This window comes from Aquibacillus albus, assembly GCF_016908325.1.
Taxonomy (GTDB): Bacteria; Bacillota; Bacilli; order Bacillales; family Amphibacillaceae; genus Aquibacillus_A; species Aquibacillus_A albus.
Map to the genome: position 1 here is coordinate 1 of NZ_JAFBDR010000005.1, position 115,343 is coordinate 115,343.

A 115,343-nucleotide genomic window follows, 5' to 3' on the forward strand; every position below is an offset into this window, starting at 1 on the left:
ACTCATTTAAGTGTGAAGATTAATTGTATTTTGTGTGATACACATAAAATAAACCAATTGGTAATTCATTGGGAGCTTAGCTTGATGACATTGGGTCTGACCCCCTCTGTGGACATTTGTATGCGTAGGGAGGACACTTACTCTCATTATTCGCGCTCTACCCCCATGGTTGCTTCACAGCCTTTACTGTTTTTCCTGTGGTAATAGCTTCTTCCATCAGTAACCCTAGGTAATGATCTTGTGAAGCTTCTGCTAAACTATAAAAGCTGGGACCTCCTTGTATGTAATCTGCCATTTTCTGCAAGCAGTGGGCAATAGCAATTTCATCGTCATACAAACGCGCTGGGGCAAATGGATTTTTATACACCCAATTTTCGCCTGCAAGTATGCCTAATAAAAAATAGCCCTCTTGATTTTCTTTTTCCCCTTTATTGATTCGCTTCAAATCAATATGTAACGGTGTTTCGTAGTCAGCTAATAGATTTATACGATCATCAAAGATTTCCCCACGCTCCCCCCTGACTGACAAATGATTGGATCTAATCCAAGAACGATGTTGGTTTTGCGTAAAATCATAAATGCCAAGTTTTCCGCCAAAATCAACCCACGCTAAATCACGAGGAACCGTAACCAACTTTTCTTCCTTTGGATACCCTGCCCGACTTGGTCCGGCAACAACCGAAGTCATAAAACGCTTACCTTGGATTTCTGCTTCCTCAAATCCGACATTTAACAGTTTCCTCAAAAGACTTACACCATGATAAAAATGTGAAATGGAAACGGTTGTCTCTCTCACTTTCCCTAACCGACCTGCCTGAATCATCGACAGCCTCGCCTGTTGGATTGGATGAAGATGATATTGCTCAGCAACTTGTACCCATGCTCCCTTTGTCGTCAGCTCTTCATGCAACTTTAACAGTCCATCCAAATCAGGTGCTGGTGGGGTTTCTGCTAATACGGGTATGCCTAGCTCGGATAGTTGCAGCAAATAATCCGCGCAAGCTTCCCACTTAACGGAAACGACAACAAAATCCGGCTGCTCATTTTCCAATAGTGCTTCTACTGTCTGATAAACTGACGTATTCCACTGCTCCTCCATTAATCTCCCTTTTTCCTCATCACGCACAACAGCTCCACTAACATGAAACACTTCCGGGAGTGCTTGGGCAATTCGAAAATAATACTGTGCCCGAAAGCCTGCTCCCCCAATAATACTAAAGGTTGTTCTTTTTCCCATTCCTATCCCGCCTTTGTTTTTATTGAGTGCTTTTCGACTATATCCAAACTACAATCAAAGCTCAAAATTTATCCAGTTACAACTCATGTGCTGCAACAGCTAAGACTGGGTCGAAATATATCAACTGTTTGTCCGACAAACTCCACTCTAGGCCCATTATACTTCATTGTGACCAATATATTGATTGTTATTGATAAAGTCATACTTATCATTTAGTGACTTTTTGAACATCCTCTTATAAATGAATCACCACCATTCTAAAAAAATTATTCGTATATTCCTCCTTCAATCAGGCAAGTATATAAACAGCAAAAATATGGAAGGTGTTTATCATTTTTAAATATTACATTAAGCAATTTAGAAAAATAAATAAATTTATATATTGGGATTTTAGTGATAAAGCAAAATTTTTAGGTATTACAAATCTCATTATCCTGGCGTTTGCACAGCTGTTTCCTTCAAATACTTTATTAACAACCTTTTTCACATTCTTTTTCCTAACTACGTTGTCTTACATCACATATTCCGTTTTTAAGAGGATGCTTTCAAAAGCAGGTCATGCTTTTTCTAATTCTCTTAATCATCAAGAAGGAAACTTTGTTATCGATGAAGTTGATCAAATGAGTGAGAGTGAATTTAAGGAGTTGTTGTACCACCTGTTTAAGCAGCAAGGATACTTGGTGAATCTTCCACCCAAGTCTGATAATTTGGATGCAGATTTAGTTTTAAGAAAAGGAAAAGATGTTATCATTGTTCAAGCAAAGCGCAATACAGCAAATGTAGGTGTTTCGGCTATTAATGCTGTAGTTGGTGCAAATGGATATGATAATGCCACCAATAAGTGGGTCGTAACCAATCGTTATTATACAAAAGCTGCTATCAACCAGGCACATAAAAATAAAGTGAAGCTTTTCAATCGAGATGATTTTTTAATCATGCTAAAGGATTATAGAGCACCTAAGAGTAAGTGGAGAAAGGCAATAAAATCAACACAACATAAGCGAGACTAAAATAATCCCGTCAAAGATGGCGGGATTATTTTAAAAAATATAAGTGGAAAAAGTCCCGTACTTTAAGAACTCTCTCCCACTTCTTCCTATGTTATGCCACCCTCTTAATCTTTGATCCAATATTCAAAAACATCTTTTCATTTATCTATCGGTATACGTTGAAACGGACCCGTGGTAGAATCCCAAACATACATGTCCCGTTAAGGTGGAGTTTTAAATTATTGCCCTGGCAATAATTTAAAACTTTTTCCAACTCCTCATATTCTTTTATTTCTTTCCAATTTCAATCGTCAAAAATTACCACACCCATCATTGAATGATTACCTTTATAATGAATACATAACGATTTTGATAGAAAAGTCATTTTTTACTGTTCATTAATCTATTTCACTTTCTATTTTGTTTAAAATAATACTTTAACTCTTTCCATTAAGAGGATGAATGAAGGAAAATAATGTTAAACTAGAACTTTAACATGTAAGTTTTCTGCGAAGGAAGGGATAAAGATGAGGCATCTTTCGGTGATTGTTGCAGAAGATCATCCTTATTCATTAGAAATTATATCCGATTTCACGAAGCAATTTCCTGGAATAAAGGTCATAGAACATGCAAAGGACGGCGAAGAGTTAGTCTATAAAACAATTATTCACAAACCAGATATTGCAATTGTTGATATAAACATGCCCAAAAAAGATGGGTTAACAGCGATCAAAGAATGCTTACAACACTCCCCAAACCTAAAAGTTATTTTTGTAACCGCTTATAGTGAATATGCTACTGACGCCTTTGATATCAATGCGATTGATTACGTTGTGAAGCCTGTAACAATAGATAGATTATTTCGTGCTTTAGAAAATGCAAAAGTGTCGATTTATTCACAGCACTCATCACATTCTAAAAGACTATATGTTCGTCAAGGCGCAAATCATCACTATATACCAAAGGAAGAACTATTATTTTTGGAGAAAGTTCAACATAAGGTTTTAATTCATACTACGAATAAAACCTTTGAAACCCAAGAAACGCTAGAATCCTATATGGAAAAGCTAGATGCTGATTTTTACAGGTCTCACAGGTCCTATATCATTAACTTAAGCATGTTAAATTATATTGAACCTTCTGGTAACACTTATTTAGCCTATTTTGATAACTACGATAGTCATGCTTTTATTGCAAAAACTCAATTAAACAATATTAAACAACGTATGAACATATTTAAAAGTTACTAAAAATAATTGGCAGTCACTAGTGCTAATGAATCATTTACTACTTTTTTCTACTATGTAATTAGAAAAATTTTAACAAAAATTAAATGGTAAAATCCGATAACTATTTTGTATAAAATGTTAGCTGAAATGTAGTTTATTGCTCATGAACGAATTTTCATCGGAAGGAACATATGTTTATGCTAATTGTATTAAGGGCAAATAATCAACAAGAATAGATTTACTAGGAGGATGACTATGCATTCATTGTCGAATGAACTATTAGTCGAGGCATATAGAGAAGCAAAACAAAAGAAGATGGATGTTGATTTTATAAATCTACTAAAAAAAGAAATAGAACGTAGGGGAATTGATTTTGAAGTAGTGAATGGTGACGTGTGATTGATAAATAGGGGAAATGAACCAAATAGCCACGTATAAATTTGTTATAAATAATAATCGTTCCAAAGCAAGGGGTCAGACCCCTCAACATATGAAAGTTAAAGCCAAGAGAATATTCTCTTGGCTTTATTAACCTCCTTGTAATAGCTCTCTCGTCTTTTCGAGAATCTCTTCATCCTTTAAGCGGAACTTGAATTCCACTCTCCGTGAAGCTTCAGCACTATATTCACCATTTTCGTCGGTGCGAACGTCCGTAAAGGATTTTCCATTTACCGTTAACTTATCCTGCAAATGATCCTGGATATTGTTATAGGGAAATTGATCACCGAGAATATAAGCTGCTACACTGTAGGCCCTTTCCTGTGAAAGCTGTAGGTTGTACAAATACGTATCGGTTCGGTCCGCATGTCCTTCAATGATGATTTCAGATACATAGTCTTCATATCCACTTTCTAATAAGATATCCAAATATTTTGGTACAAACTCATCTAAAAACTGAAACGAATCTTCCTTTAATTGTGCATCATCATATTCGAATAAAATTTCTGTACTAAAAATTATCGCACCTGTTTTCTCGTCTACTTCAATACCTAAGTCAGAGCCGCTAAATTCCTCATTCAAATCGTTAACAAGCTTGGCTCGAACACCCATGATTTGATCAATTGTTCGCTTCATCTCTTCAATTTGAAGAGATTTAATCACCATCATACAAATAAAAATAAGTACAAAGCAGAGCAAAATGGTTGTTAACAAGTCAGTAAAAGATGGCCAAAAATGATTTTCTCCCTGTTCATTTTTAAAAAGCCTCTGGTATTTATTGATCATTCTGGGTCATCCCTACACGGTTATTTCGTTTGGCTGTTTCTCCACTAAACGAATGAAGTTGACGATTTAATTTTTGAATTTCTTGGCTGAGCTCATTAAATGTTTGCTGCGTATAGCGAGAACTGCTTTGTTGGATTTCTTCCGTAATGAGGCGTAATTCCTTAAATTCCTTCTTAATCCCGTCATTTGTAATTTCCACATAATCACCGATGTTTCGAACGACCTTATCGAGTTTATCTCCAAGCGTCCCTTCTAAGCTGTTGACATATTTAGAGAGCGTATCCTTTAACATTCCAACATTTGCTTCGAGCTGATTCTCCCGTTGGTTAAACACATTGTTCATCTGTGATATCGTTGTATTTATTTCATGAATTAGCTGATTATTTTTTATCCCCACTTGCTCATAGGTGTTCGTGGCATCAAGCAAATGTTTTTCAAATGCTACGGAATCTGCAGAATGAGCTTTTAAATGGTTATTAAAGTCTTTATTAAACTGCTTCAATTCTTCAAAGCGATCCGATAATAGATGCTTATATTCTACTTGCGTTTCATTAATAGTCTCTAGTGCATGTGGTAACTGAACAATTGAATCTCCTAACTGATCAAAGCCATTGGTGAGTTCACTTAAATGAGAGCTAATACTAGATAGCTTAGAGCTAAGGCTGTCTCCAAATATTCGTTTAAATTCCTTGTTATGTTCCTCCATTCGTTTTACCAAATCATTACTCTTTCGATTCATTTTCTCAAATGCATCTTTTGCTGCTTCCTGACCCTCAACGGTAGAAGAGGTAAATGTTTTCAGATCTTCAACTGAATCTTCGAATTGACGTAATGTATCGATTTGTGTTGTTGAAACTTCCTTTATTTTTTCATAGGTATCCTCGAATGTTTTGGTCAGTCGTTCATTCCTTCCATCCATTTTTTTGAAATAATCAAATAGTTGATCGAAGTTTTTATTAAGCTTCGTAGTAGCTTGATCAAATCCATCCGTAATCTCTTTCATACTAGAGAATAAAACATGAAATTCTTGTAAATTATTGGACAGCCCGTCATTAAACTTAGCCAAATCCTCTGCTGATTGCTGTAATCCTTCTGTATAATCTTTAAAACCATTAAACGAATTCTCTATTCCTTGTAATGATTTTTGATTGGTCTCCTGAAGCTTGAGAATCGACTTATTAATCGTTTCAGAGACGTCAATCAATTTACGAAAGCCATTTTGTTCATTTTCTTCTAAATTTGACTCCACTTTTAACATAATATCGGTAAGTAAATACTCTGTATTGAACACTTTATTGATCACTGTCATCATCAGTGAAAATCCCATTCCAGCAATACTTGTGTAGAATGCAACATCGATCCCTGCCAAAACACTAGCAACATCCTCCACTAATTGATCTCCACCTGCATCGATACTACCTAATGACATGGTCAATCCTATAAATGTCCCTAACACACCGATTAATATAAAAACAGATACCGTCATCTGAACCATTTTAATAAGACTGACAACTGGTACATTAAACAAGCGCCAACCGGAAAACTTCTCTTGCACAAAGGTTTCAACTTTCACCGGTTCCTCTTGTTGTTTTCGGTCAAACTGCTCCTTAAAGTCCCGCAATGGATCAATATCCATTCGGTTTGTTTCTTTTAAATAGTTACGAATATTTTTCAATTTATGATACAAGCAAATATGGACGAGAAAAGTAACAAAAAATGCGAGGAATAGAATCATGAAAATGAGTTCAATCATTGGATTTGATAAAATTGCTTCAGCTTTCTGCTCACTAGTGAAAATTTGCAGCACTGCTTTTAGCATATATTTTCCCCCCTATTGTAAAATTCAACAGATCACGAATAGACAAGTACCTCTTTCCTTATGGATATTCTTCACATTCGGAAATCATGTGTCTGTTTTTATGGGACGGAGGGACAGGTCCCGCGTCCCGACCATGAGAGTTTAGCGATAAACAGGAGAGAAAAAAAGGACAAGGGTTCTATATCCCCTTGTCCCTTTCATTATGAATTAAGCGGCTGTTCTTTTATATTGGTTGGTTTTGGTTTGAAATTTGTTCATTAGTCTGTCTAATAAGTAAAGGTGCAGGGCAATGAGGTGACCAATGGTTAGGGATATGATAATGGTTCCCCAGAAAAATGGTCCACCTAATAAGATTCCTAAAATAACTGCGGCTACTTCCATCATTGTACGAGACCAACCGATTTTTAAGCCTAGCTTTTCAAACATAACGAGCATTAGCCAATCACGCGGACCAGAACCTCGTTTTGTTCGAATATAGATTGCTGTTCCTAAAGCAAACAGTATCATCCCTAGCACAAAAAATAAGATGCTCTTAAAAATACCTTCCATTTCAGGAATGAAAAATGATACAAAGTCACTGTATAGGCCTACAAAGATCATATTTAAAATGGTACCAATCATTGGAAAGGTTCTTGTCCAAATACTAGAGATTAATACAAGCATCAAACCAGTTAATTGCATGGCAACCCCAAATGAAATTGGAATTTGCCTGGACACACCAACATGAAAGACATCCCAGGGAGAAGCTCCCAAATTAGCCCTAATCATCATAACGATACCTGTAGCCATGATTAAAATTCCGATATGAAAAAACAGCCAAGCTGACCAGTTAAAACGTTTATACATTGCTCTCGTCTTCTTTAAACAGCTTCGCTAAATTTTCCGTATATTCTGGAGTAACAACACCTTTTTCAGTAATTATTCCAGAGATTAAGTGGTTTGGTGTAATATCAAATCCTGGGTACAATGCTTCTGTTCCCTCTGGGGCTGTTTGGATACCACCAAAGGAAGTTACTTCATTAGAAGCACGCATCTCCACCTCAATATTCCCGCCTCTTTTAATGTCAAAGTCAATCGTATGACTAGATGTTGCAGTATAAAAAGGGATACCATTATCCTGTGCAGCAAGTGCATGAAGATACGTCCCTATTTTATTTGCAAGGTCACCATTCGCTGCCACACGATCAGAACCGACAACTACTTTGTTAATAAGACCTGCCGACATACAATAGCCAGACATATTATCGGTAATTAATCGAAAAGGTATATTTAATTGTTGTAGTTCCCAGGCAGTAATACGAGCACCTTGTAAGTAAGGACGTGTTTCATTAACAATAACTTCAATTTCTTTACCACTTTCATGTGCTGCTCGAATCACAGATAATGCACGACCACCGTAACCAGCACCAGCTACTGCACCAGAATGACAATGGGTCATGATTGTATCTCCGTCCTCAATTAATGCAGCACCATGGTTACCAAGCTGCATTTCAAAGGAAAGCTGGCGATCAACAATCTCTTCAGAAACAGCATGTGCAGATGCGAGAAAATCATCTGCTTTAAAGACTCTGGTTAGCATTTCATCAATCGTTTTCATCATATTTACAGCAGTTGGTCTCGTTGATTTTAAATAATTTGCAGCCTGTAGCAACGCTTTTTGATCACTTCCATGCTGCTTAACTGCCAAGAACATCCCGTAAGCACCAGCAAGCCCTAGTGCCCCTGATCCGCGTATAACCATATCTTTCACTGCTTTCCCAAGCATTTCAACGGTAGTCATTTCATATACAGGAGAAGAAAAAGGTAATTTCGTTTGGTCTATCAAAAAAACTTTTTCACCGTCTCTCCAAATAGGCAAGAGTAATTGTCGGCCATCTCTTTCTATCGTTTTTAACTTTTCTGTTAATGTCATTGCTTCTCCTCCCTAAATGATCATTGATTTTTTTGTACCTTCTACTAGCATTTTATCGGAATTATTATCGAGGTTAATAATAGGAACAACGGACGATTGATTTACTTCACCGCAATACTGTAAGTCAATATCCTTATCAATCTTCAACATATTTCTGGCACTTTCAGACGTTCGAAGTGCCGTATAACCATCTGGATAAATTTCAGTCAAATGCTTCGCCATCAGTGCTGTGTCGCGTACGATTAATTTATCATTTGCTAGGTTGATAGCTTCTTCTACCATGACACCAGCACAGTACATGTCATCCATTGCTGCTACGTTCGCACCTTCTCTACCAGCACAAACAATCACTATGTCTTTGTCCTTTTGTTCTGCTAATGAGACGGCTGCTCTCATTACTTCCTTTGCATTACGCAAGCAACCGATGAGCATATCATCGATGCCACCATCACGTAATGCTGCTGCGGTCTTCGTTCCATTAGAAGTGCATAGTGCTGTTTGTTTTCCATTTAAAAAGTCTTCTTCCATTTCAGTAGGTGATGGATTAAAATCTGCACTTGGAGCTGTATTACCTGACGCATCCTCTGCGCAAATCAATAAAGAAGGTTGAGCGGATTTGACCGCTTCAACCTCATTCAAGCTTCCTAATAGAAGAACACTTTGACACCCTTTTTCCATCATCGTAATAATCGATGTGCTAGCGCGTACCACATCGACAACGATACATACTGGCTTCTCGTCCATTCTTACAAGAGGTGCTAAGCTAGCAACTTCTATCGTAGGCATTAGTTAGCCACCCCAGCTTTTTTCAGCTTGTCTTCACGGGCTTTAATTGCACGCTCGTACGCTGCTTTACATCCACAAGTAGAATCCTCTGTAACATTGCTTATAGCATTTAAGATTAAATTAGCCATTTTATCTTTGTTTTCATTAATAACCTTTTTGTGCATTGCTAAATCTGGTGGTGTATCTGTAATTCCTGCAGCTATATCTGAAGCCATTGTTACTACGGAATAGCACAATCCTGCTTCACGAGCTAAAGCTGCTTCCGTTGCATTAGTCATTCCTACGACATGCATGCCCCACGATGCATATAATTTAATTTCAGCACTTGTTTCATAGCGCGGGCCATCTACACAGATATAAGTCGCATTATGATATAAATATATATTTAAGTTTTCTGCTGACTGGATAAAATCATTACGTAAGTCCGGGCAATATGGTGTGCTCATATCACAAGAGTATTTGCCAAACGTGTTGTCACGCTTTGTTGTCACATCAACAAATTGATTTAATAAAGCAAATCCACCAACTGGAATATCAAGTGTTAATGAACCTACTGCACACATACCCAATACTTTTTCTACCCCTAGTTTTGTCATTGCTGTAATGATTCCTTTGTAGTTTACTTGGTGAGCTAAAGAATCGTGGCTTGCACCGTGACGTGGGATAAAATAAACTTCCTTCCCAGCATGCTCTCCTTGATAAACTAGAATTTCTCCGTATTCTGTATCTACTGTCATTTCATTTACTTGATCTAATAAATTATAAAAACCTGTTCCTCCGATTACTCCAACCTTCATTATTCATTCCTCCTAAGATGTTTGTAATTGTTTATTTATATCTAGTTTTTTTACTCGCTTATATTCCTTAATCATTTCTTCCACAGTAAGTACATGATCGTTAACGCCAAATGAAGTTAACTGTTCCGCTAATGTCATTACTTGAGGTGGTTCCAGTGATGCTTCTTTTAACATTGCTTTATCCTTAAACACTTCTCGAGCAGCACCATCTGCTAGCTTTTTCCCATTTGAAATGACAACGACTCGACAATCTAGTTCACCTACTAGCTGCATGTCATGTGTTACTAGAATGACGATATGGCCCTGTTCTTTTAGCATGGTAATGACTTCCTTAATTCGTTCGCTTCCTGCATGGTCTTGACCTGTCGTTGGTTCATCAAGAACAATTACCTTTGGTTCAATTGCTAGAATAGAAGCCATCCCAACTTCTTTTCGTTGCGTAGAATTTAAATCAAATGGGTTAGTTTCCAAAATATCTTCAAGCTGAAATAGTTCTGTTACTCTTTCTACTCTCTCTTGAATTGTTTCTTCATCTAGTCCTATATTTTCACATCCATACCTTAACTCTTGCTCAACGGATGGTAAAAATGTTTGGTGGTTTGAGTTTTGAAATACGTAACCTACTTTAGCAGATAATTTAGCAACAGAATGTTTCTTTGCGTTCATATCTCCAATCCAAACATTACCTTTTGTCGGCTTTAATAACCCATTAAAATGTTTCACTAAAGTGGTTTTTCCAGAGCCGTTCCTACCTAAAACAGCAACGACTTCTCCTTCCCCAATTTCCAAGTTAATCGATTCTAATGCTTTTATTTTTCCCGGGTAAATGTGTGTTAAATTTTCAACACGGAGAAATGCACTCATCACCGCCACCTCCTTCTATGCTTTTAGCTCTTTCGAAAAAGATTGAACTGCTTCGTCTAAAACAACCGGAATTTGCTCTTTATCATTAAAAACCTCATAAGCAACTTCTGTTACTTGTGGCCCTCGCAATTTAAATTTCTTAAGCAGCATTAAGTCTGAAAAGATTTCCTTAGGGGTACCAAATAAAATCGATTCTCCTTCATGCAAAACGAGAATTTTATCACAATACATCGTTAGGCGTTCAATTTCATGCTCGATAATAACCCCGGTCATTCCTTTTTCCTTCAAACTCTTCAATACTTTAAACACTTCATTTTTACCAACTGGATCTAACATTGTTGTTGGTTCGTCCATCATCATAATCGATGGTTCCATTGCCATTACAGAAGCAATGGCTAATCGCTGCTGTTGACCTCCTGATAGAGCTAGCGGGCTTCTTTTTTCAAAACCTGCAAGTCCAACTGTCTGTAAAGCTTTTTCAATTCGCTTCACCATTTCGGCTCGCGGGACTCCAATATTACCAAGCCCAAAGGCCACTTCTTCTTCAACTGACATTTGACTTAATTGTCCTTCAGGGTCTTGAAAAACAAGACCACTATTTAAAACCTGCTCAGATATATCGTGTTTCAAAACATCTTTTCCATCTACTATAATCTTGCCTTGGATCTCTCCATCAACTGTGTGAGGAATTAATCCTTTTAAAGCCATCGCTAAAGTTGTTTTTCCTGCACCATTAGGACCAATTATCCCTAATACTTCTCCATAGTCTAATTCAAATGAGATGTTTTTTAGCGTATCACTTTCTGCGTCTGGATAACGAAAAGTTAAGTTTTCCACTTTAATTGCTTTGTTTTCCATTTATACGACCTTCTTTCTAACTGATTTCCATAAGAAATCAAAGAAGTAGATACTACATACAATCCAAATTCCTATCAAAGCAGACATAAGAACGAAATCCGTGATCGGTAAAAGGGTACCTCCAACAACAGCTCTTAATGTGATTGCAGCAAGAGCGAAAAGAGCAATGGCCGTCAAGAAAGCATAATCGCGAAAACCGATTGTCATCTCGCGAAGGCTCGTCTTCGGTCCTGTTGATGAAAAACCTCGGCACTCCAGAACTTGTGACATTTGATGCACCCGCATAAATGAGGTAATAAACAACGGTGCAAATAATGGAATTAAATGCTTTACCCGTTGAATCATATTTGCTTTCACATCCAAACATCTCGCTTGTTGTGCTTCCATAATCACCTTAGCCTCACGTCCAATAATCGGAATTAATTGAAACGTAGATAGAATCATAAATGCTACAGCATGTGGTACCTTCCATTTTACTAGCGCATTGGCTAGGTCTGATGGATGTGTACTCATCACAAAAAGTAATGTAGCTGTTCCAATTGAAAGAATTCGAAACGACATAACCGCTCCATAAATTAAAGCATCGTGTTTAAATGATAAATTTTCAGTTAATTGCCACGTTACTTTTGTGACGTCACCCATTGGGTTATATAGGCCATGTACAGTTATGATTAAAAAGACTAATAAAAACATAAACTTAACGGTTTTCAAGTAAGGCGTTGTAAGACCTGAAAGGAAAACAATTGGTAGTAGTGATACGGTAACGAGAAATTGAAACATTGGATCATAGAATAAAAAGACAAATAAAATGATCGAGAAAACAAATAATATTTTCGTTCTTGGATCCAATTGATGTAAAAAACTGTTTCCTTGAACATACATGGAATTCATCTTGTAATCCCCCCTAGATTAATAGTTAAAGAGGATGTTCAAAAAGGCGCCAAATGATAAACGGCGAATCTCATCGTTGGCTTGTTTTTCCGATCCTCATGTATTAAAAAGCCTACACTCCGGTTCTCAAAACTACACTGCCTCGACCTTCTTGTTTCTAATTCGTCGACTTTTTGAACATGCACTTAAAAGGAGATAAAGCGGCTTGTTTATGCCGCTTTATCATCTTTCTTTTTACCTTTGTTCATACCCAATCCTTCTTGAATCTTCTTTGCATTTGGAAGGAATCTAACAGGGAAGATTCTTAAGATAGAAAATACTACCCAAAAAGTTAAAATTTTATCTAAGAACGTACCAGGGAAGTTTGCAATCAAGTTAGATACCGCAATACTATTTCCCATTGCTACTAAACCTGCTGTTAAAATATCAACACCTGCTCCGGCAAAACCTCCAAAAACATAAACAGCTACTGCAGATCCTAATGCTGAAGCAATAACTCCTGTGATTGCTCCGGCAGCGATAACTTTTGGAATACTTTTGAAGAATCCTTTTTTAAAGAACCAATATCCTAGCAGTGCAACTACCGCACCTACTAATGCAAATGGAATAATTGTCCAGCGGGTCGTTAAACCTATTACTAAGTTCGTCAAAACTGCAGTTGCTACTCCCCACCAAGGACCAAGTACAATAGCATTTAATACATTTCCAATATTGTTCAAAAACAAAGGTAGCTTCAACATTTCAACAATTGAATTTGCAACCCAATTTAATGCGATCCCTGCTGGAATCATGGCAACAACTAATGTAGATAATTTGTTCTTCACTCTTCTTCCCCCTAAATAATTTTTTATGAACTAACTGTATAGTTATTAACGGGTGTTCCTGTGGAGCCCCTAATGACCATCGTAGGTTGATAGACTGTCTTTTCTTTATAAGCTTTCGGTTTTTCAATCGTTGAAACAACCATCTCAACAGCTCGTACACCTAATTGCTCTATTGGTGATGTGACAGTTGTTAATGCAGGCTCAACTGCCTGCGCTATTTCGATATCATCAAATCCTGTGATAGATAAATCATCCGGAATGGACAATCCTATTGATTTTGCAGCCTGATAACATCCAATTGCTAATAGATCAGTTGCTGCAATAATTGCAGTTGGTCTATTTTTACTTTTTAATAATTGAAGTGCGCTTTTTAAGCCATCTTGCATTTTAAAATCACCATAAAGAATGTTTTGTTTTACAAGTCTTAAGTTCGCTTCATTTATCGCAATATTAATCCCATCCAAACGATCTTTCGATGCCAAGCTATTCCGATGGCCTAACACCACTCCGAATGATTCATGGCCTAATTCAATTAAATGTTTCGTTAAATCATAAGCACCTTGACTATTTTCAACCAACACTTTATCAGTATTAACCCCTTCAACTTCACCACCCAGTTGAACAATCGGGAATTGCGGATTTTTATCACATAGTGCTTTAATATTTGGATCATCTTTCTTGGGTGATGCGAAAATTATTCCATCAATATTCTTTTGTAACAGAAATGAAACATATGATGCTTCCTTTTCCATATCATTATCTGTGTTACACAAGATCACATTAAAACCATGGCGGTTTCCTTCATCTTCTACTGCTCTAGTTAAATCTGCATAAAAATGGTTCGTTATATCCGGAATGATAAGACCGATCGTTTTGGTTTGCTTTTTCATTAATGCAACAGCTAACATGTTTTTCTCATAATTTAATTCCTCTACTACTCCCATTACACGCTTTCTCGTTTTCTCACTTACATACCCTGTATTATTTAGAACACGTGAGACAGTTGAGATTGCAACACCAGCTTTTTTAGCAACATCATAAATGGTTACACTCATCGTATATTTCTCCTCGTTATCAGGAAGCGCTTCCCGATTGCAAAAGTTGTACAACTCTTTATATTCTCCACCCTCCCTTAATTATCGTAATTCTCCTTATTCGCTAACCAGGAATTAATGTCATTTTATAGGTGATAATTAAGGTTGTCTCCTTTTGTGGAATGAAACCTCACAAAGTTTTTTGAATATTCAAACTAATATAGTTTTTACCATTCAACTAAAATCGAGAAGCGCTTCCCGATTTTTAACAAATAGAAAAGCCCAGATGGGTAGAATTCACTCAGTTCTTTCTAAAAGTGAAACCTACCCGCCTGGGCTTTTATCCCTTCGGTGTCATACCATTTTACTATGGTATGTAAATCGCTTGGACCAGACCCTTTCAATATTAATAGAAAAGCGGGATCCTAGATTTACTTCCACTCATAGTCCTGCAGATTTGCGGTGCAGGGTAGAAACATTCAGGCCATATCCCTGAAAATATATGAGTGATTATTTTTTTGTTTTTTATTATCTATTACAGATGTAAATATATCATCCTATTCGAGGTTCGTCAACACATAAAACGAATGTTTATTTAAAAACCATATGAATCGTTCGTTTATAGATAATGTATCCTCCACCATTTATAAACGGGAAGCGCTTCTTCAATTTAAAATATAAAAAGCCTAAGTTTGATAAATCCATCATTTGCTGAGCGAATTCTATCAAACTTAGGCTTTTTTAGTATAGCCTGAAAAATTAAATGGACGCGTCTAGGATTTTACTGTACTAACCCCAGTATATTAATTACAGCTATATTCTTGGTATAGAAGCTTAAAGTTAGATGTTTTCACTCATAGTCTTGCATTTACGGTGCAAGGTAGAAACTATTAGGCCATATCCCTAAAATTATATGAGTATTTTATTATTTTTTTATATCTTATATGAAATGACAAAATTCGTCAACGGACATTTAACGAATTTATTGCTGTTCCTGGATTCAATAGGCTCTTTTCGGTTTCTTTGGTGTTTTTACTACGCAGTTGACCTATAATGGGCAACAAAAGATGATTTGTCATTAATCTAATGAATAAAAAGAGTGCATAACCGATGCTGAGGAAAAACACTCGCTTTCCGTGGGCAACGCCTCAGCCTACTGATGAATTACACGAATATCAGCTTTTCGTTTAATTTCTGCTCATTTTCCTCGATGAATTACACGAATATTAGCTTTTCGTCTAGTTTCTGCTCATTTTCCTTGTTGAATTACACGAGTGTCAGCTTTTCGTTTAGTTTCTGCTCATTTTCCTTGATGAATTACACGAATGTCACTTTTCGTTTAACTTCTGCTCATTTTCCTTGTTGAATTACACGAATGTCAGCTTTTCGTTTAACTTCTGCTCATTTTCCTTGTTGAATTACACGAATATCAGCTTTTCGTTTAATTTCTGCTCATTTTAAAAAAAATTTGTATAATTTTCAATATCCATCTAAATAACGGTCCAATGCTTGTTGTAAGCTTCCAAGAGTTTGGGTTTCATTATTAAATCTAATGCCTAATTGAGTCATACTTCTAACAACATCTTTACTTAAGCCTGTAATGACTGTTTCACATCCCATCATGAATGTACCGTCAATAATTTTCATGAAATCACCAATTAAATCATCCTTTATATCAGCTATCCCTGATAAATCAATAATTAATGTTTGAATATGCAGCTTCCCAACCTCCGTTAAAACCTTTTCCTCAATAATGTTAATCCGCGATTTATCCAAAGATCCGATTAATGGTAAGATACAAATAGCAGGGTTTATTGGAATAATCGGAACCGATAAATTTTCAACCAACTCCTTCTGTTCCTTAATTAGAGCATCCTTATATGTAGAATAGCTAATAAAAAAAGCATTTAAAAAGTTATCCACTCGGTTGTTCATTTGTTTCTCAAGCCGAAAAAAATCCGATATCTCATTATTACGTGATAAGTGATAATAGTTTTGTATGAAATTCCACAAAGTCCTTCGAATGGCTTGAACCCATTCCAACTTAAATGATAGTGCGATGGAATGGGTTGCCCATGCTATCCCTTCTTTTTTTGCAAAACTTTTAAGTTTTTCATCTTGTCCGTCAATAATGTATACGATGAGTTTATGAGCATTGTTAACTAAATCAATATTTCCAATTCTGAGTATCTCATCGATTTTATCTTTGACATTGACTGCCTCTGTTAAAAGTGTAGTCTCAAATTTCTGACTATTTTCTTCAAAGAATTCCTTTAGACGGTATGAATGCTCAAAAGTAAAATTCATCAACTATTCCCCCTTGTTAATATACCTCAATAAACACATTCGAAATTTTATACCCTTTTTATATGGTCATTAAACTATCTATCACTAAAAAATGGAAAAATTGAAGTTTGCAAATGTAGTCTAATCAATAGGCATTGGGGAGTCAAACTGTTAGTCAGATTCTTTCACGTTAAGATAGTATTTCATAGTGGATCTTGCAATTACAAGTTAATTCCTAGCAAATTCACCATCTACCTCTACCGTCTCATAAATGTTAATAAATGCTTTTTCATCATGTTTGCGGACAATCTTCTTAATTCGCACCGTTTCGTATCGAGTGACAACCATCATTAATACTTGCTTCTTCTGTTCAGAATAACCGCCGTAACCTTCCATAACCGTCATACCACGATAAACGGTATCAAGTAACTCTTTTCGAATCTTATCTCCTTTGGATGTAACAATCTGCATCGTTAATTTAATATGATTGGTATGGATGGTATCAATCATTTTGCCAGTAATATAAATCGATAACAAAGTATATAAAGCAATCTCCCAATCAAATATTGCTCCAGAAATAAGTACAATAACTCCATTCATCCCTGTTAATAAAATTCCGACACTCATATTACTAATACGGGTAATAATTATTGCAATAATGTCCAAACCACCGGAGCTCCCGGAGTACTTTAAAATGAGACCAATTCCAGTTCCACCAATAATACCGCCAAATATGGTTGATAATAATATATTTTCAGTTACTGCAACAACTGGTAATGCATATAAAAAAACGGAAAGTGAAACGACACATGTGATTGTATTAATCGTAATTTCCTTACCTAATTTCAAGTAACCTAATATAAGTAAAGGCAAGTTAAGCACCAAATTAATGAGACCTATTTCAAATGGGGTAATTATACCGAGTAAAATAGCAATACCACTTACACCGCTACTTAAAATTCCATAAGGAACAAGAAAAAAATTAAAACCGAAAGCAATAATTAAAGAACCGATGATAATAATCACATTTTTCATCAAGATAAACCTCCTGCTGCCAGCACTAGAAGCAATTATAGCAAAACTCTGTGGTTCACTGCTTTGAAATTTTTTTAATCTGATTTTTCTATAAATGGTGTTTAAAAAGTCGGTAAATTAGAAACAAGTAGATCGAGGCGGCGAAGTTTTTGAGGACTATAGTGTAGGCTTTCCCTACATGAGGACCGGAAGAACGAACCATCGAATAGATGCACCGCTTATCATTTGGTAACTTTTTGAACATCCTTTATAGAAGGCAAGGTCACTTAAATGGAGAAAAGGTGCCTATCACTCATCGCTATACTTTTACCTATGCAGAGGTGGCACCAAATTTCACATTTATTTCAAGGCACAAATTCATCAACTAAGCTTTAGTAGCATACACTCGCAAGGACTGATGCGCACCGTTTCATGAAACATGCGGTAATCAAGCAGGTGTTGCCACTTTCCCTGTCGAATTGGAAGTGTAATCTCAACTTCTTCATGCAGGTTTCGATTCATCAGGTAGAGGAAATGTTCATTATTACTATTGTTACCAAACGCATCCCTCCCATTAGCATTCCACCTCTCAAATGCCAGCACATCGTTATGCAATACATGTGGTTTCCAGTGACCTGTTCTTAGTGCCGAATATTCTCGTCTCCAGCCTCCTATTGTTTGATACCAGGTTACTAACTCCTTTTCTTCCCTTCCCCATGGGTAAGGCTTCCGGTTATCTGGATCTTCTCCTCCGGTTAAACCTGCCTCGTCTCCATAATAAAGGGATGGTACACCTGGAAAAGTATAAATCCACAAGCTAAGTGCTTTTATTTGTTCCGTTATCCTTCTATTTTTTTCCTCTCTTGGCATCTTTTCTGACATGAAACCGTCTAACACTGTTTTGAGTCGCTCAACATCATGATTCGATAACATGTTCATCGTGGCATAAAAATATTGCTTCGGATAATGCTCATATAAAGTAAGTAGTTTCCTTTTTAGTGTATGTGCATTCCATTCGCCATTCATAAAACTTAGCAGAAATTGACGCAACGGATAATTCATGACAGAGTCTAATTCCCCACCAAGTAAGTATTCTCTTCGTTTGCCATAAGCTATTTTATTTGAAGCATCCTCCCATACTTCGCCTAATAAAACAGAGGAGGAATTTTCTTTTTTTAGCTGTTGATAGATTTGTTTAATAAGGTCGTCTGTTAGTTCATCTGCAACATCAAGACGCCAATTTTTCACGCCAGCTTTTTGCCATGCTTTGATGACACTGTCCTCATTATGGATGAGAAACTGTTGATAGCTCTCATTTTCTTTGTTTAATGTCGGTAACGTTTCAATCCCCCACCAAGCATCATAAAGATCCGGATGGTGTTGGAAGTTATACCAAGAATAATAGGGAGATTCAACGGATTGATAAGCACCGATAGATGGATATTCTCCTTTTTGATTGAAATAGAGACTATTGCTTCCTGTATGACTGAACACCCCATCTAGCATGATTTCGATGTTCCGCTTTCCAGCCTCGATAAGGAGCTTCTCCAAGTCCTCTTTCGTTCCTAACAAAGGGTCTACCTTATGATAATCTCCCGTGTCATATCGATGATTGCTCTCTGCTTGAAATATAGGGTTTAAATAGATAGCGGTGACCCCTAGTGATTGAATATAGTCTAATTTTGCGATTATTCCTTGGAGATTTCCTCCGAAAAAATCCCAACGTTTTATTTTTCCATCTTCATCCTTAATATAGATTGGATCATCATTCCAGTGGGTATGCATTAAACTCGTTTTTGGGGCCTTCTCAAGCTGGAGTTCTCCTGCCAAACAAAAGCGATCCGGAAAAATTTGATAAATAATTGCATGCTTCCACCATGTAGGACTCTCGTATTCTGGGTTGTAAACAGTGACCTGCCAAGATGGTGGAACATGATCAAAGACCATCCCTTCCCCACTTTCTTCGGCCTTTTCGCGACCATAAAAAACCCGGCCTTCCTCTGTTACTACCTCGAAATAATACCAAACAAGTTGAAGCTCCTCTGGTACAGTAATTGTCGTTTCGTATACCGAATAACTCTGGTATTGATTATGCACATCCATGACTTGTATGTTGTTGACATTAGACTTATCGTAAATGAAATGAAGCATTACTTTTACCGGATGATAATCATGATCAATATCAAGGCTTAATGAAAGGCTTGAGCCTCTCGGTACTGCTCCGAAAGGCTCTCTATACGCAAGGTCAAAACTATTATGATAAATACCCTGATGTATCACATTCCATTCTCCTCCCCTAAGCCGTTAACTGTATTATGGGAATTCAACCCCCAAATTTCAGCTGCATAGGATTTTATTGTTCGATCACTGGAGAACACTCCTGAGTGAGCAATGTTTACTAAGCATTTCCTATTCCAATTTCTTATATCTTGATAATCATAACTTATTTGTTGTTGTGTATTGACATAGCTATTAAAATCTCTTAACACAAAATACTCATCGTTGTTAAAAAGGAGTTCATCATAAATTTCTCGGAATTCTGTTCCACCTTTTGAAAATGGGCTATAATGAATCAATTGATCCAACGTGCGGCGAATACGTTCATCCTCTTCATATGTCTCTTTCGCAGAATAAATTCCTGTATCATAGTAGGCCTGAACCTCCTCAGCGCTTAGCCCAAAAGAATACATATGGTCATTTCCAATTACATCACATATCTCAACATTGGCACCATCCATCGTACCAAGTGTTAATGCACCATTCATCATCAATTTCATATTACCAGTACCAGAAGCTTCTTTACCAGCAGTGGATATTTGTTCACTGATATTAGCAGCTGGGATAATTCGTTCTGCTAAGGAAACAGAGTAATTTTCTAAAAAAACTACTTTTAGTTTATCCTTCACGTCCGCATCATTATTGACTATCTGTGCAATTGTATTAATTAATTTAATCACTTTTTTTGCAAAATGATAGCTAGATGCTGCCTTCGCACCGAATATAAAGGTTCGAGGCGTTAGGTTACTGGTAGGATTACACTTTATTTGATTATATAGATGGATAATATGAAGGGCATTCAATAATTGCCGTTTATATCCATGCAATCGTTTAATTTGCACATCAAAAATGGACGTAGGATCTAATTGGACTCCTGTCTTATCTTCAACCCAACTTGCAAAATTTTGTTTATTTTTTTGTTTGATTTCATTTAACGTATCTAAAAATGAAGCATCCTCGATTTGATATAACAAGTCCTGTAAGCGTTCTGGTTCTTTTTTCCACTGCTCACCAATCGCTTCATCTATTGCATTTGTTAATAATGGATTCACATACATTAACCAACGTCGATGGGAAATCCCATTTGTTTTATTATTAAAACGATCAGGGAATATGTCATAGAACAGCTTCATTTCACGTTTTTTTAGAATTTCCGTATGCATTTTGGCAACTCCATTTACACTGCTGCTCCCTACAATCGATAAATGTGCCATTTTTACTTGCCCATCTGCAATAATGGCAAGCTTAGCTATTCGATCAAAATTTCCAGGGGATGATTCCCAAAGCATCCTGCAAAATCGCTCATTAATTTCTTCGATAATCATATAAATTCTAGGTAATAATGAGCGAATCATTTCAACTGGCCATGTTTCCAATGCTTCACTTAAGGTCGTATGGTTCGTATAAGAGACCGATGCTTGTGTAATCTGCCATGCTTCTTCCCAGCCGAGTTTTTTTTCATCCATTAAAATTCGCATCAGTTCAGGGATAATAAGCGTAGGATGTGTATCATTAATATGAAGCTTTTTATAGTCTGGAAACAAGGACCATGATAAGTCTAATTTTTCAAATGATCGAATCACACATTGAACCCCAGATGAAACAAGGAAATATTCCTGTTTCAAACGCAATCTTTTCCCTTCTTCAGTGGAATCATCAGGATACAAAAATTCGGTGATTGATTCCAATGAACGCTGATGATCTAATAGATTTTGACACGAATGCTCCTTTTTTGCCTTGACCAGTATATCTTCTTCTGTTGGTTCTGCAGACCATAATCGCAACGTATTCACGGTATCATTGTGATAGCCAATCACCGGCACATCATAAGGAACTGCTCGCAGCTGTTCATAATCCACATGTTCAAAATGAAGTTTTCCTTCCTGTTCATGCGTTAAGATATGTCCACCAAATCGTACTTCAACCGCTTCTTCTTCACGTCTCACTTTCCATACATATTCCTGGGATAGCCACTGATCTGGAAGCTCTACCTGATTACCATCAATAAAACGCTGATCAAACATACCATATTTATATCTTAATCCATAACCATGTCCCGGTAAGTCTAAGGATGCTAAAGAGTCCAAAAAGCATGCAGCTAAACGCCCTAATCCGCCATTACCTAAACCAGCATCCTTTTCTTTTTCTTCTATGCTTGTAAAACGAAACCCTAATTCATTTAGCCCCGTCTTTACTAATGACAACATATCTAAATTAAGTAAATTATTTCCTAATAAACGCCCCAATAAAAATTCCATTGAGAAGAAGTAAACTTGTTTGTCTCGACTTTCCGTACCCTTTTGATTGTTTTGAAGCCATTTTTGGTTAATTCTTTCACTTATCAATGCTCCAAGAGCTAAATATGCATCCTGCTCCGAAGCTTGATCCTTTTTTTTCCCAATTTTTTCTTCTAACTTCCTGATAAAAGCTTCTTTAAATTCCTCTTTATTGATGAACACTCTTGTTTCCTCCATTTGTTCCTGCTACCTTCCATGGATTTATATTATACGAGGGGAATGTAGTCTGTTTCATTCCTAACCTTTGTTTGTACTTGGAAAAGTGTAGGACAATAGGAGAAAACAAAAATGTTCCTTATTGTACAACCCTTAGCTCTATGCATGAGTTAGGGAATGATGGGTGATATCCCCCTCTACTGTCTGTGTCACTTCTTTATATAAATCCATATATTGATTGGCAGAGTATTTCCATGACATTTGACTCTTCGCTATGTTCTTCATAAGTTTTCTCCACATTTGTTCATCATGATAGAAACTTATTGCACGACGAATAGAAAAAAGCATGTCATGAGCATTAAAATTAGCAAATGTAAATCCATTTCCCTCTTCTGTTTCTTCATTGAACGATGTAACCGTATCAACTAACCCTCCTGTTTCACGGACAATGGGTGCTGAAAGATAACGAAGCGCAATTAATTGACCAATACCACAAGGCTCAAAGCGTGAAGGCATTAAAAACATGTCACTCGCTGCGTATATTTGACGAGCTAGTGATTCTTGGAACGTTATGTTTATAGACATTTTTTCTGGGTGCCTATATTGACACCATTCCAGCATTTGTTCATATTGATAATCACCTGTTCCGAGTATGACAAATTGAACATCGTCTTGATACAGAAGCTCATCAATCACTCTTCCGACAAGATCTAACCCTTTTTGTTCAACTAGGCGCGATACAAGCCCAATCATTGGAACGTCTTTCCTAACGGGCAATCCAAGCTTTTCTTGAAGCCACATTTTATTTTGGGCTTTCTTTATGAGTGAGCTGCGATAAGGATAGGCTAGAGCCTCATCTGTTAGTGGATTAAATTCCTTATCATTTATTCCATTGATAATTCCGGTTAGTTTATCCGCGTGTTTCCGCAGTACTCCATCAAGATTTTCCCCATAATACGGGGTTTGAATCTCATCCGCATAAGTTTTACTGACTGTTGAAATATAGTCAGCAAAATTGAGTGCCCCCTTCATGAAATTAATGTTACCAAAAAATTCAAGCCCATCGTCTGTCATCAGTCGCTCGTCTAAGTCCATCAAATCATGTAAAACAGATTGAGGAAAAATTCCTTGATATTTAACATTATGAATGGTAAAAACTGTTTTTATACCTTGATATAATGAATCCTCCTTATAATGCGTGTGAAGGAAAAGAGGAATTAAGCCTGCTTGCCAATCGTGGCAATGCAAAACATCAGGAATCCATCCCAATTTTCGTACCATTTCCAAAACTGCTCGATTAAAAAAGACAAATCTTTCGGCTTCATCTCCATATCCATAAAGGTTAGAGCGCTTAAAATAGTATTCATTATCAATAAAGTAATAGGTTATGCCGTTATATTCCATATATTCAATACCAGCATATTGGTTCCGCCAACCCAGACTTACAGTTAGCTCATCCCAAAGCTTTAATTGTTCTTTCCACTCCTGATTCATTTCCTGATACTTTGGCAAAACGACACGTACATCTGTTCCTTGTTCTTTTAGAGCTTGCGGTAGTGACCCTAATACATCGGCCAATCCTCCTGTTTTAATAAATGGGGTACATTCTGATCCAACCATTAAGATGTTCATAGCTATTCCACTCCTTTTCATTTAATTGATCAATAATCGTTTTAAAACAATTAATTTATAAAATGAAACTCAATCATCAGGGTTTTACGGACGGTTACTCACCATGTTAAAACTAAGAAAAGGACTGTCCGTTTGACGCGTGTAGACAGCCCTTCTGAGATGTGTCTTTACATTATTTTTCTCTTTGCTACAACAAAAGGCTTTTCCTTTGCCCCAATTAACATGCGTCCAGAGTTAATTTTACAATCCTTATCGATAATGACATTCTCTAAAACTACCCCGCTGTCAATCTCACACCTTTGCATAATAATAGAGTTTCTTATCGTGCTACCTTTCCCCACTTTTACCCCGCGAAAAAGTATACTTCCCTCCACTTGTCCTTCGATAACACATCCATTCGCTACAATGGTATTTTTTACCTTAGAATTCGGTAAAAATTTTGTTGGAGCCTCATCTTTCACTTTTGTGTAAATAGGAGAATCCTCATTAAACAAGGCGTCATGTTCTATTTCATTTAACAATTTTGTACTATTACGATAATAGCTTTCTACAGAGTTAATCAATGAATGGACACCTTTATACTCATAGGCGTGAATATGAATATCCTCTACATTGGCCTTTATTGCGTCTGCAAACAGATTCGTATGCCCTCGTGCAATACATTCTTCAATCAGTGCATATAAATAACTTTTTTTAACTAAATACATATTCATATAGATGTCCTGACTCTTTGGATCATTATGAATAGCGGTCACTCTATTATTTTGCTTGTTAATCGTTAGTTTACTAGCTAAATGGTGCTCTGGATAAAGCTCGCACACCTTTTTATAAATTACTGTTACATCCGCTTTTGATGCCTTATGTTCTGCTAACACATCTTGAAAATTAATATTACAAATATTCTGGGCCCCAGTTACTAATATATAATCTGCTTGAACTCGATTGATATAGTCCATATTATTGTGAAAATGTTTTAAATCACCTCGTGAAATATCTGTCGGATCATTCCAATCTGGAGGTAAAATAAACAATCCTCCTCGTTGCCGATCCAAATCCCATGCCTTTCCCTGCTCTAAATGATCCAATAGAGAGCGATATTTTCGTCTAGTAAAAATAGCAATCGATTCGATGCTTGAATGAACCATATTTGAAATAGTAAAATCAATCATTCGATAGTGTCCTGCATACGGTACAGCAGCTCCACACCGAAAATAAGTCAACTCATCCAAAAAGTCCTGTTCTTGATCTAAATTAATAATGCCAGCAATTCGATTCATGAAATCTCTCCTACTTCATCATTGTCGTATAACGTGAAGACATCACATTTCCCTTGTCTTCATAGAGTGTAATTTCACTGTTAGAGGTCGGATCCCCTATAACAGCATTATCTTCAATGACACTACCCTCCATTATGATAGAACGGAATATTTTTACATTTTCTCCTATATGAACATTAGGCATAATCACAGATTCTCGAATGAGAGAACCTTTTTGTATATGTGAATTATAAAAAATTACAGAACGATCGACTGTCCCATAGATACGACACCCATCACTAACCAATGAACCCTGGACATCAGCACTAGAAGCAATATATTGGGGGGTGTGATTGGGATTGTTTGAATAGATTCGCCACATGTGATCATTTAATTCTAGCTCTGCATCTTCTTTTAATAGATCCATGTTCGCTTTCCATAGACTTTCAACGGTCCCGACATCCTTCCAATAACCATCAAACGTATAAGCCATTAAATGTTTTTCATCATGCAATATTTTGGGTATAATATCTTTTCCGAAATCATGAGAAGAATCTTTTTTAAGTGCATCCTCAATTAAATATTTTCTTAATACATCATATCGGAATATATAAACCCCCATAGATGCTAGATTGCTCTTTGGAAACTTAGGCTTCTCTTCAAAATCAATAATCTTTCCTAGCTTATTCGTAATCATAATTCCGAATCTACTTGCTTCATTCCACGGAACTTCAATGACCGAAATGGTGCAATCTGCTTCAGTAGACTTGTGATAATCCAGCATTCTAGCATAATCCATCTTATAAATATGATCACCAGACAAAATTAGTACATGCTCTGGATTATACTGATCTAAAAATTTTAAATTGCGGTAAATGGCATCGGCAGTTCCTTTGTACCAATCTCCGCCTTCAGATTGCATATATGGTGGCAGAAATGATACTCCCCCATATTTTCGATCAAGGTCCCAAGCTGATCCTATCCCGATGTAATCATTTAGAATATGTGGTTCATATTGCGTTAAAACACCGACCGTATTAATTCCCGAATTTGTACAATTACTTAATGGAAAATCAATAATACGGTACTTGCCTCCGAAAAAAACAGCCGGCTTTGCAACCTCTTTCGTTAAGGATTTAAGTCTTGTTCCCTGGCCACCTGCCAATAACATCGCTACATGTTCTTTATTTTTCATGTAATCTTTCCTCCTTTGGTAAAGAAGTCCTTTTTAAAACACTAATCGCTAATGGTGGTACAGTTATTTCTATATGTTGGTCCTGTGAATGCCAAGGGGTTGATATCGATTCTAATTGCATCCCATTCGTTTGCCCTGAGCCTCCAAAATGCTTCGCATCACTCGAAAATATTTCCTTATATGTCCCAGCCTTTGGAACTCCTACTTTATATTGGTGATACACTACTGGCGTAAAGTTGCAAACAATGACCAATTGATCAGTTGATGATCGGCTATTTCGAATAAAAGAGATAATGCTTTGTTCATAATTATTTGCATCAATCCACTCAAAACCATCCTGCTTATGGTCTAACTCCCATAATGCGGGACTATCTTTATAAAACTGATGTAATTGCTTTACATAATTTGAGGTTTGTACATGGGAGTCAAAATCGAACAGTTCCCAATCTAAATCCTCCAAATCCTTCCACTCATCAAACTGAGCAAATTCAGTACCCATAAATAATAATTTCTTTCCAGGATGGGTAAACATATAGCCTAAAAAAACTCGTAAATTAGCAAATTTCTGCCAGTAGTCACCTGGCATTTTATTTAATAGTGATTTTTTCCCATGTACAACTTCGTCATGAGAGATTGGTAAAACAAAATTTTCAGAAAAGGCGTAAAATAAAGAGAAGGTAATTAATTTATGGTGGTATTTCCGGTGAATGGGGTCCATTTCCATATACCGAAGCATGTCATTCATCCAACCCATGTTCCATTTATAGTTGAATCCAAGCCCTCCAATGTAGGTAGGAGCACTTACTAATGGCCAAGAGGTAGACTCTTCTGCCATCATAAGCACATCGGGAATTTCTTCAAAGATTGATTCATTCAATTTCTTAATAAAAGAAACTGCTTCCAAATTTTCTCTTCCTCCAAATTCATTAGGTTCCCATTCTCCAGACTCTTTGCAATAGTCCAAATAAAGCATACTAGCTACCGCATCAACACGCAGACCATCAAGATGATACTCCTTCAGCCAATAAATGGCGTTAGAGATGAGAAAGCTTTGTACTTCGTTTCTACTAAAATCAAAACTGAGTGTTCCCCACATCGATTTTTCTGCTTTACTAGGGTTCTCGTATTCGTATAATGCTTCACCATCAAACCTTCTCAACCCATGGGCATCCTTACAAAAGTGACCAGGTACCCAATCCAAAATAATTCCTATTCCATTTTGATGACATTGATCCACAAAATACCTAAAATCGTCAGGCGACCCATAACGAGAAGTAACAGAATAATACCCCGTCGCTTGATATCCCCACGACCGATCATAAGGGTGCTCAGTTAATGGTAAAAGCTCGATATGCGTATATCCTAATTCTTTGACATAAGGAATCACCATATCCGCATAGTCACGATATGTATAATACTCTTCCTCCCGAATATTCTTCCAAGAACCTAAATGAAGTTCATAAATAGAAATAGGAGATTCATAAAAATTCACTTTGCTCCGACGTTCCATCCATTCCTTGTCTTTCCAAGTATATTGATCCAATGGATAAACAACAGAAGCAGTATTGGGGCGAAGTTCACTAGAAAATGCATAGGGATCTGCCTTCAGAACTAAATGCCCATGTCTAGTTAAGATTTCATATTTATAGATGGTACCGCTTTCTAAATCAGGAATAAACACATACCACAAACCATTGTCATTGATTTTTTCCATTGGGTGCTTATTTCCATTCCAATCATTGAACATGCCTACGACACTCACTTGTACCGCATTTGGCGCCCATAAAACAAATCGCACCCCATTCTTCCCATCTTGCTTATCAACATGGGCTCCTAAAAGCTGATAGCTATGTCGGAGATTCCCTTGATGGAATAGATACATGTCATACTCCAATACTTGTTGCTCAACTAGCACACCCTCACCTCATTTCAAAATATTGTCAGCTTATAATACTTGTTTAAAAAGTTATTAAATGAGAAACTCTACAATACTATCACACGCATCATAAACAACTATTTGATGCTTCTCTTATAATTATAAATTCATAGAGTAGTGATAACAATTTAAACTCTACACGAAATTTCGAGGAAGTTTATCGATTTTTGTCTTTTGATGGAATTTTATCTGAACGACGAATAAAAAGGTGATTAGAACGCAATTCCACTGCACTTCTTCATGTAATTTATTGTCGACAAAAACATTGAACATTGAGAGAAAATATGTAAACAAAATACGAATAAGCCTAATTTCTCAAATTTTCAAGTAGGAAATTAGGCTTTTATTCTTTCTGTCAATGGTCTTAGGGTCCGAAATCCCCAGTTTTTCCTTTTTCGAATGTTACACCGGAATAAATTTCTCCCATTTTACACTTCAATAATAATGGGAAGAATCATTGGTTTTTTCTTCGTTTCTTTAAAAATAAATTGACCTACAGATTTTTTAATGCTTTTCTTAATATCGTTCCACTGACTTTTATTCGCTTTTTGTAAGTCTTTCACTGTTTTGGTGATTAAACGATTAATATCATCTAAGAGTTCCTCGGATTCTCTCATATACACAAACCCTCGTGAAATCGTGTCAGGATTTGATGCAAGCTTTTTGTCTGTTTTATTCATCGTTAACACAATGACGAGCATTCCATCTTCGGAAAGCTGTTTACGATCACGTAAGACAATGTCACCAACATCTCCATCTCCTATTCCATCGACATAGGTATTGCCTGCTGGTACTTTTCGAGTCTGACGTGCGTCGCTATTTTCTATATCCACGACATCTCCATTATTTAAAATAAAGGTATTTTCATGTTCAACTCCTACAGATTCAGCTAACAAACGATGCTGATAGAGCATTCGCAATTCACCATGAATCGGTATAAAATATTTGGGTTGCATTAATGTCAACATTAGCTTTAAGTCTTCCTGGTAACCATGCCCAGAAACATGCATACCTGATGCACTGCCTGATCCATAAATTACATTTGCTCCCAAAGAAAACAAGTTATCAACAATCTTAGAAACATTCTTTTCATTACCTGGAATAGGACCGGCCGCTAAAATTACTGTATCCCCAGCCAAAACCTCTGCACCACGAAAGTTTCCTGTGGACAAACGTGACAGTGCAGCAAGCGGTTCTCCTTGGCTTCCGGTACAAAGAATAGCAACATTCTCCGGTGCAAAGTCATTGATTTGATCCTTATCAATTAACATATCATCAGGTATATCTATATATCCACGTTTCATGGCAACGTCTACTACATTGACCATACTTCTTCCTAGTAATGCAAGCTTTCGATCCGTTTTTATCGAAGCATTAACCACCTGCTGAATACGATTTATATTGGACGCAAAGGTGGATACAAACACCTTACGACTGGCCTTTAAAAATGCTTCTTCTACGTGTTCCTCTACAATTTGTTCAGATGGCGTTAACCCTGGTCGTTCCGCATTGGTACTTTCCGATAAAAGAAGTAAGACACCTTCTTTGCCTATTTCGGCCATTTTGTGAATTTCAGAATGTTCATTATTGGCCGGTGTTAAATCAAACTTGAAATCACCTGTATGAACAATGTTCCCCTGTGGTGTACGGAACACAAGTCCTAAACAATCAGGAATACTATGATTTACTTTAAAAAAGTTAACCTTGATATCATTAAAATTTAAGTTTGTATCTGAATTAATTTCATGTATTTCTGTTTCCCTCAAGATTTTATGCTCTTTTAATTTTAATTCAATTAAACCGAGCGTAAACCGAGTCGCATAAACAGGTACATTTATTTTTTTCAGGAAGAAAGGAATGCCACCAATATGGTCCTCATGTCCATGAGTAATAATTAAAGCCCTAATTTTATCTTTATTTTCCTCTAAATATGTAACGTCAGGAATAATCAAATCGATGCCTAACAAGCTCTCATCCGGAAATTTATTCCCACAATCGATAATAAATATATCATGATCGTATTCAATGGCATACATGTTTTTCCCAATCTCATGCAAACCGCCTAATGCGAAAACTGATATTGTGCTCACAATTATGCCCTCCCAGTTAAAAATAGTATTTCTAGTATGCCCGATTGATAAGAGAGCATTCCATGGTGGTATATTTCATCACTAAAAATATCCACGTAACGCTTTGAGAGAACTAATAAAAAAAGATCTGGACAATTATCCAGATCTTTTTCTCATCTTCCAATTTATACCTCATATAAACCTTCGTAAGCCGTGTTCTGTTCATCTCGTGCTACTGACGGACAATTGTCCTTGCACATAGATGGAGAATCATCTATCTCACCACTTAAGTGATGGCGTCTTTTTGGTTCTGCTTTCCGCAAGACGCTTCCCCTACCTAATTTGGGTTGCTCGCTCGTGGGGTTTACCTCGTTCCACCTTCAATGTTTCCATTGAAGCTCCGTCACTGTGGCACTTTCAAGGTATTCATACCATATCCTTAGGACGTAGGTATTTTCCCTGCCGTCAACAAAGCATTGATGCCTCATTGCCCTGACTATTTATTTCGTCAGGCACGAACACTACAGGCATCACAGCCTGTGCGAGCACGGACTTTCCTCACAGATTTTGCATCTGCGCGATTCTCTCCAGCTTATATGATTTTTTATTTGCTAAAAGCTCTACGGGAAAATCCCGCTAGGCTCCACCAAAAACAATGTAAAGCATTGGCGCACACCTTTTCTCGAGAAATGTTTCATCATCGTTTCCATCTAGTTAGCTCAATCTAGACAACCCTACAACACATGAAAGATCTTGTTTACTGCTGCTTCCTTCCAGACCTGACAGGATTCGCAAGTTTCCATTGTGTAGGATCCAAACCTCATCACCACTTTTATGGGCACGTATGATAATTCCTTTCCCTCAAAAAGGAATTCAGTCTCACTAGAGCGGATTGTGAGTTCAGGGCACCGCTAGCTCCCCACTTAGTACGACAATGCGTTATCAACTTGTTTTGTTGATATTGTTATTATATATCATATTTTCGCAGAAGTCAACCTATAAGTTGAAAAATATTCATATTCTATGATTAATTTGAGCTAGATGAACACAGAACTTCTTTTATGTCGGTTCTCCCTGAACACAAAATATATAATGAACAAAAAATTATTCATTAAAACTGGAAAACAGTTTCAGTATATTAATTAGTGAGTTTATAAAAACTATCCTTGTTTCTAAAATTAATTTTTAGAAGCTCATTTATACAACAAAAATTAAAAGGATGATGTTTAGTATGAATAACCGTCGAGGAATAATGACTACACTTTTAACTGCGGGTGCCGCAAGTGCTGCTATTTATGGTATTACACGAGGTGTTCAAAACGGAACTTTTCAGCGATTGCCACAAACAATCAATAATGCATTAAACAATCCGCAGGTACAACAAGTTACTCAACCATTGCAAAATATGGCAAATAATCAAAACGTCCAGCAAGTAGCGGACACTTTGGAAGAAGGCGCAGATAGCATCGAACAAGGTATCGAAAATTTCAACCAAAATTATTAATTTGTGGACTTGGGTGATTACGTAATTTTCATGGTCACTAAATGAATGGCGGATATTCCAAATACAATTCGTCTTTTGAAATCGTCTATACAATCACATCAAGTAGCCGGAGTACTCAATAGTATCTCCGGCTACTTTGCTTTTTGTTAAAAGGTGGATTTATGTTTAAAGTGTAATGGGTACGCATAAATAGTGGGGCGGTTACTAAGAATAAAAACAACAAAGATCATATAAAAAAGAGAATATATTCACAAAAGGAAGGTATAACTAATGGAAAAAGATGAACATTTAAAAAATCAGGTCATCTATATTACCAATTCAGAATACGATGAGCTTCACGCCTCGTCTGAGGTATTTAATAAGGAAGAGAAGATTAACACTTATCACCAATCACTGAATGAGGAAGAAACGAAAAATAAATATTAGTAACAACCATTATTTGTTCAATTACTAAAAGAGTTGTCCAAGACAACTCTTTTAGTTGATTAATTTATTATATTCTTCTTTAATTTCCTTTGCAGTTTTGTCGAACTCTTCTCCCCAATGGTCATTAGTAGTATTAAACACTACATTTCCTTCTGTATCTAACATCCCATACCCTCTAAAGAAACCAACGTCTTCATTTTTTACATCAAATAACTCTGCTATTTGAAGCTCTGGGTCAGAAATAAACGGTAAACTTTCACCAAATTCTTCTTCCAATGCTTGATATAGTGCCAATTGTTCTTCAGGTGTATCATTGCTGATGATAAACATTTGAACATCAAGTTCATCCAATTCGTCTAAATTTTGGTGCAGCTGAACCAGCTGCTGTTGGCAAAGACTTCATGTATAAGTTGTGATAAAAAAGAATAGTATTGGTTTCTCTTGAGGAAATGTTACTTCTTCTTCGTTTTGATTTAATAAAGTTAAGGACTCTTCTAGTTTGCTTTGTCCACATGCAGTCAGCAACAAAGCAACTGTTACGAGTAACCATATTATTTTTTTCTTCATTATTCAAACCATACTTTCTGTTTAAATTTTGTGTTCCAAAAAGTCGACAAATTAGAAGCAAGCAGGTCGTGGCGACTAAGCTTCTTAGGGACTTTTGAAAACATCCTCTTAAAAAAATATTATTAAGAACATAAACATCATATCTAATACAGATTCATTTTTCCACTAATATGTTTTACCTAATCATGAAATTAACCAATCTATAATTTCCATTAATTTTCCTTAGCTAATGAAAAAGAGGCTGCCCCAAAAGAAAAGGGTCAGCCTCTTTAAAAAACTTCGACACTCTTTAAATCAGAAATAAATCAAGTTTTCTAATCATCATACATTATTTTACTACAGCACTTCGATGTTCTATTGGTACCATATCTAAATTCGCTGCACCAGCATTCATTTCTACCTGTTCAGGACTCTTACATCCAGGGATCACACATGTTACTGCTGGATGTTGTAGACACCATGCGAGTGCCCATTGGGCCATATCGACTCCTTCAGGTAATTCTGTTTGCTTAATTTGTTCTACCAACTTTAATTGTTCATCAACTTCTGCCTGTTCCCTACGTTGACGAACTTTATCTTCGAATTGCACACCAGGTTTATATTTACCACTTAAAAATCCACTAGCAAGCGGAACTCTCGCCAAGACGCCTAAATCCTGTTCGATACAAGAAGGAAATACTTCCTCTTCTGGCGCTTTATCCAAGCGGTTATATACAACCTGAATGGCTTTTGCATTTCGTTCTGTTGCTTGCGCTGTTTGATGGATATTTTTGTTGCTTCCAATAGAGATTCCTAGATTACGAATTTTACCTGCTTGTACTTGTTTATCAAGCATTGTCCACAGGTCATCATTATCAAAATCTTCGTCCGAGCCTGAGTGGAATTGATAAAGATCAATATAGTCTGTCTGAAGTGCTTTTAAAGATTCGTCTAATTGCTGACGGACCTCATCTACGCTCCATGCATGCCCCCATTTTTCTTTCCATGAATGACCGAATTTGGAAGCAATCACCCAATCTTCACGCTTATCACGAGATATAAAATCTCCAATAAAGCTTTCAGATAGATGGTGCGGGCCATAGCATTCCGCAGTATCAATTAAATTAATCCCTAAGTCTTTTGCATGTGACAAAATCGCATCGACTTCTACTTGTTTAAAGTCTTTTCCCCAGTCCCCACCAAATTGCCATGTTCCAACACCAACAACAGAAACCTCTAAATCTGTCTTCCCTAAGCGTCTATACTTCATAGCAAAAACTCATCCTTTCTTTTATTTAGAATCTATTTTCTTAATATCTTCACGTTCATGGGACAAGGAACCTGTCCCCGTGTCCCACTTTAGCAGTTCATGTGTGGTGAAGTTGGAACCAGTTGCATAAATTCGATTCGATTTCCATCTGGGTCTTTTGCCCAGCATTGAAAATTATCATCTTTTCCTTGTTGTGGTTCTATGTCTAGCGTGACACCATTGGATTTTAAATGATTGGCAATTTCATTAATATCCTCAACTTCAAGACAAAGATGATCTACACCAATGGCATCACCGACCGCTTCTGGCTTGTTCTTCCCTCCATAAAACAATTCGATAAATTGTCCAGGAGCAATTTTTATATACTCAATCCATGGATTATTGTCATCATCTCGAATTTCAAAAGCCCGTTTAAAGCCAAGAACATCACAATAGAAATGAAGTGATTTTTCCATATCCTCTACCTTTAATGCTACATGTCCAATTCCTTTAATCAACAAAATCCCCCCTTAAGCTAAAATCGATTCAATTTTTTCTTGTACTTCATCGGACAGTTCTAAGTCAACCGCTTTTACGTTTTCTTCCACTTGGCTTGGACGGCTCGCTCCAATTAAGGCACTTGATACATTAGGTTGTCTTAAAATCCATGCTAATGCCAATGTTGGTAACGAAATATCCAATTCCTTCGCCACACCTTTTAGTTGCTCAACTTTATTTAAAACATCCTCTTTCAAAAATCCTTGGATAAAACGATTGATCGAGTCATTGGCTGCACGGCTATCGTCAGGAATTTGATTCGGTTTATACTTTCCAGACAACACTCCTTGTGCTAACGGTGAAAAGACAACTTGTCCAACACCATATTTCTCACTAACTGGAATAACCTCTGATTCTATGTAACGATGAAACATATTGTATTGTGGCTGATTGACGACAATTCGATCTAATAGATATTGATCCGCAACACGTACTGCTTCTTCAATTTGCGCTGCACTCCATTCACTGACACCTGCATATAAAATCTTTCCCTGACGGATGAGATCATCAATTACTCGTAATGTTTCATCTACTGGAGTTTCTGGATCATAGCGATGGCAATAAAAAACATCGACATAATCTAAATTCATTCGTTTTAAACTGGCATGCAATTGTTCTGTTACATGCTTCCGTGATAGACCACGATCATTCGGGCCATCACCCATTGGCCAAAATGCCTTCGTTGTAATCACATAGGACTCACGGGGATACTCTTTCAATGCAGTTGAAAGGACACGTTCACCTTCCCCACGTTCATACACATTAGCTGAATCAAAAAAATTAATACCTAATTCATATGCTTTATGTATTGTTTTTTCAGCGGTGTTATCCTCTACAGTTTTCCCGTACGTTAACCAGCTGCCTAAACTAATTTCACTTACCTTTAACCCTGACCTTCCTAACCTTCTATACTTCACAGCTTTTCCTCCCTCTTTCGCATTTAATGATAACGCTATCTTTATTGTATAAAAACTACTATCATAATAGAAGTAGTGAATTTATTTTAATATAGTTACATAAAGTATATTTACTATATTTTTTATAGTATAATAGATTTATCCAGTTCCTTACAAACTAGTATGAAAATGGGTGGTGTAATAGATGGGTGAACAATCAATAGAAAACCAAGATTCAGAGCTTGTCGTGGAATGTTCGATTGAAAAAGTTTTAGATGTAATTGGTTCTAAATGGTCATTTCTTATCCTTAGAGAGCTATTTTGTGGAGTAAAGCGATTTAGTGAACTGCAGCGTGCAATCCAAGGTGTTAGTCCAAAAGCATTAACGGATGCACTCCGCCATCTGGAGAAACATGATATTGTTATCCGAACTGTTTATCCAACGGTTCCTGTAAAAGTAGAATATTCATTAACTGAAAAAGGACAAGACCTCCATACGATTATTAAAGAGATGAAGTATTGGGGAGCAAAATGGGGATAAGTAATTGTGCCAGTAAAAAGCGGCAAATCAAAATTACCGCTTTTTACTGTTACTTAGGCTCCCTTACGTGGGAAACATTCACCCTCACCCCTCTTTAAGAATAGGATAACGTACTAACCGTTAAAGGATGTTCAAGTCCACTATTAGGGAGGCTACTGTATGATTCATACTGTAAAAGCTGGTGAAACCTTATCATCGATTTCAGAGGATTACCGAACACCTCTCCAAACAATCATTCAAGCGAATCCACAAATTATTAATCCTGATATCATTCATGTAAGTCAGCAAATTGTGATTCCAGGATTCCCGCCAATAGAAGATATTCCCTACTCTATAGTTGTGAATTTATCAGAAAGAACTCTAACCTTACTCGTGAATGGCCTCATTCAAAAAGTGTATCCTGTTGGAGTAGGAAGAGTACTTCACGAAACACCTACCGGAAATTTTATCATTATCAATAAAGCACCAAACCCTGGAGGTCCCTATGGAACGATGTGGATGAGTTTGTCTAAAAAACATTATGGAATTCACGGAACAAACGAGCCTTCATCAATTGGTCAGTATGTGTCTAGAGGTTGTATTCGTATGCATAATTATGACGTAGAAGAACTCGCTTCCATAATTCCGATTGGAACGCCTGTTTTGATAAGAAGTTAATTTCATTCATTTTCCATTCCATCTTCATTAAACAGTAACGAATATAACCTGGTTGAATATCATGTTTTTGAAAGGAGATGGAGGATAATGAATGTAGAAAATCAAGACTATCACAACAACGAGCTCCAACTAAGACATATGCATGATCAATGTCATCATTACATGCATCACCATGTCCTTTTAACAGGGACAGACGGAAGCTCATTTGATGGGATTATTGTTAATGTAGATGCTAATCATGTGACGATTTTAGTTGGTGAGGATATTATGATGCGAGAGGATCAAGAAGAGCTAGTCAATCGCCAATATTATGATGATGATGGATATGATGGGTATGGCCGCCCTCCGAGAAGAAGGTATAGACGGTATCGACCGAGAACATTTCCTATCGGCAGCCTAGCAGCATTAGCTCTATTACCGTACTTTTTTCCTGGATATGGTCCATACTATCCACCGTATCCCCCATACCCATATCCATACTACTAACAAATAGTTTTAATAATTACGAATAATAGAGTCATCGTGTATGATGGCTCTATTATTCGTAGAGAAATGGACACCTATTATACAAATCGATGTTACTGAAGGTATATAGAAACGGAAAAGTTATTTTCCGTTTCTAATCACATGGATTATTATTTTTTCCCACCACTGCCAAGGAAGCAATTGTTTAGTTAAAAACATCCCTCTTACTCCTCTTCCAATTGGATACCGCAGCTTATTAACCTTTTTCATCCTAGCAATGTTACAAATCAATCTAGCCACGATTTGAGGGTCCCCATATTTTTTCTTCCCAGCTTCTACTCTCGATAGCAGCTTTTGCTTATAATGATGATAGGGAGAAGCCCCTCTTCCTTTAACAAATTCCATCCCGCTTGTCCAAATATTTGTTTGAAAAGACCCAGGTTCAACTAAGGCGACTTGAACATCATATGGCTTCATTTCTAATCGAAGACTCTCACTATAACCTTCTAATGCATGTTTAGAAGCTACATATGGAGATAACCCTGGAAATCCTATTCTCCCACTTATGCTACTTACATGAATGATAGTACCTTTTCTTTGTGCACGCATCCTAGGAAGCACAACTTGAGTTACTGCTATTGCACCAAAGACATTCGTTTCAAACTGTCTCTGATAATCACTAGTAGATAGTTCTTCAGCAAAACCACCAATCGCAATTCCTGCATTATTAACAAGTACATCGACCCTCTCAAGCGTTTGAAATTTGGTATTAAATTTATCGATGGATTCAGAGTCTGTCACATCCAAATACCAGGTATTTATCCGGTTTAAGATTGTCTGATCAGTTGTTACTGATTGAAACATTTTTTGTTTCTCTATATTGCGCATTGTTGCAATTACGGTAAAACCATGTTTTGCTAATTCAATCGTCGTCCATAGCCCAAATCCACTAGAAGCTCCTGTCACAATTGCTACATGGTTCAAAGGAGATCCCTCCTCTTATTAAATATCTCAAACAAATGATAAAGGGCAAGGAGCTATCACACAAGTTTAAGGACTTGAATTGCCCATGTCGTGCAAAAACCACTACTTCACTAATCCAACTGCTCACTTTGAATTTCATCTACGAGCCATTGATCATTCTTAAAAACAAATGAATTTTCCCCATTTTAAAATGTAATAATTTTCTAGTTCTTTTCAAACCAAATATTGGTATACTGTGGTAAAATAGTACTATTGCAAAATGCTGTCTACTTAAAGTAGGTGATTAATCTGTATAATACAAAATTAATAAGTATATATACGATATTAACTTTTATCTTGTCTATAATATCAAATATATTGTTTCCATTTTTATCTCTATGGGTATTATTCATATTACCTGGGTTAGGCTTGATGACATTACTTCCAAACCCTTTCATCGCTACTCTTTATATGACTGGGATCGGCGTGATTCGGTATTTCTCCCAATACCAAGCAGTTTCAGGACAGGTTTCAATTGATTTTGTTATTCGATTAATTACTTCTTGTTTCGTAGGGTTGATTATTCTATTCGTTGTTGCTTATTTTGTGAAAAAAACAACAAGTTTAATCAAAGATTTGGAACATTTATCCTTAACCGATAATCTAACAGCTGTCTATAATCGCAGGTATTTTGAACTGTATGCAGATAACTACCTAGTTGACTCTTCTCTTTCCAACAAGCCGTTGTGCTTGCTAGTCTTTGATATTGATCATTTCAAAGCAATTAACGATACTTTTGGTCACAATGCTGGTGATTTGATATTACAGAAGCTTACTCAGGCGGTTCAAATGACAATAAGGAAAACGGACATGTTTATCCGGATGGGTGGAGAGGAATTTGCATTATTAATGCCTAATACTACCTTAAAGGATGGGATCAAGCTTGCTGAAAAAATCAGAATAAAAATTGCACATTCAACTTTTCATTATAAAGATAGGTTAATTCCTGTCACGATAAGTACAGGAGTTACTCAATTTACGGATGAATCATTAGACGAACTGATGTATAAAGCAGACATTGCTTTATATGAAGCCAAAAAGTCTGGGAGAAATCGAGTTTCAACCTTTCAATACAATCCACATGATTTTTAGTTTTATACACGCAAAAATCAGCCCTAACCGTTAGTGCTTTCTCAGGGCTGCTTTTTAATAATGGCGATGTTAAAGTTCGGTGTTGATTTTTGACTCATCGTGCAAAATCAACCTTGGCATACGAACCAAAAATACTGATAAATACTTACACAGTAGCTCTAATCAATCAAACTTTGCTTCCGTTCGTTTCAATCGGGATCTATTCCATTTATCTATACAAATAAGAATGACACCTAAAATAAGGAACATAATCATAGTTGCGTACCAGGGCAACTCTCTAATCGCTTCCCCAAACGCGGTGAATAATATTGCTGGCATAATTAAGCCTAAAACAGAATAATACATATATTCTTTAAAGGATTTTGTCATTTCCATAAGAAAAAAAGATAGTAAATGAAAATGGATAAATGGCATAATCCGTAAAATCATCACCTGGCCAACAGAGATTGTTCGTTCATTGTGAATAAACTTTCCCTTTAAACGCGAAATTCCACGACGGAACCATGGAATTTTTTTAATTAGTGGATAAGTAATAAGGCTCATCAAAGAAAGGCCGATAAAAGACAAAATTGCCCCTTCAACAAATCCAAATAGAACTCCACCAGTAATACAAACGACGATCACTGGTAGAAAGAAAAATGGTCGAAATACATGCAAAAGGATAAAGAGAATGGGTGCTAGCCACCCAGCTCCTTCCATTAGTACTTCAAGGGATTGATCGAATTGATCCACAAAATCCCTCCTCTTATGATTCGGAAAAAATACTGTTAACTCTGAAGGATAAACGAAATCACAAAGAATAGCAATAGATCACTGTCCCGATTTCTTTCTATTTTCTATTCTATCCACATCACTTCTGTAGTAATTCAGTAAAATGAGAAATAATTTTTGCAGTAAGTCCCCAAATTACCTTTTCACCATAAATGAAAAAGTATTCATCCATTTTCAATGACCGCCATTGATAGTTATGACCACCTACTATAAGATCAAACGGAAAGCTTTCGTCTGGTTGTACATTTAAATGAACTTGATGAATTTGTGGTTTTGTTTCAAGAAAAAAAGTTAGTGGTACCATAAATACCTCTCCAACTTCTGGAGGATTGGGCTCAATTCTTTCGGGGTGACTTATAAAGCCTACATGCGGATAAACAATCATTTCAAATGGTGACACTAAATAATCAATTGGATAGACGTCCATAATATCCTGTTTTCTTATTCCTAATTCTTCTGTCGTTTCTCGAATTGCTGCAGATTGTGGATTATTATCTTGTTTATCAATTTTCCCTCCCGGAAAACAGATTTCTCCTGGCTGCCTTCGTAACTTTTCCGAACGAACTTCAAATAGAACGTATATGTGGTCTTCTTTTTTCACAAGTGGAATAAGTACCGCAAATGTGGCGAAGTTCTGCCCTCCTAGAATTGTAGGTCTATGATTTTCAAGTTTATGAAGGATTGTTTTTGGATCCATAGATTCACCTCTGAAAAAGTAGTGGACAACGTCTTGAAGTTAGTCTATTATTATTTCTTTGCAATTATGAGATAAAAGATTGAAAGATGATAGAAAAGCCTTACATAGAAAAGAATAAGGCTTTTTGGATTATTATAATTGTCAGAAAATCTTGATTTAACACTAGTTAACGTAATACAAAACTATTATTGAAGCACTAGCGTTCAAATTTAGCTAATAATTCATCATTGCTCAAGATGATTAACAATTTCAACTAAGCTTTGTAATAGCGAATAAAAGGAGTCGAGATCATTTCTAGGATCACGGTACTTTCTGTTTATTTCAATTTGTACCGCTTGAGTCTGTAACTCATTAAAGCTATAATTCGTAATTGTTCCTGAAGTAGAAGCAGCGAATACACCATTTTCCAACACATTTGCAATTCCCTTTTCGAAAAAAACGGATTTGATTTGCGATACCGTTTGTGAATCTAGAGATTTTCCATGAACCGTACCTAAATCGATATCAAAAGGTCTCGATTTAGCCGCCCCGTGTATATCTATCACATATTGAATATTGTTTTCTTCCACAACTTTTGTCAATTCTTCTTTATATTTTCCATTTTGTATGTAGTTAGCATCATCCGAAAGCCCTGTCGTGTACAACAAATGTGTACCAGTAAGTTCACTAAGGAATAAAGCGATGGAGCCAGTATATATATCTGCATCTTTAATTTTACCTTCCCGAATGTGTTTTGTTGTATGAGGGGCTGAAATTAAAATTGGGATTTCACCATTTTGATAGGTGAATGGCTGCTCGGCGTCTACTTTTCCATTGTAAGAATTATTAGCAAAAGTATCTTCATAGGAAAGGATTTTTTCCCGAAATGCCTTCTTATCCATAAATAACGCCTCTAATGTCTCCATATCATCACGTTTATTCAACATTTCATTTTCTGTCTCGCTTTCTGTTGGTAGTATTTTCTTAAGGTGCATACTGCTTTCAATCGTTTCTGAATATTGGTAGATTTCTGGTTTGTCACTCACAAAAGTGGTTTCATCGAAAAAAAAGGAGCTCCATGCTAGTAATATCATTGGTAGTATGAACAAATAATTCCCCTCCTGCTTAATATTGGAAATAAATAAACTTAATACCAATTATAGCATCAGAAAGGATAGTAGGATAAGTATGTATGTTGGTGTAATTTATTCCTTAGTTACCTTATATTACCAAAATAAAATAGCATAAAAAAAAAGAACTCTTAAGAATTCTTTTCTTTAGTCAATTTTCCTGCTACTCCATCCGCCCTCACGTCGAGAATCAGAGCCACCAGTTATTGTTTTTGAATCATAATCAATCATCAAAGTTTGAACAGATCCAAAGTAAGACGCATATTTAGAATAATCAATGACATACCCCAATTGATGAAAGGATTGTTCCATTGCATTCGATACACTTGATTCTAAAGAAAGGGTTTCTGTATTATATTCGACGAAAAATCGCTGTTTATTCACTGCATCCTCTAACGTTTCATCAAAATAAATAATTCTCGTGATGACGTCTAGTAATGTCGTTGTAATTCTCCGCCCACCCGCACTACCAATTCCAATAACTGGTTCACCTTCTTTAGCAAAAATGGATGGGGAAATATAACTATAGGGACGTTTCCCAGGTTCATATGCGTTTGGCGAATGTTGCGAATTACTGAAATTGTCCAATTGATTGTTAAGAAAAACGCCGTTCACATACTCTCCAGATCCAAAGAAATTACTTAATGAATTAGTAGCTGAGACCATCATGCCATCTCCATCAACTACTACAAAATGAGTCGTATTACCTTCATCATTCTCATCAGCCTTTGAATCTAATGGCGAAAGAAAGGATTGATTTTGCTTATCCATTCGAATTTCCTGTGCCATTTCCTTCGTATAAGAAGAATCAATGATTTTCTCAACAGGGACTTGAACAAAAGCAGGATCGCCGACATGCTCTAACCGATCTTGATAACTTCTTCGAGATATTTCTCCGATAAGATGTATATATTCGGCCGATTCCACATCTATATTTTTCACTCCTAATGCCTCTGCCATTTGTAGGGTTTGGATAAGCATAATCCCACCTGTAGGGGGTTGGGGAGCAAAAACATTATATCCAGAAAAACTTCCTTTCAATGGGGCTTCTACTTTAACCTTGTAGCTTTTTAGATCTTCTACATTCATCCCTGCTGTTGCTGCCATATTTTCTGCCAACTTGCCTTCATAAAAAGCAGATTTCCCATTTTGTTGAATTAAACGTAGCGTATTAGCCAGTTCACTTTGGACTAATTTATTCCCAGAACGAATCGCTGTTCCTCCTGGGTAAAAATCATCCAATTCATCAACTGGCATTCGATACGCTGCACCATTCAAACGGTTTTCGAGCGTTTTAGAAACGATAATTCCTTCCTCAGCCAAATAAGCCGATGGTTCAATCAATGCTTCCATCGATATACTGCCAAAATCAGAATGAACCTGTTCCATTCCCTTTACAAAGCCAGGCACACCAATACCACCGTTTGGAATTCGTCCTGAACTTGGTGACGTTTCCCGATAATTATAAACAACAGGCTCATCAACATGAGGTGGATGGATTAACATAACTCCCCCACCTCCTAGTCCAGAAGAATAAGGCTTTAGTACACTTAAGGCATAGGAGACAGCAATCCCAGCATCAACTGCATTTCCACCATTTTCTAATATCTTCATCCCAATTTCAGTAGCAATCGGATGATCGGAAGTGACGGCATAATTTACTAATGACTGCTGTTTATTTTCTTGATTTGTTCGATGCTCTGACATTTCCGTTTCTACATGTCGGATGAGTCGATTTTCATTATTGAAGTAATTGATACCGAATAAAGCTAATAAAGTAACAGCGATAATGAATATATACCATGTTCGCTTCTTCAATTGCCTCACCCTTTACCTGTTTTACCTACATAGCTTAGAAAGCTCAACATTATGATTAGCGCAGAATTTATTCTTATACTTTCAACCGACTCAACTTATAAATTGAAAGTGTACATAGAATTTACTTAAAGTGCGTTTTCAAAAAGTCGGTAAATGAACATCCTCTTAAACGACTAACAGAACAAATAAGAGTACTGTCGTAATTAACACACCAATTGTCGCATGTTGAGTTACACTCTTTTTTTGTCGCTTGACTTCTTTTATTAGTTTTTGTTGAAAAGTTAAATCATCTTTTTTTGTTACGTGTCTATTCAAAAATACATGTTTGAACGTTAATCTTGCTTTCGTCAAGACGGTATTCATTAGTTAGCCTCCCAATTAAATAAATGTTGATACATAAAATAACGAATAAGTTGAAACACTTAATAAAAGTGTACTTGCAACAGTAGGTAAAACACCTTGTCTTTGAATTGTATTTGCAATTAGACCAGGTACAATGATGCCTATTTCATACAAAGTTGAGTTTGCTACTGTTTCCATTGGTACAACTAGATCAAATAATAATTTCAAACCGATACCGGTAATTAACATGACTGCAAATTTACGTCTACCGTAAATAATAGTAAATTTTGCGATGATTTTTGTTACTACAAGAAATGTGATGAAACTTACGAGAAAAATAGATACAACATAAGCTGGATTATTCATCGTTAGAGCCAAATAGCCAGGTACAACAAGTCCAGCAGGAACAATACCTGTTTTTTCTGCAAATAATAAACTAAGAACAACGCCAATAATAAGAGCCATCGTAATATTCATTTCTATCATCGACTATTCCGCCTTTCTAAATTCTATTGATTCTACTTTGTAGCCTTCCAATTGCTCGATAACAGGCTCTGCAGCACCATGTATATTTCCAATGCCATAAATAGTGCGGTTCCCTAGTACGTAAGGCTTCAGTGCAGCCATAATTTCTTCCGTAGATTTATATTCTAAATTCAATATTTTGTCTGCATTAATCGTACCGTTGTTATAACTCTCAACGATAGGTGATGTCGTTTCTCCTGTAACAACGAGCGTATCGCAGTCAATATAAGGAAGGACATCTTTCGCAAATTGCTTCGTTCGATCAACTCGATCAGCTCTACAGTTCATAATGATAACGGGTTTTTCTGTAGGATAACCTAGTGTTTTCACTCGCTTCCAAATATTAATCGTTGATGCCGCATCATTCGCTGCGAAACCATTGACAAGATAACTTGGCTTCGTTGCATTCCCTATTGGTAAAATGCTCATTGCTCCTGGATCTGGCCAAGCTTTTAGCATTCCTCTCATTGCTGTTTCCTCATCAATTCCAAGGGCATCGGCAACTGCAAGTGCGAGTGCAGCATTTTCTGGGAATACCATATATTCGAATTGAAGTAAAAATTCCTCAGGTATTCTAGAGGTATCACATACAATCAATTTTGTATTTCTTTCCTCTGCCTTCTGTTTGAAAAATGGAACATAAGGACTTTCATTGACAATTAGATGCCCGTTATAAGGGATCGTTGCTAGAAATGAATCTGCAACTTCATCAAGTGTGGGACCAAGCACATCCATGTGATCCTCCAATACATTAACAATCACACCAATATTCGCCTTTAACATCTCCTCTTGGAAAGTGATTTGATAATCTGGGTTTACAGCCATACATTCACTAACAAGTGCATCAGCATTTATCTTTGCAGCCTTTTCCACAACAACCTTTTGTTCACGAATGTTTGGACCTTCTGGACGTCGCTTAATCGGGTCTTCTTTCTTATCAAACCAATAAAGCATACGTGCCTGTGTTCCTGTCGTCTTACCTACAGTTTTATACCCTGCTTCTGAAATTACTCCTGTAATTAAGCGGGTTACCGTAGACTTACCACGAACACCATTTATATTTATTCTAATAGGAATAGAATCTATATTTTTTTGATGCTTTCTTTTATCCACAATACCTAGAGTCGCCAAAAGTACAATTAACAAAGTGATAATAACGTACATTCAGTCATACTCCTTTCTATTTTTCACCATAATTGGTTTTTATAGGTAAAATTACCTAGTTATTTCCCATAAAACAAGCCAATTTCACAACTTTGAAAAATGGCTTCATCTATCACAACAACTGTTCATTCACCTTTTAACAACTATGTAATAGTACGACAGAACTTAAGAAATGTAAACATGCTATGATATGGTAATATTGTCCTGTTAAGGAGCCTATATACAGTGTTGGAGAAAGATTGAGTTAGTGGTTGAATTATCAATAGTTAGTGGAAAATTTTTTGAATATTAGGTGAAAGGAGCACATTCTCTTTTTAACACAAAAAAAACAACTACTCTACTATATAGAGCAGCTGTTGCTGTCAATAATTATCTTCTTTCTAATCGTGCAATTCTTTCATCTAAGTCTGGGTGAGAGGAGAAAAGGCGCGCCATTCCACCTTTACCGTTAATCTTCATTGTCTGAATCGCTGAATCATCGGTACGGTCATTAATGTTAGCACGGTCTACGTACATTTTAAGCGACCGTAGCGCATGCGCCATTTTATCACGACCAGCCAAATCCGCGCCTCCACGGTCTGCGTGAAATTCACGGTATCGCGAATAGGCACTCACGACAATACTTCCGAGAATCGAGAACAATATTTGGAAAAGAATAATTGCCACAAAGCGAACAATCATTTGCAATTCAGAGCGGACAAAGCGCGATACGATTATTGCCGCAATCCTTGAGAAAAATACAACAAACGTGTTAACAATACCTTGTAGCAGTGTCATTGTAACCATATCTCCATTGGCTACGTGTGCAACCTCATGGGCAATAACACCCTCCACCGCATCTTCATCCATCGTATTTAATAGCCCTGAAGAAACAGCAACGAGTGAACGTTTTTTAGAAGGGCCTGTTGCAAATGCATTTACCTCAGCAGACTGATAGATTCCAACCTCTGGCATATGCATTAATCCAGCTGCACGAGAAAAGCGATGAACTTTTTCCACCACGGCACGCTCCTGTGATGTTAATGGACCGTCTGGATCCAATACTTTTACCTTCATCATTTTCTTTGCAATCCAACGTGACATGGCTAATGAGATGAATGAACCTGCGAAACCTACAATTAAACTAAAGACCATTAATGATCCATAATTAATCCCTAGACCCGGACCTCCATTCTCAAACGAGCCACTGATACCTGTATAAGTAGCAATTAGCGACCATACGATCACAATCGTCGTCATAACTAAAATATTTGTTAATATGAAAAGCAAAAACCGTTTACCCATACTATCCCTCGCCTCCATCATCAAGTTGTACAACAACTATTTTAACACGAATTTACCAAGATGGTAGAAAAAAGATTTTCGATGAGGGGTCTGACCCCTTTTATGGACATTTGTCCGCGTTATGAGGACACTATCGAAAGCAGGGCAACATAATGGGGATTAGCGTCTCCTTTAAAAAGAAGGTTGTCCATCATGATGAACCCTTCTTTTAACCAATGTTTACACTTTGAAGTCATTCTCCTGATCTGTTTCATCTTTATATGCAAGCAAGATCACTCCAAGCTCCTCCTCTAGCTGAGCGATCTTTTGCAGTTCCTCTTCTGTCAAATTTGCAAAATGTTCCATCTTATCATCCTTTCACTTTATCGTTAGGTTAATGTACAGTTAGCCCCTGTTTCAGCACCAAAATCAAAATGTTTTCTCATATGTTTGTAAATATGCTTATCCGTACTCCATTTTGGTCGTATCATCCAAAGCTGGTGACAATTCCATACATCCTAACTCCTTTTTTATGGTAGTGTGTGCATCATTCGGATGATCTGTCATAGAAAATGATGGTAATTTCATACAAAATTGACATGTAGTAACATTAGGCATTTGCCTAACATATAGTGGGTATGGAAAATATAAGAAAGGAGTTAAGCTCATGTACCACTATCCTGTCATTTATTACAATCCCCCTGTTTCTGAAGTAACTAGTATCAGTTATCCAACGATTAGTTCAAAAGCTGTTATTGGAACAGATTCTATGATCATTGGAAATATAACAGTTGCAGATGATGTATTTATAGGGTTTAAAAATCTCCTACGTGCTGATTCTGGTTATCCATACTATGTCGGACCCTATACGAACATACAAGATAATGTATTAATGCACGTTCACCCAGGAAGAGAACACGTGAACGTAAAAGGAAATAAATGGGGGGTCTATTTAGAAGGTGAGATTAGTGTTCTCCATCATGCCTGTGTTCATGGACCTTTATTTATTGGTCGTAATACTTTTGTTGGTCAGCATGCTAACATTTACGACGCTATTATAGGTAGAAACTGTGTTATTATGCATGGAGCAACAATAACAAACGGCGTTAAGATTGATGATAATCGTTTTGTCGCCCCAGGTCAGTCTGTATGGAAACAAGAAGATGCGGATAACCTTCCAAAAGTACCAAAAAAACATCTACATTTAAATCAGGAAATTGTTGATCATTATTACCGCCTAGGTAAATCATATTTATACAACACTCCTTTCGCGTGTACCTACACTTAAGATATGTTTTTTTAGAACCATTGCTTTTTTGATTGTTTCCTCTGCACCCAATATCAATGAAATCAGGTACCTTGATGGAATCATGCTCGTCCATCAAAGGTACCTGATTTTCATGTTTTAAAGGTGTTCTTAAGGACCAAAATGGGAATAAAACTTTCTTCCAAGAGAGGTGTTTTATGCTTCCCAATTTACAAATTCGATTCTTAGGAATAATTGGGTGGATCGGGAGCGTAATATTTGTTTTGTTTTCACTCCTCCATCCACCTACATTTAATCCATGGGATATAGCTGATACATTTGAAAAAGTATCTCACCATGGCTTTTGGGTTATTGACCATATTTTTATTACTATTGGTATTACCTGCTGGTTGCTAGCGATGGCTGCAGGACAAGGATTATTCCGCCATCACGGAATCATAAAGAAAATCGGATCATGGTTGTTTATTTTATCGTTGGCTACTTGGGTGATTATATTAGCATTTGAAATTGGTGTTATTCCTTTTCTAGTTGATGCAATTGGGCACCACCAAAATGAAACATTTATGATGATTTGGTTCATTGTCTTTGGTTTTGGTTTATTTGCAGGATATATAGCATTCATTTTTACTTGGCTTGGTGTAGCGGCGTATAGTTTCGCCATGAGTCGTGATCAATTCCCGAACTGGTTTCGATTAAGTGGTATTTGGAGTGGATTCGTTGGAGTGATAGGTATTACTTTAGGATTAACATGGATTGAATTTGTCGTTCCTATCCTTGCGCTGACATCTGGTCCACCTTTTATTTGGACAATCGTTTTTCTATCGTTTATGGTTAAAAAACAAAAGAAATATAAGAAAGAAGTGTGAACATTGCAGCAGCTTCAATTTGAATCGTCGTGGAAAAAAACTATATCTCCAAAAGATCAACAACACATTGAACAAGTGTTTTTAGAAACAAAACAAACGGAAGAAAACCGCATCAATTTCACAGCCTTGTGGGAAGCAAAAAATCATAAAGGAGACCTATTAGTAACCGTTCTTATCCATAATCCAACAGAGGATGCCGCCATCTTCCTAAGCAAAAGACTTCAATATGTAAAGGATGATGAAGTAATTGCAACACACACATTTACCCTTCCTTCCTTAGTGGTGGAACAACATACGAGTATGCCATGGACTTTTATATTTCCAAATGAAAGTTTAAATCATGATGCTACATGGAAAAAAGGAAAATTAAAGTGCATCAAGAACAAAAGCGCAAGCGCCCTGGTAGCGACGTATGGACTGGGACTGCGGTTACTCGTCCCACCGAAAACATTTGGACTGAACCGCAGGAGATAAAGGAAACATGCCCCTTCATAGGGGTATGCCGACGTTGGGCTCAGGAGCCCGGTTTTAGTCGGCCTTCCTTAAGTTGGAACCGATGTTGACTTATCGTACGGAGGTGAGGGAAGTCTCACTAGTCGCTGGGCGCTGGAGCTGGACGTCGCTAACCTAGACCATTTATCACAAGCCAGCCATTTTATAATTTCCTGGCTATAAAACGAAAAAGGTTGATGCCTTCAATTTAGAAGGCATCAACCTTTTTCTTTACTACTGATATGGAATTTCTAACAACTCCGGAACGGTCACAAATTCCATCCACTGTTCTTTAAAGTAAGGATGATTTGATGCAGGGATTTAACTGTTTTTGAGGGAATTTCCAGGAATTTTTCCTTCGTACAGCCGAATACGATGGCACGAAGCGTGACAAAGATCATCGATTAATCACTTATCTTTATATAATAGGATGCGCTGATATAAACCATCATGTATGTGAAGAGGAAAACGGCTGTCTATACCGTTAGCCATTCGTTTTGGAATGCCTTTAACACCGCATTCGTGCGATCATTCACCTTTAATTTTTGTAAAATATTACTTACATGGTTATTTACAGTTTTATTTGAGATGAATAGACTTTTCCCTATTTCTTCATTTTTCATTCCTTTAGAAAGACATTCTAGCACTTCCCATTCACGTTTTGACAAAATACCGGCTGGCCTCTTTGTCTCTTTTTTAGATGTTACTTTTATGTAATCGGAAAGAAGAACTTTTGCAAGCTTTGAATGCATATACGTACCTCCGTTAATAACGGTCGATATAGCAGTAATTAATTCGTCTTTATACATATCATTAAAAAAATAACCATCTAAATCTAATTTGAATAAATCGAGCAAACGTTCATTCATTAAAGATGATGTCCAAATAATTACTTTCTTATTTTTTTCCTTATAAAAATGAATCAAACGAAATAAATCGATGTCTAAATCAATATCTACAATAACAATGTCTGACATCAGTTGTTCAAAAAGTAGTTCGTTATAATTAGACGAGTTATATGTATGAAATGAGTGATTCAAAGAACTGCCTTTCAATATATTAAGCATCCCTTCTCGTAACAAGCCTGACTCCTTAACAATAGAAATTTTCACTATTTTTCACACCCTCCTACCTGTTAAATATTAACTATAGAAACACTTTTATTATACTAAAAAGTAAACATGAAATTCCAATTATATAGGTAAAACATACTACTTAATAACGTTAAAAATTAATTATATTCACTATATTTACTTTAAATTTTTCATAAAAAAAGTACGGTTCTTATTCAACAAACTTGGAATTGATCCAACTATTACTCAAGAGAAAGATAACCAATTATATTCGTTATGTCCGATTGATTTAAATCTCCCCATAGATAGAAACCCTTTTCAAGCAAAAGGAGATTGATTATTTACAAATCAATCTCCCTTTTGTTTTTCTCGATATACCATTATTAATCAATCTCTTCAATAGACTGTAACAGTGCTTCATAAACCTTTACCCTATTTTCTATTTCTTGCATAGCTTCTTCTCGATTCATGATAAGCGTATTCGCACCAACTTCTTCCATATCCTTCAAAAAATCTTCATCCTGAAAAAGCTTAAGGAAAGCATCTTCCAGCTTAGCAATGACTTCTTCCGGTGTTCCTTCCTTTGCTGCAATTCCACGGTCCGTACTCATGATTACATCAGGATAACCCAATTCACCTAATGTAGGAACATCTGGAGCAAATGAATGACGCTCTTCGGTAGCAATTGCTAACGGTCTAACATCTTCACCCAATCGTGTAATGCCTGAAAGGTTACCAGCTACTGCATCAATATGATCACCCAATAAAGATGCATTGGCTTCCGTTGAACCATCAAAAGCTACATCCTTCAAATCAATGTCTGCAGCATTCTCCAATTGCAATATTCCTAAATGCTGACCAACATACTTTCCAGAGTGTCCAACAGTTAAACGTCCAGGTGCTTGCTTCGCTTTTGTAATTAAATCTTCTAAGCTTTTTATTTCACTATCATTTTTTACAGCAAATACGGTTGGATCCGCTCCCCAGTTAACAATTGGTTCAAAAGTATCGGTACTAAACGTTGTAGTTCCAACAAGTGGTTGCGTAATGATGTGTGGTAAGTTATAAGCCGCTAGCGTATAGCCATCTGGTTGTACGTCGGTAAATTGATTCCAACCGACTCGCCCACCACCTCCTGGTTTGTTAATAATCACAAGTTCTTGATCTAGGTACTTATTGGCATACTTCGCAATAATTCTCGCTTGATTATCTGTCCCGCCTCCTGGTGAAAATACGACAAATAATTGAATGCTTTTATTAGGGAAATTATTCGATTCTGACGCTGCTGAACACCCAATAAACAGAAAGCTAAACAACAACAGAACAAACCAATAGACTTTTCTTTTGATGAATACCCCTTCTTTCCATTTGTACATTAAAATAATTTTATGCAAATAGCCTAATTTTGAATGTTGTCCGATTGAAAAAAAGGATGATCAAGCAATAAAAAAAGATGATTCCTGACCAATTAGGAATCATCTTTTTTTATTGTATATATTTTAAAACTACTGTTTTCAGAAAATTTTCATTCTTCATGGAGAAATTCTATTCCTAACATATTCTGAACCTTCTCCGGATAATCGGTAATAATCCCATCTATATCATATTTCAATACCTCTTTCATATTTCTTTCCAGATTTACCGTCCAAACCCAAACTTCCCGGTTTTGCTTCCGAGCGTTTTTAATAAATCTTTCTGTTAACATACTTTTACGAATCGTATAAAAATCTACATCCAATGTTGAAAGATTCCCAGCAGCTAAGTATAATATTTGACCAATCTTAATCGAATTATTGTCATTTCGAATCTCTTGGAGTAAATAGCTATCAAAGGATTGCACGTAGGTAAGGTCCTCCATTTCATGCTTCTCGATTAGTTGAACTACTTTCTCAGCAAGATCACTTCGTTCGTCTAAATCTAATGGCTTAATATCGATGATAATTGTAACCCCCGCATGTTGAACCACTTCAAGTACCTGATCTAGTGTCGGAATTTTTTCCTCACGAAACGCTTCTCCATACAAACGTCCAATGTTTAATTCTGTCAATTCCTCATAGGTTAAATCTTTGACTCTAGCAGAATTATCCGCCACTCGTTTCAGGTCGTTATCATGATTTAACACGATTACACCATCTTTTGTCATCTGAACGTCTACCTCTACAGCGTCGATCCCTTTATTAATCGCTGATTGAATACTACTCATTGAATTTTCCGGTGCATCCTGCCAATCTCCTCGATGAGCTGCAACAGCAACATCCCATTTAAGATAAACAAGGTTATCATTTACTGTATAACTAATGAAAAATATCACCGTTAAAAGAACAATCACTACAGCCGTTAATGTTTTCTTTTTATTTGTAAATACTCGAGTAAGCTGCTCTTCCCATGTGCATAATTTCGTATTCTTCTGTATCGATAAGTAATCCTTGATAACATCTCCTTTATTTTTCTTAAATCGATAAAATAATCTTGTAATCACGATAATGTTTATTGGTATTAGGACTAAAGAAGAAACCATAGTCAAATAGCTTGAAAAAGTAGTTAAATAGTTTCCAATCAAATCGCCAACTACTTTCGTATCAAATAGATGGGTTAGATACGAAATAAAGGTCATTGCTAACAAGCCTATCACAAAAATAGTAATATTTAACAAGCATAGGTTTAATAGGACAGTCAGTTTATTTTGTTTGTGTTTAGTAAGCCTCCAACTATCATTCATTGCCCCCAAAATCGACTTTTCATCAATAAAAATAAAGTGGAGGGTAAAAATCAACCTAGTAAAAAGATAAACAATGAATAGAATAATCGCTAGATAAGTAATTAATACCACATATGATTCATGAAATTTTGTTGCTAGGAAAATCGGTACGTTAAAGTCCAATAAAGCAGGTATAACCGGTAAATCAACAAATGGTATAATAAGAAATAATAATAAACTAAACTGAATCATGCCAACTCCAAGTAATTTAGGGAGCTTTTGGTATGTTGAGAGTAAGGCTTCTGATACAAAAACATATCGATTGAAGTATCTTTTTTGAGCAATAATAATCAGTGCCCCAAATTCCATAAGCAAAACAATAACAACAAGAAAACTGATTAAAAGCATACCAATAATACCCGAGGAGCTTAAACCAAATTTGTATACGTCAGCATTCAGTAAGGAACCAGTCCCCATAACCTTTAACATCCAGTTAAATAGTAAAGAAATGAATGGAACAAAAAGAAAGCTTGTTAGCAGCATATAAATAAATTCAACAGTAAGGCATTGTTTATAGGATTTTTTAAAGTCTTTAAAACTAGCATATAAAATAGTAAACATATGATCACCTGATTAAATAATTTACCTTCAACATTTCCCCTCTTTACTAGACTAAAACATAGATACCAGAAAGAGTGCGCTCGATATAAAGTGCCATGCAAAGTATATTAAATTTCTTTTTACTAGGCTCTGTTAAAGAATAGTGTTGATATTTAGTATATTTTTGACTCTTGATTCCAAATGGAAAGGAACATTTTGAGAAAACAAGTTTTCTCCTATGTTCCTTTCCATTTGGAATCCTTTCAGCTATGCTGAAAGTCGTGTGAAATCTTGATTTCACACGATGAGTCAAAAATAAACACCGAACTTTAACACAGCCTTTGACTAAAACAATCATAGACATCGTACGATTTCTATAATTACACGTATAAAAAACAATTTTTCATTATTTAGAAGAATTAATACTATATCTTCTGCATAGAAACAAGATTTTTTCAATATTCTATGTAAAAAAGTGATTAAAAATTAAGTTTCACTTTAGACACAGTTTTGCGGACTATCATTGAAATTTGTACTCAATTTGACACGGCATACGCTTATCATTAGACATGCTTAATCATAATCACAATATTATGGTAGAATAGGAATCAATTTCCTGTTATCATTTATATTACAACAACTAGGAGCAATCGTTTACATAACCGTAATCATTTATGAAAGGAATGATTTTATGGCTAGATCAAACATGCATGTGATTTTACGCTTGGAAATGGATAAAAAACAAATCACATTTGGCGAAATTGCTACTTCCATTAATAACTCAGGTGGAGACGTGGTAGCCATTGACGTTATTAAAGAAGGACCCGTTATGACTATTCGAGATATAACCATTAAAGTCGCGAATGAAAAAGAACAACAACGAATCGTCAATGAAGTCAATGGTTTAGCTGGTGTAAGTGTGAGGCACGTATCCGATCGAACATTCCTCGTTCACTTAGGGGGGAAAATTGAGGTAAAATCAAAGCTGGATATAAATAACCGGGAACAACTTTCTCAGGTCTATACACCAGAGGTAGCAAGAGTAAGCCAAGCGATTGATACAAACCCTTTACTTGCCTATAACCTAACGATTAAAAACAATGCGGTCGCGGTAATATCAGATGGTACAGCAGTACTTGGTCTAGGAAAAATCAAACCTGAAGCTGCCATGCCTGTTATGGAAGGAAAAGCTATGCTTTTCAAGCGCTTTGCCAATATTAACGCCTATCCTCTCTGTCTTAACACAACGGATACAGAAGAAATTATTCAAGTAATTAAAGCACTCAGCCCATCTTTTGGTGGCATAAATTTAGAGGACATCGCATCTCCACAATGCTTTGAAATAGAAGAACGATTGAAAAAAGAAATGGATATTCCTGTTTTTCACGATGACCAACACGGAACTGCAATCGTTGTTCTAGCAGGTATCTTTAACGCATTAAAATTAACGAAGAAAAATATAGAGGATTGTAAAATTGTTGTTTGCGGAATTGGAGCCGCAGGGACTGCAATTACGAAGATGCTCTTAAATGCAGGAGCCGGCAACGTCGTTGGTGTGGATCGTGAAGGTGCCATCCATAAAGGCAACAATTACGATAATGCCACGTGGTCTTGGTATGCCAAACACACAAATCCGAATAACGAACAAGGACCTCTTTCAACTGTTATTAAAGATGCTGATATTTTTATTGGCGTTTCAGCTGGTGGCATTTTAAAAGTTGATGATGTTAAAAAAATGGCCAAAAATCCGGTTGTTTTTGCTCTAGCCAATCCGAATCCGGAAATCCTACCGGAAGATGCAGATCCTTATGTAAGAGTGATGGCGACAGGAAGGTCTGACTACCCTAACCAAGTTAACAATGTATTGTGTTTCCCCGGGATTTTTAGGGGAGTCTTGGATTGTAGAGCATCAGCTATCAATGAAGAAATGAAATTAGCTGCAGCGAAAGCCATTGCATCAACGATTAGTGAAGATGAACTAAACGAGGAATATATCATCCCTGGTGTGTTTAATACACAAGTAGTTCAAAACATAAGTGAAGCTGTTATCCAAGCTGCCCACGATACAGGAGTAGCAAGAAAAGTATAGACGAAGGTGAAACAATCCTATCCCAAACTTTTTCTCTCGCACCTCCATCGATATGAAAAAACCTTGACCAGTGCGGGATCAAGGTTTTTTCATGCGCGAAATACAGGCTAAAGGGTGAATTAACCTTGGCTGTAATCGCCTTTCAGCTCCAACCAAGACAATATTATTATCATTCGATCTCTTCTTCATCTAATTTTAATACATTACTATGAATCTCCTCAAAAATACCATCAACTACCGAAAAATCAGTTGCCTCTATATAAATTTTTTCCAGTTGATCGTGAAGAGCTTTCGCTTCTTGTAGGTACGTAATGCCCTCTTTCATTCGTTGCTTGTAGCGTTTAGTAAAATCAGCAATTTCCTCCTCATACTTTTCATCCGTACCAGGATTTACCGCCTTCTCATATAAATCGACAATCTCATCCCCATGTCGTTCCGGAAAATATTCATGTGGATCTGTGCTATCAAATACACAAACTCCTAATTCACGGACAACGACCATATCCATACTATCGGGGTCAAACCCACAGTGATACATTTCTACATCAAAGCCTCTATCTTCGGCTGCCCTAGCTATTTTTTTCAGCAAAGTCGATTTTCCTGTACCTGCACGACCTTTAATAAAATAACGCTTTGTTAGATCTTCCGTAATATTTGGTATGAAATCAACGACACCTTCTGGGGTAGATGCACCAAAGAACCGGTGACGAGTGACTCCTGTCGTTCCGTTCGTTTCTATACCCAGAAAGATCTTATCCAATAAATCGTTGGTTACTTGATTCGCTTTCGCAAAATCCATTTCCTTAATATAAATTTCTTCTAATTTATCATGAATTCTTAGTCCCTCTTGAAAAAGATCATATGCGGTATCAAAAGCGCCACTCATTTGTTTTTGAATCGCTACTATGTCACTTTTATGCTCTTTTAACAGCGCTGTATCCCATGCAACACCTAAATTAACATATTGCTCAATAGCGCCTGGGGCATGTGGCTCTATTACATGTGGTGCCGTTCCGTCAAAGATACCAAATTTCAATACGGGAATAATCAATCCGTCTACAGAATCATTGTCTGCAGAGCAATGTATTAGCTCAATATCATACCCTTTATCTAACCACTCATTCGCGAGCTTTTTAATCAAACTAGATTTCCCTGTACCTGGACCACCTTTTAATATATAAACACTTTCCAAGCCTTGCACATTCGAATCAAACAGATCATAAAAACCTTTTGCCGTATTTCCTCCAGCGAAGTAGTTCGTTACTTTCCCTACCATACGACACTCTCCTTTGTGAGATTATCTGTCATATAATATGCAACCTATGTAATATGGGTGAATGTCCCAACATTTATTTTTCACAAGTTCCTTGAAGTGATTTATAGTTACAGAAGTAAACTAAATTCATATCTGGGAACTACACTATTATTTAACCAAGAAATTAAAATTTTTAAAAAGGTTGATGAATTATTTTTTATAGGTTAGAGACGATATAGATGTAACAATAAACTTTTTAGGAGGATTTTTTAATGCCACAAAATCAACAACCACAAGTACAACAAGCTCAACAAGCTATTCAACAAGCGGAGCAAGCAGTTCAACAAGCGACACAGCAAGCAAATCCGCAAGCATTACAACAAGCACAGCAGCAACTGCAACAAGCTGAACAACAGCTACAACAAGCCCAAGGTACTGCTCAACAAGGACAACAGCAGCAGTTCCAGCAAGTGCAACAGCAGCTGCAACAAGCTAACCAACAGTTGCAACAGGCTCAACAACAACAAAATCAACAACAATAAGGACAAATATCAAAGCACCTTGAATGCCCCTTTCCACTATCTAGGAAAAGGGCACCAAGGTGCTTTTTCAATTTCTAAAGCTTATTCTTTTTTAGATTCCTAATCCTCTTATTAACGTGGGCGAGATTTCTATTTCTGGTACGTTAACAGCTCTTCTCTTATTTCTCTTGCTGCTTCTACCATCGTTTTTAATGCTTCTATGGTTTCTTCCTCTTTTCTTGTTTTCAAACCACAATCAGGATTTATCCAAAATTGCTTTGAAGATATAGTCTTTAAGGCACGATTAATATTTTGCTTAATTTCTTCCTTGCTTGGAATTCGTGGACTATGAATATCATACACACCAAGACCAATTTCCTTGTTATACGTATTCTCTTCAAAAGTAGAAATCAATTCGCCATGACTTCTTGATGTTTCAATAGAAATAACATCAGCATCAAGTGCATCAATCGTATCAAAAATATCTTGAAAATCAGAATAACACATATGTGTATGAATCTGCGTATCGTCTTTTACAGATGCTGTTGCTAATTTAAATGCATATACAGCATCCTCCAAGTAGTCTTGCCATTTGTTACGATCTAATGGAAGTCCCTCTCGCAATGCTGGCTCATCTACTTGAATGATTTTGATCCAATTTTCCTCAAGCGCTTCTATTTCTTTTCTTAATGCTAAACCAATTTGATTTAACACTGTCTTACGTGGAACATCATTATGAACAAACGACCAATTGTAGATTGTTGTTGGTCCTGTAAGCATTCCTTTTACAGGTTTATCTGTCAACGACTGTGCATAGACAGCTTCTTTGACCGTCATTGGTTGGTCAAAATAAACATCACCTACGATTAATGGCGGCTTCACACATCGAGACCCGTAGGACTGCACCCAACCATACTTTGTCACGGTAAAACCATTTAGTTTCTCACCAAAATACTCAACCATGTCAGCTCTTTCCGGCTCCCCGTGAACCAGCACATCTAGGCCTAGCTCTTCTTGGATTCCAATCCATTTTTTAATGTAATCTCGAACAAACTGTTCGTATTCATTTGTCGTGATTTGTTTTTTACGCCAAGCCGTCCTTGTCTTCTTTACTTCGGTCGTCTGAGGCAAACTACCGATCGTTGTAGTTGGAAGGAGTGGCAGATGAAAGTGCTCCTGTTGTTTTTTAATGCGCTGGTTAAATGGCACCGATCTCTTAATATCATCCTCATTTAAATTTTCAATATTTGCTTTAACTTCCTTATTCGTGCGTAATGTTGAATTTCTTAATCGTTCCAGTTCCTGTTTACTTTTTTGGAGCTCTTCATTGACACTTTGCTTGCCATTTTTTAACCCTTCTGTGAGAGTTACGACCTCGACTAATTTTTCATCTGCAAAAGATAATCCACCCTTTATCGTTACATCCAAATCCTCTTCCTGCTCTTTTGTAACAGGCACATGAAGAAGTGAAGAAGACGGCTGTACAATTAAACGATCACTTTCTACAGTTTGCTTAATATCCGCTAACAGTTGAAGGTTGTTTTCTAAGTCAGCACGCCAAACATTTCGACCATTTATAACACCAGCAGCAAGCACTTTATCCTTTGGGAAACCATATTCTTGAATCAATGAAAGCGATTCTCCATGAACAAAGTCAAGCCCTATCCCCTTAACAGGTAAATCTACTACTTCTTTATATTGAACAACACTTTCAAAATAGGTCTGGATAATTATATTTAAATTAGGGACTTCATCTTGTATTGCCTCATATGCTTGTCGAGTATTTGCAAGAATTTCTTCAGATAGATTTGTACCAAAAATTGGTTCATCAAGCTGGACCCATGTCACTCCTGCTTCTTCAAGCTCTTTAAATACTTGAATATATAAAGGCAGAAATGCATGTAAAAGGTGACCAAAGTCTTTTTCCTCGTAACCCTTTGACAGTTTCAGGTATGTAATTGGGCCTAAAATTACAGGCTTTCCATCAATACCTAGTTCCTGTTTTGCCTCCTTGTAATAAGTAAGAGGAAGGTTTTCAGTTACAGTTGGTTTAATAGATTCTAACTCTGGAACAATATAATGATAGTTGGTATTAAACCATTTCGTCATTTCTGAAGCAACTGCATGCTTTACTCCTCGCGCCATTGCAAAATACGTATCCAAGCTCACTTTTCCCCCATGATAATCAAAACGATTTGGTATTACCCCAAACATTACGGATGTGTCTAAAACATGGTCATACAATGAAAAATCTCCAACCGGAATAAGGTCAATGCCTAGGTCTTGTTGCTTTTTAAGATTCTCAAGGCGTAATTTTTTCGTTTTATCTAATAGCTCCTTTTCTGAAATAGAGTGATCCCAATACTGCTCAAGCGCCTGCTTCCATTCTCTTTTTTCCCCGATTCTTGGATAACCAAGATTTGAACTAATAATTTTTGTCATTACAAATTCCTCCATTTTTTTATATTTTTTACATCTAATAAATACAAAAGTTCATTATACAAACACTTATTTGAACGTCACCCCATTTCGTGTAAATGCATTTGTTTTTTTCTTTATATAAATGGATAATTCAACAGTTAAGTCATAACGCATAAATGGTGTAACTAAATATATTCCTTTAAAATGCTCTAATGCCGTATCGATTAGTTCTTTTGCAATCGTGAGCCCTTCCTTTTCTGAGCGTTCACGATTATCGCCTGTAGAAGCCATTCGAGAACGGACTTCATCTGTTAACTTTATGCCGGGTACTTCATGGTGAAGAAATTCTGCGTTTCTTGAGGATGTTAGAGGCATGATGCCGACAAAAATCGGTGCATCAATATGTTGTGTTGCTTCCTTCAATTTAATGATTTGTTCTGAACTGTATAGTGGTTGAGTTAGAAAATAATCTGCACCATACGCAATTTTTTTCTCCATCCTCCTAACCGCCTTGTCAAGGTGAGCGACGTTTGGATTAAAAGCCGCAGCAATTCGAAACGTCGTTTTTTCTTTAAGTGATTTTCCTGAAAAAGATATGCCTTCATTGCATTGCTTGATTAATTGAATCAACTCAAAGGAAGTAACATCAAAAACAGACGATGCTCCAGGAAAGTCCCCTATTTTTGTTGGATCACCTGTAATAGCCAAAATTTCATGTATGCCTAAAGCATGTAATCCCATTAGATGTGACTGTAATCCAATTAAATTACGATCTCGGCATGTAAGATGAATGAGTGGTGTCATCCCTATTTCGGGTTTTTTCATCAGAGTTGCTATGGCGGCATTACTAATTCTTGGTGTAGCTAGCGAATTGTCAGCTAGAGTAATCGCGTCTACTCCTACATTTTTCAGTGATTGAACACCCTCAAAATATTCTTTTGTTTGCAAATGCCTCGGTGGATCTAATTCAACAATAATGGAATGTCTGTCTTTGACAATTTCAATAAGGGATGACTGCCTTTGCACTGGCTTTTCCTTCACTTCTATTGTTGATTGTTTTTTCACTACACTCTTTTCTTTTAACGGTTTTAATCCTTCAATCCCAGAGGCAAGTGCCCGAATATGTTCTGGTGTTGTGCCACAGCATCCCCCAATCAACCGCACTCCTTGATTTCGGAATTCTTGCGCACAGCTTTTAAAATAATCCGGTTGGCTGTTATAAATTAATTTTCCATCCTGGTAGGCTGGTAAACTAGCATTAGGATAAGCAGCTAGATACGCGTTTTCTGGTAGTGAGACAGACTTTAAGGATTCCACCATATAATGTGGTCCAAGCCTACAATTAATACCTACAATGTCAGCTCCTGTTTGATCTAGCTCATGTAATGCATGCTCTAGCGAAACACCGCCTTCTAGGACGCCAGGCTCATGCATGGAAACATTGGCTATAATCGGGAGGTCAGTCTCTTCTCTTGCAATAGCTAAAACAGTTTTCAACTCTTCAACACTGTAGTACGTTTCTAATATCAGACCATCTACCCCTTCAAGTAAGAGGCAGTACAATTGTTCTCGGAAGCTCCGTTTGATTTCGTCAATCGTTCCTAGTATTTTTTGGGTCCCTCGTATTCCACCTATACTTCCAAAAATAAATGTTTCTTCATTTGCCGCTTGCTTAGCAATTTTCACCGCCGCTTTATTAATTTTTTTAACTTTATCCTCTAATCCGTACCTTGCCAATTTAATATAATTCGCGCTATAGGTATTTGTTTGAATAACATTAGCACCAGACTGGATATATGCTTGATGCGTATAGAAAATTTGATCAGGGTGTGTTAAGTTTAACTCTTCAAAGCACCGATCTACTCCATTAGAGTAAAGAAGGGTTCCCATTGCTCCATCACCGATTAAGATACGGTCTTTCAAAGCAGTTAACAGATCCAAATACATCCGCTCCTTTCTTTTCACATATAGAGATGTTCACTTTTTTCTAGTCCATTAATCATTCTTTGAACATAAAAAACCCCCTCTCCAATAAGAAGAGGGGGTAGTCATTTATTATCTACTAACCGCACTCTTCTTATCTTTCAACCTAATGGTTGGCGGAATTGGCACGGTGCTTTTACGAATGAAAAGCCCGTTGCCGAGGTATCAAAGGGCCGTTCCCTCCACCTCTCTGGATAAGAAGATATCTTGTATAATATTGTAAACTCATTATAGCTGCACAACCATTTATTGTCAACCGTTACTTTATATGGTTGTTTGTTTTATGTGGAAATTGGGCAGAAACCCGTACTGGCTAATACTCGAAATTTAAACCAAACTTATTTTTTCGGATAAATCATGACCATCCTAACCAAGATGATATAAAAAAAACCGAAAAGAAACAACTGTATCAGCCAGTATTCCCACCCCAGAAGAGATAGGATAGTATTTAACATTAGTGGGATTGTTAAAGCGAATAGGCTCATTTTCCAAATATGCTGATAAGCAAGGTTTCTTTTGCAAATTTTCGCAAAAATAAATCCTCCAACTGCCAACAGCGAGCTCCCTATTAACCCGGAGAAGATTACATACATCGGATAAAAAGTAATGACTAACAATACATAAACACTATGTTGGGAATCTCCTATCATTTGACCGTTAGAAAGCCAATCAATTCCATCTGGTAAAAGTAAAATAAAAAGTAAAACAAACAGGTAGGTTAACGCATCCCTCATGGTAACTCTATTTAATCCGAAAACTACTTTTTTATTGGGCAAATGAATACTTTGTTTAAAAAGTTGTACAAGTGTTTTGATCGGTTTCAACCCCCTCCATGCATCTTCTTCACATTTTACCTTAAGGAATCTATGAATCCAATCTAATTTTCTCATTTGTATCCTTTCGCCCTATCATGACAATAACATTGCACATATTAATATAGTAAGGACATGTGTAGAGAACTCGACATTCATTCCTTCTTATAACGAGTGTCGACGTTCCTTACCTTTTCAACCGACTCCATTTATAGATTAAAAAGAAGAAGGTGATGGTCATGAATAGATGGAGAAGAAGGCAAATAAGGAGACGGCCAGGTCTTTGTTTACCCGGTTATCGTTGGTGTGGACCAGGATGCAGTGGGCCAGGTGAACCTGTCAACGAAGTCGACAATTGCTGTAAAGATCATGATGACTGCTATCGAAAATATGGTTCCTCTAGAAAATGTGACGAACTATTACTAGATTGTCTTCAAAACAAACTAGATAATCGTAGCCCTAGTGGAAGAGATGCTAGACTCATTTATAATTTTATCAAATTCCGCAATCTATTTCGGTTTTAGAGGATGTTTAACACATAACTAACATACAAAACGCTTGGATGAACCAAGCGTTCTACATATTCTATCCGCTACTTTTTCATTTGATCCATTAAGTTATTTAAAACTGTTGCAAGTACCCCAAATTTAACAACCTCTTCCGGATCATGTGTCTTTTTAATAATTCCACGTTCTTTTAGCTTTTCGATTTGCGGAATGGTCCAATGCTCAAGTGGTTCTGTCATTTTCATTTCGTATATCATACGCTTTATTTTATACCCATACATAATATCGACAGCCCATTTTCCAGTTAAGTCTTCAACAAAAGGCGCCCACCCTAACAAATGGTTTGGAAGTCCCCGGGGGTCAACTTTTTTATCATTTAAATTTGGGTTATATTCGGCATACAGTCGTAAGTGTCTGCCTTGTGCCATAATTCCTTCTAGAGGGGTATTAAAACTCAAACCAGGATTATCGGGTCCTGTAGCGCCTAAGCCAGCAAAATTATTTTGCTTTTCAGAAACTACTCCCCCAAACTTCCATGCATTTGTTTCTAGGATGCTTTGGGCAAAAGCAACATCTGCTCTAACGCCTTCTTTTTCCTCCATTTGAAAATAGAGGTCAACATAGTCCGGAGCATCAGGATTTCGTTTCTTTAAATACGCTCTCATCTGTTCAGCAGAAATTTCAGATTTTCCTTTAATATGCGTTTTATTCTGCTGCATCGATGCTAATTTTGCAGCAACATCCCTTTTAAAATCCTGCCATACAGCTAAAAGATTTCTTGGGCAGTTTTTACCATACCAATCTTTATGAGGAATTAAATCGTTGATAGACAGCTTATGCTTATGGAGCAAGTATGCCGCAAGCCAAACTGCGTTGTCATATCGAGCTACTGGATCAGCATCACGATTTTCACAAATCTCAATGCCGAGTGATGTTTTATTACCTTCATCAGTTCCTGCATGCCAAGCTACTTCTTCATCAGGAACTACTTGAATGGCAATCTTGTCATCAACGACCCAGTGATAAGATACACTATTGGTTGTGTTCTGGGCATAGTCCCGATGCATTTGAGCACCAGCACCTTCATTTGGGTTTGCTGTTTCATGAATGGTAATTGTTTTAAGTTCCAATTTATCACCAGGACGGTTGTTACCAGTAATCAAATCACGCTTTAAATACATAGATTTTCACCTCCATATTCCATTGATATGCATTTTCCTTTAATCGGACAAGGCGTTAATAACACATTCTTAAAAAAGGCTTTTAAATGAAGTATTTTGTCTGTCTGTTTCTTACCTAAAATGAACGATATAAGCATTAGAAGAAACCATTTTTCCTATCACAAAAAAACAGGTGAATTCTATTATGAATTCACCTGTGAAAATATCTGTGTTTATACTTAAGAGTACCTATGAAAGGAAGATGTTATTCCACCAAAGGAAACATTAATTATTGTTTAAAGGTAACCACGATAAAACATCTTGTATCGTTTTATCCCAATACCCCCACTCATGTTCACCTGGACTAAAATCTGTGGTCAAATCGTAATTGGATTTTTCACAAAATTCTTTGAACCGAATATTATCGTCGTATAAAAAATCCTCTGTGCCGCAGCACTGATAAAGCACTGGCTTTTGTTCATTTTTATCTGTTTTTTCTATAAGCGAAAATAAGTCATGCTCTGTCCCAGCTACATCTTCATCACCATAGACTAAACGAAAAGTTTCTTCTCTCTCTGGCTTGTTTATGCGACTTACTATATCTACTGCCCCAGACAAACTAGCGGCAGCGCTAAATTGTTCTGGTCGGTTTAGAGCCCATTTAAAGGCTCCATATCCCCCCATAGAAAGTCCTGCAACAAAATTATCCTCTCTTGCATCCGACAATGGAAAAAATGATCTGGCAAGCAACGGTAATTCTTCTGTCAAAAATGTCCAATATTTGTTCCCATATTTCATATCTGCATAAAAACTTCGATCAACTTGTGGCATAACAACAGCTAATCCAAGAGGTGCGGCATATCTTTCAATTGATGTTCTTCTCGTCCATATTGAATCATCATCACTCAATCCATGAAGTAGATATAATGTCTGGTGTTTATCATTAGTTGCTTTATTTTGCATTCCTATTTGTGTTTTCGTTTGTTGAGGTAAAATGACAGTCATTGAGGTGCTTAACTCTAACACTTCTGAAAAAAATTCACATTTGATTAAAGCCATACTAAATCCTCTCTTCTTCATTAAAATTTATTATTTTTATAGTGAACGTCGAAACGCCTTTACGATTACCCCATCATCTGCAGGTTCAAAATCGTGTTTGGGTAATCGTTCAAAACCAACTCGCTCATATAGCTTAATGGCTTCTTTCATAAAGCTTCCGGTGTGTAAACCAATAGAATCATAACCCTTTTCCTTCGTTCTGCGTATACACTCATCTATCAGCGCAGAAGCTACACCTTTTCCTCGTGCTTCTGGAGCAACAGCTAATACACGAATTTCTGGATAATCGAGTTCATCGACATATCCTTCATAAGCATCCGTATTCGCGGGGAATAAAGCTACACTTCCTACAATTTCCCCATCTATTTCAGCAACAATTAACTCTACCCCTGGTCCGGTATCAGCATCTGATGAAATTGCCTGTTTTAATGCCTGCCAATGCTCCTCATTAACTGCTTTTGCATGTTCACGGTAAGCTTCCACTCGCTGTTTTCGTATCAGTGATAATTCTTCTTTTTTTGCATCACGTATAATCATGATTTACCTACTCCTACCTTTTCAAAAATTTCTCTTGTTTATTGCTCAAGCTTTGACGGTTATGAGCAGTATTCCAAATTGATACGTCAGGACCTTTAGGTAGAATTTTTACCTCTTCCTTATCTGGATTAATTGTTATCGACTGGTGATAATGTTGTTTAATCGCAACAAAGTCAGTCGTATCTCCAAATCCAGGTGTTTGATAAAGGTCACGTGCATAGCCCCATAAATTCGGGAATTCACGTATCAAGTTCCGATTCGTATTAAAGGCAGTAAAATAGGCAGCATCGAACCGAACCAATGTTGTATAAAAACGGACATCTGCATCTGTTATGTAATCTCCTACTAGAAAACGTTGCTTAGACAAGCGATTCTCTAACTCATCTAACCTAGCAAATAACGTTTCATAGGCTGCCTCATAAGCTTCTTGTGAATGGGCAAATCCACATTTATATACGCCATTATTTACTTCATGAAAAATAACATCACTTAACGTATCGATTTCTTCACGAAGTTCTTCCGGATATAAATCAGGTGCTTTCTTTTTATGGAAAGGTGCCCACACGGTTTCAAAGTAATTAGTTAGATTGAAATAATCATTATTGACAGCCTCTTGCTTTTGTACATCTACCATTACTGGCACAGTAGGACGCCCAGCATATTCCGGATCTGTTTTCAAATAAATCTCGCTTACATATTGCACGCCTAAAACTGGATCAATGTTATTCTCATCTAAAGAAAACTCCCAGTCAACACGACCAACTCTAGGACGAAATGGACTGACGGTTCCTAAGCTAATGGCTTCTTCAAGTCCAAGTACTTTTCGAACAATCACCGAGCGATGCGCCCATGGGCAAGCTGGACACCAAATTAGTCGATATCGCCCTGCCTCTACAGGAAGTTCTCCTGGTTGATTCCCAAACGGAGTTGTAAATCGATTCGTTTGACGCTTAAACGAGCCATCCGTACTGATTTCATCCGGTTTCTTCATTGAATCATTTGATGACTTTTGATCAAATTTGACTTCACAACTTGCTTGCTGATCATTTTGTGTCATGAGATACATCCTTTCCTAGAACTTCATAAGTATCTTTTTTAAAATTATATCTATTTTATCATTTGATTAACATTTTTGTGCTTCATATGTACTAGTTAGCTAAACCAAGACAAACATGATTCCATCGAAGCATGTCTTATTTGCGGGTTCCTTTACTCTTGTACATTAATCGGATAATCAGCAACGACCTTTCCATTTTGATCGACAACAAAAATTGTTACTTTGCCAGCTTCTTTAAATGTATAAGCCGAGGCTTGAAATAGTTGTTCAATATCATGCTTTTCTTTCAGTGCTTCAATGGAAGCACCCTCCATAATCGATAAGCTTGGATTCCAATTCTCTTTTACACCAGAAGGATAATCAACAATTAGCTTCGTTCGAAAGGGAGTAAGATTTTCCCAAGATACGAAATACAATTCGATTTCTTCACCTTTCTTCGGTAAACGATCAGCAAAATAACCGAACTCTCCAATGTCACCAAATATTGTATAATCCTTCCCTTCAACTTGTATGTCAAGAAAAGATGGTTGATACGTAAGGTAATGGTAAATCCCGTAGCTAAAAGAAGCTATCGATATAACCGAAAGGCCAATGATTAAGTTACGAAAACTACCCTTGTTAAAACTGCTCATCAATGCGGAATATGGAGCAAATTTAGCTGCAAACAATAGCACGATAATTAAAAGCATGAATCCAAAGCCTATCCATATATACAAGTGTATCCACCTTCCTTTTCATTTACTTTTAAACCTTGAAATTTTACTAATTCAAAAACACACCCAAACAGTTTCGTTGATAAATTCTAGATAACGTTTACAATACGTATATACGATAAAAGCATTCAAAAAGTTTCAGTAATAATATTAGAAAGAGAGAGTGTAAGCTTTGAAAATTACTGCTAGAGCAAATTATTACATATTAATGATCGTTGTATTTGGCGGATTCTTAATGTTTGGTATTTCAGAAAATATTAAAGGCCCTGCCCTTCCAGCTATTCAAGCAGACTTTCAAGTTAGTGAAGCCAAGCTTGGTATTCTACTAGCATTAAATGCATTAGGCTTTCTAATTGCCTGCTCCTTTACATCAACATTAATTAACAAAATTGGACTGAAGCTAACGAGCGTTATCATGTTCGGATCAATGGCTATCTCAGGATTATTTATCTACTTATCTAGTAATTACGTTATTCTATCAGCTTCTTATTTCTTTCTAAATATCGGGAATGGAATGCTGGAAATTAGTTTAGCCATTATTGCGGCTCGAATATTTACAAAAAACACTGGAACAATGCTCAATCTATCCCACTTTTTTTATGGATTGGGCTCTACGGTCGCACCTATTTTTGCTGCGTCAATGATGGGTTGGTACGTTATGAACGCGGAGCTTGGTTGGCGTGGAATGTACTTAGTGATGCTGTCTTTTTCCCTTATACCAATCATTCCGGTTTTAATTAGTAGATTGCCGAATGAAACGGCTGAAAAGGAAGACCGAATTTCACTAAAAGGTCTATACCGAGATCCAATCGCATGGTTAATTGTTGTGGCATTAACCTTTGGAATCATAGCAGAGCTTGGAATGGCTAGCTGGCTCGTTAACTATTTAGTGAAGGTGTACGGCTGGACATTGGATGATGGTTCTGAACTGCTATCACTATTTTTCCTATTGTTTATGTTTGCAAGATTACTGCTCGGACCAATTACAGATAAATTTGGATACACGAAATCAATTATTATTTTTTCTGCTTTTTCAGGAATGTGCGGTCTAGCAGGAATTCTTATCGGAGAAAAAGCTGCTATTCTATTCGCAATTGCAGGGATTGGTATCGCACCTGTGTATCCAACGATGATGGCCTTACTAGCCAAACGTTATCCAAAAGGAACAGACACGGCAATCACTTTTACAGTAACCCTGATTGGTATTGGTAGTGTAATTGGAAACCTTTTAATTGGGTTTATTATTGATATCGTAAGTTTATTATCTAATAATAACATTCTTGGATTACACGCCGGCTATGGGTTTATTTCTATTTCTGCCCTCGCCTGTTCGGCTAGTTGTGTAGTTATTTATGTGGTATTGCGAAAAAATAATCAGGTGATATGACGCATGAATAGATTACTAAGAAAAGCGCTAGTTGGAGTTAAAATGAAAACAAGGCTCCAACTAGTCAAATTGATTCATGTATCACTTTTTTAATTAGAATCACCTCTTAGCCCATCTCTTATAAAAATCACCCCTACAACAAACAAACTTATACTAATGAACAATGGAATAACTCCACTAGTCTTTTGTACATAGTGCCAGTATTGATTGAATGTAGACTCCCAAGGGGTGGTTCCATAAAATAATATGGACACAGATAGATGATAAAATCCATAGACAATAGCCGATGCGATAATTCCAGAAACTCCAATTATAATTTTTTTCATCCTCATACCTCCCAATACAATTTTTTATATATGAATGGCAACTCTACAAACGTATCAGCAAAATCCTTTTTAAGTTCTACTTTTCTTCCATCCTAGATAAATCAAATGAGATCCAAAATATAAGACGACAATAAAACCGATAATATGTAGTAGAGATGAAATATAAGGTGTAAAACCTTCAAATATTTGCTGCCGTAAAGGTAAAACCATAAAAACAAGACCCACGATGAAAGCAAAAAACTGACTAATCATTCGTTCCATTATCAACACCCCTCTCTTCTTTTCCATTATATAAGACGTTGTCAGCAACACTTAAGTTTCAATGTTACCAATGATTAAAGTACGTGCTCAAAAACTCAGCAAATTAGAAGCAAGCAAGTCGATATGGTTAAGCTTCTGAGGACCGGAATTGCACATGATGTGCTTACTTCTACGATGTGCACAGGACGTGCACGTTCTTAGCAGAAGTTCCCCTGGTGCTTTTTACTACATGAGTACCGGAAGAACGAGCCAACGAAGAGATGGGACGCTTATCTTTGGTGTTTTTTTAAACATCCTCTTAAAAGGAGTTTGTGATCCTAAATTATTGTTAATGCTTATCATAAAGTTTCAGAATTGGAGGCAAACGGTATGGAATCAAAATATGTATATGAATCTAGAGTTGTGAGAACGAGCAGGATTTTTCCAAACGATGTTAATAACCACAATACATTGTTCGGTGGTAAATTAATGAGTGATGTGGATATGATTGCATCGATTTCAGCTGCTAAACATTCAAGAAAAGATTGTGTAACAGCATCAACTGACTCCGTTGATTTTCTAAATCCTATCACACCAGATGACTCTGTTTACTTTGAATCTTTTGTTACGTGGACAGGAACTTCCTCGATGGAAGTGTTTGTTAAAATAATTGCAGAGAATTTAAGAACTGGGGATAGAAAAATAGCTGCTACATCTTTCATAACATTTGTTGCGCTAGATGATGACGGTAAAACATCCAACGTTCCAGCAGTAATTCCCCAGACCGAGGAAGAAATAAAATTACATGAATCAGGAAAGGAAAGAGCTGAATTACGTAAGGCACATAGAAAGGCCAGTAAAGAATTAGCTGGTTTCTTTACGACCAAAAAAGCGTGGGAATAGAATGTATGATCAGAGAGCGTATTTCAAACCTAATAATCGGCAAGAGGGAGTTGTTACTCATGCATTAGCAATTCCCTCTTTTTTATTTGTACTGGATTCTCTTCTGATATAATTTCACAATATTAAATTTGTCGCTAAATCTTAGTAAATCCCTTTTGCATTAACAGGTAACTTTCTAATATGTTCAAGGTATTCCGTCATGTTTTTATCATCAGCAGCTGGATATGAAAAATTTAATAATTCAGCTACCTCATTTGCTAACAGCCGAAATAGTTCAGAAGCTGTAAATACTGCTTCCCACACGTTATCATAACCGCTGTCAGCATACGTCTTTTCATATAACTCCCAATACGACAATGGAAGATATTTCTTAAAATACTTTCCCATCTTTCCTGTTGAAACGCTAAAGTCATGTCGGGTACCAACCCACCAGGAAACCATTTCATTAAGCCTTGGTCTGATCACCTGTTCAAACATTTGCTTTGCATATGGCAATTCATCACGCCAAATTCCTTTCGCAACGTTTTGCATGCACCACCAAAAATCATTGCAGCAACTATAAAACATAGCTTCTGTCGGCTTTTTAACATGATAGTCAATGTCAGTGGGAGCAGAAATGGGTGGGAGAATGTTGTCCTTATCTAGTAACGGAACAGTAAGCTTGTCACTAAGAAATCCTTCAGTCATAGCTTCTTGTGTTTCAATATGAAGATCGATCCGATTTCCATCTGTAAAAAGCATTAAGTATCCGTAAGATTTATCAAAATTGACATCCTTACCAACAAGATAATCCAGTTTATCTGGTTCTTGAATCATCAACAAATCACCAAAAACATGGATCCATTGCTCATCTTTTATAAAAGAGGTGGTTTCTGTTACTACGTAAACAATATCATAATCTTGGAATATATCTTTTGGAACGTTGGGATTTGTTCTAGAACCATTCATATAGACTGCTCGAATTCGTTCATCTTTTTCAGCTACTCCTAAAATCAAATCAAACATTTCTTTTTCGCTTCTCAATACCATTCACCCCAAATGTCTAAATATTCCCACTACTGTTATTAGCATTTTGTTCAGTATAGTCAAGTTGATGATTTAAGGGACCAGTAAATTTCAAAATTATTTCTTCTACTTAACCAGTAACCCACTAAAAAGATAGAGAAGTAAATAGGAAAGGAGTAAAAACTATTCCAATTTATTTCTTTATATAGCCCTATATATTCAAAAAATGGCTCACCAATAAATGCAGTAAAACCTGCAAAAACCCCACCTTTCAGAAAAGGAGATATGGAAGGCTTATATTCGATCAGCACCAATATAGCAACAGGCACAAGCGTCCCGTTCCAAGGTTCATATGCTGGTATCCATGGTATCAACTCATAATAGTAAACCCATAAACCTAATTGCACACCTAAAAAATCAAAAAAAGATGATATTATCGTGATACCAAAGCCAGCAAACAGCATTCTATTCCTGCTTTTTTTATTATGGAAAAATGCCCAAACCACCCAAGGAACGATACTTAAAACAATTCCTAGCCACCAGAGGGGGGTGAAAACAACATCTTTCATCCATAGTTCAATCATTTCGGACTGTGTTTGGTCAACTGATCTATATAGTTCATTGGTTTTCTCTATATATGTTTGATTCATAATTTGGTAGTATCCTTTATGTTTTAGTTATATTTTCCAGTTTAACTCCATTATGTTTCATATATACTTCCCCATTTCCATTAAAAAGGAAGGAATTGTCCTAAAAATAGTGACAATCCCTTCTTTTTCAATCAAACGTATAAAAGTTTTTTATTATTTGTGCAAACTGTCTTGCAAAAGCATAGATATTTCAAGCACCTGAAGCTTTTTTAATTGCTCACCACGTGAACTATCTTCTTCCCCATTAGCTGTAACATCCGCTACTTCGTCAATAAAACGATTGGGATCCCATTGCTTCCACTCTTTTAATGAAGGATAAATATTACAACCTTCCTCATACAACTTTTCAAACAAAGGATATTGGCCTACCATTCGAAACCAATGTTTAGCATTACTAAAATCGCCTTCACGTCTGTGCATGATTCCATGCCAATAGCTTCCTATAGCTTCCGGTATTTGTTGTGAAATAGAATGAGAAGCATAGAGATCATCATTCCATAGAAGCAAACCAGAACGTGTTGCCTGAGCTGCAAGTGGTGATGGGTCTCCCTTTCCCGTTAACTCTTGATCTGATAGCTCTTCAATTGCTTTTGACAATTCAGGCTTCCATATTTCTTTTGGACAAAGTGGCGGCAGTGGACTTCTTTCCTCAAACCTTTGAATAAGTGACGCGGTTTCATTCATAACAATTCCCACCTTTATTATGTATGATTTATCTGAATTATATCAATTTTATAAAAATACTCCAATCGATAACGCTTACAACTAAATAATATTGCTTGTGATCAGCCCTAACATTCACGAATTATAATTGAAATTGATTGCTAATCATTTGTGCTACTTCCTTAGCACTCAAATTTGTATTATTTATTCTTAAATAATTTTCTAGTTTAATTTCACCTTCTTCTGAATTCAATCTAAGACTATCTATCGTGCTTAATAAGTTCTGCTCAGATTGTTCAATATTTCTTTTTGTCGGCTTTTGTTCAAGTCTATTTGGTGATTTATTCCGTTTAAGCCTTTCATCTACATCAGCTTCCAACTCTACGAAATATATTTCAGCTCCTTGAGAATTAAACGTTTCACATATTTTATCAACAAAATCCCAATCTTCTTCTTGATTAAATGCCCACACAAAAGTAAAAATCATTCCATACTCATCACTTTGTGAAAAAGACTTAAATATCTCCTCTCGAAATAAGGTAGATAACCTCCACATTTCAGCACTGAATCCGAAAAATGGTTCTAACAAATCAATTGTCATGTGATTATGAAATAGTTTTAACTTAGTAATCTTTGATAACTCTTGACCCACTGTCATTTTACCTACTGCTTGAGGTCCAAATACTAAAACAAACTTCATTAGTTTCCCCCATCCCTATTTGACGTTTTATAAAATCGTTTCATAAGCCATGATTTTATGCTATCATCCTTAAACGAAATAGACCTACCTTTTTTCTGCATCAATAACTCGTTTCATCATTGTTTTTCATTAATTAGTCTATAGATACTTACACAAAAAAATGTAAGTCCTACCAAAAACATAATTCCACCTAACGTGATGTTCGATAAAATAAACCCCTCTGTAATAGTTCGGAAATCATCTGCATCCATACTGCCCCCCATTGATGTACGCAGATACTCATTTGCCAAATCTGTACCACGATCAACACTATTTTTTAGTTTAGAAAATCCAGTCAAGGTTAGCACTATTGTAAAAATAATAAAACCGTACCAAATGATATTCTTCATAGTTATCCTCTTCTTTCTCAAAAAATTGTTATTTTTAAAATATATCTTTGTTATATCAAAGATCACAAAATCCCCAACCCTAGATAAATACTTTAACCTCTATAGATATAGACGATTCACACTTCAAAACAGTTCCGTTTTTTTCAAAATAATTTAGTTTCAGAAAATATAGTATTTTCATCCTACCTGCATTACAATGAAAACATCGTCTAATTATAAGGAATGATTCCATTCTTGGCGAATCTATCAAAAGAACAAGTTAAAAATAAAAAGGATGACTAGATACATATGGGGATACTCTTACTTTTACTTAGTACTTTAATGTGGAGCTTTGTCAGTATATTAGTGAAGGCGGCTTCTTTCACGGTAGACAGTTATACAATTACGTTTTTGCGATTTTTTCTAGGTGTTATTTTCTTGTTTTTATTTATTTGGATGAGTAAAAGAAAAGTCAAAATCACTTGGAAATCAAAGTGGATTTGGTACGGAGCACTTGGGAAAGTAATGAACTACCTTTTTGAAAACTTTGGCGTTTCTATTGGATATGCGTATGAACAAATTTTAATAACGCCATTTTTGACCATTTTCATGCTGCTATTTTCTATTTTTTATTTTAAAGAAAAAGCGACGTTCCTCTCATTGGTATCTGCGGCGCTTTGTATTTCTGGTGTTTTTCTTATTAGTTGGAATGGACTGCCAATGCATGAACTATTGGAATTTGACCTCTTTTTGACGTTGATATTTGCTTTATCTGCCTTTGGAGCCAGTTTCCATTTCGTTAGCCAAAAGGTGTTGATTCAAAAAATGGATGCGGTTGACATGAATTTGTCAATCTTTCTATGGTGCAGCTTAATAACAACACTCCCGCTGCCGGCTCAGTTTGAGTGGTCGGGTGATTTTAATGGAATCTCTATTTTTGCTTTGGTTGCTTTAGGCTTTATCACAGGGACCAGTTTTATCATTTATTCAAAAGCATTGAAACAAGTATCTTTTTTAGTTGCTGCTATACTTGTTAATTCCAGTGTATTATTCACATTATTTTGGTCATGGCTGTTTTACAATGAGCCGATCACCATCTATGTGATTGTGGGATCACTACTATTCTTAATAGGTATGATTTTATTAAGTTTACCAGCAGCAAAGATTTCGAAACAAAAAAAAGTGGTGAAGGAACCTGGCAACTAATCACTGACCATGATTTCCTCCAATGAATTTTTGATAACGTGTAAAAAAAGTAAAAAACAGCTTTTACTTAATTGGGGCAACAACACAATTCTCTCCATTCTAACATATAGTACATTAGAAAAATGCGTAATTTCCTGTAACGGGAGGTTGCCGAACGAAAAAACATAAGCATGTAGGGGAGAGAGAAAGATGATAATCCATGTCGTTCGTAGCGGTGAAACACTTTGGCAAATAGCTAATCGCTACAATGTAAAAATGAACGCAGTTGTAGTGGCAAACGAATTACCTAACCCGAATCAACTAGTGGTTGGGCAATCCCTAGTTATTCCTACACCTGGAACATCACACATTGTCAAATACGGAGAAACATTATGGTCGATTGCCCAGCAGTATGGAGTGCCGATTGCATCTATTGTTCAAGCAAACCAGTTAACAGACCCTAACGTACTCTATCCCGGAATAAATTTAATCATTCCACCGATCACTCACCAGGTTCAGCCAGGAGAAGCATTATGGCAAATTGCCAATCAATACGGAACAACGGTCCAGTCGATTATAAATGAAAATCAGATTGAAAATCCTAATCTGATTTATCCTGGAACTTTGTTAATCATTCCTAGACCAAAACCAACAATTGATGTTAATGCATATACCTATCAGTCACCAAACGAAGCAGTAGAGTCTATTAACGAGGTAGGAGATTTACTGACTTACCTAAGCCCATTTGCATACTTGATAACAGAGGATGGAACACTTTCGCCTATGAGGGATGAGGCTATGATTCCTGCAGCTTTAGAAAAAAATGTTGTTCCAATGATGTCGATCACAAATTTCACTACAACATCCGCTGGTTCAAACTTAGCTCACGTTGTTTTAGAAACACCTGAATACCGGCAAAATCTAATTACTGATATCATTCGAATTATGGATAAAAAAGGATACCAAGGGGTAAATGTAGATTTTGAAAATGTCCTTCCAGAAGACCGAGAACTATATAATAACTTTTTACAAGAGGCGGTCGACCGTTTACATCCATTAGGGTATTTCGTCTCAACCGCAGTTGCACCGAAAGTAAGTGGTGAACAGCCTGGTTTACTTTATGAAGCACATGACTATGAAGCACACGGAAGAATTGTCGATTTTGTTGTACTGATGACCTATGAATGGGGATACCGTTTTGGTCCACCACAAGCCATATCACCAATCAATCAAATGCGACGTGTTGTTGACTATGCATTGACAGTGATGCCACCAGAAAAAATATTTTTAGGGTTCCAAATTTATGCACGGGATTGGCTCCTTCCACACGTTCAAGGACAGGAAGCAGAAACCTTTAGTCCGCAAGAAGCCGTAAGACGTGCAGTTCAATATGGAGCAAGGATTCAATATGATACAGCAGCAGCGTCACCATTTTTCCGTTATGTTGATGAACAAGGGCGTAATCATGAGGTTTGGTTTGAAGATGCCCGCAGTGCGCAAGCGAAATTTGATATGGTTAAGGAATATAATTTAGCTGGAATTAGCTACTGGGCATTAGGGTATCCTTATCCGCAAAACTGGGAGCTCCTTGAAGATAATTTTAATATAAGAAAATTAATGTAAAAAAAACTAGCTCGGTGATAAACCGAGCTAGCTTTTTTAAGCATAATGTAGTCGAAGGGGTCTGACCCCCTCAGAGATCAACTTATTTTATAAAGTGAGATAATACAAAAACGGCTGGTGAATTCCAATAAATCGTAATCTCATTTGTTGCATAACTGTCAATATGGTCAATGAAACACGCTGGTGGAGAGTTACCCCTTAATGTTTGTTTAGAAATATCATCCTGCAAATTTTTATTTGGTCCTCCGGATACAAAACCAGGCACTGGTTCCATAACATCATCACCTACAGACGGGCGATGATGAATATGCTTCACTGGTTTATCACCAAAACCAGTTACATAACTAATATCAAGAATGTTGCGACCTACCAAATAGTGAACATGATCTAAAGCACTTGTTTCAAATTCCTTCATTCCTTCAAAATAAAAAGCAAATAATAACACCATTGCATGATTTAACAGCAGCATATTACTTCCCCATATGTAATCATTTTCGGACAAGGAAACAAAGTATCCATCATCCTTACTTCTTTCAATTAATCGATTAGCTTCCTGTTTCCAACCTTGTTTCAAATGATCATATAATTTAGGTTCGGCATTCTCCCTTCCATTCAATAGATAAGCAAGTGTACCATAGCCACCATCATCCGCCCAGCCTAATTCGTACTTTGGAAACGTAGCATTTGCCAATTCCTTAAATGCATGATGATATACCCTCTCACCAGTTGTGCGAAATAGCTCCGCTGCAGCCCAATAACGCTCATCCAAATCCGATTGATCACCGTATTCCCCTGTACTAATTTCAGGTGGATTTTTAAAGCTCGGATATTCTGGATTATTCTCTAACCATTTCCATGCAAGTTTTGCAGCTTCTAAACAACGAATAGAAAATTCTTGATTATACTCTCTATACACACGTGAAGACATGGCCATAACAGCAGCATAAGTTGCTGTTGCAGTAGCAGATATTGGTGAAAAATATAAATCACCATTATCCTGTTCAGGCATCACATCTAAACCAGGAAAGGTTAAAGTTGTTAATTTATGAAAAACACCGCCAGTTTCAGCGTCCTGCATTTTAAATAACCAGTCCAGTTCATACTTACACTCATGAAGTACATCAGGTGTTCTACCATCAGATTCTGGAATTGGAAGAGTCTTTTCAAACGCAGTTGGATATATCTCAAATGCTAACAGCAAATCAGCTATTGCCTTTGCTCCTGCGACCGTGTACTTACCGTAATCTCCCGCATCATGCCAGCCACCAGAACTATCTAATCGATGCTTTGTATCTCCATAGACGATTCCTTCCTTTAAATGGCATGCTTTATGCTTCCACGGACCTGCAAATTCTTCTTCCAAGTCCATGCCACACCGCAAATAATAAAATGCTTTCAATAATCCCTGCTGGAGTTTCTCATATGGATTACTGTCAATCATAAATGATGCTGATTTCGAATTCCCAACCATCACATAATAAGTACCAGTTGTTTGCAAAGATGAGAAATCTCCATGGAAAACTTTCGAATTACTCACTTTGTCAAAAACAGGCCCAGTTAGCGCTCCTTGGTACACCGTTTCATTTGTTCTTTCATTCATCACCTGAAATACTCCACTATCATTATTAGTTATGATCGCGATTTTCTTTTCGTGTAAAGGATAACCGATTTGATTCACAGTAATCGATCGAGCGGCTTTTTCTTTCATCTGATCTCCTCCTTAATAAACCCTTTTGTTATATTTGTTTTCAAAAAACTAACAATTTTGTTTATCATTTACAGTTTATACTATTTGTTAATTTTTTCCTAGTAATAAAAAGTAGAATTAAAATAATTCAGATAATACACCAATGTCATGCGTATAGAAATTTGGGATTGATCGATCAGAATAGCTAGTTATCTATTAATTAACCTAAGGTTAACTTGTCGTTCTTACCTTTCATTGATTTAATTTTGTGTTTGGATATCAAATATTTCGCTTAACCATTTTGAATCAAACATGTTATGATAAGATTGTCCTCAATATTGACATAATGAATGATGCTCGCAAAGGGATGTGATGGAATGGACATAAAAAAAGCCTATGAAATTCTTGGCGTTTCCGAAAAAGTAACGATGGAAGAATTAGAAGACCGCTTCATGATTTTAGTTAAACGACATAAAAATGCTAGTCAACTATCCAATGAGGAAGAAACATCAGAACTTGATCAAATAAATGAAGCATACTATATTATACGGGCACATTTACTTGGACAAGATGAAAGCGCTGCAAATGAAACATTTAAGGAAAAACTTGGACATTTTATCTATTATTATAAGTTCCATGTGGTTGGTGGAATCATTGGTTTGATATTAATTATATCTTTTATTTCGTCCATCGTAGAGGGACAAAATAATAAAATAGACCTCCCTCCTGCTGACTTAACAATTGTTATGTTAGGAGAATATCAGATTGACGATACTTTACCGATTCAAGAGAAGCTAAATCCACTTTTCCCGCAATGGGAAACGCTTCATATTGAATTGTTTTATCAGCCTAGTGAAATGAATTCAGAACACGATATGGGGATTATTGTTAAAAACCAAGCAGAATTATCTCAATTAGATTTAGACCTATTAATCTTAGATGAACATCAATACTCTGTTTTTGTTGAGCGCAATTCCTTCGTATCATTGGATCATCTATCTGATGGATTAATAGAATCCGTTGGTCAAGATAAGTTATACTACGACCAGGCAGAAGAGGATACACAAGAACACCTATATGGGATTGATCTTGCTGATAGTACCATTTTTGATAATGTAGATGATAGGGAAAATAAAATTGCCGTCATCCCTAAAGGACAAGAGAGTATAGAAAAAGCAGAAACATTTATTACAACTGTTTTAGAAAGTACAATAGAAGAATAGATGTTTTTTTGGATATCAAAACGACCAGTCGAGGGAGAAGCGCCTGATCATAAATGTTTAAAAAAGGGAGGGAGCAATCGCTCCCTCCCTTTTTCTCAATCCTATTACCCTATCGGACTTTCACTTCTATATGGGCTTAATTGATTCATAAATTCATTAAATTCAGGAATATTCATTTGTTGAGCTGAATCAGATAGTGCAACAGCTGGATCAGGGTGTACCTCTGCCATAATCGCATCTGCACCAATTGCTAGTGCGGCTTTTGCTGCTGGAAGAAGTAAATCTTTTCTTCCTGTAGAGTGGGTAACATCAACTACTACCGGTAAATGAGTTTCTTTCTTCAAGATTGGAACTGCTGAAATGTCTAACGTGTTTCTTGTTGCTTTTTCATAAGTACGAATACCGCGCTCACAAAGAATGATTTGATCGTTTCCTTCTGAAATAATATACTCTGCTGCATTTATAAATTCTTCAATCGTTGCAGAAAGTCCACGTTTTAGTAGAACCGGCTTCTGTACTTTTCCTACCGTTTTAAGCAATTCAAAATTTTGCATATTACGTGCGCCAACTTGTATAACATCAACATAATCTAATGCTTTTTCAACATCGTGTGGTGTAAGAATCTCACTGATGACAGACATTCCTGTTTCATTTGCAACATCTCTTAAGATTTTTAGTCCTTCTTCTCCTAATCCTTGAAAGTCATATGGAGAAGTACGTGGTTTATACGCTCCTCCACGCATCATGGTCAAGCCTTGGTCTTTCATTGCTAAAGCAACAGCCTTCACCTGTTCATAACTTTCAACTGCGCAAGGCCCCATAATAAATCGTTGATTGCCATCTCCAATCTTCTCGCCATTTATATCAACAATTGTATTATCAGACTTTGCTTTTCGTGAGACTAATAGCGCTTTTCGATGATCATCTTCTTGAAGCTCTAAGCTTGCTTTAAATATTTCTTTAAAGATATGTTGAATCGTTGATGCTTCAAAAGGACCGGCATGGTGTTCCATGATTAAATCAAGAGATTGACGTTCACGAATTGGATCATAACGATTTACACCGCTTTTCTTTTTCTGTTTTCCTATCTCTTGTGCAATTTCAGCTCGCTCATTTAACAAGGAAAGAATCTCCAAGTTAATGTCATCAATTTTGTTACGTAATTCTAGCAATTCATTTTGACTCATCATATTTTCCTCCTATTTTTCACTTATTTATTAATTCCTTCAAACTAATTAACTCCTATTAAGAGTTCTAACATAAAACTAAAAAATCGTCCCTGTCGATTTAACGACAGGGACGATTTGAATCGCGGTACCACCCTAATTGTGAACACAAGTTCACCTCTCCATATTGTTAACGATCAATGACCGTCTTTCCCTTCATAAAGATTTCTCTTTACTACGAAAAAGATGCTCCAGGACTGTAATTCATGCTTATCTTTGACTGATTCACACCACCCATCAGCTCTCTTAACACAGGGAGATAAGACACTATTTTGTTCCTTTCCTTGCTTATACGCTATTCAGTTATTGTTTTAAAGAATTAAAAAATCCCTACTGATAACTTAACCAGTAGGGACGAATATATCGCGGTACCACCCTAGTTGTGAATAACATACTTCACCACTTAGACTTTGTTAACGATCAAATGACCGTCTTTCCCTTCACAAAGATTTCTCTTTGCTACGAAAAAGAAGCTCCAGGACTGTAATTCACACCTTATCTATGACTGATTCACACCACCATCAGTTCTCTAAAACAGGGAGATAAGATACTAATCGGTTCCTTTCCTTGCTACACTATAATTAAAAAAACTTTGTATGAATTATTGTCTTATTATATGTTTATTTTCACTAATTTGTCAATACTCTTTACAATATAAATTTAACATTTTCATTAACTCAACTCAACATTGTGATAAACTTGTTGCACATCTTCTAAATCCTCTATTGCGTCAACTAATTTTTCAAATTGTTCCTGCACGTCCTCAGAAAGTGCTAATTCGTTTTGCGCAAGCATTGTAAGCTCAGCCACAGTAAAATCAGTGATACCTGCATTTTTAATTGTTTCCTGTACTGCATGGAATTGATCCGGTTCTGCATAAACGATAACTGTTCCTTCTTCTTCTAAAATATCGCGAACATCGATATCCGCCTCCATCAGAATTTCAAGTACTTCTTCTTCAGACTTGCCCTCAAAACCAATCACAGCCGTTTGATCAAACATGTATGCCACTGAACCACTAACTCCCATGTTTCCTCCATTTTTATTAAAAGCAGCACGCACTTCGGATGCTGTGCGGTTCACATTGTTCGTTAAAGCGTCTACGATAATCATGGATCCATTTGGTCCGAATCCTTCATAACGAAGCTCATCATAATTTTCCTCGCCGCCACCCTTGGCTTTTTCAATCGCACGCTCAACAATATTTTTTGGAACGTTATATGTTTTCGCTCGCTCTAACACAAATTTCAGGTTTTGATTTAGTTCTGGATCTGGTTCCCCTTGCTTTGCCGCAACATAAATTTCCCGGCCAAACTTTGCATAAATACGACTAGTATTCTTATCCTTTGATGCTTTTTTTTCCTTAATATTGTTCCATTTACGTCCCATATTTGTCCACTCTCTTTCAGTCTTTATCCTAATTTCAGAGTACATATGTACCTTTTTCAGTTAATCTCCTCACTATTATACCTTACTTTATAGTTGTTTTGACTCTTTTTTATAGTAAAGATAGATAAAGCACCATCGATTTGGTAAGAAACGATGGTGCTTTTGATTAAATCTGATTAAATATTTTCAAAAAATAATCGTAACACATCTGCTCCACCGATTAATGTTCCTAAGGAGCTTCCGATGTTTGCTAGTACAACGATTAATAAGATTCTAGTTACTTTGTTGTTCCAAAAGCCTTTCACACTATATACGTCTTCTGCTAACGATTCAAAATCCCCTACACTTGGCCGTCGCACAAAGGCTTGGACTAGTCCAGCAAACCAACCAGCTGCTAGTAGTGGATTTAAGGAAGTGATTGGAGCAGCTAAAAAGGCAGTAATAATTGCGTATGGATGCCCTAATGCCACTGCTGTTCCTATTGCAGAAAATGAACCATTCCAAAGAATCCAGCTAATCGTTTGTTGAATACCTGCAGTTGGATTGGCATAAAAGGTATATGCAATCACGGATAGAATAAACAGCGGGATGGCCCAACCGATGATTTTTGGAGCCTTCGATTTAGGTGGTCGCTTCGTCAAAGATTTTAAATCGTTCTCTTTATAAATTTCTTCTTTAATACCCGGAACATGTGCAGCACCTAAAACAGCAACTACCTTTTGTCCAGGAGCATTTTTTATCTTTTGTGCTAAATATTGATCTCGTTCATCAATTAATGGCTTCTTTAATCTTGGAAATGACTGGGTTAGTTCATTTAACATAGATGATAGCATATCTTGAGATTTCATTTTTTCCAAGTCTTCCTCAGAAATCGTATCTTTACTGAAAATACTTAAGAAGACATCCATCATCAATCTTACTTTACCCCAAAGACCAATACCATGCCAAATTCTCGCAAAGGTAATTTGGATATTTCTATCGGCAAGTACTAGTTCTGCACCGATTTCCTCTGCAGACTCTATGCCTTGAATCATTTCTTGTCCTGGTTTAACACCTAATTGCTTTGCCATCCGTTTTTGGAATGAAGAAATCACAAGATTCATTAAAAGCAAGGTAGCTTTCTTTTCTTTGATTACTTTAAATATATCCATATCCTTCCAACGATTTCCATCTACAATCGATTGATACCTCTGTTGATCTAACTCTACACAAACAGAGTCAGGTTGCTCAGCCTCAATAACTTCCTTCACTTGTTCAGCACTTTGTTTGGATATGTGAGCAGTCCCGATAAGAATAAGCTCCTTACCGTCCAAATCAATTCTTGTTATATTTTGTTCTGACATATACTACCTTCCTTTAGATTGCTACATTTTATGACTCATAAAAACATTATACAATATCAAACCAAAACAAAAAGACCATTTTCATGATCTTTTGTAAATAAGTCATTTTCATAATTACAATATCAAGCCGTATATCAACAACATATAGTAGAAAAAATATAAAACATACTATATGTTGTATCTTGTGGTGGTAATAAGGATTATGAAATGAATTAAAATAAAATATATTTTTAAACGTGTGAGCGTTTTACAACTAATCTTTTTTAAAGTTTTCTCTTCTTTGTTTCATCTGATTTTCTTCCTCATTTAAAAATTGAATAAAGTTATTCATCGCAAGGATAGGCTGCTCTTTTATTAATTTCACATATTCCTCTTTGAGGTATTCAGAAACAAATGGACTTTTTTTCACTCTTTCAATCATGTAGTCACTGGACATTTGTTTGATTTGTTCTGTTTTATGCTTGCCTTCCTTGTATAAAGCCAAACCGATCGCAGCAAAAAAACCGTAAACCATTAACATCATTGTTGTATCCTGATTAATCGTTGTTAAAAATAAGAGGGTAAAAAAATTAATGAAGGAAATGGCAATGATAGGAATGGAAAATAACAAGTATCGCGAGCGAATTTTCATCACAGGTTGAATAATTTCATTGATTTTTTCCATTTCCGCTTGAATATTCTCAGGTACCTTGTTTACCATAAAATGAAAATTATTCATCAGTTACACCCTTCCTTCCATCTTTTCTTCCCCAATATCATTTTAGAAAACTTGACATTCCAACGATTATTCACCGTGATAAAGTACTGCGCCGAGTACAAAAAAGGCCTACACCAATAACGGGTAAGCCTTCAAATTAAATACACGAAGACCTACCAGTTTACTAGGCAAGGTCTTACTAACAACACTACAGATCTGTATAACGTAAACCACAAGTCTGTAAAGGATTGCTATTAGTTCCCATATTTTTTATTACTCTAACTATATTCGTACCTGATGTCAAATATTCTTCTGGTATGTTTTTTAGAAAAACTCGACATTCGTCTCGTCCTATAACGAGTGTCGAAGTTTTTCTTATACTTTATTCATAAAAAATTTTACGACGCCGAATTACATCTCCGCTAAGAATTTTATACTCCCTCTTACCGTGCAAAAAAAGAGCAACTCAAAAAGAGCTGCTCTATCCCCTTATGGCAACTTATTTCCTGCCGCTAGGTAAATTTCATACCATTCTTTTCTTGTTAATTCAATATCTGATGCCTTTGAAATGTCTGATAAGCGTTGCGGATTCATCGTCCCAACAACAGGCTGCATATTAGCAGGGTGTCGTAAAATCCAAGCAATTGCAATTGCGGATTTTGTTACATTGTACTTTTCAGCAAGCTCTTTCAGTTTTTCATTTAGTTCCGGGAATTTTTCATTATCGACAAACACACCCTCGAAAAATCCATGCTGGAATGGAGACCATGGTTGAATCGTCATGTCATTTAAACGACTATAATCGAGGACACTTCCATCCCGATTAATTGCCGGATCATGTTGCATGTTCACATTTAAACCAGCATCAATCATTGGAGTAAACATTACACTTAGTTGCAGTTGATTAGCGATTAAGTCCTGCTCCACATACTTTTTTAATAATTCAATTTGCATTGGATTATGATTGCTGACACCAAAGTGACGTACTTTACCACTTTCTTTTAATTTTGTGAATGCTTCCGCTACCTCTTCCGGTTCAACCAAAGTATCCGGCCGATGAAGCAAAAGTACATCTATGTAATCCGTCTTTAGACGGTTTAAACTTCCATCAACAGATGCCAGGATATGTTCTTTTGAAAAATCAAATGAACCATTGCGAATTCCACATTTTGTTTGAATAAACATCTTTTCTCTTACTTGCGGATTCATATCAATGGCATCCGCAAAGATTTCTTCAGACTTCCCGCCACCATAGATATCAGCATGATCGAAAAAATCCACACCAGCATCTAAAGCGTTTTCAATAACTTCAGCAGCATCCTTTTTAGATAACTGATCCATTCGCATACAACCTAGTGAAATCTCGCTAACCTCTAGATTACTAGTTCCTAGTTTAATTTTTTTCAAGATGAACACCTCTATTTCTAAATGATAGTTTCATTATAACATCCTTATTAATAAAATTCCTTTATAAAGGACTAGCCTCACGCGAAGCTTTAAACATAAAAACGTGCCACACAGCTTCATTCTGTGCGACACGCAAAAATACCATTATTTCATTACTTTACACATATCATTCGTAAACTCTACTGGATCCTGGATTGGCAGTCCTTCAATCAATAACGCCTGATTATATAATAGTTTAGTATAAAGCTCCAACTTTTCATTATCCTTGCCAAATGAATCCTTCAAGGATTGGAAAACATCATGATTCGGATTGATTTCTAAGATTTTGTCTGCTTTAATGTTTTGATTGTCAGGCATGGAGTTAATGATTTTTTCCATTTCGATCGACACTTCTCCCTCTGTAGATATACATACAGGGTGTGACTTCAGTCGCTTCGATACACGAACGTCCTTCACTTTATCTCCAAGTACTTTCTTCATTTCTTCAAAAAGGTCTTTATTTTCTTCTTGTACCTCTTTCTTTTCTTCTTCTTCCTCAATGCCTAAATCACCACTTGATACGGACTTGAACTCTTTATCTTTATATTTCACCAGCATTTTAATCGCAAATTCATCGACTTCTTCGGTGAAATATAATATCTCGTAACCTTTTTCTGCCACTACCTCTGTTTGTGGAAGTTTTTCAATTCGATCATAGCTTTCACCGGTAGCATAATAAATATATTTTTGGTCTTCCGGCATTCTTTTCACATATTCATCCAACGTCACGAGCTTTTTCTCCTTGGATGAGTAGAACATTAATAGGTCCTGCAAGTCTTCTTTATTAGCACCAAAGTCACTATATACTCCATACTTCAATTGTCTACCAAACGATTGATAAAATTTTTCATAGCTGTCTTGATCATCTTTTAATAGACTAAGTAGCTGTCCCTTAATTTTCTTTTTAATATTTTTCGCGATTAGCTTCAACTGACGGTCATGCTGAAGAATTTCTCTTGAAATATTAAGAGAAAGGTCCTCTGAATCTACCATCCCTTTTACAAAACTGAAATAATCAGGCAATAGATCAGCACACTTTTCCATAATTAACACACCGTTAGAATACAGCTCTAATCCTTTTTCAAACTCCTTGGAATAGTAATCATATGGGATTTGTTCTGGAATAAATAAAATAGACTGATATCGAACGGCACCATCAACACTAATGTGAATATGCTTTAACGGTTTATCAAATCCATAGCGTTTTTCCGAATAGAAATTTTCGTAATCTTCATCGGTTAATTCATTTTTATTTTTACGCCAAATTGGAACCATGCTGTTAATCGTTTGCTCTTCGATGATATCTTCATACTCGTCTTCTGACCCTTCTTTTAGCTTGCTTTCGATAACATCCATTTTAATAGGATAACGGATAAAGTCAGAATATTTTTTCACAATAGTTTTTAAGCGATATTCCTCCAAAAATTCATCATAGGAATCATCTTCTGTGTTTTCTTTTAATTTCAAAATAATATCTGTACCGACAGTCTCTTTTTCACCGACTTCAATCGTATAACCATCTGTACCTTGTGACTCCCACTTGTACGCCTTGTCACTGCCTAACGCTTTTGTTACCACAGTCACAACATCAGCTACCATAAATGCCGAATAAAAACCAACACCAAATTGACCGATGATATCTTGACCATCCTTTATCTCATTTTCATTTTTAAAAGCAAGTGAACCACTTTTTGCAATAATTCCAAGATTGTCCTCCAACTCTTCCTCAGTCATACCAATTCCAGTATCAGAGATTGTCAGTGTTAGATTATCCTTATCTGGAGTGATTTTTATGTAGTAATCCTCTTGATTAAAAGTCAAACGATCATCTGTTAATGCTTTGTAGTAGATTTTATCAATTGCATCACTGGCATTGGATATTAACTCTCTTAAAAAAATTTCTTTTTGAGAATAAATCGAGTTAACCATCATTTCTAGTAGTCGTTTAGACTCTGCTTGAAACTGCTTCTTTGTCATTTCAGCCATATAATTGCTCCCCTTTCTATTATTATAAAAATTGTAACATCATTTTACTTTTTTAGCACTCTACGACAATGAGTGCTAACCCATTTTTTATTTATCATATATAGAGAAATATGTCAAGTGACTCAACAAGTAACTTTTTCTGGATAAAATATTAATTCCTGTAAAAAATGCTATTATGTTGAACGAAGAATAATTTGTTACTAACTTCACACCTAGTAATGTATAAATGTTACTTTTGATACAAAACCTAACAAAAAATTAAATTAGAGGGAATTCATATGCCTTTTCTTTTCTTTAAAAAAGGAAATAACTATAAAAAAAAGCAACTGGACAATATTTTAAACAACGATACGTCTGCCAAGATTGATAGTAGCCTGAATAAAAATATATCGAAAATAAAAGAAGATAATGGAAATAGTTCGGATTTAGTCATTCGTCAGTTTGTTATAGGGGATAAACAAGGAACAAAAGCTGCGCTTGTCTACATTGATGGTTTAGTTAAAGAACAAAGAATCGAAGACTACATCATGGAAAATCTTATTTTTGATATAAGGCAAAAAGAGACAGATAATAGCAATCAAAACTTATTTAATTCAATCAAGTCGGTTTTAACAATCGGACACACTACCGATTGTTCTGATTTCACACAAGTGTATCATTCCATCTTTGCTGGAGGAACGGCTTTATTTATTGATGGATTTAATAAATCTATAGCGGCTGGTACATATGGTGGGGAAAAAAGAGCTGTTGAGGAACCTTCTTCGGAAACCGTTATACGAGGACCAAGGGATGGATTTACTGAATCCATCACAACCAATACATCATTAATAAGGCGACGCATTAAGAGTAAAAGACTACGAGTCGAACAGAAGCAAATAGGTAAGGTTACCAATACGAAAGTGGCCGTCTTATATATAGACGGCTTAGCGAAACAAAAAGTCGTTGATGAGGTTTATCAGCGTCTCGACCGTATTGATATTGATGCGATTCTTGAAAGTGGATACATCGAAGAACTTATTCAAGATGACCCTTACACACCGTTCCCTACTATTTATTATTCGGAAAGACCAGATAGTATAGCAGCTGGTTTATTGGAGGGGCGGATTGCAATCATCGTTGACGGCACTCCGTTTGTCTTACTTGTGCCTGCAATTTTAACCCAGTTTATGCAATCTGCAGAGGACTATTACCAACGCTCAGATATCGGAACAATGATTCGAATATTACGATATACTTCGTTCATGATTGCGTTACTAGCTCCGTCCTTTTATATAGCTATTACAACGTTTCACCAAGAGATTTTACCAACTACACTGATTATTAGCTTAGCGGCACAACGGGAAGGAACTCCGTTTCCGGCGATTGTGGAGGCCTTTATTATGGAGGTAACATTTGAAATTTTAAGAGAGGCCGGTGTTCGAATGCCGCGAGCTGTTGGTAATGCCATTTCAATCGTGGGAGCACTCGTACTAGGGGAAGCTGCTGTTCAAGCTGGAATCGTTTCTCCAACAATGGTAATTATCGTATCCATTACCGCCATTACCAATTTCGTTATTCCACACTTTAATTTGGCCATTGCGATTCGCATGCTGCGATTTGGCTTCATGTTTTTAGCTGGAGCATTTGGATTATACGGCATTCTCATCGGAATTATTGCCATGATTCTGCATTTATGTAGTTTAAGATCCTTTGGCGTCCCTTATTTAACACCATTTGCTCCACTTCAGGCGACTGGTCAAGAAGATTCAATTTTACGTGCACCAGTCTGGAAACAACGAACACGACCACAGCTAATTAACAATCCGGAAACAAGACAGAGATCGGATAAACCTGCGGATCTAAAACCGACAAAACCGACCAGAAAGTAAGGTGTTTCTCCGTGATAAAAAAGTTCCTATTTATTCACTTATTCGTATTATTGCTTTTCACGTTAAGTGGTTGTTGGGATAGCAGGGAATTAAATGAAATAGCATTAGCATCTGCTTTGGCCTTTGATAAAGAGGATGATACCATCATCGTTACTGCACAAGTGTTGAATCCTGGTGAACTTGCTAGTGGACAAAGTGGAGCTTCCGGGAGAGTTCCGGTTTCTTCCTACCAGTCATCAGGAAAAACTGTTTTTGAAGCGATTAGAAAAATGACGACAGAACTGCCAAGAAAATTATACCTTTCTCATATACAATACATTGTTTTCGGTGAGGAATTAGCTAAGGAAGGAATTGGTGACGCAATTGATTTCCTTTCACGGGATCATGAAATGCGTAGTGATTTTTTTGTTTCAGTCAGTAGAGAAGTAGAAGCTGGAGAAATTTTAAACATTCTTTCCACCCTTGAAAAAAACCCTGCTAACAAGCTTTATTTGTCCAACCAATCCTCTGCACGAAATTGGGGAGAAACAACACAGACAACGATTGATGAGCTATTAATCAATTTAATGACACACCAAACGCAGACAGTCTTATCAGTCATCATTGTATCTGGTGATCCAAATGATGGAAATGACTTATCCAATGTAGAAAAAGTACAGTCCGATGCGAAGGCTTTATATAGTGGTATGGCGGTTTTTAAGGAGGATCGTTTAATTGACTGGCTCGATGTTTACGAGAGCAGAGGTGTGAATTTGGCAAGGGGCGAAATTCAATCTTCTATTATTACTATTCCTTGTGAGGAAGAGGGAGAGTTGGCAATTGAGATTATAAAAGGGGCTGCCAAAACTTTGGTTAACAAAAAAAGGGAAGAATTAGAAGGGACGAATGAAGTCAATCTTCAAGGGAGAATTGGCGATGTCCAATGTAAGACACAGCTTGATACAAATAAGGATATTAAAAAAATAGAAGAAGATACATCCAAAGTACTTAAAGAAGAAATTAATCGTTCGATTGAAAAATTGCAGTCATTGGAATCTGATGTGATCGGATTTGGTCAATCTTACGCACAAAAGTACCCGCAAGAATGGGAGAAAATAAAAGCAACATGGGGCACGACTTTTGCTGATATGCCTATTAAAATTAACGTTAAAGTAAAAATTTCAAATACTGGCACCACTACGAATCCACTTCACAATGAGTTGGAGGAATAACAATGTGGAAGATTGGTTTGATTTGGTCTGTCATCGTTCTTCTGGTGATTTTTCAATGGAAAATGGATAAAAGTAAACAAAAGCTGAAGGGACTTGTAGTTAATAGTACACTATTTCTGATTGGGGGAGCACTTGCTACAATTATGGCGCTTGATGTTGAAGTGACCCGGCCAATCGTTTGGATCACCAATCTATTTCTCCCTGTCTATAAAGGAATATTTTAGGGTAACGGAGGGAGTCTGATTCAATTGAATCAAACAATCATTAGTCAGAAACAATTCTTTATCTTTACCTTCATGTATACGGTTGGAAGTGCGATTATTTTAGCTCCTCACATTCTTGCTAAAGTAACAGAACAGGATGCATGGCTTTCAGTGATAATAGGAGGATTAATTGGATTACTGCCTGCTCTTTTGTTTCACTGGATAGGTCAACAGTTGAAAGAAGAAGACTTTTTTGGAATGATTCAAACCGTATTCGGACGTGTGGTAGGGAAAATGGTTATATTCCTTTATGTATCCTTCTTTATATTTTTATCAGCACTGCTTCTACGAGAAATAGGCGATTTTATTTCAGCAATAATTTTAGTTAGCACACCACGTTACGTGACCAATCTTCTCATGTTTTTAATCATTTGTATGGGAGTGTTTTACGGAATTGAAGTAGTTGCCAGAGCTGCGGAGGTATTATTTCCTTGGATTATTATTCTATTCCTACCAATGTTTATTTTTTTGATACCAGAGTTTCAATGGGATTATTTACTACCAGTACTTAAAAACGGATTTTCTCCTGTATTCGAAGGAGCATTTCTATATTTCACCTTTCCTTTGGAATTGATAACTCTTGTAGTACTTTATCCTATCATTAATAAACATAAACAAATCAAAAAAACCTTCCTGTTCGGACTATTGATTGGAACCGGTTTAATTCTAATCGTCACGTTATATAGTATTTTGGTTCTTGGACCCGACTTATCCAGCAGGAATCTCTACCCAACATTTACGCTTGCCAAAAAGGTTAATGTTGCAAATTTCTTTCAAAGACTAGAAGTTTTCATGGCAGGAGTATGGATTATTACGATTTATGTTAAGTTAGCGGTAACCTTTTACGTTTCTGCCATTGGTATTGCAAAATTAACAAGCCTGGAAGATTACCGAAAAATTTTACTCGGTTTAGGAGCAGTATTGCTTGCATTAGCAGAATTCATTTCTCCTGACACTTCTGCTTTTTATGATTTTGCAACAGGGCCTGCAAGCATTCTTATCTCGATTTATGGGTTAATGATACCAATTATCATTGCAATTATCATGAAAATTGGAAAAAGAAAGAAGGAGAAAGGTAAGTAAGTGTATCTTACTAATTTTCCTAGGTAAACAAGGATAAGATTACAATTTCAGTAAAAAATAAAAGCAACACGAAAGGAGTTGACATAGATGAAAAAATTGTCAGCAATGTTTTTCACCGTACTTGCCGTTTCTATCTTTTTACTAGGCTTTGATTCTGTTCAAAAGAACGAGGTTTCATTAGCTAAAGCTGCAGATCCAGACATAATCAAAGGTGTAGAGAAAGTATTAGCAACTGTGCATGAGCTTAAAGATGTATTAGAAAAATCTCCAAAAGATAGCAAGAAAATTCATAAACTAGGTAAAAAGATATCCGAACAATGGGATGTAATCGAGAAAAAAGTTGAAAAGAAATACCCAGAAGCATACGTTGATATCGAAAAAAGTCTCTACCCATTGATTGGTTTTTCAAAAGAGGAAGATCCATCCGTGGAAAAACTGCAAGAGTTAATTAAACAAGTCGACAAAAAGCTTGAAAGATTTAAAAAGCATTTAGGTTAATGAATAGGTAGACATCATTACTGTTTTGGTTATGAGGGCTGATCCTTTCTTTCTCTATGGGACAGCCCTTTTTTTGCCGTTATTATCTCCTAAAGTTCCCTATTACTTCAACTGTTTCACTAACGCTCACAAATGCTGTCGGATCAACATTTGTAATTAGAGGCTTTACTATAGCTAATTCATAACGGGAGATGACTGTATATAGTACTTTTCGTTCGGTATTTGAATATGCTCCTTGTCCATCCATAACTGTAATACCGCGAATTAAATTTTTGATGAGCTCACTTTTCAACTCTTCTCCCCGATCTGTTACAACCATTAGGTTCAATTTAATATGACGCGTGTGAACACGGTCGATAACAATTCCGGTAATGTAAATCGAAGCCATCGTATAAAGTGCTAATTCCCATGAAAAGATAAAACCTGATATAAACACAACTACACTATTTAAAGCAAAAATTAACCCACCGAGAGGGATATCACGTTTTTTGGTGAGCACGAGGCCTATGATATCAAACCCTCCAGTTGATCCATAAAATCGAATAATTAGTCCAATTGATACACCTGCAATGACTCCTCCGAATACCGCAGACAGCAAGGCATCCTCAGTGACTTTAAATACAGGGATATACTGCATGGAAATAGATGTGACAAAAACCGAAAAAATACTGTTCCAGATAAATTCCTTTCCTAGCTTCATCCAACCAATAATTAATATAGGAATGTTTAAAATAACAAGCCAAATACCCGTATTAATTGGAGAAAGTAGTCCAAAAACCATGGCAAGCCCTGTTACTCCACCTGTTAAAACTTCATGAGGAAGTAGGAACAAATTAAAAGCAAATCCTAAGATTATCGAAGCAATGAATAATACAGCATATTTATATAAACGATTCATTTGATTGACACCCCGATCTAATTATTAATGAAAGTACCTAATGAATTTTAGTGGCGATGAAAATAAAAGTCAATCTTTTTTAGAAGGATATAGATAACTTTTTGCATCCTTCAATAAAAAATATTTTTAACATTTACAAAAAAAGGGAATGGTAGTTATATAACCTAAAACAAGAGATGGTGGTAGTCTTGCACATTGTAATTGCTATTTGGGTAATTGTCGCTTCCATACGTTGGGGGGATTGGAAAAGGTGGGAACAATATTACCCTACGATGTTATACATTATTTCGGCTGGGTTAGTGTATGAATTTTTCGCACAAACACAATTTCATTTATGGAAGATGAACGGAGAATGGTTACTAAATCATTCAATAGCAACCCTTTTACATATATTTATCATCAACCCATTAGCAACCTTTATCTTTTTATCGAATTATCCTGATCCATTGCCTAAACAGCTATTTCATATTACGAAGTGGGTAATCATATTTTTAATTGTTGAATGGGCTGGTTTACATTTTGATTATATTACACATAGTAATGGTTGGAGTTTAGGCTGGTCAGCACTATTTCTTTTTAAAATGTTCCCTATACTTCGGCTTCATTTTACCCACAAGCTATGGGCAATAACTCTTTCGGTATTCTGTGTTTTGTTCTATTTGTTTATCTTTGACTATATGTGAATGGGGCCTGACCCTCTTTCTTTGGGACAGCCCCTCATTTCTTTCACATCTTCATTTTTTCCTCTTCGCTTACGGCTTTCGCTTTGGCATCCATTTACGATTTTGATTTGAAGTTTCTGGAAAGGTATCTCCTGCTTTTAGACGTACAGACTGTGGGTCCTGTACCATGCTTCCTGTCTCACCTATTTCTACGTAAATACCATTATTCGGTGCTTTTTGACCTGGATTAAATTGATGATTTTGTCCCATAACACTTACCTCCTTTACTGTTTAGCATATCCGTTAATTCAGTCATTATTTCATTATATATTCACAAATTAAAGACGGGATCATGTATGCACTAAATAATCAAAAGGGGCTAATCCTACACATTAGGACAGCCCCTCCATCACGATTTATTTAATTGCTTGTTTTAACTCCCACTTTGATAATCTTTCTATAGTCATTTCCTGATCTGCAAAGAAACTTATACCAGTCGCATTTTCAGTTGGAAAAATCCGAGATGTCATTACTTTTTCTCCCCTATTGATGAAAATTTCAACCGATGACTTATCAATGAAGATTTGAAGATGAACATTTTTTGCCATATTGACAGTTGTACGGCGGAAGCCACCTGGACCTTTACCGGACTTATTACGGTCAAGTGTTACCGTACCTGCTTGCTGATCAAAAAGAAGTTTGGTCTCCTGGTTGACTTCATCATCCACTCGCAGCTTTAACCCAAAAGTTGTTGCTTCATTTGGATCGATATCGATCTCTAACTCCAAACAGTCACCTTCGACACCATTAAGAGACGATGCTCCATTCACTTGAACATTTTCATAGCTAACCTGATGTTGACGTAATGTCTGTAATTCTGGAACGGGCACTGTTCGTAAGTTATCCTTGTCCCTTGTTACTAATCTCGGTATCGTCATCGCTCCTGCATAACCGTGCGTCTGTGTCGGCATCTCACTTTCCCACATGTCCATCCATGCAACTAGGATGCGGCGACCTTGATCATCGACCATTGTTTGCGGAGCATAAAAATCAAAGCCATGGTCTAGCAGATGAAGGGCACCATGATTAAATTTTCCTGTATTATAATTGAGCTGTCCCATAATATAGCCAGCTTGGTGAAGGTTATGGTATTTATCACCTTCTGGTTCCAGGCCTTGAGGTGACATCACTAATACATCTTTTCCATCTAATTCAAATAAATCAGGACATTCCCACATGAAACCAAAATTCCCTTCTCCTTTGGCCATGATGGAAACAAAGTCCCATCGTATTAAATCTTCTGAACGATACAATAAAACCTGCCCAGTATTTTTTTTCGTTTTTGATCCTAATACCATATAATAGGTATCTCCACGCTTCCAAACCTTTGGATCTCGAAAATGAAAGATGTTAATATCTCCATCAGGAATTTCAGCAATAACTGGATTCTCTTTCAATTTTTCAAAATGAATCCCATCCTCACTGACAGCAACAGCTTGCACTTGTGTTAAGTCTTCATCTAACGGACCATCCTCAATCCAAACGTTTCCTGTATAAATCAGGTATAGCTTATCATCTTTTTCAATCGCACTACCTGAGAAACAGCCATCTTTGTCATACGGTTCACTTGGTGCTAACGCTATTGGTAAGTGCTCCCAATTGACTAAGTCCTTACTTTTCACATGACCCCAGTGCATTGGCCCCCACTTCGGATCATATGGATGGTGCTGATAAAACAAATGATATTCCCCTCTAAAGAAAGAAAAACCATTCGGATCATTCATCCAGTTAGCGGGCGGCATGACGTGATATTGGAGTCTCCATTCGTGCTGACTAACCTGATCTTTTATTTTATCAATCGCTTTATTTGCTCGTTCTATATTTTCTTGGTGATTTTGCAAAGTTTTCACTCCCTCACTAGATAACTAAGCCCGAAATACATCCATTCATTGAGATATAAATCTCTTCGTGTATTAATTTATCTGTCCGATAACTTTTAAATTTATTTACTAGTTACTTTATATACTCTAGCTTCATACGGTCGTAGAGCAAAAGCTGTCACATCTTCTTCCCGATTAACTTCATAGTTACTTAACAATAATTCAGCTACACTTACTTGCAAACTTTCTGGCATATCGAATGTTGTTTCTTCAGCAAAAAGATTCGTTATCACAAGGATCGTTTCACCGTTTAAAGCTCTCGTATACGCATAAATTTGATGATGATTCTTTAATACTAAATCGTAGCTTCCGTAAATCAGTGTCTCTTGTTCTTTTCTGAGATCGATTAATTTTTTATAATAATAATAAATGGAATTTTTATTATTTAACGCATCTTCTACATTAATTTCTTTATAATTTGGGTTCAATTTAAGCCAAGGGGTCCCAGTTGTGAATCCAGCATTATCCTCACTATTCCACTGCATTGGTGTTCTCGAGTTATCTCGGCCAGTTTGCCAAATCTCTTCCATAATTTCTTCGTGAGATTTTCCTTCTTCTCTTTCATTACGATATAAGTTCTTGATAGCAACATCATTGTAATCATCAATTGAATTAAATTTAACGTTAGTCATACCAATTTCTTGGCCTTGATAAATAAACGGAGTTCCTTGCATAAGGAAATACATTGTTGCTAGGCACTTTGCAAGTTTATCGTGGTATTCCTTTCCATCACCCCAGGTTGAAACAGATCGAGGTAAATCATGGTTTTCTAAAAATAATGCGTTCCAGCCAGATCCATCCAAACCTTTTTGCCATTTCGATAATATCTCTTTAAGTGCCTGAATGTCTAAACCACCAGTTGCACTTTCCCCCCACAAGTCTAAATGTTCGAATTGGAAAATCATATGAAACTTACCGTTTTCTTCTCCTACCCATTCATCGGCTTGGTCAACACTTACCCCATTAGCCTCGCCAACTGTCATGATATCGTATTTTTCGAAAGTTTCACGCTTTAGCTCTTCTAGAAATTCTTGGATTCCTTCACGATTCCTATGTCCTTTCATGGATGAAACATACTTTTTGTTTTTTGGATTAGGTAAGTCAGGAAAGCCAGGTACCTTTTTAATATGTGAAATCGCATCGATTCGGAATCCATCAATTCCTTTATCCAGCCACCAATTAATCATCTTATATAAATCTTTTCGAACGGCTGGGTTTTCCCAATTTAAATCCGGTTGTTTAGTAGAGAAAACGTGCATGAAATATTCCTGTGTTTTTTCATCATATTTCCAGGCAGATCCTCCAAAGATGGATTCCCAGTTATTCGGCTCTTTACCATCTTTGCCAGGATGCCAAATATAGTAATCACGGTAAGGATTATCTTTAGACGAACGTGATTCAATAAACCAAGGATGTTCATCTGAGGTATGGTTAATTACAAGATCCATGATAAGCTTCATATCAAGTCGGTGAGCTTCTGCTAATAACTGATCAAAATCTTCCATTGTCCCAAACTCTTCCATAATCCCTTTATAGTCGCTGATATCGTAGCCATTATCATCATTTGGAGATTTGTAAATGGGACAAATCCAAATAACATCAATACCGAGATTCTTTAAATAGTCCAGCTTTGAAATGACACCTTGGATATCGCCAATGCCATCTCCATTTGAATCCATAAAGCTTCGTGGATATATTTGATATGCTACTGCTTCTTTCCACCATGTTTTTTTCATAATATCTTACTCCCAACATTAATCTATTTAACTTTTAACGTACGCCTTTATCTATACTTAACCTAACTATTTCACAGCACCTTCTGCTACCCCTTCAATAATTTGCTTCTGTGCAAAGAAGTAGCCGATAATAACCGGAATAATCGCAATCGTTAATCCCGCTAATGCTAAATGCCATTGCTTCGTATATTGGCCAAAGAAGTAGAACATTTTCAACGGAATGGTCGCATTCGCTTCCCCTAAGACAAGCGATGGTAATAGGTAGTCGTTCCAAATCCAAATCACGTTCAAAATCGCAACCGTTACCGAGATTGGCTTTAGCAATGGAAAGATAATGTACCAGAACGTTTGAAATCGATTGGCACCATCAATAATTGCTGCTTCATCCAAGCTGACAGAGATACCAGTCATTGCACCATGATATAGGAAAATCGACAAACTACAGCCAAACCCTAGATACATAAAGATCAATCCCGCGGCATTTAACATGTCCACCTGACCAAATAAAGCGACGAGTGGGATCATGACAGATTGAAACGGAATCAGCATGGCGGAAACAAACACCAATAGGATCACGCCACTTAGTTTGCTTTTGTTTCTTGCCAAGACGTAGCCTGCCATCGATGAAAACAAAATGATAATGCCTACACTCATGCCAGTGATGATGACGGAATTAAAAAACGATTGGATGAAGGTTAAATCTTCGAATGCTTGGACAAAGTTGTCTGAAGTTAATGCTTGCGGAAGCCCAAGCACCCCTTCAAAAATTTCTCTTTTCGTTTTAAATGCGTTGACAACCATTAAGTAAAACGGTGAAAGCCACAATAAAGCGAGTAACACACCTACAATTTCAATGATGATTAAATTTCGTCTCGTTTTTTGCATTACATGTCGACCTCCCGTTTTTTATTGTAATATACTTGCGTAATCGCTATCACGGCAACAATTAGGAAGAAAATAACCCCTTTGGCCTGGGCAAATGCCATTTGGTTTTCGTTGAACGCCGTCTTTACGATTTCCATGGCAACCATTTGGGTCGAGTTATATGGTCCACCATTGGTTAAGGATAAGTTTTGATCATAAATTTTAAACGATGTCGATAACGTTAAAAACATACTTATCGTAAATGCCGGTGCGACAAGCGGAAACGTAATGTTTCGGAATCGCTGCCAGCTGCTCGCTCCATCGATTTGTGAAGCTTCGATTAATTCGTTCGGGATATTTTGTAAATAGGCAATATAAATGATCATGATATAGCCGGCCATTTGCCAACACGTTAAAATAACAAGGCCCCAAAAGCCGGTGTTTGTTGTGGATAACCAGCCACTTAACGCTTCGATGCCTAGGGCTGTTCCAATATCATCAAACACACTGACAAAAATAAACTGCCAAATGAAACCTAAAATCAATCCACCAATTAAGTTTGGCATAAAGAAAATCGTTCTTAAAAAGTTACTAGACTTCAGTTTTCTCGTTACAAGTAAAGCAAGGATTAAACCTAGGATATTTAACAAAATTACAGATGCAACCGAGAATTTTATCGTAAACCATAAGGCCGCTCGAAACTCTTCATCTTGAAACAACTTGATATAATTTTCAAAGCCTAAGAATGTGGTAGCCTTGATCCCATTCCAATCCGTAAAGGAATAAAACAAACCATAAATAAATGGAATGACGACAACTAAACTTAATCCTAATATAACCGGTGTTAAAAATAGCCAGAATGTAAAATCCCGGTTTTTCATTTCAATTCCTCCTCGAATTCAATTAAAAGAGTGATTGGTAACAACTCACTTATACTTCATTCCTTAAAATTTACTAAGCGAATTACTTCTCTACTAAATTTCATGCTTCTTAACATGCAAAAAAGCTAACAAAACAAATAACCCAATGTTTTGTTAGCTTTGTTTTGCTTTCCCGTTATTGACGCGGTTCTTCCCACTTAGCAATCGAGTCTTCTATTAATTCTTCCCATGTCATTTCATCAGATAAATACTTCTGCATATTCGCTCCTAAGATATCTCCCCAGGCATTACTTGGATATCCTGCAAATACCCATCCTATAGTATTCCCTTCAGAAGCGTAATCATAAATGTCTTGAGAAAGTGGATCAGAAATTTTTTCTGTATCATATCCTTCATAAGCAGGGATAAAGTTGAACTCATTTAATACATAATCTTTACCAGTTTCAGAAGTGTACATCCAATCTAAGAAATCTTTAGAAACTTCAATTACTTCCTCATCACTATTACTATTTACAGCCCAATAGTTAGGAATCCCTACAGGAATACTTCCTTCATAGCCTTCCACCGGAATTGGCAAAATACCTATACTGTTCGCTGCAAATTCAGGATCCATTTCTTGAACAGATGGGTACACCCAGTTTCCTTGCTGAATAATAGCGACTTTTTGTAACGAAAAGTACTCTTCTACTTGCTGTGAATAATCAAGACTTAATGTTGGTTGAACGGAATATTCATTTTGAAGATCAAATACTCTTTTTAATTCATCAGATTTTTCAAACGTTACTGTATCAGCATTATAAGCTTCTGTTACATTATGATTAAATTCTGGTGCTAAATATACGTTTGATAAATGGTTACCACCAACCCATTTTTCCTTGGCAGGATAAGCAAATACCGCTTCGATTCCTAATTCTTCTTTCTTACTATCTAAAGTTTTTACTGCATTTTCCAAATCACCATATGTTATGATTTCGTTTGGATCGATGCCTGCTTGTTCAAAAATATTTTTATTGTAAATGAAACCATATCCTTCTTGGTTAAAAGGAAGACCTAAAACTTCGTCACCTTCCGTAACCCCAGCAAGGCTCCCTTCAAGAGCTAAGTCAGCCGCATCCGTATCTGATAAATCGGTTAAATACTGCCTAAACTGCTCTGCTTCAGAGGGTCCTGCAATACTAAAAATCTCCGGTTCTTCCCCAGATGAGAATCTGGTTTTGAGTGAGGTTAAGTAGTCTGTACCCCCACCCACACTTGTAATTTTTATATCTACACCTGGATTTTCTTCTTCATAACTCTCTGCTAGACTTTCAAACTGTTTTGCAAATTCTACTTTACCTTGAACAATCTCAATTGTTATTTTTTCTGATGCTACTCCAGATTCTCCACCTGTCGATACGCACCCTGCTAATAGAATACTAGCTACGACTAATGCAAAAGCTATTTTGACGTAAACTTTATTCATGATGAGTTACTCTCCTTTTTAACTGAACTTTTTGTTTTGAATCGCTTTCACAATTGAATTATAAATCTAGCTTAAAAATATGTCAATCGTTTTCACAATATAAAAACTTCAAAAAGTCTATATTTATCCCAACTAAAACCAACAATCAACGATATTTTATATATAATTTTAATGTATTTATGAAAACGTTTGACATAATATGTTATGATGTAATTACAGTATTCAAATTATACGCGTCAGCTTTTTTAATTTCATGTTAAAATGATAATATTACTTAAACCAAAAAAGTGCATAGCAAAGGAGTCGCATCATGGTAAGCATAAAAGATGTCGCAAAAGCAGCAGGTGTATCTGTTACAACCGTGTCAAGAGTTATGAATAATAGAGGGTATATAGGAAAGGAAACTCGAAAAAAAGTAGAAAATGCGATGAGAGAGTTAGATTATCAACCAAATCAAATTGCTCGTGCATTACTTAAAAATCAATCCTTTGTAATCGGTATCATTGTTCCTGATTTAAGTCATCCGCTTTTTTCTGAATTAATCAATTGGATTGAGGCCTATGCTAGTGAAAAGGATTATAAACTTCTTGTTTGTAACTCCTTGCAAAATGCAGAGAAAGAAACAAATTATATCAGTATGCTTCGCAAAAATCGAGTCGATGGAATTATTATGTGCAGCCACAACTTAGATGTTGAAGAATATCGTAATGTGGCTATGCCGATTGTTTCGTTTGACCGTATTTTATCTTCAACTATCCCATATGTTGCCAGTGACAATTACCGTGGAGGAGAAGTAGCTACTAACCACTTAATTGAAAAGGGTTGCAATAAATTACTTCACATATCAGGCCCACTGGACTATGAGTTGTTGCCTAACCGAAGAAGTGATGCTTTTCAATTAACCTGTATGAAGTCAGGAATCGATTGTAAAATCATTCAAGGTGCCCATGTAAAAGCAACCTTTGAAGACAATTGGAATTTTATTGATAGAGAAATCGCTTCACACCTTACCGATTATGACGGAATATTTTGTAGTAATGATTTCATGGCCTACACTCTCTATGTGTACGCTTCAAAAAAAGGAATAAAAGTTCCCGAACAATTAAAAATTATTGGATATGATTATCATAGCTTTACTAGAATGTTAAGAAACCCTTCTCTAACAACGATTAAACAACCATTAGACCGAATTGGTAAGAGATTATCTTCCTTGCTCATTAACCAAATTGAAGATAATGATTTAGACCGGAATAATACTGTGTTTGATGTAGAATTAATTCAGGGAGATACAACCTAAAAAAGAACAAAGTCATGTTTTATTCTAACTGACTTTGTTCTTTTTCATTTGATATTCTATAATGTTACGCCCACCACATATCCGCTGGTGCTTCGGCAATATTAACACTCTTTAAATTCTTCACAGCTCTACTAAAGCCTTCATCAATTGACATGATTGGATCTTCATGCTCAATACTGATAACGTGATCATAACCAAAGGTTCGTAGTGCACTTACAATGTTGGACCATTCTTGAATGCTATGACCATATCCTACTGAACGGAAGCTCCAAGCTCTTGTTTTCACTTCCGAATACGGCTGCATATCTGTTAGTCCATACATGTTTACATTGTCTTGATCAATATACGTGTCTTTAGCATGGAAATGGTGAATCGCATCTTCTTTACCTAAAATTTTAATCGCTGCTACCGGATCAATGCCCTGCCACCACAAATGACTTGGGTCGAGGTTAGCACCAATGGCATCATTGGTTGCTTCTCTTAGTTTCAACATCGTATATGGTGTGTGTACAAGGAAGCCAGCATGTAATTCAAGCCCGATTTTCACACCATGTTGTTTCGCTAATTCCCCTTGCTCTTTCCAATAAGGAATTAATTTTTCTTCCCATTGCCATTTCAATATGTCACCATATTCATTTGGCCATGGCGTTACAGGCCAATTCGGGTATTTTGCATCCTCGCTATCACCAGGAGTCCCTGAGAAAGTATTAACAACAGGTACATCAAGTAGGCTTGCCAATTTAATCGTTTTTACTAGTGCCTCATGTGATTCTTGTGCAAATGCTTTATCAGGTGAAATTGGATTTCCGTGGCAGCTGAATGCACTAATTGTAAGTCCACGAGCATCTACTTTTTCCTTAAATTCTTTTCGTTTTTCTTCACTTTCTAACAATCCATCTAAATCACAATGGGCATTACCTGGATAACCACCAGTGCCTATTTCAACAGCGTCTAATCCGGACGCCTTAACATGATCCAGCATCTCATCTAATGATTTTTCTGCAAATAAAACGGTAAATACGCCTAGCTTCATAAAATTCCCTCCATACAACATTTCATCAATGTATTGTTCGACTTCAAATTTAGTAAAAAAACTAGAGCACCCACAATTAGTTTATTTGTGAATGCCTAAGTTTTCTTATTTCATACATTACTGGCCTACTGTTTCTTTTCCTTGTGCAGACTCTAAAGCATTGATAATCACTTCTAATGATTTCTTACCTTCTTCTCCATTAATAAGCGGATTTTTGTCGTGAACAATCGCATCAACAAAGTGATCAATCACACCAGTGTTGGTTTGACCGCCTTCATCGTTTGATTGAATTTTTCCTAGCTCATACTTTACTACTTCACCACTTGTATATTGAGCAATTAGCGAATACTCAGGATCATCTTCTAGACGAAGTGTTCCCTTTTCCGCATAAATAACGGTAGAATTATCTTCTTTGGCGTTATACGCCCAGCTAGCAGTTAAAGTTCCGATTATGCCGCTTTCAGATTTTAAAATACAAACAGCATTATCATCGACTTCCGTATTTTCTTTTGCACTTGTTTCAATGAACCCAGCAACTTGGACAAACTCTTCTCCTAATAGGTGACGAAGTAAATCCGCTTTATGAACACCAAGGTCACCCATCGCTCCAATAAAAGCTTTGTCCTTGTTAAAGAACCAGCTATCCGCACCATCGATACTCCATCCCTCTGGACCACCATGGCCAAAAGTTGTACGGAAGCTATAAATCTTGCCTAATTCTCCGCTTTCGATTATCGCTTTTGCCTTTACATGAGAAGGAACAAAGCGTTGGTTATGAGCAATCATTAACTTTTTACCAGCCGCTTCAGCTGCCTTTATCATTTGATCTGCTTCTTCTCTTGAAGTTGCCATCGGTTTTTCACACAAGACATGACATCCAGCATTTGATGCAGCAATACTAACTGGTGCATGTAAATAGTTTGGTAGACAAACACTTACTGCATCTACATCCTCTGCTTTTAATAGTTGATTATAATCCGTGTATGCAGTCGCACCATACTGTTCTGCTGTTGCTTGAGCTCTCTCCTCAACAATGTCACAAACTGCTACAATATCAACCTCTGAATTGTTATGATACTCCAATAAATGTCTATGCTTAGCAATACTTCCGCATCCAATAACTGCTACTTTTAATTTTGCCATGCTACATTTCTCCTTTTATTATTATTTTTTTGAGATTTCCTCTAATGGTTTTGCATTGCCATAAACAGATGTTGGCGTGTTTCTGTTACGCACCCAATTCACACCATTTTTAATGACAGTTTGAATTTCCTTGTTATGATACGTTGGGTACGTTTCATGTCCTGGACGGAAATAGAAGACTCTTCCTTTACCACGTTGATAGGTAGCCCCACTACGAAATACTTCGCCACCTTCAAACCAACTGACAAAAACTAATTCATCTGGAGCTGGAATATCAAAATGCTCGCCATACATTTCTTCTTTTTCCAATTCTATATACTGTCCAAGACCTTCTGTAATTGGATGGCTTGGATCAACAACCCAAAGACGCTCTTTATCGTCTGCTTCGCGCCATTTCAAATCACATGTTGTACCCATTAATTTTTTGAAAATTTTGGAGAAGTGACCAGAGTGTAAAACAACAAGTCCCATTCCTTCTAGTACACGTTTATGTACCTTTTCAACTACTTCATCGGCAACCTCATCATGCGCCATATGCCCCCACCAAACGAGGACGTCAGCTTCACTCAATATTTCATCTGTTAAGCCATGTTCAGGCTCGTCTAATGTTGCTGTTTTAACATTGATATTGTCTTCCTGTAAAAAATCTGCGATTGCCCCATGAATTCCTTTTGGGTAAATTTCAGAAACTACCGGGTTCTTTTTTTCATGTCTATTTTCATTCCATACTACTACGTTCATGGTGATACTCCTTTATCTGTTAAGTTTGTTATTCAAATAATTGATGCTTATTTCAATACTCTCGAATGGTGTACGACGGCTTACGTCTTGCTCAACGACCCACCACTCAACACCTGATTCTTCACCAAGATTTAAAACAGCTTCTAGATCAACACCACCAGTACCTAGTTCAGCAAAAAAACGTTCCTCGTCTGTTGTCATATCTTTTAAGTGGACGATTGGTGTTCTTCCTTTATAACGATTAATCCAGTCAACTGGATTTTCTCCAGCTTTTGTTAGCCAATAAATATCTAATTCTGTTGCTGTTTTTGTCTCATCAAAAATAGTCTCAAGCGCCGTTTTTCCATTAGATAGACGTTCAAGTTCAAAATCATGATTATGGTAGCAAAGCGTAATTCCTTCTTGTTGGCACTTTTCCACCGCTTCGTTTAAAAACGTAACTAACGCTTGATAGTCTGCTTCACTTCTTTGGTCTGGCATTAAAAAGGGAACAGAAATGAACTTACTGCCAATGACTTTATGATCCTGAATCACTTGATCTAAATCATTTTTCAATTGATCAAGTGGCACATGACTACCAGCTGCTCGTAAGCCAATATCATCTAACAACGCTTTTACTTCTTGCGCTGAATACCCTCCAAAGCCAGCAAATTCCACACCATCATAGCCAATTTCAGCTACTTTTTTTAGTGTGCCAGCGAAATCCTTTTCCGCTTCTTCTCTCAAAGTAAACATTTGAACTGCAACAGGAATTTGTTTCATGCTATCTCCTCTTTTCTATAAATGATAATAATCTACAAAAGTAAGGAATCGCTTGCAATCACTCACTTCTTAAACATAGATGTAGAAACCGTAACAAATTAAATGATTCAAATTCTATTTTTCTTTTTTACATCACGTATTTGATTACATGATAAACGATATATACTGAAATGAACATAAATGATATGATTAAAACATGTACTATTTTGCTGAAAGAGGTGCAAAAAATGAAGATTGGATTTTGTGGGTATTCTTATCATACACAAGGGTATTCCTCGTTTACCTCCAGGCTCGATGCATATTTATTCCGCCTTCAAACAGAAGGTGTGTGTGAAGCCGTTGTCAAAGGAAAAAAAATTGTCATTGAAAAGGGGGATCTTCTGCTTGTGAAGCCTGGAGATCAATATGAATTACTAATCGAAGAGGGGCAAAATAGTGGAGATTATCACTTATTTTGCGAAGGGGATTGGATTGATAAATGGTGGGAACGAAACACTAAGCCTACCGTTGCTCGCATCGATCTTGATGAAAAATTATTAGCTCTTTGGCGGCATCTTATTGCCGAAGACCGCCGTCCACCTTCTGAAAAAAGTGAAGAGCTTTCTCAAAATTTGTTACGTGCACTTTGTTTAACTTTCGAGCAAATGATTAACGAAAAGGCACCATCATTCAGCCGACCATACGTTGTGACACGAATGATGCGTTACATCGAAGAACATGCAACTGCATCAACCTTTAAAGTTGAGGAAGTTGCACGAGACGCTAAGTTAAGTGTATCTCGCTCTGTTCATTTGTTTAAAAACCATGTCGGTAAAACCATGCTGGAATATGCACAGGAAATTCGCATGAAAACTGCGATTGACCAGATGAAATACACGACAATGACGCTCGATCGAATTGCAGAAAACTGTGGATTCGGCACCTACTCCTATTTCCATAGAGTTTTCAAAAAACAGTATGGTGTCGCACCAGGAAAATACCGTCGATTAGAATAATGTGTTTATGGGAGACCGTGGTAGGTTTTCCCATCATTCTTAATAGTCATTGTTCAATATTTTCATTAACGATGGGTTAACTTTAAAAAGAGTCGATAAAATGCTGAAAAACAAATAAACGCTATTAGTGATCCGCTGAAAAAAGGAATCAAAAACAGAGGTCCATTTACACTGATATAAAGTATTATACCAGCACTTATTAAAACTGCAAAAAATAAAATCGGACTGCCGATTGTTAACAGAAATGTATTTTTAAAAATTGCACGCAGCTTGATATCATAGTGAACAATCACTGAAAAGAAATTAATTGTATAAACGAACAACACAATTCCTAATACGATAAAAGCAAACATTAAAATGACATTTATATCCTTTAGATAGTAAAAATCTATTACTAAAATGCTCCAAATCATTGTTAGTAGAAGTCCACCGAGTAAGCTTTTTTTATAGTTTTCCTTATAGTATTTCCAATAAGATTTAATCAATGAACTAGATTCTTTTTCTAACACCCAATCGCGAACAGATGCAAACATTGCAGCTGTTGCTGGGAAAAATAAAAACGGGGCTAACAGTATAATAGGGATAGAGAGGATAATCAAATCCTCTAACTGATTTGCAAGTAACATATTAACAATAAAAAATACAATGGGAAGGTTAAAGAAAACCCAACATAAGTTAACAACTGTAAACCGCATAATCCATTCACTAATTTTATAAAATCCGCCCATCACACCATTCATTTACGTTCATCCTTTTTCCATTGGTGACTTTTTATAATTCTCTAACATGAAAATAAAACATATCATATGGAAAATCCCCCTTCAAGTATAGACTTAGAATAGGCTACTTAAAGGGGGAATCTATCCATTATTTGCAACAACGTACACGATAAGGCTTAACGACGATTTTCTTTGATGTAATAGTCTCCATTGCAGACAAGGTGACTTCTAAGCCCACTCAAACATTACTCTTTATCTGATATGGTTTCTAAAGGCTTCGCATTACCGTAACGATGCGTAGGAGTGTTTGCGTTATTTACCCACTTCACACCATTTTTAATAACAGTTTGGACTTCTTTGTTATAGTAAGTAGGGTATGTTTCATGGCCAGGACGAAAATAAAAGATTCTTCCTTTGCCACGTTGAAATGTCGCTCCACTCCGGAAAACTTCTCCACCTTCAAACCAACTAATAAAAATTAATTGATCTGGTGTTGGAATATCAAAATGCTCTCCATACATTTCTTCCTTTTCTAACTCGATATATTCCCCAAGGCCTTCCGTAATTGGGTGACTTGGATCAACAACCCACATACGCTCTTTATCATCTGCTTCACGCCATTTCAAATCACAAGTAGTACCCATTAATTTTTTAAATATTTTAGAAAAATGTCCAGAGTGCAATACTACAAGGCCCATACCTTCTAAAACTCGCTTATGAACCTTTTCTACTACTTCATCTGCAACTTCACCATGAGCCTTGTGCCCCCACCATACAAGTACGTCTGTTTCGTTCAGGACTTCATCCGTTAAACCATGCTCCGGTTCATCAAGCGTTGCGGTTTTCACATGCAAGTCTTCTTCGTTTAAAAAATCTTTAATAGCCCCATGGATTCCTTTTGGATAAATATCAGAAACTACCTGATTTGTTTTTTCATGACGGTTTTCATTCCATACCACTACGTTCATTGTTATGTCCCCCTTAAATTTTTTAAATATAGTAATGCAAACAAAAGGAAATCGTTTGCACTATCTTGCAAAAAAATTTAGTAATGTTTGTACTTCGTTTGATTTACAGGTTTACACGATTCCCGTTCCTCAATAACAGTTGGGATGATCACACTTTTCTTTACTTTAGAAGGCTCTTTTATTTCTTCAATTAAACACCTAGCTGACTCATAACCTAACTCGTATATTTGAATATCGACAGATGTTAGCGGTGGACTGGCAATTCTCGAAATAACTGAATTGTTAAAGCTTATGATACTTATGTCATCTGGTATCCTTAAATCCATATCTCTAATTGCCGATAATACAATTAATGCATCTAAGTCGTCCGTTATAACAATCGCAGTCGGTCGATCTTCTAGATTTATAAGTTCCCGAGTAGCTTTTTTTCCATACTCAGGATTGAACCTGAAAAATTTTATATAGCTTTCATGAATAGCTAAACCATTTGAAATCATGGCTTGGTTAAAGCCTTCAAATCGAGCTTTTGCAACCTCATACTCTGAATCGTCTCCGATGAAAGCAATTTTTTCGTGCCCTAAATTTATTAAATACTCTGTAGCTTCTCGTGCTGCATGGATATTATCGTTATCGACAAAAGTGATTTTATTAAATCCCGCTACCGGCTTTCCAAGCACCACAAACGGGATTCCACTCTCCATTAAATACGGTACAACTTTATCGTCTTCTTTTGAATATAAAATAATCATCCCGTCGACTCTTTTACCTCTTACTTTTTGAACGGCATCCTTATATATATCGTCCTCGGAGTCACCAGTAATTAGACTAATGCTATAATCATGTTTTCGACATAAAGCACTAATTCCTTGAACCACTTCAGGTAAAAAAGATGAATTTAAAGATTCACTTGTAGAATTTTTCATAACAATACCAATTGTTTTCGAAGACTGCTGTACTAATACTCGGGCATTTAAATTAATGTGATAGCCCATTTCTTCCATTACTTTTCTAACTTTTCGCTTCGTTTTTTCGCTTATTTTCGGACTATCTGAAATAACTCTAGAAACGGTTGATGGAGCTACATTTGCTTTTTTTGCTACGTCTTTAATAGTGACTGCCATAATTCACACCTCGAACTCCCTTAACGCAAACGGATTCATATAGTTGCTATTCTAATTGTAACGCATCAGTACACATAATTCTAGATAATCCGCTGACTTTCAAAGCTTATTTCACAGCACCTTCTGCTACCCCTTCAATAATTTGCTTCTGTGCAAAGAAGTAGCCGATTATAACCGGAATAATCGCAATCGTTAATCCTGCCAACGCCAAATGCCATTGCTTCGTATATTGACCAAAGAAGTAGAACATTTTCAATGGAATGGTCGCGTTCGCTTCCCCTAAAACAAGCGATGGTAATAGGTAGTCGTTCCAAATCCAAATCACGTTCAAAATCGCAACCGTTACCGAGATTGGCTTTAGCAATGGAAAGATAATGTACCAGAACGTTTGAAATCGATTGGCACCATCAATAATTGCTGCTTCATCCAAGCTGACAGAGATACCAGTCATTGCACCATGATATAGGAAAATCGACAAACTACAGCCAAACCCTAGATACATAAAGATCAATCCCGCGGCATTTAACATGTCCACCTGACCAAATAAAGCAACGAGTGGGATCATGACAGATTGAAACGGAATCAGCATGGCCGAAACAAACACCAATAGGATCACGCCACTTAGTTTGCTTTTGTTTCTTGCCAAGACGTAGCCTGCCATCGATGAAAACAAAATGATAATGCCTACACTCATGCCAGTGATGATGACGGAATTAAAAAACGATTGGATGAAAGTTAAATCTTCGAATGCTTGGACAAAGTTGTCTGAAGTTAATGCTTGCGGAAGACCAAGCACCCCTTCAAAAATTTCTCTTTTCGTTTTAAATGCGTTGACAACCATTAAGTAAAACGGTGAAAGCCACAGTAAAGCGAGTAACACACCTACAATTTCAATGATGATTAAATTTCGTTTCGTTTTTTGCATTACATGTCGACCTCCCGTTTTTTATTGTAATACACTTGCGTAATCGCTATCACGGCAACAATTAGGAAGAAAATAACCCCTTTGGCCTGGGCAAACGCCATTTGGTTTTCGTTGAACGCTGTCTTTACGATTTCCATGGCAACCATTTGGGTCGAGTTATATGGTCCACCATTGGTTAAGGATAAGTTTTGATCATAAATTTTAAACGATGTCGATAACGTTAAAAACATACTAATTGTAAATGCCGGTGCGACAAGCGGGAACGTAATGTTTCGGAATCGCTGCCAGCTGCTCGCTCCATCGATTTGCGAAGCTTCAATTAATTCGTTCGGGATATTTTGTAAATAGGCAATATAAATGATCATGATATAGCCGGCCATTTGCCAACACGTTAAAATAACAAGCCCCCAAAAACCGGTGTTTGTTGTGGATAACCAGCCACTTAACGCTTCAATGCCTAGGGCTGTTCCAATATCATCAAACACACTGACAAAAATAAACTGCCAAATGAAACCTAAAATCAATCCACCAATTAAATTTGGCATAAAGAAAATCGTTCTTAAAAAGTTACTAGACTTCAGTTTTCTCGTTACAAGTAAAGCAAGGATTAAACCTAGAATATTCAACAAAATTACAGATGCAACCGAGAATTTTATCGTAAACCATAAGGCTGCTCGAAACTCTTCATCTTGAAACAACTTGATATAATTTTCAAAGCCTAAGAAAGTGGTAGCCTTGATTCCATTCCAATCCGTAAAGGAATAAAACAAACCATAAATAAATGGAATGACGACAACTAAACTTAATCCTAATATAACCGGTGTTAAAAATAGCCAGAATGTAAAATCCCGGTTTTTCATTTCAATCCCCCCGATGAATTGACCTTAACAACTTTTGTTGAACCCTAATTGTAGTCATCTTTAGTCTTTATTTAAAAGGTATAGCTAACAAAACAGCGTGTTCACTTGCTGTCTTGTTAGCTAATTTATTTAACTTATTGTCTTGACTCTTCCCACTTGTTAATAGCATCTTGTTCTAGCTCATCCCAAGTCATCTCACCGCTAATATACTTCTGCATGTTAATTCCTACTACTTCTTCGTTCCATGCAACTGGAGTACCCATAAACACCCATCCAAGTGTATTTCCTTCAGATGCATACTCATAAATTTCTTGAGAAATTGGATCAGCGATTTTAGAAGTGTCATAACCTTCATAAGCTGGGATAAATTTAAACTCTTCTAATACCATTTGTTTACCAGTTTCAGAAGTGTACATCCAGTCTAAAAAGTCTTTTGAAGCTTCTACTACATCTTCATCACTATTTTTATTAACCATCCAGTTATTTGGAACACCAACAGGGATTTTTCCTTCAAAGCCTTCTACCGGAATTGGAATAATTCCAACATTATTTTCTGCTAGCTCAGGATCCATTTCATAAACGGTGTTATATACCCAGTTACCTTGTTGTATCATTGCTACTTTTCCTAAAGAAAATAATTCTTCTACTTGTTGTGAATAATCTAAACTATTTGTCGGTTGTACAGAATACTCATTTTGCAAATCAAGGAAACGCTTCATCTCATCGCCTTTTTCAAAAGAAACTGTATCTGAATTGTATGCATTTAGAAGGCTCTGATCGAATTCAGGTGCCAAAAACGCATTCGATAAGTGATTTCCTAAAACCCATGTTTCTTTTGCTGCTAATGCAAACGGCGCTTCAATTCCTAATTCACCTTTTTTGCTATCTAACGTTTCAACAGCACTTTGTAAGTCTTCATACGTTGTAATTTCATCAGCATTTATGCCTGCCTCTTCAAAGATAGCTTTGTTATAAAGCAAACCATAACCTTCTTGGTTAAAAGGCAACCCAAGAATTTCATCGCCATCAGTAACTCCAGCTAAAGTACCTTCAAGTGCAGCTTCTGCAGCTTTTGTGTCAGATAAATCTGCAAGACTATCCCTATAATCGTCAATCTCTGAAGGACCGCCTATATTAAAAATATCCGGTTCGTCCCCTGAAGAAAATGCAGACTTTAGTGAAGCAGCATAATCATTTCCGCCTCCAACAGTTTTAACATTAATGTTTACACCCGGGTTTTCTTCCTCATACTTCTCAACAAGACTTTCAAATTGATCTTTAAACTCCACTTTAAATTGGAAAACATCTACTGTTACTTCGTCTCCTGAACCAGCATTCGTTCCATCATCACCATTATCTGTCGTTGCGCATCCGGCTAATAAAGCACCAGAGACCGCCAATGCAGCTGCTGTTTTGGATAAAAATTTAATTCCCTTCATTTAACTTCTCCCCTTACTTCTAAGTTAGAATTTTTGTTTTCGGTGAATCCGTTACACTTATAAATCAGTAAACAAGCGCTTTCAAATCCACCATTTAAAATGCTTAGAATGACGTAATTCGCCATAAACATTTAAGAAAATCGATGAAATCGTTTGCATCAATCAACTGTTTAGAATCGTATCACGAAAAATATGTATAGGCAAGTGGTTTTGGAAATTTTTTTATGATGTATTTAAAAATGAGAATTAACCCCCTTTAATTCAATACTTATTAGCAATATTCTCCTTTATAAATTCTCAAAGATTATCATACGCAAGATATAAATAATTATGCAAACAAAGGGAAAACGTATGCAACTAATTCTGTGTTATACCGGAATAAGCCTTACTTATACATTCAACCAACTAAACGTATGAATTTTGAAAGTAAAAAAAGAGGATTCGCTATAGGGAATCCTCTTAAACTTAAAATTCATATTTATTTCACCTTATATACTCTTGCTTCATAAGGCTGTAATTCTACCTTATCAACCGCTTCATCTGAAGCTACAGCATAGTTAGCCAAACATAGCTCCGTTGATTTATTTTTTAAACTGGCAGGTAATTTAAAAGTCGCTTTTTCAGGAAACAAATTTACAATAACTACCATTTTATCCTCGTCTAATGTTCTTGTATAAGCATAGATTTTATCATGTTTCTCCAAAATGAGATCATAGTTACCATAGACAAGCACTTCTTCTTTTTTTCTAAGCTCAATCATTTTTTTATAGTAATGATACACCGAATTCGGATTCTGCAATTCCTTTTTGACATTAATTTCTTTATAATTTGGGTTCACTTTTAACCAAGGCTCTCCAGTCGTAAAGCCCGCTTGCTCCGAGTCGTTCCACTGCATCGGTGTTCTTGAATTGTCACGGCCATTTTTCCAAATAATCTCCATCACTTCATCGTGGGTTTTACCTTCTTCTCGTTCATTTTTATATAAATTTTTAATTGCAACATCGTTGTAATCATCAATAGAATCAAAATGAACATTGGTCATCCCAATTTCTTGGCCTTGATAAATAAAAGGTGTTCCCTGCATTAAAAAATACATCGTTGCAAGCGATTTTGCCGATTTCTCCCGCAATTCTTCATCGTTGCCCCAAGTAGAAACAGAACGAGGCTGGTCGTGGTTTTCGAGGAATAAAGCATTCCACCCCATACCATCGAGGCCCTTTTGCCATTTCGTCAATGTTTTCTTTAAGGAATGTATATCTAATCCACCTGTGACACTTTTCCCCCAAAGACCTAAATGCTCAAATTGAAAAATCATATTAAATTTCCCGTTTTCTTCTCCTACCCATTCATCTGCTTGCTCAACTTTTACACCATTCGCCTCACCAACAGTCATAATGTCATACTTACTAAACGTTTCTTCCTTTAACTCCTTCAGGAAGGTTTGAATGCCTGGACGATTCATATGCCCCTTAAGTGATGGAACATATTTCTTTTTCTTAGGATTCGGTAGATCAGGAAAACCAGGTACCTTTTTTATGTGAGAAATAGCGTCCACTCGGAACCCATCAATCCCTTTATCCAACCACCAGT

General features: G+C 36.6%; 109 protein-coding genes, 2 other RNA genes, 3 riboswitches and 2 other annotated features (1 of these 116 running past the window's edge). Of the genes, 28 read left to right on the plus strand and 83 right to left on the minus strand.

Going from position 1 to position 115,343, the window contains the following annotated elements:
- Positions 1-157 precede the first annotated feature (157 nt).
- The gene (locus JOC48_RS05790) at positions 158-1,237 is read right to left on the minus strand and encodes a Gfo/Idh/MocA family protein (protein ID WP_204498134.1); all 1,080 of its coding nucleotides are present in this window, start codon (positions 1,235-1,237) and stop codon (positions 158-160) included.
- A gap of 539 nt (positions 1,238-1,776) precedes the next feature.
- On the opposite strand from JOC48_RS05790, the gene JOC48_RS05795 reads away from it, so the two are divergent.
- The 3 genes from JOC48_RS05795 (at position 1,777) to sda (ending at position 3,854) form a co-directional block, all read left to right on the plus strand.
- Positions 1,777-2,247 (plus strand): restriction endonuclease, encoded by a 471-nt coding sequence (locus tag JOC48_RS05795; RefSeq protein ID WP_204498135.1) that lies wholly within the window; start codon positions 1,777-1,779, stop codon positions 2,245-2,247.
- 506 nt (positions 2,248-2,753) lie between these two features.
- A complete protein-coding gene (locus JOC48_RS05800) occupies positions 2,754-3,476 on the plus strand; it encodes a LytR/AlgR family response regulator transcription factor (protein ID WP_204498136.1) in 723 nt (240 codons plus the stop codon).
- Between the two features lie 234 nt (positions 3,477-3,710).
- Positions 3,711-3,854 carry a sporulation histidine kinase inhibitor Sda gene (gene sda / locus JOC48_RS05805; RefSeq protein WP_204498137.1) on the plus strand — a complete coding sequence of 48 codons (144 nt, stop codon included), beginning with the start codon at positions 3,711-3,713 and terminating at the stop codon, positions 3,852-3,854.
- 129 nt (positions 3,855-3,983) lie between these two features.
- On the opposite strand, the gene JOC48_RS05810 is transcribed toward sda, so the two are convergent.
- From JOC48_RS05810 to ffs, 22 genes are all read right to left on the minus strand, one after another.
- Positions 3,984-4,679 carry an OmpA family protein gene (locus tag JOC48_RS05810; RefSeq protein ID WP_204498138.1) on the minus strand — a complete coding sequence of 232 codons (696 nt, stop codon included), beginning with the start codon at positions 4,677-4,679 and terminating at the stop codon, positions 3,984-3,986.
- Positions 4,669-6,498, minus strand: a complete 1,830-nt coding sequence (locus JOC48_RS05815; protein ID WP_204498139.1) for a MotA/TolQ/ExbB proton channel family protein — start codon at positions 6,496-6,498, stop codon at positions 4,669-4,671. The genes JOC48_RS05810 and JOC48_RS05815 overlap by 11 nt, the downstream gene beginning before the upstream one ends.
- 207 nt (positions 6,499-6,705) lie before the next feature.
- Entirely contained in the window at positions 6,706-7,344 is a 639-nt protein-coding gene (locus tag JOC48_RS05820; protein ID WP_204498140.1) for a YczE/YyaS/YitT family protein, read from the minus strand.
- The gene (gene mtnA / locus JOC48_RS05825; RefSeq protein WP_204498141.1) at positions 7,337-8,410 is read right to left on the minus strand and encodes an S-methyl-5-thioribose-1-phosphate isomerase; all 1,074 of its coding nucleotides are present in this window, start codon (positions 8,408-8,410) and stop codon (positions 7,337-7,339) included. The genes JOC48_RS05820 and mtnA overlap by 8 nt, the downstream gene beginning before the upstream one ends.
- 12 nt (positions 8,411-8,422) lie before the next feature.
- Positions 8,423-9,196, minus strand: coding sequence for a 2-phosphosulfolactate phosphatase (locus tag JOC48_RS05830; RefSeq protein WP_204498142.1), 774 nt, complete (start codon positions 9,194-9,196; stop codon positions 8,423-8,425).
- Positions 9,196-9,993 carry an MTAP family purine nucleoside phosphorylase gene (locus tag JOC48_RS05835; protein WP_204498143.1) on the minus strand — a complete coding sequence of 266 codons (798 nt, stop codon included), beginning with the start codon at positions 9,991-9,993 and terminating at the stop codon, positions 9,196-9,198. Before JOC48_RS05835 ends, JOC48_RS05830 begins: the two co-directional genes overlap by 1 nt.
- A 12-nt stretch (positions 9,994-10,005) precedes the next feature.
- Positions 10,006-10,857, minus strand: coding sequence for an energy-coupling factor ABC transporter ATP-binding protein (locus tag JOC48_RS05840; RefSeq protein WP_204498144.1), 852 nt, complete (start codon positions 10,855-10,857; stop codon positions 10,006-10,008).
- A 15-nt stretch (positions 10,858-10,872) separates the two neighbouring features.
- The gene (locus JOC48_RS05845) at positions 10,873-11,715 is read right to left on the minus strand and encodes an energy-coupling factor ABC transporter ATP-binding protein (RefSeq protein WP_204498145.1); all 843 of its coding nucleotides are present in this window, start codon (positions 11,713-11,715) and stop codon (positions 10,873-10,875) included.
- Entirely contained in the window at positions 11,716-12,606 is an 891-nt protein-coding gene (locus JOC48_RS05850) for an energy-coupling factor transporter transmembrane component T family protein (RefSeq protein WP_204498146.1), read from the minus strand.
- A 209-nt stretch (positions 12,607-12,815) separates the two neighbouring features.
- The gene (locus JOC48_RS05855; protein ID WP_204498147.1) at positions 12,816-13,430 is read right to left on the minus strand and encodes a hypothetical protein; all 615 of its coding nucleotides are present in this window, start codon (positions 13,428-13,430) and stop codon (positions 12,816-12,818) included.
- A 23-nt stretch (positions 13,431-13,453) separates the two neighbouring features.
- Positions 13,454-14,485 carry a LacI family DNA-binding transcriptional regulator gene (locus tag JOC48_RS05860; RefSeq protein ID WP_204498148.1) on the minus strand — a complete coding sequence of 344 codons (1,032 nt, stop codon included), beginning with the start codon at positions 14,483-14,485 and terminating at the stop codon, positions 13,454-13,456.
- 403 nt (positions 14,486-14,888) lie between these two features.
- A riboswitch (purine riboswitch) is annotated at positions 14,889-14,990 on the minus strand.
- 311 nt (positions 14,991-15,301) lie between these two features.
- A riboswitch (purine riboswitch) is annotated at positions 15,302-15,401 on the minus strand.
- Positions 15,402-15,943: 542 nt separating this feature from the next.
- Complete coding sequence (locus JOC48_RS05865; RefSeq protein ID WP_204498149.1) at positions 15,944-16,771, minus strand: STAS domain-containing protein; 828 nt, start codon at positions 16,769-16,771, stop codon at positions 15,944-15,946.
- Positions 16,772-16,978: 207 nt separating this feature from the next.
- Entirely contained in the window at positions 16,979-17,785 is an 807-nt protein-coding gene (locus JOC48_RS05870; protein WP_204498150.1) for a YitT family protein, read from the minus strand.
- Positions 17,786-18,145: 360 nt separating this feature from the next.
- The gene (locus JOC48_RS05875) at positions 18,146-20,044 is read right to left on the minus strand and encodes an alpha-amylase family glycosyl hydrolase (RefSeq protein ID WP_204498151.1); all 1,899 of its coding nucleotides are present in this window, start codon (positions 20,042-20,044) and stop codon (positions 18,146-18,148) included.
- Complete coding sequence (locus JOC48_RS05880) at positions 20,041-22,500, minus strand: glycogen/starch/alpha-glucan family phosphorylase (protein WP_204498152.1); 2,460 nt, start codon at positions 22,498-22,500, stop codon at positions 20,041-20,043. The genes JOC48_RS05875 and JOC48_RS05880 overlap by 4 nt, the downstream gene beginning before the upstream one ends.
- Before the next feature lie 153 nt (positions 22,501-22,653).
- Positions 22,654-24,126: a glycogen synthase GlgA gene (glgA, locus tag JOC48_RS05885; RefSeq protein WP_204498153.1), complete on the minus strand. Its 1,473-nt coding sequence runs from the start codon at positions 24,124-24,126 to the stop codon at positions 22,654-22,656.
- 167 nt (positions 24,127-24,293) lie between these two features.
- On the minus strand, positions 24,294-25,403 hold the full coding sequence (gene glgD / locus JOC48_RS05890; protein WP_204498154.1) for a glucose-1-phosphate adenylyltransferase subunit GlgD: 1,110 nt from the start codon (positions 25,401-25,403) through the stop codon (positions 24,294-24,296).
- Positions 25,404-25,413: 10 nt separating this feature from the next.
- Positions 25,414-26,577 carry a glucose-1-phosphate adenylyltransferase gene (locus JOC48_RS05895; RefSeq protein WP_204498155.1) on the minus strand — a complete coding sequence of 388 codons (1,164 nt, stop codon included), beginning with the start codon at positions 26,575-26,577 and terminating at the stop codon, positions 25,414-25,416.
- Entirely contained in the window at positions 26,567-28,492 is a 1,926-nt protein-coding gene (gene glgB / locus JOC48_RS05900; protein ID WP_338024238.1) for a 1,4-alpha-glucan branching protein GlgB, read from the minus strand. Before glgB ends, JOC48_RS05895 begins: the two co-directional genes overlap by 11 nt.
- Before the next feature lie 449 nt (positions 28,493-28,941).
- Complete coding sequence (locus JOC48_RS05905; RefSeq protein ID WP_204498300.1) at positions 28,942-30,606, minus strand: RNase J family beta-CASP ribonuclease; 1,665 nt, start codon at positions 30,604-30,606, stop codon at positions 28,942-28,944.
- Positions 30,607-30,784: 178 nt separating this feature from the next.
- Positions 30,785-31,176: RNase P RNA component class B (gene rnpB / locus JOC48_RS05910), an RNA gene on the minus strand.
- A gap of 74 nt (positions 31,177-31,250) precedes the next feature.
- An RNA gene (gene ffs, locus JOC48_RS05915) (signal recognition particle sRNA large type) lies at positions 31,251-31,514 on the minus strand.
- Positions 31,515-31,813: 299 nt separating this feature from the next.
- On the opposite strand from ffs, the gene JOC48_RS05920 reads away from it, so the two are divergent.
- Positions 31,814-32,086 (plus strand): hypothetical protein, encoded by a 273-nt coding sequence (locus JOC48_RS05920; RefSeq protein WP_204498156.1) that lies wholly within the window; start codon positions 31,814-31,816, stop codon positions 32,084-32,086.
- Between the two features lie 270 nt (positions 32,087-32,356).
- Positions 32,357-32,512 (plus strand): hypothetical protein, encoded by a 156-nt coding sequence (locus JOC48_RS05925; protein WP_204498157.1) that lies wholly within the window; start codon positions 32,357-32,359, stop codon positions 32,510-32,512.
- A 51-nt stretch (positions 32,513-32,563) separates the two neighbouring features.
- Here the strand turns inward: JOC48_RS05925 and JOC48_RS05930 are convergent, their stop codons facing one another.
- The 5 genes from JOC48_RS05930 to JOC48_RS05950 all read right to left on the minus strand — a co-directional run bounded on the left by JOC48_RS05930 (position 32,564) and on the right by JOC48_RS05950 (position 35,782).
- Positions 32,564-32,893, minus strand: a complete 330-nt coding sequence (locus tag JOC48_RS05930) for a redoxin domain-containing protein (protein ID WP_204498301.1) — start codon at positions 32,891-32,893, stop codon at positions 32,564-32,566.
- Between the two features lie 18 nt (positions 32,894-32,911).
- The gene (locus JOC48_RS05935) at positions 32,912-33,079 is read right to left on the minus strand and encodes a hypothetical protein (RefSeq protein ID WP_204498158.1); all 168 of its coding nucleotides are present in this window, start codon (positions 33,077-33,079) and stop codon (positions 32,912-32,914) included.
- 328 nt (positions 33,080-33,407) lie between these two features.
- A complete protein-coding gene (locus JOC48_RS05940) occupies positions 33,408-34,328 on the minus strand; it encodes an aldo/keto reductase (RefSeq protein WP_204498159.1) in 921 nt (306 codons plus the stop codon).
- Between the two features lie 89 nt (positions 34,329-34,417).
- Positions 34,418-34,825 carry a VOC family protein gene (locus JOC48_RS05945; RefSeq protein WP_204498160.1) on the minus strand — a complete coding sequence of 136 codons (408 nt, stop codon included), beginning with the start codon at positions 34,823-34,825 and terminating at the stop codon, positions 34,418-34,420.
- Positions 34,826-34,837: 12 nt separating this feature from the next.
- Positions 34,838-35,782: an aldo/keto reductase gene (locus tag JOC48_RS05950; protein WP_204498161.1), complete on the minus strand. Its 945-nt coding sequence runs from the start codon at positions 35,780-35,782 to the stop codon at positions 34,838-34,840.
- A 184-nt stretch (positions 35,783-35,966) separates the two neighbouring features.
- On the opposite strand from JOC48_RS05950, the gene JOC48_RS05955 reads away from it, so the two are divergent.
- The 3 genes from JOC48_RS05955 to JOC48_RS05965 all read left to right on the plus strand — a co-directional run bounded on the left by JOC48_RS05955 (position 35,967) and on the right by JOC48_RS05965 (position 37,445).
- The gene (locus JOC48_RS05955) at positions 35,967-36,302 is read left to right on the plus strand and encodes a winged helix-turn-helix transcriptional regulator (RefSeq protein ID WP_204498162.1); all 336 of its coding nucleotides are present in this window, start codon (positions 35,967-35,969) and stop codon (positions 36,300-36,302) included.
- A gap of 159 nt (positions 36,303-36,461) precedes the next feature.
- A complete protein-coding gene (locus tag JOC48_RS05960) occupies positions 36,462-36,959 on the plus strand; it encodes a L,D-transpeptidase family protein (RefSeq protein WP_204498163.1) in 498 nt (165 codons plus the stop codon).
- A gap of 87 nt (positions 36,960-37,046) precedes the next feature.
- On the plus strand, positions 37,047-37,445 hold the full coding sequence (locus JOC48_RS05965; RefSeq protein ID WP_204498164.1) for a hypothetical protein: 399 nt from the start codon (positions 37,047-37,049) through the stop codon (positions 37,443-37,445).
- Positions 37,446-37,565: 120 nt separating this feature from the next.
- Here JOC48_RS05965 and JOC48_RS05970 read toward each other — a convergent pair whose 3' ends face one another.
- On the minus strand, positions 37,566-38,408 hold the full coding sequence (locus JOC48_RS05970; RefSeq protein ID WP_204498165.1) for an SDR family oxidoreductase: 843 nt from the start codon (positions 38,406-38,408) through the stop codon (positions 37,566-37,568).
- Between the two features lie 411 nt (positions 38,409-38,819).
- Here JOC48_RS05970 and JOC48_RS05975 point away from each other — a divergent pair, with 411 nt between their 5' ends.
- Positions 38,820-39,539: a GGDEF domain-containing protein gene (locus JOC48_RS05975; RefSeq protein WP_204498166.1), complete on the plus strand. Its 720-nt coding sequence runs from the start codon at positions 38,820-38,822 to the stop codon at positions 39,537-39,539.
- A 162-nt stretch (positions 39,540-39,701) separates the two neighbouring features.
- Here JOC48_RS05975 and JOC48_RS05980 read toward each other — a convergent pair whose 3' ends face one another.
- The 10 genes from JOC48_RS05980 to JOC48_RS21490 all read right to left on the minus strand — a co-directional run bounded on the left by JOC48_RS05980 (position 39,702) and on the right by JOC48_RS21490 (position 47,816).
- Complete coding sequence (locus JOC48_RS05980; RefSeq protein ID WP_204498167.1) at positions 39,702-40,271, minus strand: VTT domain-containing protein; 570 nt, start codon at positions 40,269-40,271, stop codon at positions 39,702-39,704.
- 118 nt (positions 40,272-40,389) lie between these two features.
- Positions 40,390-41,007: an NUDIX hydrolase gene (locus tag JOC48_RS05985; protein ID WP_204498168.1), complete on the minus strand. Its 618-nt coding sequence runs from the start codon at positions 41,005-41,007 to the stop codon at positions 40,390-40,392.
- 224 nt (positions 41,008-41,231) lie between these two features.
- Positions 41,232-42,095, minus strand: coding sequence for an N-formylglutamate amidohydrolase (locus JOC48_RS05990; RefSeq protein WP_204498169.1), 864 nt, complete (start codon positions 42,093-42,095; stop codon positions 41,232-41,234).
- Between the two features lie 168 nt (positions 42,096-42,263).
- Entirely contained in the window at positions 42,264-43,934 is a 1,671-nt protein-coding gene (gene ggt / locus JOC48_RS05995; RefSeq protein WP_204498170.1) for a gamma-glutamyltransferase, read from the minus strand.
- Between the two features lie 165 nt (positions 43,935-44,099).
- The gene (locus tag JOC48_RS06000; protein ID WP_204498171.1) at positions 44,100-44,297 is read right to left on the minus strand and encodes a hypothetical protein; all 198 of its coding nucleotides are present in this window, start codon (positions 44,295-44,297) and stop codon (positions 44,100-44,102) included.
- A 15-nt stretch (positions 44,298-44,312) separates the two neighbouring features.
- Positions 44,313-44,762, minus strand: coding sequence for a poly-gamma-glutamate biosynthesis protein PgsC (pgsC, locus tag JOC48_RS06005; protein WP_204498172.1), 450 nt, complete (start codon positions 44,760-44,762; stop codon positions 44,313-44,315).
- Between the two features lie 3 nt (positions 44,763-44,765).
- Positions 44,766-45,953 carry a poly-gamma-glutamate synthase PgsB gene (gene pgsB, locus JOC48_RS06010; protein ID WP_420829209.1) on the minus strand — a complete coding sequence of 396 codons (1,188 nt, stop codon included), beginning with the start codon at positions 45,951-45,953 and terminating at the stop codon, positions 44,766-44,768.
- A 381-nt stretch (positions 45,954-46,334) separates the two neighbouring features.
- Positions 46,335-47,249: a protease HtpX gene (gene htpX / locus JOC48_RS06015; RefSeq protein WP_204498174.1), complete on the minus strand. Its 915-nt coding sequence runs from the start codon at positions 47,247-47,249 to the stop codon at positions 46,335-46,337.
- Between the two features lie 219 nt (positions 47,250-47,468).
- On the minus strand, positions 47,469-47,594 hold the full coding sequence (locus JOC48_RS21485; RefSeq protein ID WP_275580715.1) for a hypothetical protein: 126 nt from the start codon (positions 47,592-47,594) through the stop codon (positions 47,469-47,471).
- A gap of 96 nt (positions 47,595-47,690) precedes the next feature.
- The gene (locus JOC48_RS21490) at positions 47,691-47,816 is read right to left on the minus strand and encodes a hypothetical protein (protein ID WP_275580716.1); all 126 of its coding nucleotides are present in this window, start codon (positions 47,814-47,816) and stop codon (positions 47,691-47,693) included.
- A 79-nt stretch (positions 47,817-47,895) separates the two neighbouring features.
- On the opposite strand from JOC48_RS21490, the gene JOC48_RS06020 reads away from it, so the two are divergent.
- The 3 genes from JOC48_RS06020 to JOC48_RS06030 all read left to right on the plus strand — a co-directional run bounded on the left by JOC48_RS06020 (position 47,896) and on the right by JOC48_RS06030 (position 49,835).
- A complete protein-coding gene (locus JOC48_RS06020; RefSeq protein ID WP_204498175.1) occupies positions 47,896-48,516 on the plus strand; it encodes an LbetaH domain-containing protein in 621 nt (206 codons plus the stop codon).
- Between the two features lie 176 nt (positions 48,517-48,692).
- Positions 48,693-49,361 (plus strand): hypothetical protein, encoded by a 669-nt coding sequence (locus JOC48_RS06025; protein WP_204498176.1) that lies wholly within the window; start codon positions 48,693-48,695, stop codon positions 49,359-49,361.
- Between the two features lie 3 nt (positions 49,362-49,364).
- The gene (locus JOC48_RS06030) at positions 49,365-49,835 is read left to right on the plus strand and encodes an SLAP domain-containing protein (protein ID WP_204498177.1); all 471 of its coding nucleotides are present in this window, start codon (positions 49,365-49,367) and stop codon (positions 49,833-49,835) included.
- 494 nt (positions 49,836-50,329) lie between these two features.
- Here JOC48_RS06030 and JOC48_RS21650 read toward each other — a convergent pair whose 3' ends face one another.
- From JOC48_RS21650 to JOC48_RS06045, 3 genes are all read right to left on the minus strand, one after another.
- Positions 50,330-50,965 (minus strand): response regulator transcription factor, encoded by a 636-nt coding sequence (locus JOC48_RS21650; protein WP_338024239.1) that lies wholly within the window; start codon positions 50,963-50,965, stop codon positions 50,330-50,332.
- A 344-nt stretch (positions 50,966-51,309) separates the two neighbouring features.
- Entirely contained in the window at positions 51,310-52,302 is a 993-nt protein-coding gene (locus JOC48_RS06040; RefSeq protein WP_204498178.1) for a tripartite tricarboxylate transporter substrate binding protein, read from the minus strand.
- A gap of 149 nt (positions 52,303-52,451) precedes the next feature.
- Positions 52,452-54,245: a glycerophosphodiester phosphodiesterase family protein gene (locus tag JOC48_RS06045; RefSeq protein ID WP_204498179.1), complete on the minus strand. Its 1,794-nt coding sequence runs from the start codon at positions 54,243-54,245 to the stop codon at positions 52,452-52,454.
- 670 nt (positions 54,246-54,915) lie between these two features.
- Here JOC48_RS06045 and JOC48_RS06050 point away from each other — a divergent pair.
- Positions 54,916-56,313: an NAD-dependent malic enzyme gene (locus JOC48_RS06050; protein ID WP_204498180.1), complete on the plus strand. Its 1,398-nt coding sequence runs from the start codon at positions 54,916-54,918 to the stop codon at positions 56,311-56,313.
- Positions 56,314-56,482: 169 nt separating this feature from the next.
- Here the strand turns inward: JOC48_RS06050 and JOC48_RS06055 are convergent, their stop codons facing one another.
- Positions 56,483-57,589, minus strand: coding sequence for a PRK06851 family protein (locus JOC48_RS06055; RefSeq protein ID WP_204498181.1), 1,107 nt, complete (start codon positions 57,587-57,589; stop codon positions 56,483-56,485).
- A 251-nt stretch (positions 57,590-57,840) separates the two neighbouring features.
- Here JOC48_RS06055 and JOC48_RS06060 point away from each other — a divergent pair, with 251 nt between their 5' ends.
- Entirely contained in the window at positions 57,841-58,110 is a 270-nt protein-coding gene (locus JOC48_RS06060; protein ID WP_204498182.1) for a hypothetical protein, read from the plus strand.
- 129 nt (positions 58,111-58,239) lie between these two features.
- Here JOC48_RS06060 and metE read toward each other — a convergent pair whose 3' ends face one another.
- The 3 genes from metE to JOC48_RS06075 all read right to left on the minus strand — a co-directional run bounded on the left by metE (position 58,240) and on the right by JOC48_RS06075 (position 63,317).
- Positions 58,240-60,531 carry a 5-methyltetrahydropteroyltriglutamate--homocysteine S-methyltransferase gene (gene metE / locus JOC48_RS06065; protein ID WP_204498183.1) on the minus strand — a complete coding sequence of 764 codons (2,292 nt, stop codon included), beginning with the start codon at positions 60,529-60,531 and terminating at the stop codon, positions 58,240-58,242.
- Positions 60,532-60,597: 66 nt separating this feature from the next.
- Entirely contained in the window at positions 60,598-62,451 is a 1,854-nt protein-coding gene (locus JOC48_RS06070) for a bifunctional homocysteine S-methyltransferase/methylenetetrahydrofolate reductase (RefSeq protein WP_204498184.1), read from the minus strand.
- Positions 62,452-62,584: 133 nt separating this feature from the next.
- A riboswitch (SAM riboswitch) is annotated at positions 62,585-62,694 on the minus strand.
- Between the two features lie 137 nt (positions 62,695-62,831).
- On the minus strand, positions 62,832-63,317 hold the full coding sequence (locus JOC48_RS06075) for a DUF1189 family protein (protein ID WP_204498185.1): 486 nt from the start codon (positions 63,315-63,317) through the stop codon (positions 62,832-62,834).
- A gap of 227 nt (positions 63,318-63,544) precedes the next feature.
- Here JOC48_RS06075 and JOC48_RS06080 point away from each other — a divergent pair, with 227 nt between their 5' ends.
- Positions 63,545-63,829 carry a phospholipase A2 family protein gene (locus tag JOC48_RS06080; RefSeq protein ID WP_204498186.1) on the plus strand — a complete coding sequence of 95 codons (285 nt, stop codon included), beginning with the start codon at positions 63,545-63,547 and terminating at the stop codon, positions 63,827-63,829.
- 68 nt (positions 63,830-63,897) lie between these two features.
- On the opposite strand, the gene JOC48_RS06085 is transcribed toward JOC48_RS06080, so the two are convergent.
- The 5 genes from JOC48_RS06085 to JOC48_RS06105 form a co-directional block, all read right to left on the minus strand.
- A complete protein-coding gene (locus JOC48_RS06085) occupies positions 63,898-64,992 on the minus strand; it encodes an N-acetylmuramoyl-L-alanine amidase (RefSeq protein WP_204498187.1) in 1,095 nt (364 codons plus the stop codon).
- A 264-nt stretch (positions 64,993-65,256) separates the two neighbouring features.
- Positions 65,257-66,030, minus strand: coding sequence for an alpha/beta hydrolase (locus JOC48_RS06090; protein WP_204498188.1), 774 nt, complete (start codon positions 66,028-66,030; stop codon positions 65,257-65,259).
- Between the two features lie 36 nt (positions 66,031-66,066).
- Positions 66,067-66,567: a GNAT family N-acetyltransferase gene (locus JOC48_RS06095; protein WP_204498189.1), complete on the minus strand. Its 501-nt coding sequence runs from the start codon at positions 66,565-66,567 to the stop codon at positions 66,067-66,069.
- Positions 66,568-66,580: 13 nt separating this feature from the next.
- On the minus strand, positions 66,581-67,624 hold the full coding sequence (locus tag JOC48_RS06100) for a glutathione S-transferase family protein (RefSeq protein ID WP_204498190.1): 1,044 nt from the start codon (positions 67,622-67,624) through the stop codon (positions 66,581-66,583).
- 152 nt (positions 67,625-67,776) lie between these two features.
- On the minus strand, positions 67,777-68,340 hold the full coding sequence (locus JOC48_RS06105) for a hypothetical protein (protein WP_204498191.1): 564 nt from the start codon (positions 68,338-68,340) through the stop codon (positions 67,777-67,779).
- Positions 68,341-68,545: 205 nt separating this feature from the next.
- Here JOC48_RS06105 and JOC48_RS06110 point away from each other — a divergent pair, with 205 nt between their 5' ends.
- On the plus strand, positions 68,546-69,724 hold the full coding sequence (locus JOC48_RS06110) for an MFS transporter (protein ID WP_204498192.1): 1,179 nt from the start codon (positions 68,546-68,548) through the stop codon (positions 69,722-69,724).
- Between the two features lie 89 nt (positions 69,725-69,813).
- On the opposite strand, the gene JOC48_RS06115 is transcribed toward JOC48_RS06110, so the two are convergent.
- On the minus strand, positions 69,814-70,050 hold the full coding sequence (locus JOC48_RS06115; RefSeq protein WP_204498193.1) for a hypothetical protein: 237 nt from the start codon (positions 70,048-70,050) through the stop codon (positions 69,814-69,816).
- A 69-nt stretch (positions 70,051-70,119) separates the two neighbouring features.
- Positions 70,120-70,311: a hypothetical protein gene (locus JOC48_RS06120; protein WP_204498194.1), complete on the minus strand. Its 192-nt coding sequence runs from the start codon at positions 70,309-70,311 to the stop codon at positions 70,120-70,122.
- Between the two features lie 369 nt (positions 70,312-70,680).
- Here JOC48_RS06120 and JOC48_RS06125 point away from each other — a divergent pair, with 369 nt between their 5' ends.
- On the plus strand, positions 70,681-71,193 hold the full coding sequence (locus tag JOC48_RS06125) for an acyl-CoA thioesterase (protein ID WP_204498195.1): 513 nt from the start codon (positions 70,681-70,683) through the stop codon (positions 71,191-71,193).
- 141 nt (positions 71,194-71,334) lie between these two features.
- Here the strand turns inward: JOC48_RS06125 and JOC48_RS06130 are convergent, their stop codons facing one another.
- The 5 genes from JOC48_RS06130 to JOC48_RS06150 form a co-directional block, all read right to left on the minus strand.
- Positions 71,335-72,216, minus strand: coding sequence for an aminoglycoside 6-adenylyltransferase (locus JOC48_RS06130; RefSeq protein WP_204498196.1), 882 nt, complete (start codon positions 72,214-72,216; stop codon positions 71,335-71,337).
- A gap of 62 nt (positions 72,217-72,278) precedes the next feature.
- Positions 72,279-72,848 (minus strand): CBO0543 family protein, encoded by a 570-nt coding sequence (locus JOC48_RS06135; RefSeq protein ID WP_204498197.1) that lies wholly within the window; start codon positions 72,846-72,848, stop codon positions 72,279-72,281.
- A 153-nt stretch (positions 72,849-73,001) separates the two neighbouring features.
- Positions 73,002-73,532 (minus strand): hypothetical protein, encoded by a 531-nt coding sequence (locus tag JOC48_RS06140; protein ID WP_204498198.1) that lies wholly within the window; start codon positions 73,530-73,532, stop codon positions 73,002-73,004.
- A 121-nt stretch (positions 73,533-73,653) separates the two neighbouring features.
- Complete coding sequence (locus tag JOC48_RS06145; RefSeq protein WP_204498199.1) at positions 73,654-74,211, minus strand: AAA family ATPase; 558 nt, start codon at positions 74,209-74,211, stop codon at positions 73,654-73,656.
- 116 nt (positions 74,212-74,327) lie between these two features.
- Positions 74,328-74,600 carry a hypothetical protein gene (locus JOC48_RS06150; RefSeq protein ID WP_204498200.1) on the minus strand — a complete coding sequence of 91 codons (273 nt, stop codon included), beginning with the start codon at positions 74,598-74,600 and terminating at the stop codon, positions 74,328-74,330.
- Positions 74,601-74,888: 288 nt separating this feature from the next.
- On the opposite strand from JOC48_RS06150, the gene JOC48_RS06155 reads away from it, so the two are divergent.
- Together JOC48_RS06155 and JOC48_RS06160 are read left to right on the plus strand one after the other, a co-directional pair.
- A complete protein-coding gene (locus JOC48_RS06155) occupies positions 74,889-75,785 on the plus strand; it encodes a DMT family transporter (RefSeq protein WP_204498201.1) in 897 nt (298 codons plus the stop codon).
- Between the two features lie 189 nt (positions 75,786-75,974).
- Positions 75,975-77,387 carry a glycoside hydrolase family 18 protein gene (locus tag JOC48_RS06160; protein WP_204498202.1) on the plus strand — a complete coding sequence of 471 codons (1,413 nt, stop codon included), beginning with the start codon at positions 75,975-75,977 and terminating at the stop codon, positions 77,385-77,387.
- 82 nt (positions 77,388-77,469) lie between these two features.
- Here the strand turns inward: JOC48_RS06160 and JOC48_RS06165 are convergent, their stop codons facing one another.
- On the minus strand, positions 77,470-79,095 hold the full coding sequence (locus JOC48_RS06165; protein ID WP_204498203.1) for a glycoside hydrolase family 9 protein: 1,626 nt from the start codon (positions 79,093-79,095) through the stop codon (positions 77,470-77,472).
- 356 nt (positions 79,096-79,451) lie between these two features.
- Here JOC48_RS06165 and JOC48_RS06170 point away from each other — a divergent pair, with 356 nt between their 5' ends.
- Entirely contained in the window at positions 79,452-80,297 is an 846-nt protein-coding gene (locus JOC48_RS06170) for a hypothetical protein (RefSeq protein ID WP_204498204.1), read from the plus strand.
- 104 nt (positions 80,298-80,401) lie between these two features.
- On the opposite strand, the gene JOC48_RS06175 is transcribed toward JOC48_RS06170, so the two are convergent.
- The 6 genes from JOC48_RS06175 to htpG form a co-directional block, all read right to left on the minus strand.
- On the minus strand, positions 80,402-81,484 hold the full coding sequence (locus JOC48_RS06175) for a bifunctional 3-deoxy-7-phosphoheptulonate synthase/chorismate mutase (RefSeq protein WP_204498205.1): 1,083 nt from the start codon (positions 81,482-81,484) through the stop codon (positions 80,402-80,404).
- A gap of 105 nt (positions 81,485-81,589) precedes the next feature.
- Positions 81,590-81,817 (minus strand) — a binding site (T-box leader).
- A gap of 53 nt (positions 81,818-81,870) precedes the next feature.
- Positions 81,871-82,100, minus strand: a binding site (T-box leader).
- A gap of 95 nt (positions 82,101-82,195) precedes the next feature.
- On the minus strand, positions 82,196-82,912 hold the full coding sequence (locus JOC48_RS06180; protein WP_204498206.1) for a YebC/PmpR family DNA-binding transcriptional regulator: 717 nt from the start codon (positions 82,910-82,912) through the stop codon (positions 82,196-82,198).
- 176 nt (positions 82,913-83,088) lie between these two features.
- Positions 83,089-84,255 carry a TraB/GumN family protein gene (locus tag JOC48_RS06185; RefSeq protein WP_204498207.1) on the minus strand — a complete coding sequence of 389 codons (1,167 nt, stop codon included), beginning with the start codon at positions 84,253-84,255 and terminating at the stop codon, positions 83,089-83,091.
- 253 nt (positions 84,256-84,508) lie between these two features.
- Positions 84,509-84,973, minus strand: a complete 465-nt coding sequence (locus JOC48_RS06190) for a DUF5392 family protein (RefSeq protein ID WP_204498208.1) — start codon at positions 84,971-84,973, stop codon at positions 84,509-84,511.
- Between the two features lie 468 nt (positions 84,974-85,441).
- A complete protein-coding gene (locus tag JOC48_RS06195; protein ID WP_204498209.1) occupies positions 85,442-86,359 on the minus strand; it encodes an aldo/keto reductase in 918 nt (305 codons plus the stop codon).
- A gap of 144 nt (positions 86,360-86,503) precedes the next feature.
- Positions 86,504-88,375, minus strand: coding sequence for a molecular chaperone HtpG (gene htpG / locus JOC48_RS06200; protein ID WP_204498303.1), 1,872 nt, complete (start codon positions 88,373-88,375; stop codon positions 86,504-86,506).
- A 287-nt stretch (positions 88,376-88,662) separates the two neighbouring features.
- Between htpG and JOC48_RS06205 the strand changes: the two genes are divergently transcribed.
- The 5 genes from JOC48_RS06205 (at position 88,663) to JOC48_RS06225 (ending at position 93,307) form a co-directional block, all read left to right on the plus strand.
- On the plus strand, positions 88,663-90,252 hold the full coding sequence (locus JOC48_RS06205) for a spore germination protein (protein WP_204498210.1): 1,590 nt from the start codon (positions 88,663-88,665) through the stop codon (positions 90,250-90,252).
- Positions 90,253-90,263: 11 nt separating this feature from the next.
- Complete coding sequence (locus JOC48_RS06210) at positions 90,264-91,463, plus strand: Ger(x)C family spore germination protein (RefSeq protein ID WP_204498211.1); 1,200 nt, start codon at positions 90,264-90,266, stop codon at positions 91,461-91,463.
- A gap of 2 nt (positions 91,464-91,465) precedes the next feature.
- Positions 91,466-91,687 (plus strand): hypothetical protein, encoded by a 222-nt coding sequence (locus JOC48_RS06215; RefSeq protein ID WP_204498212.1) that lies wholly within the window; start codon positions 91,466-91,468, stop codon positions 91,685-91,687.
- A 24-nt stretch (positions 91,688-91,711) separates the two neighbouring features.
- Entirely contained in the window at positions 91,712-92,809 is a 1,098-nt protein-coding gene (locus tag JOC48_RS06220; protein ID WP_204498213.1) for a GerAB/ArcD/ProY family transporter, read from the plus strand.
- 87 nt (positions 92,810-92,896) lie between these two features.
- Positions 92,897-93,307, plus strand: coding sequence for a hypothetical protein (locus JOC48_RS06225; RefSeq protein WP_204498214.1), 411 nt, complete (start codon positions 92,897-92,899; stop codon positions 93,305-93,307).
- Between the two features lie 82 nt (positions 93,308-93,389).
- On the opposite strand, the gene JOC48_RS06230 is transcribed toward JOC48_RS06225, so the two are convergent.
- Positions 93,390-94,205 (minus strand): YitT family protein, encoded by an 816-nt coding sequence (locus tag JOC48_RS06230; protein ID WP_204498215.1) that lies wholly within the window; start codon positions 94,203-94,205, stop codon positions 93,390-93,392.
- A gap of 179 nt (positions 94,206-94,384) precedes the next feature.
- On the opposite strand from JOC48_RS06230, the gene JOC48_RS06235 reads away from it, so the two are divergent.
- Positions 94,385-94,888: a CBO0543 family protein gene (locus JOC48_RS06235; protein WP_204498216.1), complete on the plus strand. Its 504-nt coding sequence runs from the start codon at positions 94,385-94,387 to the stop codon at positions 94,886-94,888.
- Between the two features lie 69 nt (positions 94,889-94,957).
- On the opposite strand, the gene JOC48_RS06240 is transcribed toward JOC48_RS06235, so the two are convergent.
- The 6 genes from JOC48_RS06240 to JOC48_RS06265 all read right to left on the minus strand — a co-directional run bounded on the left by JOC48_RS06240 (position 94,958) and on the right by JOC48_RS06265 (position 101,750).
- Positions 94,958-95,137 (minus strand): YjzC family protein, encoded by a 180-nt coding sequence (locus JOC48_RS06240; RefSeq protein WP_204498217.1) that lies wholly within the window; start codon positions 95,135-95,137, stop codon positions 94,958-94,960.
- 146 nt (positions 95,138-95,283) lie between these two features.
- Positions 95,284-96,768, minus strand: coding sequence for a glycoside hydrolase family 32 protein (locus JOC48_RS06245; RefSeq protein ID WP_239584225.1), 1,485 nt, complete (start codon positions 96,766-96,768; stop codon positions 95,284-95,286).
- Positions 96,769-96,869: 101 nt separating this feature from the next.
- Positions 96,870-98,543: a glycoside hydrolase family 13 protein gene (locus tag JOC48_RS06250; RefSeq protein ID WP_204498219.1), complete on the minus strand. Its 1,674-nt coding sequence runs from the start codon at positions 98,541-98,543 to the stop codon at positions 96,870-96,872.
- Positions 98,544-98,609: 66 nt separating this feature from the next.
- On the minus strand, positions 98,610-99,428 hold the full coding sequence (locus tag JOC48_RS06255; RefSeq protein WP_204498220.1) for a carbohydrate ABC transporter permease: 819 nt from the start codon (positions 99,426-99,428) through the stop codon (positions 98,610-98,612).
- On the minus strand, positions 99,428-100,288 hold the full coding sequence (locus tag JOC48_RS06260; RefSeq protein ID WP_204498221.1) for a carbohydrate ABC transporter permease: 861 nt from the start codon (positions 100,286-100,288) through the stop codon (positions 99,428-99,430). The genes JOC48_RS06255 and JOC48_RS06260 overlap by 1 nt, the downstream gene beginning before the upstream one ends.
- Positions 100,289-100,463: 175 nt before the next feature.
- On the minus strand, positions 100,464-101,750 hold the full coding sequence (locus JOC48_RS06265; protein ID WP_204498222.1) for an ABC transporter substrate-binding protein: 1,287 nt from the start codon (positions 101,748-101,750) through the stop codon (positions 100,464-100,466).
- Positions 101,751-102,060: 310 nt separating this feature from the next.
- Here JOC48_RS06265 and JOC48_RS06270 point away from each other — a divergent pair, with 310 nt between their 5' ends.
- Complete coding sequence (locus JOC48_RS06270; RefSeq protein ID WP_204498223.1) at positions 102,061-103,047, plus strand: LacI family DNA-binding transcriptional regulator; 987 nt, start codon at positions 102,061-102,063, stop codon at positions 103,045-103,047.
- 64 nt (positions 103,048-103,111) lie between these two features.
- Here the strand turns inward: JOC48_RS06270 and JOC48_RS06275 are convergent, their stop codons facing one another.
- The 4 genes from JOC48_RS06275 to JOC48_RS06290 form a co-directional block, all read right to left on the minus strand.
- On the minus strand, positions 103,112-104,080 hold the full coding sequence (locus JOC48_RS06275) for a sugar phosphate isomerase/epimerase family protein (protein WP_204498224.1): 969 nt from the start codon (positions 104,078-104,080) through the stop codon (positions 103,112-103,114).
- Between the two features lie 117 nt (positions 104,081-104,197).
- A complete protein-coding gene (locus JOC48_RS06280) occupies positions 104,198-105,223 on the minus strand; it encodes a Gfo/Idh/MocA family protein (RefSeq protein ID WP_204498225.1) in 1,026 nt (341 codons plus the stop codon).
- Positions 105,224-105,244: 21 nt separating this feature from the next.
- A complete protein-coding gene (locus JOC48_RS06285) occupies positions 105,245-105,964 on the minus strand; it encodes a ThuA domain-containing protein (protein ID WP_204498226.1) in 720 nt (239 codons plus the stop codon).
- Between the two features lie 12 nt (positions 105,965-105,976).
- On the minus strand, positions 105,977-106,726 hold the full coding sequence (locus JOC48_RS06290) for a sugar phosphate isomerase/epimerase family protein (RefSeq protein WP_204498227.1): 750 nt from the start codon (positions 106,724-106,726) through the stop codon (positions 105,977-105,979).
- Positions 106,727-106,953: 227 nt separating this feature from the next.
- Here JOC48_RS06290 and JOC48_RS06295 point away from each other — a divergent pair, with 227 nt between their 5' ends.
- The gene (locus tag JOC48_RS06295) at positions 106,954-107,721 is read left to right on the plus strand and encodes an AraC family transcriptional regulator (protein ID WP_204498228.1); all 768 of its coding nucleotides are present in this window, start codon (positions 106,954-106,956) and stop codon (positions 107,719-107,721) included.
- A 65-nt stretch (positions 107,722-107,786) separates the two neighbouring features.
- On the opposite strand, the gene JOC48_RS06300 is transcribed toward JOC48_RS06295, so the two are convergent.
- From JOC48_RS06300 to JOC48_RS06330, 7 genes are all read right to left on the minus strand, one after another.
- Positions 107,787-108,461, minus strand: coding sequence for a YesL family protein (locus tag JOC48_RS06300; RefSeq protein WP_204498229.1), 675 nt, complete (start codon positions 108,459-108,461; stop codon positions 107,787-107,789).
- 224 nt (positions 108,462-108,685) lie between these two features.
- Positions 108,686-109,408 (minus strand): ThuA domain-containing protein, encoded by a 723-nt coding sequence (locus tag JOC48_RS06305; protein ID WP_204498230.1) that lies wholly within the window; start codon positions 109,406-109,408, stop codon positions 108,686-108,688.
- Positions 109,409-109,485: 77 nt separating this feature from the next.
- Positions 109,486-110,529, minus strand: coding sequence for a LacI family DNA-binding transcriptional regulator (locus JOC48_RS06310; protein WP_204498231.1), 1,044 nt, complete (start codon positions 110,527-110,529; stop codon positions 109,486-109,488).
- Between the two features lie 106 nt (positions 110,530-110,635).
- Complete coding sequence (locus tag JOC48_RS06315) at positions 110,636-111,454, minus strand: carbohydrate ABC transporter permease (protein ID WP_204498232.1); 819 nt, start codon at positions 111,452-111,454, stop codon at positions 110,636-110,638.
- Positions 111,454-112,314, minus strand: coding sequence for a carbohydrate ABC transporter permease (locus tag JOC48_RS06320; protein ID WP_204498221.1), 861 nt, complete (start codon positions 112,312-112,314; stop codon positions 111,454-111,456). Before JOC48_RS06320 ends, JOC48_RS06315 begins: the two co-directional genes overlap by 1 nt.
- A gap of 134 nt (positions 112,315-112,448) precedes the next feature.
- On the minus strand, positions 112,449-113,753 hold the full coding sequence (locus JOC48_RS06325) for an ABC transporter substrate-binding protein (protein ID WP_204498233.1): 1,305 nt from the start codon (positions 113,751-113,753) through the stop codon (positions 112,449-112,451).
- A gap of 478 nt (positions 113,754-114,231) precedes the next feature.
- A protein-coding gene (locus tag JOC48_RS06330; RefSeq protein ID WP_204498234.1) for a glycoside hydrolase family 13 protein crosses the window boundary here: on the minus strand, positions 114,232-115,343 show its 3' portion. Its footprint extends 556 nt past the window's final position; the window shows 1,112 of its 1,668 coding nt (coding positions 557-1,668); its start codon lies off the right edge, out of view; it ends in the stop codon at positions 114,232-114,234.

What these genes read in the sequence shown, in the direction of transcription:
- JOC48_RS05790 (WP_204498134.1), bottom strand. Translation starts at nt 1,237, where the DNA reads ATGGGAAAAAGAACAACCTTTAGTATTATTGGGGGAGCAGGCTTTCGG.
- JOC48_RS05795 (WP_204498135.1), top strand. Translation starts at nt 1,777, where the DNA reads ATGCTTTCAAAAGCAGGTCATGCTTTTTCTAATTCTCTTAATCATCAA.
- JOC48_RS05800 (WP_204498136.1), top strand. Translation starts at nt 2,754, where the DNA reads ATGAGGCATCTTTCGGTGATTGTTGCAGAAGATCATCCTTATTCATTA.
- sda (WP_204498137.1), top strand. Translation starts at nt 3,711, where the DNA reads ATGCATTCATTGTCGAATGAACTATTAGTCGAGGCATATAGAGAAGCA.
- JOC48_RS05810 (WP_204498138.1), bottom strand. Translation starts at nt 4,679, where the DNA reads ATGATCAATAAATACCAGAGGCTTTTTAAAAATGAACAGGGAGAAAAT.
- JOC48_RS05815 (WP_204498139.1), bottom strand. Translation starts at nt 6,498, where the DNA reads ATGCTAAAAGCAGTGCTGCAAATTTTCACTAGTGAGCAGAAAGCTGAA.
- JOC48_RS05820 (WP_204498140.1), bottom strand. Translation starts at nt 7,344, where the DNA reads ATGTATAAACGTTTTAACTGGTCAGCTTGGCTGTTTTTTCATATCGGA.
- mtnA (WP_204498141.1), bottom strand. Translation starts at nt 8,410, where the DNA reads ATGACATTAACAGAAAAGTTAAAAACGATAGAAAGAGATGGCCGACAA.
- JOC48_RS05830 (WP_204498142.1), bottom strand. Translation starts at nt 9,196, where the DNA reads ATGCCTACGATAGAAGTTGCTAGCTTAGCACCTCTTGTAAGAATGGAC.
- JOC48_RS05835 (WP_204498143.1), bottom strand. Translation starts at nt 9,993, where the DNA reads ATGAAGGTTGGAGTAATCGGAGGAACAGGTTTTTATAATTTATTAGAT.
- JOC48_RS05840 (WP_204498144.1), bottom strand. Translation starts at nt 10,857, where the DNA reads ATGAGTGCATTTCTCCGTGTTGAAAATTTAACACACATTTACCCGGGA.
- JOC48_RS05845 (WP_204498145.1), bottom strand. Translation starts at nt 11,715, where the DNA reads ATGGAAAACAAAGCAATTAAAGTGGAAAACTTAACTTTTCGTTATCCA.
- JOC48_RS05850 (WP_204498146.1), bottom strand. Translation starts at nt 12,606, where the DNA reads ATGAATTCCATGTATGTTCAAGGAAACAGTTTTTTACATCAATTGGAT.
- JOC48_RS05860 (WP_204498148.1), bottom strand. Translation starts at nt 14,485, where the DNA reads ATGAGTGTAACCATTTATGATGTTGCTAAAAAAGCTGGTGTTGCAATC.
- JOC48_RS05865 (WP_204498149.1), bottom strand. Translation starts at nt 16,771, where the DNA reads ATGAATTTTACTTTTGAGCATTCATACCGTCTAAAGGAATTCTTTGAA.
- JOC48_RS05870 (WP_204498150.1), bottom strand. Translation starts at nt 17,785, where the DNA reads ATGAAAAATGTGATTATTATCATCGGTTCTTTAATTATTGCTTTCGGT.
- glgA (WP_204498153.1), bottom strand. Translation starts at nt 24,126, where the DNA reads ATGAACATCTTAATGGTTGGATCAGAATGTACCCCATTTATTAAAACA.
- glgD (WP_204498154.1), bottom strand. Translation starts at nt 25,403, where the DNA reads ATGAATCGAATTGCTGGCATTATTAATTTAGATCAAGAACAGGACTTT.
- JOC48_RS05895 (WP_204498155.1), bottom strand. Translation starts at nt 26,577, where the DNA reads ATGAAAAATAAAGAACATGTAGCGATGTTATTGGCAGGTGGCCAGGGA.
- JOC48_RS05920 (WP_204498156.1), top strand. Translation starts at nt 31,814, where the DNA reads ATGAATAACCGTCGAGGAATAATGACTACACTTTTAACTGCGGGTGCC.
- JOC48_RS05925 (WP_204498157.1), top strand. Translation starts at nt 32,357, where the DNA reads ATGGAAAAAGATGAACATTTAAAAAATCAGGTCATCTATATTACCAAT.
- JOC48_RS05935 (WP_204498158.1), bottom strand. Translation starts at nt 33,079, where the DNA reads ATGAAGAAAAAAATAATATGGTTACTCGTAACAGTTGCTTTGTTGCTG.
- JOC48_RS05940 (WP_204498159.1), bottom strand. Translation starts at nt 34,328, where the DNA reads ATGAAGTATAGACGCTTAGGGAAGACAGATTTAGAGGTTTCTGTTGTT.
- JOC48_RS05955 (WP_204498162.1), top strand. Translation starts at nt 35,967, where the DNA reads ATGGGTGAACAATCAATAGAAAACCAAGATTCAGAGCTTGTCGTGGAA.
- JOC48_RS05960 (WP_204498163.1), top strand. Translation starts at nt 36,462, where the DNA reads ATGATTCATACTGTAAAAGCTGGTGAAACCTTATCATCGATTTCAGAG.
- JOC48_RS05965 (WP_204498164.1), top strand. Translation starts at nt 37,047, where the DNA reads ATGAATGTAGAAAATCAAGACTATCACAACAACGAGCTCCAACTAAGA.
- JOC48_RS05975 (WP_204498166.1), top strand. Translation starts at nt 38,820, where the DNA reads ATGACATTACTTCCAAACCCTTTCATCGCTACTCTTTATATGACTGGG.
- JOC48_RS05985 (WP_204498168.1), bottom strand. Translation starts at nt 41,007, where the DNA reads ATGGATCCAAAAACAATCCTTCATAAACTTGAAAATCATAGACCTACA.
- JOC48_RS06000 (WP_204498171.1), bottom strand. Translation starts at nt 44,297, where the DNA reads ATGAATACCGTCTTGACGAAAGCAAGATTAACGTTCAAACATGTATTT.
- pgsC (WP_204498172.1), bottom strand. Translation starts at nt 44,762, where the DNA reads ATGATAGAAATGAATATTACGATGGCTCTTATTATTGGCGTTGTTCTT.
- htpX (WP_204498174.1), bottom strand. Translation starts at nt 47,249, where the DNA reads ATGGGTAAACGGTTTTTGCTTTTCATATTAACAAATATTTTAGTTATG.
- JOC48_RS21485 (WP_275580715.1), bottom strand. Translation starts at nt 47,594, where the DNA reads ATGGAACATTTTGCAAATTTGACAGAAGAGGAACTGCAAAAGATCGCT.
- JOC48_RS21490 (WP_275580716.1), bottom strand. Translation starts at nt 47,816, where the DNA reads ATGAAATTACCATCATTTTCTATGACAGATCATCCGAATGATGCACAC.
- JOC48_RS06020 (WP_204498175.1), top strand. Translation starts at nt 47,896, where the DNA reads ATGTACCACTATCCTGTCATTTATTACAATCCCCCTGTTTCTGAAGTA.
- JOC48_RS06025 (WP_204498176.1), top strand. Translation starts at nt 48,693, where the DNA reads ATGCTTCCCAATTTACAAATTCGATTCTTAGGAATAATTGGGTGGATC.
- JOC48_RS06040 (WP_204498178.1), bottom strand. Translation starts at nt 52,302, where the DNA reads ATGTACAAATGGAAAGAAGGGGTATTCATCAAAAGAAAAGTCTATTGG.
- JOC48_RS06045 (WP_204498179.1), bottom strand. Translation starts at nt 54,245, where the DNA reads ATGTTTACTATTTTATATGCTAGTTTTAAAGACTTTAAAAAATCCTAT.
- JOC48_RS06050 (WP_204498180.1), top strand. Translation starts at nt 54,916, where the DNA reads ATGGCTAGATCAAACATGCATGTGATTTTACGCTTGGAAATGGATAAA.
- JOC48_RS06055 (WP_204498181.1), bottom strand. Translation starts at nt 57,589, where the DNA reads ATGGTAGGGAAAGTAACGAACTACTTCGCTGGAGGAAATACGGCAAAA.
- JOC48_RS06060 (WP_204498182.1), top strand. Translation starts at nt 57,841, where the DNA reads ATGCCACAAAATCAACAACCACAAGTACAACAAGCTCAACAAGCTATT.
- metE (WP_204498183.1), bottom strand. Translation starts at nt 60,531, where the DNA reads ATGACAAAAATTATTAGTTCAAATCTTGGTTATCCAAGAATCGGGGAA.
- JOC48_RS06080 (WP_204498186.1), top strand. Translation starts at nt 63,545, where the DNA reads ATGAATAGATGGAGAAGAAGGCAAATAAGGAGACGGCCAGGTCTTTGT.
- JOC48_RS06085 (WP_204498187.1), bottom strand. Translation starts at nt 64,992, where the DNA reads ATGTATTTAAAGCGTGATTTGATTACTGGTAACAACCGTCCTGGTGAT.
- JOC48_RS06090 (WP_204498188.1), bottom strand. Translation starts at nt 66,030, where the DNA reads ATGGCTTTAATCAAATGTGAATTTTTTTCAGAAGTGTTAGAGTTAAGC.
- JOC48_RS06095 (WP_204498189.1), bottom strand. Translation starts at nt 66,567, where the DNA reads ATGATTATACGTGATGCAAAAAAAGAAGAATTATCACTGATACGAAAA.
- JOC48_RS06100 (WP_204498190.1), bottom strand. Translation starts at nt 67,624, where the DNA reads ATGACACAAAATGATCAGCAAGCAAGTTGTGAAGTCAAATTTGATCAA.
- JOC48_RS06110 (WP_204498192.1), top strand. Translation starts at nt 68,546, where the DNA reads ATGATCGTTGTATTTGGCGGATTCTTAATGTTTGGTATTTCAGAAAAT.
- JOC48_RS06115 (WP_204498193.1), bottom strand. Translation starts at nt 70,050, where the DNA reads ATGAAAAAAATTATAATTGGAGTTTCTGGAATTATCGCATCGGCTATT.
- JOC48_RS06120 (WP_204498194.1), bottom strand. Translation starts at nt 70,311, where the DNA reads ATGGAACGAATGATTAGTCAGTTTTTTGCTTTCATCGTGGGTCTTGTT.
- JOC48_RS06125 (WP_204498195.1), top strand. Translation starts at nt 70,681, where the DNA reads ATGGAATCAAAATATGTATATGAATCTAGAGTTGTGAGAACGAGCAGG.
- JOC48_RS06135 (WP_204498197.1), bottom strand. Translation starts at nt 72,848, where the DNA reads ATGAATCAAACATATATAGAGAAAACCAATGAACTATATAGATCAGTT.
- JOC48_RS06140 (WP_204498198.1), bottom strand. Translation starts at nt 73,532, where the DNA reads ATGAATGAAACCGCGTCACTTATTCAAAGGTTTGAGGAAAGAAGTCCA.
- JOC48_RS06145 (WP_204498199.1), bottom strand. Translation starts at nt 74,211, where the DNA reads ATGAAGTTTGTTTTAGTATTTGGACCTCAAGCAGTAGGTAAAATGACA.
- JOC48_RS06150 (WP_204498200.1), bottom strand. Translation starts at nt 74,600, where the DNA reads ATGAAGAATATCATTTGGTACGGTTTTATTATTTTTACAATAGTGCTA.
- JOC48_RS06155 (WP_204498201.1), top strand. Translation starts at nt 74,889, where the DNA reads ATGGGGATACTCTTACTTTTACTTAGTACTTTAATGTGGAGCTTTGTC.
- JOC48_RS06160 (WP_204498202.1), top strand. Translation starts at nt 75,975, where the DNA reads ATGATAATCCATGTCGTTCGTAGCGGTGAAACACTTTGGCAAATAGCT.
- JOC48_RS06165 (WP_204498203.1), bottom strand. Translation starts at nt 79,095, where the DNA reads ATGAAAGAAAAAGCCGCTCGATCGATTACTGTGAATCAAATCGGTTAT.
- JOC48_RS06170 (WP_204498204.1), top strand. Translation starts at nt 79,452, where the DNA reads ATGGACATAAAAAAAGCCTATGAAATTCTTGGCGTTTCCGAAAAAGTA.
- JOC48_RS06175 (WP_204498205.1), bottom strand. Translation starts at nt 81,484, where the DNA reads ATGAGTCAAAATGAATTGCTAGAATTACGTAACAAAATTGATGACATT.
- JOC48_RS06180 (WP_204498206.1), bottom strand. Translation starts at nt 82,912, where the DNA reads ATGGGACGTAAATGGAACAATATTAAGGAAAAAAAAGCATCAAAGGAT.
- JOC48_RS06185 (WP_204498207.1), bottom strand. Translation starts at nt 84,255, where the DNA reads ATGTCAGAACAAAATATAACAAGAATTGATTTGGACGGTAAGGAGCTT.
- JOC48_RS06190 (WP_204498208.1), bottom strand. Translation starts at nt 84,973, where the DNA reads ATGAATAATTTTCATTTTATGGTAAACAAGGTACCTGAGAATATTCAA.
- htpG (WP_204498303.1), bottom strand. Translation starts at nt 88,375, where the DNA reads ATGACAAAGAAGCAGTTTCAAGCAGAGTCTAAACGACTACTAGAAATG.
- JOC48_RS06205 (WP_204498210.1), top strand. Translation starts at nt 88,663, where the DNA reads ATGCCTTTTCTTTTCTTTAAAAAAGGAAATAACTATAAAAAAAAGCAA.
- JOC48_RS06215 (WP_204498212.1), top strand. Translation starts at nt 91,466, where the DNA reads ATGTGGAAGATTGGTTTGATTTGGTCTGTCATCGTTCTTCTGGTGATT.
- JOC48_RS06225 (WP_204498214.1), top strand. Translation starts at nt 92,897, where the DNA reads ATGAAAAAATTGTCAGCAATGTTTTTCACCGTACTTGCCGTTTCTATC.
- JOC48_RS06230 (WP_204498215.1), bottom strand. Translation starts at nt 94,205, where the DNA reads ATGAATCGTTTATATAAATATGCTGTATTATTCATTGCTTCGATAATC.
- JOC48_RS06240 (WP_204498217.1), bottom strand. Translation starts at nt 95,137, where the DNA reads ATGGGACAAAATCATCAATTTAATCCAGGTCAAAAAGCACCGAATAAT.
- JOC48_RS06250 (WP_204498219.1), bottom strand. Translation starts at nt 98,543, where the DNA reads ATGAAAAAAACATGGTGGAAAGAAGCAGTAGCATATCAAATATATCCA.
- JOC48_RS06255 (WP_204498220.1), bottom strand. Translation starts at nt 99,428, where the DNA reads ATGCAAAAAACGAGACGAAATTTAATCATCATTGAAATTGTAGGTGTG.
- JOC48_RS06260 (WP_204498221.1), bottom strand. Translation starts at nt 100,288, where the DNA reads ATGAAAAACCGGGATTTTACATTCTGGCTATTTTTAACACCGGTTATA.
- JOC48_RS06265 (WP_204498222.1), bottom strand. Translation starts at nt 101,750, where the DNA reads ATGAATAAAGTTTACGTCAAAATAGCTTTTGCATTAGTCGTAGCTAGT.
- JOC48_RS06270 (WP_204498223.1), top strand. Translation starts at nt 102,061, where the DNA reads ATGGTAAGCATAAAAGATGTCGCAAAAGCAGCAGGTGTATCTGTTACA.
- JOC48_RS06275 (WP_204498224.1), bottom strand. Translation starts at nt 104,080, where the DNA reads ATGAAGCTAGGCGTATTTACCGTTTTATTTGCAGAAAAATCATTAGAT.
- JOC48_RS06280 (WP_204498225.1), bottom strand. Translation starts at nt 105,223, where the DNA reads ATGGCAAAATTAAAAGTAGCAGTTATTGGATGCGGAAGTATTGCTAAG.
- JOC48_RS06285 (WP_204498226.1), bottom strand. Translation starts at nt 105,964, where the DNA reads ATGAACGTAGTAGTATGGAATGAAAATAGACATGAAAAAAAGAACCCG.
- JOC48_RS06290 (WP_204498227.1), bottom strand. Translation starts at nt 106,726, where the DNA reads ATGAAACAAATTCCTGTTGCAGTTCAAATGTTTACTTTGAGAGAAGAA.
- JOC48_RS06295 (WP_204498228.1), top strand. Translation starts at nt 106,954, where the DNA reads ATGAAGATTGGATTTTGTGGGTATTCTTATCATACACAAGGGTATTCC.
- JOC48_RS06300 (WP_204498229.1), bottom strand. Translation starts at nt 108,461, where the DNA reads ATGAATGGTGTGATGGGCGGATTTTATAAAATTAGTGAATGGATTATG.
- JOC48_RS06305 (WP_204498230.1), bottom strand. Translation starts at nt 109,408, where the DNA reads ATGAACGTAGTGGTATGGAATGAAAACCGTCATGAAAAAACAAATCAG.
- JOC48_RS06310 (WP_204498231.1), bottom strand. Translation starts at nt 110,529, where the DNA reads ATGGCAGTCACTATTAAAGACGTAGCAAAAAAAGCAAATGTAGCTCCA.
- JOC48_RS06315 (WP_204498232.1), bottom strand. Translation starts at nt 111,454, where the DNA reads ATGCAAAAAACGAAACGAAATTTAATCATCATTGAAATTGTAGGTGTG.
- JOC48_RS06320 (WP_204498221.1), bottom strand. Translation starts at nt 112,314, where the DNA reads ATGAAAAACCGGGATTTTACATTCTGGCTATTTTTAACACCGGTTATA.
- JOC48_RS06325 (WP_204498233.1), bottom strand. Translation starts at nt 113,753, where the DNA reads ATGAAGGGAATTAAATTTTTATCCAAAACAGCAGCTGCATTGGCGGTC.